The sequence below is a fragment of the Oceanobacillus timonensis genome, from assembly GCF_900166635.1.
In the GTDB taxonomy this organism is placed as follows: Bacteria; Bacillota; Bacilli; order Bacillales; family Amphibacillaceae; genus Oceanobacillus; species Oceanobacillus timonensis.
In genome coordinates this window covers 2,811,124-2,926,466 of the sequence record NZ_LT800497.1, presented here as the reverse complement: position 1 = coordinate 2,926,466, position 115,343 = coordinate 2,811,124, and the positions used below count along the sequence as shown (strand labels likewise).

111 protein-coding genes and 1 other annotated feature (2 of these 112 only partly in view) are annotated in these 115,343 nt (G+C 40.5%); of the genes, 106 read left to right on the top strand and 5 right to left on the bottom strand.

The features are described 5' to 3' along the window. The 30 genes from B7E05_RS14315 to pyrE form a co-directional block, all read left to right on the top strand. Positions 1 to 1,151: the 3' portion of a UDP-N-acetylmuramoyl-tripeptide--D-alanyl-D-alanine ligase gene (locus B7E05_RS14315; RefSeq protein WP_080874837.1), read on the top strand. The gene continues 205 nt to the left of window position 1, outside the view; 1,151 of the gene's 1,356 nt are visible here — the last part of the coding sequence; its start codon lies beyond the left edge, outside the window; its stop codon occupies positions 1,149 to 1,151. A gap of 159 nt (positions 1,152 to 1,310) precedes the next feature. Then, positions 1,311 to 2,294 carry a phospho-N-acetylmuramoyl-pentapeptide-transferase gene (gene mraY / locus B7E05_RS14310; protein WP_080874836.1) on the top strand — a complete coding sequence of 328 codons (984 nt, stop codon included), beginning with the start codon at positions 1,311 to 1,313 and terminating at the stop codon, positions 2,292 to 2,294. Further along, entirely contained in the window at positions 2,291 to 3,640 is a 1,350-nt protein-coding gene (gene murD / locus B7E05_RS14305; RefSeq protein ID WP_080874835.1) for a UDP-N-acetylmuramoyl-L-alanine--D-glutamate ligase, read from the top strand. Before mraY ends, murD begins: the two co-directional genes overlap by 4 nt. Positions 3,641 to 3,773: 133 nt before the next feature. Beyond that, positions 3,774 to 4,898, top strand: a complete 1,125-nt coding sequence (gene spoVE, locus B7E05_RS14300) for a stage V sporulation protein E (RefSeq protein WP_342745026.1) — start codon at positions 3,774 to 3,776, stop codon at positions 4,896 to 4,898. A 227-nt stretch (positions 4,899 to 5,125) separates the two neighbouring features. Then, positions 5,126 to 5,962, top strand: a complete 837-nt coding sequence (locus tag B7E05_RS14295) for a cell division protein FtsQ/DivIB (RefSeq protein WP_080874833.1) — start codon at positions 5,126 to 5,128, stop codon at positions 5,960 to 5,962. A gap of 197 nt (positions 5,963 to 6,159) precedes the next feature. Continuing rightward, positions 6,160 to 7,446, top strand: a complete 1,287-nt coding sequence (ftsA, locus tag B7E05_RS14290) for a cell division protein FtsA (RefSeq protein ID WP_080874832.1) — start codon at positions 6,160 to 6,162, stop codon at positions 7,444 to 7,446. Between the two features lie 64 nt (positions 7,447 to 7,510). Next, entirely contained in the window at positions 7,511 to 8,665 is a 1,155-nt protein-coding gene (gene ftsZ, locus B7E05_RS14285) for a cell division protein FtsZ (protein ID WP_080874831.1), read from the top strand. A 370-nt stretch (positions 8,666 to 9,035) separates the two neighbouring features. Further along, positions 9,036 to 9,956 carry a sigma-E processing peptidase SpoIIGA gene (gene spoIIGA, locus B7E05_RS14280; RefSeq protein ID WP_080874830.1) on the top strand — a complete coding sequence of 307 codons (921 nt, stop codon included), beginning with the start codon at positions 9,036 to 9,038 and terminating at the stop codon, positions 9,954 to 9,956. Between the two features lie 13 nt (positions 9,957 to 9,969). Next, complete coding sequence (sigE, locus tag B7E05_RS14275) at positions 9,970 to 10,689, top strand: RNA polymerase sporulation sigma factor SigE (RefSeq protein WP_080874829.1); 720 nt, start codon at positions 9,970 to 9,972, stop codon at positions 10,687 to 10,689. Positions 10,690 to 10,810: 121 nt separating this feature from the next. Continuing rightward, complete coding sequence (sigG, locus tag B7E05_RS14270) at positions 10,811 to 11,593, top strand: RNA polymerase sporulation sigma factor SigG (RefSeq protein WP_080874828.1); 783 nt, start codon at positions 10,811 to 10,813, stop codon at positions 11,591 to 11,593. A gap of 968 nt (positions 11,594 to 12,561) precedes the next feature. Further along, positions 12,562 to 12,822: a YlmC/YmxH family sporulation protein gene (locus B7E05_RS14265; protein ID WP_080874827.1), complete on the top strand. Its 261-nt coding sequence runs from the start codon at positions 12,562 to 12,564 to the stop codon at positions 12,820 to 12,822. A gap of 112 nt (positions 12,823 to 12,934) precedes the next feature. Continuing rightward, positions 12,935 to 13,765: a peptidoglycan editing factor PgeF gene (pgeF, locus tag B7E05_RS14260; RefSeq protein ID WP_080874826.1), complete on the top strand. Its 831-nt coding sequence runs from the start codon at positions 12,935 to 12,937 to the stop codon at positions 13,763 to 13,765. A gap of 1 nt (position 13,766) precedes the next feature. Next, a complete protein-coding gene (locus tag B7E05_RS14255) occupies positions 13,767 to 14,447 on the top strand; it encodes a YggS family pyridoxal phosphate-dependent enzyme (protein WP_080874825.1) in 681 nt (226 codons plus the stop codon). Positions 14,448 to 14,462: 15 nt separating this feature from the next. Continuing rightward, entirely contained in the window at positions 14,463 to 14,900 is a 438-nt protein-coding gene (locus tag B7E05_RS14250) for a cell division protein SepF (protein ID WP_080874824.1), read from the top strand. 9 nt (positions 14,901 to 14,909) lie between these two features. Further along, positions 14,910 to 15,167 carry a YggT family protein gene (locus tag B7E05_RS14245; RefSeq protein WP_425435114.1) on the top strand — a complete coding sequence of 86 codons (258 nt, stop codon included), beginning with the start codon at positions 14,910 to 14,912 and terminating at the stop codon, positions 15,165 to 15,167. A 21-nt stretch (positions 15,168 to 15,188) separates the two neighbouring features. Continuing rightward, positions 15,189 to 15,965, top strand: a complete 777-nt coding sequence (locus tag B7E05_RS14240; protein ID WP_080876320.1) for a YlmH family RNA-binding protein — start codon at positions 15,189 to 15,191, stop codon at positions 15,963 to 15,965. 73 nt (positions 15,966 to 16,038) lie between these two features. Then, complete coding sequence (locus tag B7E05_RS14235; RefSeq protein WP_080876319.1) at positions 16,039 to 16,542, top strand: DivIVA domain-containing protein; 504 nt, start codon at positions 16,039 to 16,041, stop codon at positions 16,540 to 16,542. A 93-nt stretch (positions 16,543 to 16,635) separates the two neighbouring features. Further along, positions 16,636 to 16,852, top strand: a binding site (T-box leader). 70 nt (positions 16,853 to 16,922) lie between these two features. Next, positions 16,923 to 19,676, top strand: a complete 2,754-nt coding sequence (gene ileS / locus B7E05_RS14230; protein WP_080874822.1) for an isoleucine--tRNA ligase — start codon at positions 16,923 to 16,925, stop codon at positions 19,674 to 19,676. 478 nt (positions 19,677 to 20,154) lie between these two features. After that, complete coding sequence (gene ltrA / locus B7E05_RS14225; protein ID WP_080872025.1) at positions 20,155 to 21,543, top strand: group II intron reverse transcriptase/maturase; 1,389 nt, start codon at positions 20,155 to 20,157, stop codon at positions 21,541 to 21,543. A gap of 599 nt (positions 21,544 to 22,142) precedes the next feature. After that, entirely contained in the window at positions 22,143 to 22,613 is a 471-nt protein-coding gene (lspA, locus tag B7E05_RS14220) for a signal peptidase II (protein ID WP_080874821.1), read from the top strand. Further along, entirely contained in the window at positions 22,610 to 23,521 is a 912-nt protein-coding gene (locus B7E05_RS14215) for an RluA family pseudouridine synthase (protein ID WP_080874820.1), read from the top strand. The genes lspA and B7E05_RS14215 overlap by 4 nt, the downstream gene beginning before the upstream one ends. Before the next feature lie 165 nt (positions 23,522 to 23,686). Next, positions 23,687 to 24,235, top strand: a complete 549-nt coding sequence (gene pyrR / locus B7E05_RS14210; RefSeq protein ID WP_080876318.1) for a bifunctional pyr operon transcriptional regulator/uracil phosphoribosyltransferase PyrR — start codon at positions 23,687 to 23,689, stop codon at positions 24,233 to 24,235. Between the two features lie 151 nt (positions 24,236 to 24,386). Continuing rightward, positions 24,387 to 25,316, top strand: a complete 930-nt coding sequence (locus B7E05_RS14205; RefSeq protein ID WP_080874819.1) for an aspartate carbamoyltransferase catalytic subunit — start codon at positions 24,387 to 24,389, stop codon at positions 25,314 to 25,316. Continuing rightward, positions 25,273 to 26,556 (top strand): dihydroorotase, encoded by a 1,284-nt coding sequence (locus B7E05_RS14200; protein WP_080874818.1) that lies wholly within the window; start codon positions 25,273 to 25,275, stop codon positions 26,554 to 26,556. Before B7E05_RS14205 ends, B7E05_RS14200 begins: the two co-directional genes overlap by 44 nt. Further along, on the top strand, positions 26,549 to 27,649 hold the full coding sequence (locus B7E05_RS14195; RefSeq protein WP_080874817.1) for a carbamoyl phosphate synthase small subunit: 1,101 nt from the start codon (positions 26,549 to 26,551) through the stop codon (positions 27,647 to 27,649). Before B7E05_RS14200 ends, B7E05_RS14195 begins: the two co-directional genes overlap by 8 nt. Beyond that, positions 27,642 to 30,845 carry a carbamoyl-phosphate synthase large subunit gene (gene carB / locus B7E05_RS14190; RefSeq protein ID WP_080874816.1) on the top strand — a complete coding sequence of 1,068 codons (3,204 nt, stop codon included), beginning with the start codon at positions 27,642 to 27,644 and terminating at the stop codon, positions 30,843 to 30,845. The genes B7E05_RS14195 and carB overlap by 8 nt, the downstream gene beginning before the upstream one ends. Then, positions 30,842 to 31,597 (top strand): dihydroorotate dehydrogenase electron transfer subunit, encoded by a 756-nt coding sequence (locus tag B7E05_RS14185; RefSeq protein ID WP_080874815.1) that lies wholly within the window; start codon positions 30,842 to 30,844, stop codon positions 31,595 to 31,597. Before carB ends, B7E05_RS14185 begins: the two co-directional genes overlap by 4 nt. Further along, complete coding sequence (locus tag B7E05_RS14180) at positions 31,594 to 32,508, top strand: dihydroorotate dehydrogenase (protein ID WP_080874814.1); 915 nt, start codon at positions 31,594 to 31,596, stop codon at positions 32,506 to 32,508. Before B7E05_RS14185 ends, B7E05_RS14180 begins: the two co-directional genes overlap by 4 nt. Then, positions 32,505 to 33,194, top strand: coding sequence for an orotidine-5'-phosphate decarboxylase (gene pyrF / locus B7E05_RS14175; protein WP_080874813.1), 690 nt, complete (start codon positions 32,505 to 32,507; stop codon positions 33,192 to 33,194). The genes B7E05_RS14180 and pyrF overlap by 4 nt, the downstream gene beginning before the upstream one ends. After that, a complete protein-coding gene (gene pyrE, locus B7E05_RS14170; protein WP_080874812.1) occupies positions 33,184 to 33,792 on the top strand; it encodes an orotate phosphoribosyltransferase in 609 nt (202 codons plus the stop codon). The genes pyrF and pyrE overlap by 11 nt, the downstream gene beginning before the upstream one ends. Before the next feature lie 192 nt (positions 33,793 to 33,984). Here the strand turns inward: pyrE and B7E05_RS14165 are convergent, their stop codons facing one another. Then, a complete protein-coding gene (locus B7E05_RS14165; RefSeq protein WP_179134544.1) occupies positions 33,985 to 34,752 on the bottom strand; it encodes a class I SAM-dependent methyltransferase in 768 nt (255 codons plus the stop codon). A gap of 184 nt (positions 34,753 to 34,936) precedes the next feature. Here B7E05_RS14165 and B7E05_RS14160 point away from each other — a divergent pair, with 184 nt between their 5' ends. Together B7E05_RS14160 and B7E05_RS14155 are read left to right on the top strand one after the other, a co-directional pair. Continuing rightward, complete coding sequence (locus tag B7E05_RS14160; protein ID WP_080874810.1) at positions 34,937 to 35,803, top strand: LysR family transcriptional regulator; 867 nt, start codon at positions 34,937 to 34,939, stop codon at positions 35,801 to 35,803. Between the two features lie 244 nt (positions 35,804 to 36,047). Beyond that, positions 36,048 to 36,470, top strand: a complete 423-nt coding sequence (locus B7E05_RS14155; protein WP_080874809.1) for an organic hydroperoxide resistance protein — start codon at positions 36,048 to 36,050, stop codon at positions 36,468 to 36,470. A gap of 105 nt (positions 36,471 to 36,575) precedes the next feature. On the opposite strand, the gene B7E05_RS14150 is transcribed toward B7E05_RS14155, so the two are convergent. Continuing rightward, a complete protein-coding gene (locus tag B7E05_RS14150) occupies positions 36,576 to 37,118 on the bottom strand; it encodes an NADPH-dependent FMN reductase (protein ID WP_080874808.1) in 543 nt (180 codons plus the stop codon). A gap of 167 nt (positions 37,119 to 37,285) precedes the next feature. Next, the gene (locus B7E05_RS14145) at positions 37,286 to 38,989 is read right to left on the bottom strand and encodes an Rqc2 family fibronectin-binding protein (RefSeq protein ID WP_080874807.1); all 1,704 of its coding nucleotides are present in this window, start codon (positions 38,987 to 38,989) and stop codon (positions 37,286 to 37,288) included. A gap of 100 nt (positions 38,990 to 39,089) precedes the next feature. Between B7E05_RS14145 and B7E05_RS14140 the strand changes: the two genes are divergently transcribed. From B7E05_RS14140 to spoVM, 13 genes are all read left to right on the top strand, one after another. Beyond that, positions 39,090 to 41,744, top strand: a complete 2,655-nt coding sequence (locus B7E05_RS14140; RefSeq protein ID WP_080874806.1) for a calcium-translocating P-type ATPase, SERCA-type — start codon at positions 39,090 to 39,092, stop codon at positions 41,742 to 41,744. A gap of 582 nt (positions 41,745 to 42,326) precedes the next feature. Beyond that, positions 42,327 to 42,587: an extracellular matrix/biofilm regulator RemA gene (gene remA / locus B7E05_RS14135; RefSeq protein WP_042535126.1), complete on the top strand. Its 261-nt coding sequence runs from the start codon at positions 42,327 to 42,329 to the stop codon at positions 42,585 to 42,587. Between the two features lie 117 nt (positions 42,588 to 42,704). Then, complete coding sequence (rpoZ, locus tag B7E05_RS14130; protein WP_080874805.1) at positions 42,705 to 42,899, top strand: DNA-directed RNA polymerase subunit omega; 195 nt, start codon at positions 42,705 to 42,707, stop codon at positions 42,897 to 42,899. Positions 42,900 to 43,941: 1,042 nt separating this feature from the next. Continuing rightward, positions 43,942 to 45,150, top strand: a complete 1,209-nt coding sequence (gene coaBC / locus B7E05_RS14125) for a bifunctional phosphopantothenoylcysteine decarboxylase/phosphopantothenate--cysteine ligase CoaBC (RefSeq protein WP_080874804.1) — start codon at positions 43,942 to 43,944, stop codon at positions 45,148 to 45,150. Further along, entirely contained in the window at positions 45,147 to 47,555 is a 2,409-nt protein-coding gene (priA, locus tag B7E05_RS14120) for a primosomal protein N' (RefSeq protein WP_080874803.1), read from the top strand. Before coaBC ends, priA begins: the two co-directional genes overlap by 4 nt. Before the next feature lie 69 nt (positions 47,556 to 47,624). Beyond that, positions 47,625 to 48,566 (top strand): methionyl-tRNA formyltransferase, encoded by a 942-nt coding sequence (gene fmt / locus B7E05_RS14115; protein WP_179134543.1) that lies wholly within the window; start codon positions 47,625 to 47,627, stop codon positions 48,564 to 48,566. A 4-nt stretch (positions 48,567 to 48,570) separates the two neighbouring features. Then, the gene (gene rsmB, locus B7E05_RS14110) at positions 48,571 to 49,920 is read left to right on the top strand and encodes a 16S rRNA (cytosine(967)-C(5))-methyltransferase RsmB (RefSeq protein ID WP_080874802.1); all 1,350 of its coding nucleotides are present in this window, start codon (positions 48,571 to 48,573) and stop codon (positions 49,918 to 49,920) included. Between the two features lie 332 nt (positions 49,921 to 50,252). Beyond that, positions 50,253 to 51,014: a Stp1/IreP family PP2C-type Ser/Thr phosphatase gene (locus B7E05_RS14105; protein WP_080874801.1), complete on the top strand. Its 762-nt coding sequence runs from the start codon at positions 50,253 to 50,255 to the stop codon at positions 51,012 to 51,014. Further along, entirely contained in the window at positions 51,011 to 53,254 is a 2,244-nt protein-coding gene (gene pknB / locus B7E05_RS14100; RefSeq protein WP_080874800.1) for a Stk1 family PASTA domain-containing Ser/Thr kinase, read from the top strand. Before B7E05_RS14105 ends, pknB begins: the two co-directional genes overlap by 4 nt. Next, positions 53,255 to 54,136: a ribosome small subunit-dependent GTPase A gene (gene rsgA, locus B7E05_RS14095; RefSeq protein ID WP_080874799.1), complete on the top strand. Its 882-nt coding sequence runs from the start codon at positions 53,255 to 53,257 to the stop codon at positions 54,134 to 54,136. A 2-nt stretch (positions 54,137 to 54,138) separates the two neighbouring features. Further along, positions 54,139 to 54,792 (top strand): ribulose-phosphate 3-epimerase, encoded by a 654-nt coding sequence (rpe, locus tag B7E05_RS14090; RefSeq protein ID WP_080874798.1) that lies wholly within the window; start codon positions 54,139 to 54,141, stop codon positions 54,790 to 54,792. Then, the gene (locus B7E05_RS14085; RefSeq protein WP_080874797.1) at positions 54,792 to 55,439 is read left to right on the top strand and encodes a thiamine diphosphokinase; all 648 of its coding nucleotides are present in this window, start codon (positions 54,792 to 54,794) and stop codon (positions 55,437 to 55,439) included. The genes rpe and B7E05_RS14085 overlap by 1 nt, the downstream gene beginning before the upstream one ends. A 42-nt stretch (positions 55,440 to 55,481) precedes the next feature. Beyond that, complete coding sequence (gene spoVM / locus B7E05_RS14080) at positions 55,482 to 55,565, top strand: stage V sporulation protein SpoVM (protein ID WP_040980030.1); 84 nt, start codon at positions 55,482 to 55,484, stop codon at positions 55,563 to 55,565. 165 nt (positions 55,566 to 55,730) lie between these two features. On the opposite strand, the gene rpmB is transcribed toward spoVM, so the two are convergent. Next, positions 55,731 to 55,919, bottom strand: a complete 189-nt coding sequence (gene rpmB / locus B7E05_RS14075; RefSeq protein ID WP_080874796.1) for a 50S ribosomal protein L28 — start codon at positions 55,917 to 55,919, stop codon at positions 55,731 to 55,733. 330 nt (positions 55,920 to 56,249) lie between these two features. On the opposite strand from rpmB, the gene B7E05_RS14070 reads away from it, so the two are divergent. The 11 genes from B7E05_RS14070 to rnc all read left to right on the top strand — a co-directional run bounded on the left by B7E05_RS14070 (position 56,250) and on the right by rnc (position 67,032). After that, positions 56,250 to 56,612, top strand: a complete 363-nt coding sequence (locus B7E05_RS14070; RefSeq protein ID WP_080874795.1) for an Asp23/Gls24 family envelope stress response protein — start codon at positions 56,250 to 56,252, stop codon at positions 56,610 to 56,612. A gap of 19 nt (positions 56,613 to 56,631) precedes the next feature. After that, positions 56,632 to 58,299, top strand: a complete 1,668-nt coding sequence (locus B7E05_RS14065) for a DAK2 domain-containing protein (protein ID WP_080874794.1) — start codon at positions 56,632 to 56,634, stop codon at positions 58,297 to 58,299. Positions 58,300 to 58,526: 227 nt separating this feature from the next. Then, positions 58,527 to 59,189: an L-serine ammonia-lyase, iron-sulfur-dependent subunit beta gene (sdaAB, locus tag B7E05_RS14060; protein ID WP_080874793.1), complete on the top strand. Its 663-nt coding sequence runs from the start codon at positions 58,527 to 58,529 to the stop codon at positions 59,187 to 59,189. A 14-nt stretch (positions 59,190 to 59,203) separates the two neighbouring features. Continuing rightward, positions 59,204 to 60,079 carry an L-serine ammonia-lyase, iron-sulfur-dependent, subunit alpha gene (gene sdaAA, locus B7E05_RS14055; protein WP_080874792.1) on the top strand — a complete coding sequence of 292 codons (876 nt, stop codon included), beginning with the start codon at positions 59,204 to 59,206 and terminating at the stop codon, positions 60,077 to 60,079. A gap of 85 nt (positions 60,080 to 60,164) precedes the next feature. Further along, positions 60,165 to 62,192, top strand: coding sequence for an ATP-dependent DNA helicase RecG (recG, locus tag B7E05_RS14050; protein ID WP_245833102.1), 2,028 nt, complete (start codon positions 60,165 to 60,167; stop codon positions 62,190 to 62,192). 377 nt (positions 62,193 to 62,569) lie between these two features. Then, positions 62,570 to 63,142 (top strand): transcription factor FapR, encoded by a 573-nt coding sequence (fapR, locus tag B7E05_RS14045; RefSeq protein ID WP_080876316.1) that lies wholly within the window; start codon positions 62,570 to 62,572, stop codon positions 63,140 to 63,142. Between the two features lie 4 nt (positions 63,143 to 63,146). After that, entirely contained in the window at positions 63,147 to 64,148 is a 1,002-nt protein-coding gene (gene plsX / locus B7E05_RS14040) for a phosphate acyltransferase PlsX (RefSeq protein WP_080874790.1), read from the top strand. Next, complete coding sequence (gene fabD / locus B7E05_RS14035; protein WP_080874789.1) at positions 64,149 to 65,087, top strand: ACP S-malonyltransferase; 939 nt, start codon at positions 64,149 to 64,151, stop codon at positions 65,085 to 65,087. It begins immediately after the preceding gene. Continuing rightward, positions 65,087 to 65,827, top strand: coding sequence for a 3-oxoacyl-[acyl-carrier-protein] reductase (gene fabG, locus B7E05_RS14030; RefSeq protein ID WP_080874788.1), 741 nt, complete (start codon positions 65,087 to 65,089; stop codon positions 65,825 to 65,827). Before fabD ends, fabG begins: the two co-directional genes overlap by 1 nt. 58 nt (positions 65,828 to 65,885) lie before the next feature. Then, positions 65,886 to 66,119 carry an acyl carrier protein gene (gene acpP, locus B7E05_RS14025; protein WP_040980049.1) on the top strand — a complete coding sequence of 78 codons (234 nt, stop codon included), beginning with the start codon at positions 65,886 to 65,888 and terminating at the stop codon, positions 66,117 to 66,119. 226 nt (positions 66,120 to 66,345) lie between these two features. Continuing rightward, positions 66,346 to 67,032 (top strand): ribonuclease III, encoded by a 687-nt coding sequence (gene rnc, locus B7E05_RS14020; protein ID WP_080874787.1) that lies wholly within the window; start codon positions 66,346 to 66,348, stop codon positions 67,030 to 67,032. A gap of 176 nt (positions 67,033 to 67,208) precedes the next feature. On the opposite strand, the gene B7E05_RS14015 is transcribed toward rnc, so the two are convergent. Then, the gene (locus B7E05_RS14015; RefSeq protein ID WP_080874786.1) at positions 67,209 to 67,430 is read right to left on the bottom strand and encodes a DUF1128 domain-containing protein; all 222 of its coding nucleotides are present in this window, start codon (positions 67,428 to 67,430) and stop codon (positions 67,209 to 67,211) included. 595 nt (positions 67,431 to 68,025) lie between these two features. Here B7E05_RS14015 and smc point away from each other — a divergent pair. From smc to B7E05_RS13765, 50 genes are all read left to right on the top strand, one after another. Then, positions 68,026 to 71,595, top strand: a complete 3,570-nt coding sequence (gene smc / locus B7E05_RS14010; RefSeq protein WP_080874785.1) for a chromosome segregation protein SMC — start codon at positions 68,026 to 68,028, stop codon at positions 71,593 to 71,595. Positions 71,596 to 71,607: 12 nt separating this feature from the next. Then, positions 71,608 to 72,618, top strand: a complete 1,011-nt coding sequence (ftsY, locus tag B7E05_RS14005) for a signal recognition particle-docking protein FtsY (RefSeq protein ID WP_080874784.1) — start codon at positions 71,608 to 71,610, stop codon at positions 72,616 to 72,618. 90 nt (positions 72,619 to 72,708) lie between these two features. Beyond that, positions 72,709 to 73,026 (top strand): putative DNA-binding protein, encoded by a 318-nt coding sequence (locus B7E05_RS14000; RefSeq protein ID WP_080874783.1) that lies wholly within the window; start codon positions 72,709 to 72,711, stop codon positions 73,024 to 73,026. A 13-nt stretch (positions 73,027 to 73,039) separates the two neighbouring features. Continuing rightward, the gene (gene ffh / locus B7E05_RS13995) at positions 73,040 to 74,389 is read left to right on the top strand and encodes a signal recognition particle protein (RefSeq protein ID WP_080874782.1); all 1,350 of its coding nucleotides are present in this window, start codon (positions 73,040 to 73,042) and stop codon (positions 74,387 to 74,389) included. Between the two features lie 195 nt (positions 74,390 to 74,584). Next, entirely contained in the window at positions 74,585 to 74,857 is a 273-nt protein-coding gene (gene rpsP / locus B7E05_RS13990) for a 30S ribosomal protein S16 (protein ID WP_080874781.1), read from the top strand. Positions 74,858 to 74,870: 13 nt separating this feature from the next. Next, positions 74,871 to 75,098: a KH domain-containing protein gene (locus tag B7E05_RS13985; protein ID WP_080874780.1), complete on the top strand. Its 228-nt coding sequence runs from the start codon at positions 74,871 to 74,873 to the stop codon at positions 75,096 to 75,098. Positions 75,099 to 75,230: 132 nt separating this feature from the next. Beyond that, positions 75,231 to 75,620 carry a YlqD family protein gene (locus B7E05_RS13980; RefSeq protein WP_080874779.1) on the top strand — a complete coding sequence of 130 codons (390 nt, stop codon included), beginning with the start codon at positions 75,231 to 75,233 and terminating at the stop codon, positions 75,618 to 75,620. Between the two features lie 15 nt (positions 75,621 to 75,635). Continuing rightward, positions 75,636 to 76,148, top strand: coding sequence for a ribosome maturation factor RimM (rimM, locus tag B7E05_RS13975; RefSeq protein WP_080874778.1), 513 nt, complete (start codon positions 75,636 to 75,638; stop codon positions 76,146 to 76,148). Continuing rightward, positions 76,149 to 76,886, top strand: coding sequence for a tRNA (guanosine(37)-N1)-methyltransferase TrmD (trmD, locus tag B7E05_RS13970; protein ID WP_080874777.1), 738 nt, complete (start codon positions 76,149 to 76,151; stop codon positions 76,884 to 76,886). A 120-nt stretch (positions 76,887 to 77,006) separates the two neighbouring features. After that, positions 77,007 to 77,351: a 50S ribosomal protein L19 gene (rplS, locus tag B7E05_RS13965; RefSeq protein WP_080874776.1), complete on the top strand. Its 345-nt coding sequence runs from the start codon at positions 77,007 to 77,009 to the stop codon at positions 77,349 to 77,351. Positions 77,352 to 77,581: 230 nt separating this feature from the next. Continuing rightward, positions 77,582 to 78,139, top strand: a complete 558-nt coding sequence (lepB, locus tag B7E05_RS13960; RefSeq protein WP_080874775.1) for a signal peptidase I — start codon at positions 77,582 to 77,584, stop codon at positions 78,137 to 78,139. Positions 78,140 to 78,299: 160 nt separating this feature from the next. Beyond that, positions 78,300 to 79,139: a ribosome biogenesis GTPase YlqF gene (ylqF, locus tag B7E05_RS13955; protein ID WP_080874774.1), complete on the top strand. Its 840-nt coding sequence runs from the start codon at positions 78,300 to 78,302 to the stop codon at positions 79,137 to 79,139. A 151-nt stretch (positions 79,140 to 79,290) separates the two neighbouring features. Then, entirely contained in the window at positions 79,291 to 80,064 is a 774-nt protein-coding gene (locus B7E05_RS13950) for a ribonuclease HII (RefSeq protein ID WP_080874773.1), read from the top strand. Positions 80,065 to 80,083: 19 nt separating this feature from the next. Further along, positions 80,084 to 82,258 carry a hypothetical protein gene (locus tag B7E05_RS13945; protein WP_080874772.1) on the top strand — a complete coding sequence of 725 codons (2,175 nt, stop codon included), beginning with the start codon at positions 80,084 to 80,086 and terminating at the stop codon, positions 82,256 to 82,258. Next, the gene (locus tag B7E05_RS13940; RefSeq protein WP_080874771.1) at positions 82,255 to 82,533 is read left to right on the top strand and encodes an EscU/YscU/HrcU family type III secretion system export apparatus switch protein; all 279 of its coding nucleotides are present in this window, start codon (positions 82,255 to 82,257) and stop codon (positions 82,531 to 82,533) included. The genes B7E05_RS13945 and B7E05_RS13940 overlap by 4 nt, the downstream gene beginning before the upstream one ends. 158 nt (positions 82,534 to 82,691) lie before the next feature. Next, positions 82,692 to 83,852 (top strand): ADP-forming succinate--CoA ligase subunit beta, encoded by a 1,161-nt coding sequence (gene sucC / locus B7E05_RS13935; RefSeq protein WP_080874770.1) that lies wholly within the window; start codon positions 82,692 to 82,694, stop codon positions 83,850 to 83,852. Positions 83,853 to 83,904: 52 nt separating this feature from the next. Further along, on the top strand, positions 83,905 to 84,807 hold the full coding sequence (gene sucD, locus B7E05_RS13930; RefSeq protein ID WP_080874769.1) for a succinate--CoA ligase subunit alpha: 903 nt from the start codon (positions 83,905 to 83,907) through the stop codon (positions 84,805 to 84,807). A 118-nt stretch (positions 84,808 to 84,925) separates the two neighbouring features. Then, positions 84,926 to 85,825, top strand: a complete 900-nt coding sequence (gene dprA / locus B7E05_RS13925; RefSeq protein ID WP_245833101.1) for a DNA-processing protein DprA — start codon at positions 84,926 to 84,928, stop codon at positions 85,823 to 85,825. Positions 85,826 to 85,909: 84 nt separating this feature from the next. Continuing rightward, the gene (topA, locus tag B7E05_RS13920) at positions 85,910 to 87,988 is read left to right on the top strand and encodes a type I DNA topoisomerase (protein WP_080874768.1); all 2,079 of its coding nucleotides are present in this window, start codon (positions 85,910 to 85,912) and stop codon (positions 87,986 to 87,988) included. Positions 87,989 to 88,458: 470 nt separating this feature from the next. Next, positions 88,459 to 89,352 (top strand): tyrosine recombinase XerC, encoded by an 894-nt coding sequence (xerC, locus tag B7E05_RS13915; RefSeq protein ID WP_080876314.1) that lies wholly within the window; start codon positions 88,459 to 88,461, stop codon positions 89,350 to 89,352. A gap of 13 nt (positions 89,353 to 89,365) precedes the next feature. Then, on the top strand, positions 89,366 to 89,911 hold the full coding sequence (gene hslV, locus B7E05_RS13910; protein WP_080874767.1) for an ATP-dependent protease subunit HslV: 546 nt from the start codon (positions 89,366 to 89,368) through the stop codon (positions 89,909 to 89,911). 51 nt (positions 89,912 to 89,962) lie between these two features. Continuing rightward, the gene (hslU, locus tag B7E05_RS13905; RefSeq protein ID WP_080874766.1) at positions 89,963 to 91,360 is read left to right on the top strand and encodes an ATP-dependent protease ATPase subunit HslU; all 1,398 of its coding nucleotides are present in this window, start codon (positions 89,963 to 89,965) and stop codon (positions 91,358 to 91,360) included. 28 nt (positions 91,361 to 91,388) lie between these two features. Beyond that, on the top strand, positions 91,389 to 92,168 hold the full coding sequence (codY, locus tag B7E05_RS13900; RefSeq protein ID WP_080874765.1) for a GTP-sensing pleiotropic transcriptional regulator CodY: 780 nt from the start codon (positions 91,389 to 91,391) through the stop codon (positions 92,166 to 92,168). Between the two features lie 1,063 nt (positions 92,169 to 93,231). Continuing rightward, positions 93,232 to 93,624 carry a flagellar basal body rod protein FlgB gene (gene flgB, locus B7E05_RS13895; RefSeq protein ID WP_080874764.1) on the top strand — a complete coding sequence of 131 codons (393 nt, stop codon included), beginning with the start codon at positions 93,232 to 93,234 and terminating at the stop codon, positions 93,622 to 93,624. Between the two features lies 1 nt (position 93,625). Further along, positions 93,626 to 94,078: a flagellar basal body rod protein FlgC gene (gene flgC / locus B7E05_RS13890; RefSeq protein ID WP_080874763.1), complete on the top strand. Its 453-nt coding sequence runs from the start codon at positions 93,626 to 93,628 to the stop codon at positions 94,076 to 94,078. Positions 94,079 to 94,100: 22 nt separating this feature from the next. After that, positions 94,101 to 94,403: a flagellar hook-basal body complex protein FliE gene (gene fliE / locus B7E05_RS13885; RefSeq protein ID WP_080874762.1), complete on the top strand. Its 303-nt coding sequence runs from the start codon at positions 94,101 to 94,103 to the stop codon at positions 94,401 to 94,403. Between the two features lie 176 nt (positions 94,404 to 94,579). Then, complete coding sequence (gene fliF, locus B7E05_RS13880; RefSeq protein ID WP_080874761.1) at positions 94,580 to 96,193, top strand: flagellar basal-body MS-ring/collar protein FliF; 1,614 nt, start codon at positions 94,580 to 94,582, stop codon at positions 96,191 to 96,193. Between the two features lie 12 nt (positions 96,194 to 96,205). Beyond that, positions 96,206 to 97,216, top strand: a complete 1,011-nt coding sequence (gene fliG / locus B7E05_RS13875) for a flagellar motor switch protein FliG (RefSeq protein WP_080874760.1) — start codon at positions 96,206 to 96,208, stop codon at positions 97,214 to 97,216. Further along, entirely contained in the window at positions 97,209 to 97,946 is a 738-nt protein-coding gene (fliH, locus tag B7E05_RS13870; RefSeq protein WP_179134542.1) for a flagellar assembly protein FliH, read from the top strand. Before fliG ends, fliH begins: the two co-directional genes overlap by 8 nt. Continuing rightward, entirely contained in the window at positions 97,943 to 99,253 is a 1,311-nt protein-coding gene (gene fliI / locus B7E05_RS13865) for a flagellar protein export ATPase FliI (RefSeq protein ID WP_080874758.1), read from the top strand. Before fliH ends, fliI begins: the two co-directional genes overlap by 4 nt. 14 nt (positions 99,254 to 99,267) lie before the next feature. Beyond that, on the top strand, positions 99,268 to 99,714 hold the full coding sequence (fliJ, locus tag B7E05_RS13860; RefSeq protein WP_080874757.1) for a flagellar export protein FliJ: 447 nt from the start codon (positions 99,268 to 99,270) through the stop codon (positions 99,712 to 99,714). 5 nt (positions 99,715 to 99,719) lie between these two features. Continuing rightward, positions 99,720 to 100,382: a magnesium transporter MgtE N-terminal domain-containing protein gene (locus B7E05_RS13855; RefSeq protein WP_179134541.1), complete on the top strand. Its 663-nt coding sequence runs from the start codon at positions 99,720 to 99,722 to the stop codon at positions 100,380 to 100,382. 34 nt (positions 100,383 to 100,416) lie between these two features. Then, positions 100,417 to 102,249, top strand: coding sequence for a flagellar hook-length control protein FliK (locus B7E05_RS13850; protein WP_080874755.1), 1,833 nt, complete (start codon positions 100,417 to 100,419; stop codon positions 102,247 to 102,249). Positions 102,250 to 102,288: 39 nt separating this feature from the next. Continuing rightward, positions 102,289 to 102,801: a flagellar hook assembly protein FlgD gene (gene flgD, locus B7E05_RS13845; protein WP_342745000.1), complete on the top strand. Its 513-nt coding sequence runs from the start codon at positions 102,289 to 102,291 to the stop codon at positions 102,799 to 102,801. Next, complete coding sequence (locus B7E05_RS13840) at positions 102,801 to 103,166, top strand: TIGR02530 family flagellar biosynthesis protein (RefSeq protein ID WP_080874754.1); 366 nt, start codon at positions 102,801 to 102,803, stop codon at positions 103,164 to 103,166. The genes flgD and B7E05_RS13840 overlap by 1 nt, the downstream gene beginning before the upstream one ends. A gap of 87 nt (positions 103,167 to 103,253) precedes the next feature. Further along, entirely contained in the window at positions 103,254 to 104,048 is a 795-nt protein-coding gene (gene flgG / locus B7E05_RS13835; protein ID WP_080874753.1) for a flagellar basal body rod protein FlgG, read from the top strand. 58 nt (positions 104,049 to 104,106) lie between these two features. Continuing rightward, complete coding sequence (locus B7E05_RS13830; RefSeq protein WP_080874752.1) at positions 104,107 to 104,325, top strand: flagellar FlbD family protein; 219 nt, start codon at positions 104,107 to 104,109, stop codon at positions 104,323 to 104,325. Then, positions 104,318 to 104,737 carry a flagellar basal body-associated protein FliL gene (fliL, locus tag B7E05_RS13825; protein ID WP_080874751.1) on the top strand — a complete coding sequence of 140 codons (420 nt, stop codon included), beginning with the start codon at positions 104,318 to 104,320 and terminating at the stop codon, positions 104,735 to 104,737. The genes B7E05_RS13830 and fliL overlap by 8 nt, the downstream gene beginning before the upstream one ends. Before the next feature lie 33 nt (positions 104,738 to 104,770). After that, positions 104,771 to 105,760, top strand: coding sequence for a flagellar motor switch protein FliM (gene fliM, locus B7E05_RS13820; RefSeq protein ID WP_080874750.1), 990 nt, complete (start codon positions 104,771 to 104,773; stop codon positions 105,758 to 105,760). Beyond that, entirely contained in the window at positions 105,750 to 107,003 is a 1,254-nt protein-coding gene (fliY, locus tag B7E05_RS13815) for a flagellar motor switch phosphatase FliY (protein WP_080874749.1), read from the top strand. Before fliM ends, fliY begins: the two co-directional genes overlap by 11 nt. A gap of 28 nt (positions 107,004 to 107,031) precedes the next feature. Beyond that, on the top strand, positions 107,032 to 107,394 hold the full coding sequence (locus tag B7E05_RS13810) for a response regulator (protein WP_080874748.1): 363 nt from the start codon (positions 107,032 to 107,034) through the stop codon (positions 107,392 to 107,394). Between the two features lie 178 nt (positions 107,395 to 107,572). Further along, positions 107,573 to 108,247: a flagellar biosynthetic protein FliO gene (locus B7E05_RS13805; RefSeq protein WP_143833238.1), complete on the top strand. Its 675-nt coding sequence runs from the start codon at positions 107,573 to 107,575 to the stop codon at positions 108,245 to 108,247. Then, entirely contained in the window at positions 108,240 to 108,905 is a 666-nt protein-coding gene (gene fliP, locus B7E05_RS13800; protein WP_080874746.1) for a flagellar type III secretion system pore protein FliP, read from the top strand. The genes B7E05_RS13805 and fliP overlap by 8 nt, the downstream gene beginning before the upstream one ends. A 51-nt stretch (positions 108,906 to 108,956) precedes the next feature. Continuing rightward, complete coding sequence (gene fliQ / locus B7E05_RS13795; RefSeq protein ID WP_080874745.1) at positions 108,957 to 109,226, top strand: flagellar biosynthesis protein FliQ; 270 nt, start codon at positions 108,957 to 108,959, stop codon at positions 109,224 to 109,226. Between the two features lie 9 nt (positions 109,227 to 109,235). Further along, the gene (fliR, locus tag B7E05_RS13790; protein ID WP_080874744.1) at positions 109,236 to 110,015 is read left to right on the top strand and encodes a flagellar biosynthetic protein FliR; all 780 of its coding nucleotides are present in this window, start codon (positions 109,236 to 109,238) and stop codon (positions 110,013 to 110,015) included. A 1-nt stretch (position 110,016) separates the two neighbouring features. Further along, entirely contained in the window at positions 110,017 to 111,105 is a 1,089-nt protein-coding gene (gene flhB / locus B7E05_RS13785) for a flagellar biosynthesis protein FlhB (protein WP_080874743.1), read from the top strand. A 12-nt stretch (positions 111,106 to 111,117) separates the two neighbouring features. Further along, positions 111,118 to 113,151: a flagellar biosynthesis protein FlhA gene (gene flhA, locus B7E05_RS13780; protein WP_080874742.1), complete on the top strand. Its 2,034-nt coding sequence runs from the start codon at positions 111,118 to 111,120 to the stop codon at positions 113,149 to 113,151. Continuing rightward, positions 113,148 to 114,260 carry a flagellar biosynthesis GTPase FlhF gene (flhF, locus tag B7E05_RS13775; RefSeq protein ID WP_080874741.1) on the top strand — a complete coding sequence of 371 codons (1,113 nt, stop codon included), beginning with the start codon at positions 113,148 to 113,150 and terminating at the stop codon, positions 114,258 to 114,260. Before flhA ends, flhF begins: the two co-directional genes overlap by 4 nt. Continuing rightward, positions 114,257 to 115,096: a MinD/ParA family protein gene (locus B7E05_RS13770; RefSeq protein ID WP_080874740.1), complete on the top strand. Its 840-nt coding sequence runs from the start codon at positions 114,257 to 114,259 to the stop codon at positions 115,094 to 115,096. Before flhF ends, B7E05_RS13770 begins: the two co-directional genes overlap by 4 nt. Positions 115,097 to 115,100: 4 nt before the next feature. Next, on the top strand, positions 115,101 to 115,343 hold the 5' end (the start) of the coding sequence (locus B7E05_RS13765; protein ID WP_080874739.1) for a protein-glutamate methylesterase/protein-glutamine glutaminase. 828 nt of this gene lie beyond the right edge of the window; the window shows 243 of its 1,071 coding nt (coding positions 1-243); the start codon lies at positions 115,101 to 115,103; its stop codon lies beyond the right edge, outside the window.

Below are 115,343 nucleotides of genomic sequence, written 5' to 3'. Positions count from 1 at the left end.
AAAAGGAAACACCGCTTCCGGAAAATCTTCCGGACGCGTTACTTATTTTATTTGTAAACGACACTGTCAAAGCATTACAGGAGCTTGCATCCGCTTATCGGAAAGAAGTCAATCCGACCGTTATCGGTATTACCGGATCGAATGGAAAGACAACAACGAAAGACTTAACCAAAGCGGTGATGCAGACAACGTTTAAAACCCATGCTACAAAAGGAAATTATAATAATCATATCGGGCTTCCGCTAACCATTTTATCAATGGACCGGAACACCGAAGTATTGATTCTGGAAATGGGTATGAATCATTTTGGAGAAATAGAGCTGTTAAGCCGTATTGGTGAACCGGATCATGCGGTTATTACCAATATTGATGGACAGCATATTGAAAATCTCGGCTCTAAAGAAGGGATTGCCCAAGCTAAATTAGAAATAGTTTCCGGAATAAAGCCGGGAGGAACATTAATTATTGATGGGGATGAACCGCTTTTAACAAGTGCTAATATTCCTGTTCCCAAAATAAGGGTAGGCTTTAGCGGGGAAAATAATGTTGTGATTGACCATGTAGCTGTAGAGGAAACCGTGACAACCTTTGATGTGGGAGAAGAAGCTTATCAAATTCCGCTCTTAGGAAAGCACCATGCGAAAAATGCTGCATATGTTATCCAGCTGGCAATGGAAATGAAGATTCCTGCTGAAACAATCAAAACGGCTTTTGCCCAGTTGGAAATGACCAAAATGCGCTTTGAAAAGCACCTGGGTAAGAATGGTGTGACAGTGATTAATGATGCTTACAATGCTTCTCCGGCTTCGATGAAAGCATCAATTCAAGTCGTTGAGGAGATGAAAGGATATCAGCATAAAATTCTTGTTTTAGGTGATATTCTGGAGCTTGGTGATTTTGCAGAAGAATTTCACCGGGGTATTGCGGATGCCATCAGTCCAGAGATAACAGCAGTGTATACGTATGGTCATCATTCACAGTACATACATGATGCGTTAAAGAAGCAATTTCCTGAGCTTCCTGCTGTCCATTTGAAGGATAAGCTTGAGCTTATGAGTCATGTGGAAAAGTATTTGGAACCGGAAAATCTGATCTTGTTGAAGGCATCAAGAGGAATGAAATTTGAAACTTTTTTAGAACAATTATGTTAAGGCATCTGACAGGTGATGTTTCCATTAGTGAAGAAGCAGAATCAGTGCGGTAAACCGGATGTAGAGAGATTTACTCTATGAAAATCCATGCGTATTGCGCTGATTCTATCATGCTTAAGAAACAACCCTGCAGAAGGTTACAAATGAGGTGGAGAGAAAATGAATATAACAGGTTTATTAATTACAATCGCAGTAGCGTTTCTTATAACAGTTCTTCTATCTCCAATTTTTATCCCTTTTTTAAGACGATTAAAGTTTGGACAAAGTATTAGAGAAGAAGGCCCTGAATCGCATCAAAAGAAAACAGGAACGCCAACGATGGGCGGAATCATGATTGTCTTCAGTATTATGATTACATCGCTTATTATGGGAAGCAGAGTTGGCGGTGGCATTAACTATGAGTTATGGCTGTTACTTTTTGTATTATTTGGTTATGGCTTATTAGGTTTTTTAGACGATTATATTAAAGTGGCAATGAAAAGAAATCTTGGTCTAACATCGATGCAGAAATTAATTGGACAAATTATTATTGCACTTGTATTTTACTTTGTTTTACGCGCACAGGATTTCCCGACAGATATTGCTATTCCGGGAACGTCTGTTCAATTTGACCTTGGCTGGTTTTACGCCATCCTTATTATTGTCATGCTGGTAGGAGCTTCCAACGCTGTCAATTTAACAGATGGGCTGGATGGTCTATTAGCCGGGACTGCAGCCATTGCATTCGGTGCATTTGCGATTATTGCCTGGTATGGCGTGCCTAATGATATGGTGACTGTCTTTTCCTTAGCAGTAGTGGGTGCCCTCTTAGGGTTCTTAGTGTTTAATGCGCATCCTGCTAAAGTCTTTATGGGAGATACAGGATCTTTGGCTTTAGGGGGAGCTATCGCAGCAATTGCGATACTGCTGAAACTGGAGATTTTATTAGTTATTATCGGCGGTGTATTTGTTATTGAAACATTATCCGTTATTATCCAGGTGATTTCTTTTAAAACGACCGGAAAACGTATTTTCAAGATGAGCCCGTTGCATCACCACTATGAATTAACAGGATGGTCAGAATGGAGAGTCGTAACAACATTTTGGCTTGCAGGCCTTCTGTTTGCCGTTCTTGCTATTTATATTGAGGTGGGGATGTCATGAAGACGTGGAAACAGTTCCCGGAAAATGTGCTTGTCCTAGGATTAGCCCGAAGTGGTACAGCTGCTGCAAAAGTGCTTTTAGAGAACGGGAAAGAAGTAACTGTCAATGATGCAGCAGCAACGTATGAGGATGCGCAGGTATTAGAGCTTCAACAAAAAGGAGCGCATCTTGTCCTGGGTTCTCACCCCTTGCACGTGTTAGATGGGAAAAAGATTGTCGTGAAAAACCCTGGAATACGGTATGATCATCCAGTGGTTGCAGAAGCATTCAAACGCGGGATTCCGGTTATTACTGAAGTGGAGCTGGTCTCCCATTTAACAGAACAGCCGATCATCGGAATCACCGGATCCAACGGGAAAACGACGACAACTACCTTAGTGACAGAGATGCTGAAACATAGTGATTGTAAGGTGAAACTTGCTGGTAACATTGGCATCGCTGCAACAGAAGTCGCTCAAACGATGCAGCCGGATGAAAAAATGGTCATGGAATTGTCTTCTTTTCAATTACAGGGAATAGCAGCATTTCGTCCTTCTACAGCAGTATTGTTAAATATTTATGAAGCCCATTTGGATTATCACGGCGATTTAGAAAGCTATGTAAATGCAAAATGTCATATATTTAAAAATCAGTGTGCAGACGATTATCTTGTATACAATGCAGATGATCCAATACTTCAAGATAAAGTGACGGATGCTAAAGCAAAAAAAATAGCTTTTTCAGCAACACAGTATCTGCAACAGACGGGTGCTTGGGCTGATGACACGTATGTGTACTTTTTTGAGGAAGCAATCATGGCGCGGGAAGATATTGTTCTGGTTGGACAGCATAATTTGGAAAATATCCTGGCATCTGTTGCAGCAGCCAAGTTAAATGGTGCGACAAATGAAGGAATTCAGTATGTCTTAAAAACATTTTCCGGTGTTAAACACCGATTAGAATTTGTAGGACGGCATAAAGGCCGTTATGTGTACAATGATTCTAAAGCAACAAACATATTAGCCACACAAAAAGCATTGGATTCCTTTAAAAAAGAAATCGTGCTACTTGCTGGCGGTTTAGATCGTGGAAATGAGTTTGATGAGCTTATTCCGCATTTACAAAATGTAAAAGCAATGGTTGTATTTGGAGAAACGGCATCCAAATTAGAGCGTATCGGAAAAGAAGCAGGTATTCCGGTAATTACGCATGCAAGCGATGTGGAGAATGCTGCTGAAATTGGTTTTTCATTATCAGATGAAGGAGATATTTTATTGCTTTCACCTGCTTGTGCTAGCTGGGATCAGTATAAAACGTTTGAAGAGAGAGGAGACATATTTGTCCAAGCTGTTCATACAATGGACTAAGGGGCTTGAACAAATACTTACTAATAGCAGACGAACTGGAACAAGCCAGTACAGTTATCGTACATTATATTTTAAAATGCCCCTATTTCCTTAGTTTATCTCATGGAAAGAAGGGGTATTTTTGAATAAGTTCATCCGCAATCAAAATAAATTGGATAAAGTATTATTTGGCATCATCGTTGTTCTGTTAGGTGTCGGTATGTTGATGGTTTATAGTTCCTCCTATATCTGGTCGGAATATAAGTTTAATGATTCCTTTTATTACTTAAAAAGACAGCTCTTATTTGCCGGAATTGGCTTTATCGGGATGGTGGTTATTTCCTATTTTCCTTATTATATATGGAAAAAATATGCAAAGATCTTATTGTTTTTCTGCTTTATACTGCTTTTACTTGTCCTGATCCCGGGAATCGGAATGGTTCGCGGCGGTGCGCAAAGCTGGATTGGTATCGGTGCATTCAGTATTCAGCCTTCTGAATTTATGAAATTAGGTTTGATCATTTTTCTGGCAGCGATTTTATCTGACTATCAAAAATATATCACCTCATTTAAAAAAGGATTCTTTCCCTGTTTGCTTTTGATTTTTACTGCTTTTGGACTTATTATGCTCCAGCCTGATTTAGGTACAGGGATGGTGCTGGTATTAACATGCATGATACTGCTTTTTGTAGCAGGCGCTAAGCTATCCCATTTTTTTGGATTAGCCGGAATCGGTGTGATCGGTTTTATTGGTTTAATTGCTTCCGCTCCTTATCGGATTAACCGGATTTTAGCATTCTTAAATCCCTGGGAGGATCCTTTAGGACATGGGTTTCAAATTATCCAATCACTTTATGCTATTGGCCCGGGAGGTTTGATGGGGCTCGGATTAGGGAACAGTTTGCAAAAATATTTTTACCTCCCGGAACCGCAGACGGATTTTATTTTTTCCATTATTGCAGAAGAATTAGGTTTAATTGGAGGTTCTGCAACTATTCTATTGTTTTTTCTGCTATTATGGAGAGGGATTAAAATTGCTGTAGAGGCACCTGATTTATTTAGCAGGCTGCTGGCGTTGGGAATAGCTAGTATGTTAGTCTTACAGGCAATGATTAATATAAGCGTGGTTATCGGTTTAATTCCTGTAACAGGGATTACACTGCCTTTCCTCAGCTACGGAGGTTCATCTCTGACCTTGACACTATGTGCAGCGGGAATTTTATTAAGTATCAGCAGGCATTCCAAAAGTATGGAGAAAAGTACGAAACCAATCATTTGAGTAAACATGATTTTGGAACGTTCTCCATGGGGATGAATGAATGCAGGAGAAATATGGAATACCGCTTAAGCAAACGTCATTTTTTTATAAAACGAAAAAAATTTTAGAAACATACAGAAGTCAACTACGTGTAACCCCTTCATTTATGATATACTTTTTGTAAATACAAGGGAATAAACTTATACAGTTATTTCCCTTAAAAATAATGGATAAAGGAAGAAATGGAGATGAGTGATAAAAATATCGTTTCTATTGAGGATCGAATTCCGAAATTAAAGCAGGCCAGAAAGAAAAAAGCAAATAGAAGATTAATATTTTATTTATCTATATTTTTCATTCTCATTGCTGTTATTATTTATCTGCAATCTCCATGGAGTGAAGTAAGATCGATTGAGGTAAACGGGAATGTATTCTTAACAGATGAGTACATAATAGATGAGTCAGGTTTAACAGAAGGCATGAATATCTGGTCTTTGAATGGATCTTCTGTTGCTTCAGACATGGAAGAAAATCCTGTCATTGAGCAAGCATCTATTAACCGGCGTTTTCCCAGTACTGTTTTAATTGAAGTGGAGGAGCAGTCTGTCCTGGGCTATGTTCAAGATGGAAGAGCGTTTTATCCGGTTCTTGCGGATGGTCAAGTTATCCAGCAGAATGCAAGAGCATCTATCGGCAATGCGCCGTTAATATCTGATTTTAATGAATCGCAGTTAACCGAACTGGCAGCCGAAATGGAAGGGGTCCGCCCGAGTATTTTTAATATGATTTCGGAAATTGAGCGAAAAGAGCCAGAAGAGGATGTGGATACAACGCTTATTACACTGTATATGAGTGATGGTTTTCTGGTGGAAGGAAATGTAGATCAGGTCTTGGATAAATTAGACTATTATCCATCCATTGTCAGCCAGCTTGAAGAGGATGATAAAGGTATCATCCATATGGGAGTCGGCATCTATTTCGAGTCTTTTGAGAAGGACGAGATGGAAGAAGTGGATATCGAAGACGAGATAGAAGAAATTAATGAGGAAGTTAATGAAGAAAATGAAAATACAGGAAATGAATAATTTGTAGAATGAAGTCATATATCATCCTTTAGGAACGTATGGTATAGTGTCGGTTTTTATCGAAATAGATTACTTGAAAAAATAAGCATAAAATATGTTTATTTTTTATTCATTTTCTTTTAGAATTAAAGACTATACGAAGGATAACGTGGCAGTAAAAATATCGTCAGTATATTTTTACGGGGAGGTGCTCTTTTTTGAATAACAGTGAAATACTAGTCAGTCTCGATATCGGGACAAATACAATAAAAGTAATTATTGGAGAAGTACAACAAGACTCTTTAAATATTATTGGAGTCGGTACTGCAGCGTCAAATGGAATGAAGAAGGGTGCTATTGTTGATATTGATCAAACGGTTCATTCTATCCGAAGTGCGGTTGAACAAGCTGAAAGAATGGTAGGGATGGAAATCCACCGCGTAGTAGTCGGAATAAACGGATCCCACATCCAGCTTCAGCCTTGTCATGGCGTTGTAGCTGTACAAAGTGAGAATAGAGAAATCAATGATGAAGACGTAACAAGAGTAATTGATGGAGCGCAAGTTATTTCCATTCCGCCGGAACGGGAAATTATCGATGTCATTCCCAAACAGTTTATTGTAGACGGATTGGATGAAATTACAGATCCCAGAGGAATGATTGGTGTCCGGCTGGAGATGGAAGGTACCATTATTACTTGCTCTAAAACCATTCTGCATAATATCTTAAAATGTGTGGAGAGAGCTCATTTGGAAGTATCGGATATTTGTCTTCAGCCGCTTGCAGCAGGAACGATTGCCTTATCAAAAGATGAGATGAATATGGGATCGGTGCTGATTGACATTGGAGGCGGATGTACAACTGTATCTGTATTTGAAAATGATCATTTAGCAGCTACGAGTGTTATTAACTTAGGCGGGGATAATATAACGAAGGACTTATCCATCGGATTGCGCATCTCTACAGAAGAAGCAGAACAGATTAAATTAAAACATGGATATGCATTTTACAACGATGCTTCAGAGGATGAAACATTCGAAGTAACAACCATCGGAAGTAATCAAAGACAAGTATTTAATCAACTCCAATTAGCTGATATGATAGAAGCTAGATTAGAAGAAATATACACGTATATTGACAAGGAAATCCGAAAAATGGGTTATCAGGAGCTGCCTGGCGGTTTTGTCTTAACTGGAGGCACAACAGCAATGCCTGGAAGTTTAGAGCTGGCACAGGATTTATTTTATTCCAATGTACGTGTAGCTGTACCGGATTATATTGGTGTTAGAGAATCCCAATTTACAGCAGGCGTCGGTATTTTACAATTTGCTTATCGTAATGCGAAAATACAAGGAAAAGAATTATACCCTGCAGTAGCTTTAGAAGAAAATGTGGAACAACGGCCTGCTAAGCAATCCAGACCTGCAAGTGAAAAGAAACAGAAGAAACAAGGCAAAAAGAAAGAATCAGGATTTGCTAATCTATTCAAATATTTCTTTGATTAATTTCTGTCCGCAGAAGTTGTTATTAGAAATTGTTCGTAATTAGTAGACTAGGAGGAACCATAATATGTTAGATTTTGATACAAACATGGAAGAATTAGCAACGATAAAAGTTATTGGAGTCGGCGGCGGCGGTAATAACGCCGTGAACCGAATGATTGAGCATGGCGTAGAAGGTGTTGAATTTATCGCAGTAAACACGGATTCACAAGCTTTAAATCTTTCTCAGGCAGAATCCCAAATACAAATTGGCGGCAAACTAACCCGTGGTCTTGGTGCCGGTGCCAATCCGGAAGTTGGAAAAAAAGCAGCGGAAGAAAGTAAAGAACAATTAGAAGAAGCGTTAAAAGGTGCAGACATGGTTTTTGTTACTGCCGGAATGGGCGGCGGTACTGGAACTGGTGCAGCTCCAGTTATTGCACAGGTAGCGAAAGATCTGGGAGCATTGACTGTTGGTGTCGTAACTCGTCCGTTTTCTTTCGAAGGCCGGAGAAGATCGACACAAGCGGTGTCCGGTATCGATACGCTGAAGGGCAGCGTAGATACATTAATTGTTATTCCAAATGATCGTCTGCTGGAAATCGTGGATAAAAATACACCGATGCTGGAAGCATTCCGTGAAGCAGATAATGTACTTCGTCAAGGTGTACAAGGTATCTCTGATTTGATTGCCAAGCCGGGTCTGATTAACGTCGACTTTGCTGACGTAAAAACAATCATGTATGACAAAGGTTCTGCTCTAATGGGTATCGGCATTGCAACCGGAGAAACAAGAGCAACAGAAGCGGCTAAAAAAGCAATTTCTTCTCCATTACTGGAAACCTCGATTGATGGGGCGCATGGTATTCTAATGAATATCACCGGCGGTACAAACCTCAGCCTTTATGAAGTACAGGAGGCAGCTGATTTAGTTACTTCTGCAGCAGATCAAGAAGTGAATGTTATCTTTGGTTCCGTTATTAATGAAAACCTCAATGATGAAATTGTTGTTACCGTCATTGCTACTGGTTTTGATGAAAATGCACAGCCAAAAGCTGATACACGTCAAAAACAGCAACGTCCAAATACAGGACAAACACAACAGGCAGCAACAAAACAACCAAATGAATCAAACCCTGTCAGGGAAAGAGAAGCATCCAATCCATCTCCTTCTAAACCTCGTCCTGAGGAAGATGAGCTGGATATTCCGACCTTCTTAAGAAACCGAAACCGTAATCGGTAAAAGATAAAATAAAAAAATGCGGTTGTCACAATGTTTCAGGTGACAACCTTCGTTACACTTATGCGGTAAGAAAATGTATCCTTTTTAACTGCCAAAAAACGCTGTGCTAAAAGAACTCCTTTTAGCACAGCGTTTTTTGATAGAACGGGAATATATAAACCTTCCATTTTCACCCCCCAAAAATCATTAGACACGATTCTTAAGAATAAGTGTTAAATAGCTTCTTTTTGCATACAAGAATTGACAGACTTTTCTCTTCAGATTGTCTATACTTTTCAACATATATTACTTTCATTTTATGAAATCAAGTATACAGAAGGTAATGTCTCCTTCTGGTGAGCAGTAAAACGTAAGGGAGGTGCGGTACGGATTGTCTATTTACTTAGACGTTATTTGGGCATTAAATTTTATGGTGGATTTAATGCTGCTGATGCTCGTACAGATACTTGCCCGAAAACCAGTAAAAAAAATCCGCCTGTTTTTTGGCGCTTTTGTTGCTTCATGCATTGTTCCGCTGACAATCTATTTTCCTGATTCCTTTTTCAATCATGTTGCCGGCAAACTGATGTATTCCTTTGTCATTATTTGCAGCACATTTGGCTTTAAAAGTCTGTATCGCTTTATCAAACTGACTTTCCTCTTTTATTTCGTTTCTTTTGCTATCGGAGGAGGATTAATGGCGATTCATTTTTTCCTGCAACGTCCGGTAACTGTTTCTTTGGAGGGGATTATCACATTTAACCAGGGTTATGGTGACCCGGTCAGCTGGATTTTTGTTATTACTTGCTTTCCGATTATTTGGTATTTTACAAAACGGCGTATGGACGAGCATGTTGGAGAACAAGTGAAATATGATGAGATGCATAAGGTTGTATTGACCATCAATCATCAATCCTTTGAGTCCATTGGTTATATCGATAGCGGAAATCAGCTTGTCGATCCATTGACGAAACAACCTGTTGTCATATGTGATCAGCCATTTTTAAAACAGTGGTTTGATGATGAAGTGTGGAAGGAGCTGCAACATGTGAAAGAGAATCTGGATTTCAGCAGACTTCCAAAGAAATGGGAAGACAAACTGCACTTGGTTCCTTATCAGGGAGTCGATGGAGCTCATTCATTTATGTTGGCCATCCGGGCAGAAAAACTGACCATATTTTATAACAATGATGTTTTGGAGACGGCAAATGTATTAATTGGAATTCAATTTGGCGTATTGGAAAGGGACGGGCAATATCATTGCCTGCTGCATCCCCTTATCGTGAAGCAATCTATCACACAAACAGCATAAAGGAGTGTGCGTTATGGCTATTTGGAAGTTCAAACTTAAATTACGCTGGTATCAATTTCTTAGAAAGATAGGAATCAAGCCAAAGGAAATCTATTACATTGGTGGAAGTGAAGCATTACCGCCGCCTTTAACCAAACAGGAAGAACAGGAATTACTAAAAAAACTGCCTAAAGGAGATAAAACGGCCAGATCAATGTTAATTGAAAGAAACTTGAGATTGGTTGTTTATATTGCTCGAAAATTTGAAAATACAGGAATAAATATTGAAGATTTGATTAGTATAGGCACGATCGGGCTGATTAAAGCAGTAAATACGTTTAATCCGGAAAAAAAGATTAAGCTGGCTACCTATGCTTCCCGCTGTATCGAAAATGAAATTTTAATGTATTTGCGCCGAACCAATAAGTTAAAGACAGAGGTTTCTTTTGATGAACCGCTGAATATTGATTGGGATGGCAATGAACTCTTGTTATCGGACGTGCTGGGAACAGAAGAAGATATTATTACGAAAAGCATTGAATCGAATGTGGATAAATCGTTGTTAAAATCAGCCTTGAGCAAATTAAATGCACGTGAGAAGCAAATTATGGAACTTCGTTTTGGATTAGTGGGCGATGATGAAAAAACACAAAAAGATGTAGCAGATATGCTTGGAATTTCCCAGTCTTATATTTCCCGATTAGAGAAGAAAATTATACGTCGTTTAAAAAAAGAATTTAATAAAATGGTTTAACTTGCTATGTCAATCATAAACCGCATATCACATCTTTTTTTACAACTTTTTCCTGCATAAAAACTTTTCCCGGGGAGATACTGTCCTTGAACAGCATCTAAGATTGGGGAGGTTTTCATGAATGGCAAGACATAAAGTTGAAATATGCGGGGTTGATACATCAAAACTTCCAGTACTTAAAAACGATGAAATGAAAAAATTATTTGTACGGATGCAGCAGGAAAACGATATGTTTGCCCGGGAAGAATTAGTAAATGGCAATCTACGCCTTGTTCTTAGCGTTATTCAGCGTTTTAATAACCGTGGTGAATATGTTGATGATTTATTTCAAGTTGGCTGTATCGGTCTGATGAAATCAATTGATAATTTTGATTTATCCCATAATGTGCGTTTCTCCACCTATGCTGTTCCCATGATCATTGGTGAGATCAGAAGGTACTTACGGGATAATAATCCGATTCGTGTATCCAGGTCTTTACGTGATATTGCTTATCGGGCCCTGCAGGTCAGGGAACAATTAATCAGTAAAACGTCCAAAGATCCATCTCCAGCAGAAATTGCCAAGGAAATGGACGTCGAGCAGGCGGAAATTGTTTTTGCACTGGACGCTATTCAAGATCCGGTTTCTCTTTTTGAACCAATCTATAACGATGGCGGAGATCCTATTTTTGTGATGGATCAGTTGAGTGATGATAAAGATAAAGATTCCACATGGGCAGATAAACTGTCACTGAAAGAAGGAATGCACCGCTTAAATTCGAGAGAAAAAATGATTCTAAATAAACGCTTTTTTCAAGGGAAGACACAGATGGAAGTGGCGGATGAGATTGGAATATCGCAAGCTCAAGTGTCCAGACTTGAAAAAGGAGCTATTTCCCAGATGAATAAGCAAATGTTTGAATAATTGCAAAGCCTTGCCTGCGCGGTGAGGCTTTTTTTGATGCCAAGATACTTCTTCATCCTGCGCTATATGTTATTTACATATGGATATACTTCATTGAATTGGAAACAGCTCTTTTTATTTTTATCTTAACTATTTTTTGAACGGGATATGGTGTATAGCTCCGCTCCGGCCAACCACTCCGCTTTCCGACGTACAGGACGTACTAGTGCAGACGTTGCAACAGGACGTTGCGATCTTAGTCTGCCATGGGGACGGCTTCAGCTAACTTGAAAAGAAAACCGCTTTTCAAGTGGATCTTCAGCTCGCCCTGCGATGCACACGACGTGCAAGTGCAAGCGTTGTGACAGAAGTCACGGTTTTAGCTTGCAAACCACTTAGGAGTCTACGTGGTTGGCCTGCGCTCTAATAGGATTCTACAGCGCATGGAAGAAATGACATACTGATGAAGTTAGATGAAATAATCGCTTTTTAGCCTGAAAAACCAATCATTTTTGGTGTTTCAAATGGTTGATTTAGCAGTTCAAATCATGACATCGTAGATCGTTCATATCGAGAATAGCTTTCATGCACAGAAAGGAATGATTGTTGAACATTTTTACCATTCACTACAAAAAGTCTCTTCTGTCTGATCTACCTTTTATTTGTTCAGCTATTTCACGTATAGAATATCTAACTAGCGGAGGCGGACCGTTTTGACTCCTGAGGGATCAGCACCATCTGAAGATCCACTTTTGCCAAGTGCTTTTCTTGGCAAAAGTTAGCTGAAGAGCGTGCCCCTAGGAAAGCAAAACGGTCCGCCGTAGCGGTCGTCTTACACTTTACCTTCTCATCTTTGTCAACAGCTGTATGGAAGAAACAATCAACCCCTGTCCCTATGGGATGGAAGTTACTTTTTAAAGGGCGAAAGTTGAGTTTTTATGAAAAAAAGCGGCTGTCCATGCATAGAATAAGAAGAGGAGGGAGCTGGCATGGTGAAACTATCTGACTTACAAATAAAAGAATTAATTGTGATGGACGATGGAACAAGATTAGGGCATATCATTGATTTGGAGATAGACGGAAGGACCGGGAGAATTATCGCTATCATTGCGGAAGCGAAAGGGAAAAAATCAGGCATGTTTGCCAAAGCTGGAGAGCTTTTCATTGCTTGGGAAAAAATCGTACGGATTGGGGAAGATGTGATTTTAGTGGAAAAAGTAAAAGGGCCGGATCTCTATACCGAAGATTAAGGAGAAATTATCGATATAATGTGTTAAAATAAGACACAAATTGAAATACAAAAAATAAGACTTGCAGAATGCTTGTAAGGAAATGGAGAACAAAGAGGAAAGAGGGAAAAACATGGAGCCATTTCAGCTAAAAAGGAAGACAAGACTGCATCTATCCTCGTGGGAAACGGAAATCCCGGGCTTGATTGCAGGATTCACAACAAAAAATGGCGGTGTCAGTGAGGGAGCCTACGGGCAATTAAATATGGGGCTCCATGTAGCAGATAACGAGAAAAACGTCTTAGAAAATCGGCGTATTCTCAGCAAAGAGTTACATGTACCGTTATCCCGATGGATTAGCGGTGAACAGGTACATGGAACAAAAGTCTATCTGGCAGACACAGCAGATGCTGGAAAGGGTAGTGTTTCTTTTAATTCCAGTATATCCGGAGTCGATGGATTAATTATGAATGAATCAGATTCTATGCTTGGTACGGCTTTTTTTGCAGATTGTGTTCCCTTATTTTTTGTGGATCCAATTACAAGGATAGCTGGCATTGCCCATGCAGGATGGAAAGGGACGGTTGGACAGATTGCCTGGGAAATGGTACAAAAATTAAAAGAAGCAGGGGTTTCTTTAGAAAACCTCAAAGTTGCGATAGGTCCGAGTATTTCCAAAGAAAATTACATTGTTGACGATGTTGTATTATCGTATCTGAGTGATGAACAGAAACAAAAATTTACGAAAGAGGTATCGCCAAAGCAATATGTTATTGATTTAAAAGAGCTTAATGCCGACATCCTTGTACAATCTGGTGTCTTTCGTCATAATATAGAGGTAACAACATATTGTACATTTCAAGATGAGAGACTATTCTTTTCACATCGGCGTGATAATGGAAAAACAGGAAGAATGTTAGGTTTTATCGGCTTTTTAGAAACAGATGAAATAATGGAGGATTAGCATGGTGGCAGTAAGAGAAAATTTGGAGGGAATTCAGGCTGATATAGAACAAGCTGCAGAAAGAGTTGGCAGAAATAAAGAAGATATTCATATTATCGCTGTGACGAAATATGTTACAATAGAACGAGCGAAAGAAGCAGTTTCTGCCGGGATAACGGATTTGGGAGAAAACAGAAATGAAGGTTTTTTAGCGAAATATGAAGAGATCAGAGATCGTGCCTCCTGGCATTTCATCGGGTCGCTGCAATCCAGAAAAGTAAAAGATATGATTCATCAAGTTGATTATATCCATTCACTGGACAGAAAATCTTTGGCAAAAGAGATTAATAAACGAAGTCAACAAACCGTTCTTTGCTTTGTTCAGGTAAATGTGAGCGGTGAGGAATCGAAACACGGATTAGCAGAAGCAGAAGTGGAATCGTTCATAAAAGACTTGGCAGCATTTGAGCATATACGTGTCGTCGGTTTAATGACCATGGCGCCACATGTTGACAATCCGGCAGATACCCGTCCGCTGTTTAAAAAAATGCGGTTGCTGCGAGACCATATCCAGAAGCAGAACTTTGATCATGCACCATGTGAATACTTATCTATGGGGATGAGTAATGACTATCAGGTTGCTGTGGAGGAAGGTGCGACACATATTCGGATAGGCACCAAACTGGTCGGCAAAGAACAATAAAGTGAGGTGCAAAGCATGAGCTTTAAAAAGAAGCTTAAGAATTATTTCACGATGGATGATGAATATGAGTATGAATATGCTGAGGAAGAGCAGACAGAAGAAATACCTTCCGTTCAGGAAAAAACGGCAGGAGGTAAGAATGTTGTGAACCTTTCCAGCATACAAAATACGAGTTCAAAAGTTGTTTTAGCTGAACCCAGAAATTATAATGAAGCTCAGGATATTGCTGATAACGTTGTGAACAGACGGGCAGTTATCATCAATTTGCAGCGAGTTGATCATCAACAGGCAAAGCGGATTGTGGATTTTTTGAGCGGAACAGTATATGCCGTGAAAGGGGATATTCAAAAATTGGGATCAGAAACATTTCTATGTACGCCGGATAATGTAGAGATATCCGGAAGTATCTCTGAAATGTTATATGAACAGGAAGATTACGATAAAGGATGGTAGCAGCTGATGTTGGGACAAATCGTTTCACTAATAAGTATAGCTTTAAACATTTATAGCTTTGCATTAATTATATATATTTTGATGTCCTGGTTCCCGGGAGCAAGGGAGTCAAAATTTGGAGAAATGCTCGGAAACATTTGCGAGCCTTATTTAGAAATATTCCGTAAGTTTATTCCGCCACTTGGCATGATTGATTTTTCTCCAATTGTTGCGATTATGTTATTGTATTTTGCCAGAATGGGCTTTATGCAGCTTGCAATGATGTAAGGTGGAAAGAAAGGGATGACCATGGAAGTTTATCAGCATTTTCGAAAAGAAGAGCAGCCTTTTATTGATCAGGTTCTTTCTTGGAAAGACCAGGTGGAGCGATCTTATATCCCGAAATTGACAGATTTTTTGGATCCCCGTGAACAGGAAATTGTACAGATGCTTTTAGGTGTCCATCAGGATGAATTGCAAGTGGAAGCATTTGGCGGTTCTCTGTACAGTGAACGAAAAAGAATCGTGATTGCCCCTGTGTATGAAACCATCACAGAGGAAATGTTCCAAGTGGAGCTCTTGGAGGCAGTTTATCCGGAAAAATTCGTTCGACTGGAACACCGGGATGTCATGGGAGCTTTTATGTCCCAGGGTATAAAGCGTAAAAAACTGGGAGATATCATGATAGCAGATGGAAAAGTTCATTTGCTGGCGGCAGGAGAGGTTGTTCCGTTTATCAAGATGAATTTGACATCGATTAAAAAATCCCGTATATCTTTTAAAGAAACCCCGCTGACTTCTCTTCTTGTTAAAAAAGAAGCTTGGACAGAGTCTGAGAAGACTATTTCCTCTTTGCGACTGGATACAGTGGTGAAAGAGATATATGGGGTATCCCGGAAAGACGCAGCTGTTTTGATTCAAAAACTGCATGTAAAAGTAAATTACCGGGTAGTCGATGATGTGAAATTCCAGTTACAAGAAGGGGACATGCTCTCTGTCCGGGGAAAAGGCAGAAGTAAAGTAGTAGCAATCCGCGGGAGGACGAAAAAAGATAAAATCAAAATGACTGCCGCGAAATTGCAATAAATACTGGAATTTTAGCTCGAATTATTGAATAATGAAAGAGAAGCTAAAAACACCGAACAGGGAGGTGGAGATGGTGGCACTATCACCATTAGATATTCATAATAAAGAATTTGCAAGAGGATGGAAAGGCTATGACGTGGATGAAGTCAATAAATTTCTGGATCAAGTGAAAAAAGATTATGAAATTGTCATCCGTGAGAGAGATGAGTTAGACCAGAAGGCAAAAGAGCTTCAAGAAAGATTGGGGCATTTTACAAATATTGAAGAGACATTAAATAAGTCGATTCTTGTTGCGCAGGAAACAGCAGAAGATATTAAAGGCAGTGCGCAAAAAGAAGCAAAATTAATTGTCAAAGAAGCTGAAAAAAATGCAGATCGTATTGTCAATGAGTCATTAAGCAAAGCACGAAAAATTTCACTGGATGTAGAAGAACTGAAAAAACAGGCCAAGGTATTCCGTTCCAGAATGCGCATGCTCGTCCAGGCACAATTAGAAATGCTCGGTACAGACGATTGGGAAGAATTGTTTGATACAGAGGTAGATGAAGATTTAGAACTAATGGAACATGAATCGTAAAGACTTGACTTAAACTTATATATTACATATAATTCATACAAGTGTAGCGTTTATAACATTGGTTTTATATGAAAAAATGATATGATTTTTATAATAAATACGAAGAAAGAGAAAGTATAGAAGATTATTTTGTCTAAGCGAGTCAGGGACGGTGGAAGCCTGATACAAAGTACTTTTAGAAAATCACTCTGGAGTAGCTGTTACGAAAAAATGTAGGAACAGCCGGCTGTCCACGTTACGGATATCGAGTGAATTTAATGCGGGTCATTAAATTTATAAGGGTGGTACCGCGAGTCTTCTCGTCCCTTTAGGGATTAGAGGGCTCTTTTTGTATTTAAAAAACATTTTAATATGTGATGAACATTACAGGAGGGAATATCTTGGAATACAAACAAACATTATTAATGCCGAAAACAGCTTTCCCAATGCGTGGAAATCTTCCGAATAAAGAACCGGAACGCCAAAAAAAATGGGAAGAAAACAATCAATATCAAAAAAATCTGGAACGTACAGCGGACAGACCATTATTCGTTTTGCATGATGGGCCTCCTTATGCGAATGGAGATATCCATATTGGGCATGCGTTGAATAAAATCTTAAAGGATTTCATTGTCCGTTATAAATCCATGACTGGTTACTATGCTCCCTATGTTCCTGGCTGGGATACACATGGATTGCCGATTGAAACGGCGCTAGCGAAGAAGAAAGTAAAACGAAAAGAAATGTCTGTGGCGGAATTTCGTAAGCTTTGTGAAGAATATGCCCTTCAGCAAATTGACAGCCAGCGTACGCAATTTAAAAAATTAGGTGTGCGTGGAGATTGGGATAATCCATATATTACGCTAACGAAGGATTATGAAGCTTCGCAAATTAAAGTATTTGGTGAGATGGCACGGAAAGGTTATATTTATAAAGGCCTCAAGCCGGTATATTGGTCTCCGTCTTCGGAATCAGCTCTTGCAGAAGCAGAAATCGAGTATCAGGATAAACGCTCTCCTTCTATCTATGTTTCTTTTGAAGTAACAGACGGAAAAGATGTATTTGATGGCGGAGAAAAAATGATTATTTGGACGACAACTCCTTGGACGCTTCCAGCGAACTTAGGAATCAGTTTACATCCTGACTTAAGCTATGTGGTGGCACAAGTAAATGATGAAAAGTATATCGTTGCAGAAGCTTTGTTAGAAGATGTAAAAGAAGAATTAGGTTGGGAAGATGTAACGGTTGTCAAGAAATTCAAAGGTCAGGAAGCAGATCGCGTAGAAGCGCAGCATCCTTTTTATGACCGCAAATCGCTTGTTATGCTGGGAGAGCATGTGACAACAGACGCAGGAACAGGCTGTGTTCATACAGCGCCTGGTCATGGGGAAGATGACTTCTATGTTTGCCGCAGATATGGCATCGATGCTTTTTGTCCAGTAGATGAGAAGGGTGTATTCACCAGTGAAGCGCCGGGATTCGAAGGATTGTTCTATGATAAAGCAAATAAAGCTATCACAGAAAAATTAGAGGAAGATGGAGCACTATTAAAATTAGAGTTCATCACACACTCGTATCCGCATGATTGGAGAACAAAGAAACCAACGATTTTCCGTGCGACATCACAGTGGTTTGCGTCAATTAAAGACTTCCGTCAGGATATTCTGGATGAAATCAAACAAGTGAACTGGTATCCGCATTGGGGAGAAACGAGACTCTATAATATGGTAAGAGACCGGGAAGACTGGTGTATTTCCAGACAACGCGCCTGGGGTGTTCCGATTCCGGTATTTTATGGAGAAGACGGCACACCAATCATTAACGACGAGACGATTTCACATGTATCGGAACTTTTCCGTGAATATGGTTCGAATGTCTGGTTTGAGAGAGAAGCCAAAGATTTATTGCCGGAAGGGTATACTTCGGAGCACAGCCCGAATGGCAAGTTTACTAAAGAAGCTGACATTATGGATGTGTGGTTTGATTCAGGTTCCTCACATGAAGGGGTACTGATGAACCGTGAAGAGCTCGATCGTCCAGCTGATGTGTATTTAGAAGGCAGTGACCAGTATCGTGGCTGGTTTAATTCATCCTTATCTACGTCTGTAGCTATAACTGGAAAAACACCATTTAAAAATATTATCAGCCATGGTTTCACCCTTGACGGAAATGGCCGTAAGATGAGTAAATCATTGGGTAATACCATTGATCCTTCTAAAGTACAAAAACAATTAGGTGCCGATATTTTGCGTCTCTGGGTATCCAGTGTAGATTATCAGGCAGATGTACGTATTTCGGATGCTATTTTAAAACAAACATCGGAAAGTTATCGGAAAATCCGCAATACCTTCCGTTTCTTATTAGCAAACCTTGCTGATTTTGATCCGAGTAAAGACCGTGTGAAGGATGAAGATTTGCAAGAAGTCGACCGTTATATGCTTCATCGCCTGCAGCAAATCTTGAAAAATGCGCGTGATAATTATGAGGAATTTGAATTTGCGCCGGTCATCAGCCAGGTTCATAATTTCTGTGCTGTTGATTTAAGCTCCTTCTATTTAGATTTTGCGAAAGATATTCTATATATTGAAGCAGCGGATAATCCTCGCCGTCGCAGTATTCAAACCGGATACTATGAAATCTTAACAACACTTGTGAAGTTAATTGCTCCAATTATTCCGCATACTACGGAAGAAGTTTGGGAATATATCCCTGGAGTGGAAGCTGAAACAGTTCATTTAACAGACATTCCTGAGCCGCGTCAAGTTGCAGGGTCAGAAGAGGTTGTCGGTAAATGGGACCACTTTATGGAAGTAAGAGATGATGTCCTAAAAGCTCTGGAAGAAGCTAGAAGCGAAAAAGTTATTGGAAAATCTTTAGAAGCAAAAATAACATTAGCACCGCTGGATGATGAGACAAAACAGGTGCTTGAAAATGTTACACACCTGCACCAGTACTTTATTGTATCTGAAGCAGTTGTTACCAGCGAAAAAGGAATCGGCAAAGCATATGATTATGTAGAAGTGAAAGTCGAAAAACATCCGGGCGAAACTTGTGAACGCTGCTGGGTTTCTTCTGAAACAGTGGGTGAAGATCAAGATCATCCAACATTGTGCGCAAGATGTGCAAGTGTAGTGAAAGAAAACTATATGGATTAAAGTAAAAAAGAGCCGGCTTTCTAAGAGCTGGCTCTTTTTTAGGTGTGCGCCCTGCATGGGTGAGAACTTGGTGGTGAAAGTCCACTACAGGCTTGGCAGTAGGAACTGTTAGCGAAAGACAAGGTGGCTATTGTGAGATAGTGGCTGAAGGAAGTCAGACGCAAACTCCTGGACTGACGAACAGAAATTAGATAGAAGGCTGGATTAGGTCGGATAAATCTGCACTACAAGATGAAGTCCAATACTGCCCGAAACCTATACAGTAAATCTAGCAGTTATATGGGAGGAAAGTTCTCACTCTTACCGGGGGAGGTCTTGTGAGGGTGATGAACAAGTTGAAGAATAACGAGTCAACACAACTAAGGTGGTGACATCTTGGTGAATCACAAGAAGTCAGCAGAGGTCGTAGTAGTGTGAAAAGGCCAAAACATGAAGGACCGAACAATCGTAATTTTGAAAAGTCTAGGAGGTGTGAAAGGTGCGAGAACTGCAGAAAACAGGAGAACCTGGCTATCGGCAGAGAGATAATGTGGAACATGAAGGGTATGTCGAAGTGCATAGTGCCTTTCATGGTGAAAAGAACAATCAAAATGGTGTATCCAATCTGTTTGAAAGAATCCTTTCAAGGGACAATCTAAATCAAGCTTACCTTCAAGTGGTCAGAAACAAGGGAGCAGCGGGAGTGGATGGTATGACATACGACCAGCTGCTTCCATACTTGAAGGAGCACAGGGAAGAACTATTAACGCAGTTGTATCTTGGGAAGTATAAACCTCAACCCGTAATGCGGGTTGACATTCCAAAACAAGACGGCGGAATAAGAAAACTTGGAATCCCTACCGTTATTGACCGAATGCTTCAACAAGCAATAAACCAAGTGTTACAACCCATATTTGAACCGACGTTCTCCGATAATAGTTTTGGGTTTCGTCCAAAACGTAGTGCACATCAAGCCATCATACGGGCAAAATCGCATTACGAACAAGGGTACAAACATGTGGTGGACTTGGATATGAAAGCCTATTTCGATACGGTCAATCATGACAAACTGATGTATTTTGTGGAAAAACAGATCACAGATAAACGCGTACTACGCTTGATAAGACAATATTTATTAAGTGGAATCATGATTGACGGCATCTTTCAAAAATCAGAGGAAGGAACGCCTCAAGGCGGGAACCTGTCTCCGTTACTCAGTAATATTTACTTAAACGAGTTAGACCATTTACTGGAGAAACGAGGACACCGGTTCGTGCGTTACGCAGACGACTGTAACATTTATGTAAAAAGTAAAAGAGCAGGTCAACGCGTAATGAAAAGTATTACGAAATTTCTCGAGATGGATTTAAGTCTTACCGTGAATCGGGAGAAGAGTGCGGTTGGAAGCCCTCTGAAACGAAAGTTTCTAGGCTTCTGTCTCCTCGTCACAAAGAAAGGTGTTCAGATTCGTCCGCATTATAAAGCAAAAGAGACCGTTAAACAGAAACTCAGACGAATCACGAAACGTAATCGTGGACGAAGTATCGATAGGATTTTAAAAGAAATCCAGCAACTTATGACAGGGTGGATAAATTACTATGGCATAGGAGAAATGAAAGGATTTATGAAGAATCTGAATGGGTGGTTGAAGCGAAGAATTAGACAATATATCTGGAAACAGTGGAAAAATCCACGTACGAAACGAAAGAATCTAATTCAGTTAGGTATCGATAAACGGAAAGCTTATGAATGGTCGAATACAAGAAAAGGTTACTGGATTATATCAGGTAGCTATGTACTCCACCGTTCATTGACAGACAAAGAACTGGCATCGAGAGGATATAAAGATATCGCTCTTCAATACCAGTTCGTACACTCAAACTATTGAACCGCCGTATACGGAACCGTACGTACGGTGGTGTGAGAGGGGCGAGAAGTTACTTAGCTTTTCCCTCTACTCGATTACTCAACTTATGCATTTTAACAAGTAACTTTCATTTCATAGGAACAGGGGTTGATCGTTACTTTCATACAGCTGTTGACAAAGAAAAGAAGGTAAAGTGTAAGGCGACCGCTACAGCGGAAAGTGGAGTGGTTGGCCGGAGCGGAAGCTATAACTATACCCTGTTCAAAAAATAGAAGGATGATTGAACTCAAAGCAAGTATAATAATAGAGATCATGTTCATCGTTGTTTCTTGAAAATTACCAGCAGAAAGGATAAGATAAAGTGAAACTTCCTTCAGTGGAGGGTTCTTTCATCCCCCGCTGAAGGTTAGTTGAACGAATCGGGCCGTTACTGGCTATTGGAGCTCCCACTTAGAAATAAAATTTTCATTCATTTTTTGAAGTGGGAGTCTTACAAATGGTTTTCGATGGGGCGAGTAAGCGCAAAAGTCCTTCGATGGGACGAGTAAGCGCAGTCCCAGTCTCAGCCCCAGCCAGTTACACTGCGATAAAAAAGACTTCCTTAGATTGGAGATATGAACATGTGGAGATATTATTTCATTGCCCTTGTCTTAATTGGGTTGGACCAATGGACGAAGTGGCTGGTGGCTACAAGAATGGAAATAGGGGAATCAATCCCGATTATAAATGATTTTTTCTATATTACCTCGCACCGTAATTCCGGAGCAGCATGGGGGATTCTGGAAGGGCAAATGAGCCTGTTTTATATCATAACGGTGGTTGTGATGATTGGATTAATATACTTTTTACATACACATGGAAAGCAGGATCGTCTGATTGCTACAGGCGTTGGTGTATTAATAGGAGGAGCGGCAGGGAATTTCATCGATCGCATTTTATACCAGGAAGTGGTAGACTTTGCGAATTTCTATATTTTTAATTATAATTTTCCAATATTTAATATCGCAGATGCTTCCCTGACGATTGGAGTTATCATTGTTATCATTGCGATTATATTGGATGAGAGAAAGCGGGGCAAAGCGAAAAAATGACCGTACATGAGCATACAGTGACAGAAACAGAGCATAAAAAAAGAGTAGATAAAATCTTATCTGATTTATTACAAGACCACTCCCGATCGCAAATTCAAAGCTGGATTGAAGAAGCGTATGTAAAAGTGAATGGCGAACCGGTAAAAGCCAATCAAAAATGCTTGGCTGATGAAAAAATTACTTGGGAAATCCCTGAAACAAAACCGCTTATCTTGGAGCCGGAGAACATTCCCTTGGATATTGTCTATGAGGATTCGGATTTGCTGGTGGTAAATAAACCGAAAGGAATGGTTGTTCACCCTTCTGCCGGCCATCAGACAGGAACCTTGGTGCACGCATTATTATATCATTGTAACGATTTATCAGGGATTAATGGAGTTGAACGTCCGGGGATTGTGCACCGGATTGATATGGATACCAGCGGTCTGTTAGTGGTAGCTAAAAATGATTTTTCCCATCAGCATTTATCGGAACAGCTGCAGGAGAAGACCTTAAAAAGAACATATGAAGCAATTGTTCACGGAGAAATTGGTCATGAGACCGGCTTAATTGATGCACCTATCGGCAGAGATCCAAAAGACCGGCAGAAAATGGGTATTGTTGAAAATGGAAAGTCCGCTGTGACACATTTTCGAGTGTTAGAACATTTTCCTGAATATACCCATGTTGAATGTCAATTGGGAACAGGAAGAACCCATCAAATACGTGTGCATATGCAATATATCGGCTTTCCGATTGCAGGCGATCCAAAATATGGACGGCGGAAAACATTAGATGTACATGGTCAGGCGCTGCATGCGAAGCAATTGGCTTTTATCCATCCAAGAACGGAAGAGTGGATGACGTTTGAAGCAGCTCCTCCAGCGGTCTTTACAGAAGTGCTCGACCAAATCCGCAAAAAGTATTGACAGGCTCCGCACATTCTGACATAATAAGTAACAACAAATAAAGACCTTTAACAATAGTCCTGTGAGGCTAGGAAGGCTGCGATGAGCAAGTTTACTTACGTTATACGTATGCCCTTTTCTAATAACAGGAAAAGGGCATTTTTCATGCAGAAAGGGGTGACCGGGTTGAAGAAAAAAACAGAGATTCTTGATGCTGCTTCCATAAACAGAGCATTAACCAGAATGTCTCATGAGATTCTGGAAAAGAATAAGGGTGGAGAGAACCTCATATTAATTGGAATCAAAACAAGAGGTGTTCCGCTGGCAAAAAGTATTCAAGAGAAGATCAAGCAAATTGAAGCTGTGGAAGTTCCATTTGGCGAGCTGGATATTACCATGTATCGAGATGATTTAGAGAAAAAAAATCATCTGGAAGAACCGCAAATCAACTCGGTTTCTATTGACATGGATATAACAAACAAACAAGTTATTCTGATTGATGATGTGCTTTACACAGGCAGAACGGTCCGTGCGGCTATGGATGCTGTCATGGATGTCGGCAGGCCGGCGACCATACAGCTTGGAACTTTGATTGACCGTGGTCATCGCGAGCTGCCTATTCGGGCTGACTATGTCGGCAAGAATATTCCCACCTCTGAACAGGAGATAGTCGTTGTTCAGTTAAGTGAAGAAGATCAAGTTGATCTTGTTTCCATATATGAAAAGAATACATGATAACTTTTAATCAAATCCAGAGAGGTTTGAAAGGTTGTTAAAGATAGCGAATGCCGACGCAGTGTCGGGTATTCGTCTAGCTCTCTGCAACCTTTGCAGGGAGCTTTTTTACTGACAAAATAAAAAAAGACACCAAAAGGAGAGATGAATCGTGAAACATTTTATTTCGATGCAACAACTCTCGAAAGAAACCATGAATCAAATTCTTAAAGAAGCTGAATTAATTAGAAAATCGCCAAGAACAATTAATAAACAGCTGTTTGCAGCAAATCTGTTTTTTGAACCCAGCACAAGAACAAAAATGAGTTTTGAGGTTGCGCAGAAAAAGCTTGGATTTGAGGTATTGGATTTGCATAAAGATGGATCCAGTCTGATAAAAGGTGAATCTTTATATGATACAGCAAAAACCTTCGAAGCTATAGGTGCCGATTTCTTAATTGTCCGTCATCCGTCGGATTATTGGATGGATGATATGGAGGAAGAAGGACAGTTGAATATCCCTGTGATTAATGCGGGCTCCGGCAAAGAAGAGCATCCTACACAATGTATGCTGGATTTACTGACAATGTATCAGGAGTTCGGCAATGTAGAAGGGAAGAAAATTGTGATTGCAGGAGATATTGTTCACAGCCGCGTAGCGAAGTCAAACGCACACGCATTGGAAAAATTAGGTGCCGATGTTTACTTCAGTGCAGCACCTGGCTTTGAAGATTATTCTCTTAAATTTCCATACATTACAATGGATGAAGCTGTTGAAATAGCAGATGCAGTTATGTTATTACGAATTCAACATGAACGTCATGTTTTTAAAACCGAAACCGACGATTATCTCTCGCTTTATGGATTAACGATGGAAAGAGCTGCAAAAATGCAAAAGCACGCAATTATCATGCATCCTGCTCCCATTAACCGGGGAGTAGAAATCGATACAAGACTTGTAGAAAGCAAACAATCACGTATTTTTAAACAAATGGAAAATGGTGTCTATGTCAGAATGGCAATTTTAATTCATGTATTAAAAGAATGGGGGATTATTTATGAAAACGAAATTAACGAACGCAAAATGCTTAACATCATCTAATGAATTGGTAAACTGTGAGGTGCTTATCGAAGACGGAAAAATACAGGAAGTAGCGCCGGAAGTAACAGAGCAGGCTGATAAAACGATTGATGCAAAAAATAATTTGGTCACGCCAGGCTTGATTGACGTGCATATTCACTTACGCGAGCCGGGCGGTGAATATAAAGAAACCATTCAAACAGGTACACAATCAGCTGCAAGAGGGGGATATACAACCGTTTGCAATATGCCGAACACGAATCCGGTACCTGATAGTGAAGCATCATTAGAGAAGCTTCTACAAAAAATCGAAGAAGATGCTGTTGTCCGTGTTTTGCCATATGCATCCATTACAAAAGGATTAAAAGGGGAAGAACGTTCTAATATCAAAGCGTTATTTGAGCAAGGCGCATTTGCTTTTACAGATGACGGGGTAGGCATCCAGACAGCGAATCAGATGTTGCAGGCCATGAAGGAAGCAGCAGCATGCGGTGCAGCTATCGTGGCGCATTGTGAAGATAACTCTCTTGTATACGGCGGTGTGACCCACGACGGAGAAGTAAGTAAACGGCTGAATCTCCCGGGCATTCCATCTTTAAGCGAATCTGTCCAAATTGCCAGAGATGTTTTATTAGCGGAAGCGGCAGATTGTCACTATCATGTATGCCATGTCAGCACGAAAGAATCTGTACGTGTTATCCGCGATGCGAAAAAAGCGGGAATTAAAGTAACAGGAGAAGTTTCACCACATCACCTGATTTTAAATGAAACAGATATTGTTGAAAATGATGCAAACTTTAAGATGAATCCGCCGTTAAGAGGAAAAGATGATCAAGAAGCACTGATTGAAGGGCTTTTAGATGGAACGCTTGATTTTATTGCGACAGACCATGCTCCTCACGGGGAAGAAGAAAAAGCAAATGGATTTCTTGAAGCACCATTTGGCATTGTCGGCTTAGAAACGGCATTCCCGCTATTATACACACATTTAGTACAAAAAAACGTATTAAGCTTATATGAACTATTAGATAGAATGACCAAAAAACCGGCGGATGTTTTCGGACTTCCATATGGAACGATGGAAAAAGGGGCACCTGCAGATTTAACGATTATCGATTTGGAAAAAACAGCAAAAATCGACAAGTATCAATTTGCTTCCAAAGGAAATAACACACCTTTCCACGGCTGGGAAGTAACCGGGTTCCCTGTCATGACGATCGTTAATGGAGAAGTCGTATTTGAGGAGACGGTCCATGCGTAAACGCCATTTAATCTTGGAGGATGGGACGGTTTTTGAAGGATATGGTTTTGGCAGTGAAGAACTCTCCAAAGGGGAGATTGTTTTTAACACAGGAATGACTGGATACCAAGAAGTGATTACAGATCCGAGTTACTGCGGTCAATTTGTTACCATGACGTACCCTTTAATTGGCAATTATGGCATCAACCGAGATGATTATGAAACGGTAACACCATTTATTCATGGGTTGATTGTCAAAGAGTACAGTGAACAGCCTTCCAATTTTCGAAATGAAGAGACGATCGACAGTTTCTTAAAGGCGAATCATATCCCGGGAATTGCAGGGATTGATACTAGGAAATTAACACGCATTATTCGGAAGCATGGAACGATGAAAGCAGCAATCGTTTCTGCGGAAGAAGAGATAGATAGTACGATAGAAAACTTGCGGAATGCGGCGTTCCGGACAGATCAAGTGAAACAGACGTCGACAAGCAAGCCGTATGTGGTACCGGGCAGAGGATATCGTGTTGTATTAGTTGATTTTGGTGCTAAGCATGGTATTCTTCGAGAGTTAACAAAACGAGATTGCCAGATTACGGTAGTTCCGTATAATTATGATGCAGCGGACATGCTTCGTCTTCGTCCGGACGGCATTATGCTGACCAACGGACCGGGAGACCCAAAAGATGTACCGGAAGCTATTGAAATGATTCGAGAAATCATCGGGCAAGTACCGATATTCGGAATTTGTCTTGGTCATCAGCTGTTGTCTTTAGCCTGTGGGGCAAATACAACTAAAATGAAATTCGGGCATCGCGGGGCCAATCATCCTGTCAAAGATTTAGAGAATGATAAAACGTATGTAACTTCGCAAAATCACAGTTATGCAGTAAATCCGGAAACGTTGGAAAATACGGGACTCGAATTAACGCAACAAGCGATTAATGATAGTACAGTAGAAGGCGTAAGACATACCATATATCCGGCGTTCTCAGTCCAGTACCACCCGGAAGCATCTCCGGGGCCGGAGGATACCAATTATTTATTTGATACATTTTTAGAAATGATGCAGCAACAAGTGAAAAAACGGGAGGTTCATATGCATGCCTAAACGTACAGATATTCAAAAAATTCTCGTGATTGGCTCCGGGCCAATCGTTATCGGTCAAGCAGCAGAATTCGATTATTCTGGAACGCAGGCTTGTCAGGCATTGAGAGAAGAAGGCTATGAAGTTATTTTAGCTAACTCCAATCCTGCAACAATTATGACGGATAATACGGTTGCGGATAAAGTATATATGGAACCCCTGACGGAAGAATTTTTAACTAAAATTATCCGTAAAGAACACCCGGATGCGATTTTGCCTACGTTGGGCGGTCAGACTGGTTTGAATCTTGCCATGGAATTGGTCCGCAAAGGGATATTAGAGGATCACCATGTCCAACTTTTAGGAACAGCTCCGACATCGATTCAAAAGGCGGAGGATAGAGAATTATTCCGTACGTTAATGAATGAATTAAATGAGCCGGTACCGGAAAGTGACATTGTACATACTGTGGAGGAAGCGGTAGAGTTTGCAAACGACATTGGCTACCCGCTGATTGTACGCCCGGCCTATACGCTCGGTGGTACAGGCGGAGGAATGTGCTATAGCGAGGAAGAGTTAAAAGAAATTACATATAATGGGCTCGCCCTTTCTCCTGTTCATCAATGTTTGGTTGAACGAAATATTGCCGGATTTAAAGAAATTGAATATGAAGTGATGCGTGACCATAAAGACCAGGCCATTGTTGTTTGTAACATGGAAAATATAGACCCGGTCGGTATTCATACAGGGGATTCGATTGTTGTAGCGCCATCACAGACATTAACGGATCGTGAATATCAACTATTACGTCATGCGTCGTTAAAAATTATCCGTGCCTTAGAAATTGAAGGCGGCTGTAATGTACAACTGGCGCTTGATCCATACAGCTTTCAATACTATATCATAGAAGTTAACCCGCGTGTCAGCCGCTCCTCTGCACTGGCATCAAAAGCAACAGGTTACCCAATTGCTAAAATTGCCGCTAAAATTGCGGTCGGCTACACACTGGATGAAATTATCAACCCAATTACCGGTAAAACGTATGCGATGTTTGAACCGGCGTTGGACTATGTCGTAACCAAATTCCCGCGGTTTCCATTTGATAAATTTACTTCCGGAGACCGCCGTTTAGGAACGCAGATGAAAGCGACCGGAGAAGTGATGGCAATCGGACGAAATTTGGAAGAATCCTTACTTAAAGGGGTGCGCTCGCTGGAAATGGGTACCGAAGAGCTGTACCTTCCAAAAGCCGAGGAACTAGACGAAGAAACATTGGATAAGCGCTTGAAGCGTGCAGATGATGAACGTATTTTTCTGTTAGCAGAAGCATTACGCCGCGGCTATACGGTGGATAAAATATTTCATATGACAAAGATTGACCGTTTCTTCTTAAACAGTTTAAATAAAATAATAGAGACAGAAAAAGCTTTAGTTGAAAACAAGCATGATGTGAGCGTGTTACAAGAAGCAAAAGAACGCGGCATTGCAGACGTACAGGTTGCCAGACTATGGGATATTCCGCTGGATGATGTGTATGCATGCAGAAAAGAAAACCATATCTTCCCTGTTTATAAAATGGTAGATACTTGTGCGGCAGAATTTGAATCAGAAACGCCTTATTTCTATAGTTCATATGAAACAGAAAACGAATCAGAAGTAACGGACCGCAAGAAAATCTTAGTGCTCGGCTCCGGGCCTATCCGTATCGGACAGGGGATTGAGTTTGACTATGCAACGGTGCATTCTGTATTTGCGATTAAAGAGCTTGGCTATGAAGCCATTATTATGAATAACAATCCGGAAACCGTATCAACCGATTTTACGATTTCGGATAAACTATACTTTGAACCGTTGACGCTGGAAGATGTCATGCATGTGATTGAACTGGAAAAACCGGAAGGGGTAATTGTCCAGTTCGGCGGACAGACAGCGATAAACCTTGCTGATGGCCTGGAACGCCGCGGAGTGAAGATTTTAGGTACAGACTTAGAAGCAATTGATCGTGCGGAAGACCGGGATAAATTTGAAGTTTTATTAGATGAACTGGACTTGCTCCGGCCGCAGGGAAAAGCTGTACCAAGGTTAGATCAGGCCATGCAAACAGCGAATGATATTGGTTATCCGGTACTTGTCCGTCCTTCCTATGTGATTGGCGGCAGTCGTATGGAAATTGTATATAGCGAAAAAGAGCTGGAACATTATTTAGCGAAAACAGATGGCGCGGATTCGGCGCACCCGATTTTAATTGATAAATATGTAACAGGCATGGAAGCAGAAGTGGATGCTATCAGCGATGGAGAAACAACGATTATTCCTGGTATGATGGAACATATTGAACGTGCCGGTGTTCACTCCGGAGATTCCATGGCTGTCTACCCGCCGCAGCGCCTGAGTGAAACGGTGAAAGAAAAATGCCTGGATGCTGCAAAGAAAATATCCCGTTCATTGCATGTAAAAGGATTAATTAATATTCAGTTCATTATCCGTGATGAGGATGTGTATGTACTTGAAGTAAATCCAAGAGCCAGCAGAACGATTCCTTTCTTAAGTAAAATTACCGGGGTTACGATGGCAAATATTGCGACGAAGTGTATCCTGGGAGAAAAATTAGCTGATATGGGCTATGAGACAGGTATTTTACCAGAACAAGACCTTGTTTCTGTCAAAATTCCGGTATTCTCCTTTGAAAAATTACGTAGCGTAGACACCATTCTTGGACCAGAGATGAAATCTACGGGAGAAGCAATCGGCTATGATAAAACAATGGAAAAAGCATTGTATAAAGGGCTTGTAGCTTCGGGATTAAAAGTACCGCAAGAAGGCGGCGTGTTATTAACTGTTGCGGATAAGGACAAGGCTGAAATGCTGGAAGTGGCGGAACGTTTCCATCAGCTCGGATTTGTTCTTTATGCGACACAGGGAACAGCAGCCTTCATCCGGGAAAAAGGCGATATTCCTGTCGTGCAAGTAGGCAAAGTTGGTGTGGATGAACCGAATGTGCTTTCCATTATTGAAGAAGGAAAAGTTCAATTTGTTATCAATACACTGAATTCCGGACAGAAACCAAGATCTGACGGTTTCTTAATCCGTCGTGAGGCTGTAGAACATGGTATTGCATGTCTGACCAGCCTGGATACTGTCAATGCGATTATCAATGTTATTGATTCAACGACATTTATAGCACAGTCTATGGACAAGAAAAAGGTGAAACAATCATGAAGAAAAGATATGAAATGAACGTATTAACGGTGGATATGATTGCGAAAGAAACGATTGAAATGACATTGTATCAGCCGGAAATCAGTCAACAAACCGTGCCAGGGCAGTTTTTGCATCTGCTTGTCCCCGGTTTTACGTTACGGAGACCGATTTCAATTGCAAAAGTGCATCCGGAAGAAGGAACAGTTACCATCTTATTTAAAATGGTAGGCGGTGGAACAAATGCTTTAGCAGCTTATCAGCCGGGAATGACGGTGGACGTACTTGGTCCCAATGGAAATGGCTTCGCTATAGAGGATGTCAAAGAAGGGGAGCGAATTTTGTTAGTAGGTGGAGGAATTGGGGTTCCTCCTATCTACCACTTGGCCAGACGTTTAAGTGAAAAGAATGTCGAGCTTGTGGCTGTACTGGGATTTCAGTCAAAGGATTATGTGTTTTACGAAGATGCATTTAAGGAAATGGCAGAAACGTATGTCGTCACCAATGATGGTTCTTACGGACATCAAGGGTTTGTAACACATGTATTCCCTAAAGTGGGCGAATTTGATCAATATTTCAGCTGTGGGCCGCTGCCGATGCTCCGTGCCGTGACAACAGAGTTAAAAGATACGACAGGAAAAGTGTCGCTCGAGGAACGAATGGGCTGTGGGGTCGGTGCTTGTATGGCCTGTGTGCTCCCGACAGTGGATAACAGCTATAAAAAAATTTGCAGTGACGGACCCGTATTTTCTGCGCAGGAGGTTATTTTATGAACCTGGAAGTAAAACTACCTGGACTGACATTAAAAAATCCGGTTATGCCGGCATCCGGCTGTTTTGGCTTTGGCAAGGAGTATAGCGAATTCTATGACCTCAGCCGTTTGGGAGCAGTCATTATGAAAGCAGCGACGAAATTTGAACGTCCCGGAAATCCGACGCCCCGTGTGGCAGAAACGGCTTCTGGCATGTTAAATGCGATTGGCTTGCAAAATCCCGGGGTAGAGCGAATTATTGCGAATGAAGTGCCGAGGCTCGCTGCCTATGATACGTCAATTATCGCCAATATTGCCGGCAGCTTTTTAGAAGAATATGTTTTCGTGGCAGAAGCATTTAACGAGGTAAAAGGGGTTCAAGCATTAGAATTAAATATATCCTGTCCCAATGTCAAAGAAGGCGGTATTCAATTCGGTACTGATCCGGAGATGGCGAAAACAGTCACAGCAGCCGTAAAAGAAGCCAGTAATCTTCCGGTATATGTAAAGCTGTCTCCCAATGTAACCAACATTGTGGACATGGCAAAAGCAGTCGAAGAAGCTGGTGCAGATGGATTGTCCATGATTAATACACTAACAGGGATGCAGCTGCATTTACCAACTGGAAAACCATTGATTGCCAATCAGACTGGCGGATTATCCGGTCCGGCTATTAAACCAATTGCGATTCGAATGATTTATGAAGTGCGGAAGCAGGTATCTATACCAATCATCGGCATGGGAGGCATCTCTACAGCAGAAGATGTACTGGAATTTTTGCAGGCTGGTGCCGATGCCGTCGCAGTCGGAACAGCAAATTTCCAAAATCCTTTTGCGTGTGTCGATATCATAGAGGAGCTTCCGGAAATGTTAAGGAAGTATCAATATACTTCTGTGCAAGATGTGATTGATAGAAGGAGTGTACACGTATGAGCGTTTTTGTCGCTTTAGATTTTTCAACATGGACAGAAACAGAACAGTTTTTAAAAAGAAATGATTTAGCCGGAGTTCCTGTGAAATTAGGCATGGAACTCTTTTATCGTGAAGGGCCGGCTATTATTGAAAAGCTGCAGGCAGATAATCATTCGATTTTTCTGGATTTAAAGCTTCATGATATTCCAAATACTGTTCATCAGGCAATGAAAAATATTGCTTCCTTGAACGTAGATGTTGTAACGATTCATGCAATGGGCGGGAAAGAAATGATCTATCAGGCAAAGCAGGGGCTGGCAGGTTCATCCACAAAATTGATGGCGGTAACCATACTTACGTCGATGGACAACGCTGTTTTAGAACAGGAGCTTGGCTTACCGGGAAATGTGGAAGCGAACGTTATCCGTTTTGCATCTTTAGCAAAAGAAGCAGGAGCAGATGGCGTTGTCAGTTCTGTCCATGAAGTGCCAATGATTAAAGCACATTATGGAGAAGATTTCTTATCCATAACCCCAGGTATCCGGTTATCCGATTCGTCCCAGGATGATCAGAAACGGGTAGCGACCCCGAAAGAAGCTAAACAGCGGGGCAGCGATTTTCTGGTGGTCGGCAGAAGCATAACCAAAGCAGAAAATCCAAGAAAAGCATATGAACAAGTAATGAAGGAGTGGCAGCATGGAAAATAACATAACCAAAGACTTATTAGAAATCGAAGCCGTACAATTAAATGCAGATAATTATTTCACTTGGACATCCGGATTAAAATCGCCTATTTATTGTGATAATCGTTTAACCATGAGTTATCCTGCTGTCCGTAAAAAAATTGTTCACGCATTTGCTGAGATGGTGAAAAAGAGTGAGACAAAACCGGAAATCATCGCCGGTTGTGCAACTGCCGGTATTCCGCATGCAGCCTGGCTGGCGGAAGAACTTGACTTGCCAATGGTATATGTGCGTTCCAAACCAAAGGGCCACGGAAAAGAAAACCAGATTGAAGGGGTATCCGTACAAGGGAAAAAGGTCCTCGTTATTGAAGATTTGATTTCCACCGGCGGCTCATCGATTCAATCTGCTGCAGCACTGGAACAGGACGGAGCTGACATTACGGCAGTATACTCCATTTTTTCTTATGGACTTCCAAGAGCGCAAAAAGCATTTGAAGAAGCAGGATTTACACATCAATCCATTACCGGATTTGATCAGCTGTTAGAACTATTGATAGAAGAGAACAAGCTGGCGGAAAAGGAAAAAGAGACAGTGTTAGCTTGGAGAAGTGCGTTGTAGGAATATAAATAAGTAAAAAGACGATCACTCTGGCAAGTAATCGTCTGTCGTCACCACTGGTAAGGGAGAAATATTATTCTCTCTTGCCTATTTATATTATAAAAAGCTTAAGCATTTAAATCAAGAAGGTGGTTGTTTTATGATGGCAACTGACTTCTTGATTTCATTTGCAACTCTTTTTATTACCACCATTCATTTTCGCCACATACTAATCCACTCATCAATAGAAAAAGAAACAATCGTATTTGCATCTTTTTCCAAACGTATCGACCGTTGCAGTTTGTCATCCGCTATTTCAATAAAATCAGCGACCTGTTGCTGCTCTTCTGCTGTATTTAACGTGCGGTTCAGCCAATCCTGAAAAGGGAGTTTTTTTATCCGGATATCCTCCTGCAGAAGGGTAAAGGAATCATTGGAAAAGAGCTGTTTCCATTCGGAAATCTTCTTGGCCCGTTCATGGCTTGGATCGCGCATGGTTTCCAGCTGATTGTAAAATTGATCTTCCGCTTCATCTTCCGGAGCAACATTATCGACAAATAGAAACTTTCCGCCAGGTTTTAAAACGCGGTACACTTCCCGGATAAACGTTTCCGGGCGCGGAAAATGATGTGCAGCAATCCGGCAGGTGATGATATCCATGGAATCATCGAGAAAAGGGAGTTCTTCCGCATCAGCAATAATCAATAATATGTTATCGATTTCATCATTGGTGAAACTGTTTCGTACATTTGTCAGCATCGACGGGGTTAAATCGGTTGCAATGACCTGTTTGGCAAAAGGGGCTAAGGCTTTTGCGACCTGGCCGCCGCCTGTTGCGATGTCTAAAACAGTTTGGTCACCTAAGGGGCTCAGCCATTCTACAATTTTTTGTAAAGCTTCCGGATTGCTGTGTACCTTGCTGTTGACGTACGCATCTTTCCTTTGGGTAAATAACGATTGATTCAAAAACTTTTTATCCATCCACATGCTTCCTCTCTTGTTTTCATTGTAAAACAAAGTTTCATTTCATAGGCGTGTTACGAGTACATCGTTATATTTGGTGAAAAATTTCTTCTTAAATTCATATTATATGGTATAATCAAATAAGTAAAATACGATATTTTAATCAAAAATGATAACCTATTGTTATAGGAGTGTTTTTTTTATGCGAATGGATGATTATGAAATCCTTTTACAGCTTTATGAAATTGGCACCATCAGGGGGACGGCAAAAGCAATTCTTATATCCCAGCCTGCTGTGACACAGCGATTAAAATACATGGAAAACTATTTTGGAGAAGAGATATTTATCCGGACATCGAAGCGGTTATTGCCGACGCCTGCCGGGGAACGGATTATCCAGCATGCGAAAGAAACGGTGGAGAAAGAGCGGCAATTTAAAAATCGCTTGGCGGAGTCAGGAGAAGAAATACAGGGAACCCTGTCTATTGCCTGTTCATCATTAATCAGCCAGCGTTATTTACCGGAAATTTTGGGTGAATTTACAGCTGCTTATCCGAAAGTAACGATTGATTTGGTTACCGGAATCAGTGAAGATATTCGGAGAAATCATAAGCAGTATCATGTATGCATTATCCGCGGCGAGACATTAAAAGAAACAACCTCTGTCCATTTGTTCGACGACCCGCTTTATATTTTTGATACCGAGCCTTTTCCGGAAAAGGAGGTAAAGGAAAGACCGATTATTTCTTTTAAAAGTGATGACAGTATGCATGAATTGGTCGATAGCTGGCTATTTGAGCAGCAGCATAATATCAAGCCGCAAAAAAAGATGACTGTAGACCAAATTGAAACTTGTAAACAGTTTATGAAGCAGGGAATCGGGATGGCTGTACTGCCGGGAAGCGTTTCCGATCATTTGAAAGAACAATATCCTTATGTGCCTTTATTTGTGAAAAATCAGGCGTTGACTCGCGATACATGGGCTTGTTTTCAGGAGGGTATCCGGCAGCTGCCGCAAGTCGATCATTTTCTCCGCCTGCTGGAAAGGTATGATTTTATTGTTGATTAAAAATAGGGATTCTTTTTCTAAAAGTGCGTGTTCAGAAAGTCCGATAAATAGCTCGTCAACGCACTTCCGCAGGATGCGGTGACTGCTGTGTTGCCTACACGGCGTGGGCGTTCTTAGTAGAAGTTCCTTTTCCTGGCACGTCATTTTTATTGGATTTTTTAAACTTCCTCTAAAAAGATGTTTAAAGAAAATCAATAAAGGAAATAGTACCTTTAGACAATATAAAAAAGGAGCAGTGATTTCAATGAGTAATGTTATTTTCAGTTCAAAAGCAACCGCACAAAACGGTAGAGATGGTCATGTGAAATCAGATGACGGACTTATCGATGTGAATTTAGTTAATCCGGCTGGAGATAAATCCGGAGAAAAAGGCTCCAATCCCGAACAGCTTTTTGCTGCGGGTTATGCAGCGTGCTATGATGGTGCTCTTAATTTAATGGCATCTAATAAAGGGAAAAATATCTCATCAGAAACAACAGCAGAGGTTCATTTTATGAAAGACCCTGCGGATGACGGTTTTAAAATTGGAGCAACGCTGCATATTAAAATCGAAGGTGTTAATCAAGAAGAGGCAGAGGATTTAGCGGAAGCTGCGCACCAATTCTGCCCTTATTCCAAAGCAACCAGAGGTAATATTGAGGTGGAATTGAAACCGACAGCAGTTTAAAAGGATAGTCTCATAAAAAAGGTTCCAGCATGTATTTGCTGGAACTTTTTTATGAGACTGATTGATTCCGAAATCATCATAACAAATGGACGCTTCCATATGGGATTATCCGTTCTTCATCCCGTCCTGCAAAGCAACTATTTCTTCGGCCAGCGCTTGTATCCGTTCCAACACACGTGCATCTTTTATTTCATCCCCGTCCATATTAAAAGCGCTGTTATGGACAAAGACATTTCCAGTTGGGACTAACCCTTTAAAATAAGATAGAATCGAGCGCAGATGATATTCCATGACAAGAAAATGCCGATCAGACCAGCCTGTAGCAATCATGCCTGTTACCTTTCGCTTGAATGCAAATTCCGGTAAATGATCGAATAAATTTTTTAGCGATCCCGGAATGGAAGCCTGATAAATCGGTGTTCCAAATACAAGGAAATCAGCAGATGTGATTTTTTTAACGATATTCCAAGTGTCCTCATTATAGTCTGCTAGGGGAGCGCCATTAAAAAAGTCTATTTCATAATCTCTTATGTCGACTAATTCTGTCTTTAAGTCAGGGTTGGTCCGTTTGGCGTTCACTAGAACATGGTTCACTGCGATAGCTGTCTTGTCTCCGGCGGGAGCGCCTGATATGCCAACAAGTTTCATATATTTTAACCTCTTTTCCAGATTATTTATCATGAATGGATATAGTACGAGTTTATCATGATGATGGGGAAGACTCTAATTTTGTGATTGGTCAGTCAGGAAATAAAGGGAGGTTTGAAATGAAACAAGCTGGTGTATCAAATCAAAGAAATGATACACCAGCTTGTTTATTTTACTTTCAATTGATCTACAATCTCTTTTGCTGGTGTGACAAACAATGTTTTTTGATTATCATATGTCACGTATCCCGGCTTGGAACCGTTCGGCTTTTTCACATGGCGGATTTGCGTGTAGTCGACCGGTACCGAAGAAGATTGCTGTGATTTGCTGTAATAAGCAGCTAAAATCGCAGCTTCTTCCAGTGTTTTTTCACTGGGCTCCCTGTCCCGGATAATCACATGGGAGCCGGGAATATCCTTCGTATGCAGCCAGATATCATCGCGGTGCGCCAGTCGCATGGTTGCATATTCATTCTGCTTGTTATTTTTCCCGACTAAAATCGTTGTACCGTCCGATGATTGATACGTTTCCGGTGCGGGTTTCTGTGGTTTTTTCGTCTTTTTCGACGTGCGCTGTCTTTTTAAATAACCTTCTTCCCTAAGTTCCTCGCGAATTTCTTCAATGTCATCGGTACTTGCTACATCAAGCTGCTGCAGTAACTGATCAAAATAATCGATTTCTTCATTGGTCCGTTTGATTTCCGATTCCATCATCTTACGAGAATTCTTCAGTTTCTGATAGGTTTTGAAATAACTCTGTGCATTGGCACTTGGTGATTTATTTGGATTCAGCGTAATCGTCATTTCCTTTTGGTCCGGGTCATAATAATCTATTACGGATACTTCTTTTTGATTCGGTTTCACCAAATGCATATGTGCTGTTAAAAGTTCTCCTTGTTTTTGATAGTAATCTGCCCGTTCCGATTTTTCCACTGTCTGCCGATGTTTTTTCAGTTTCCGGATATTTTTATCTTGTTCATTTTTGATAAAGCGATAAAGGTCTTTTGCCTGCTGTTTCACTCGGTCCCGTTCCGCTTTTCCGGAATAGAAGGCATCGAGCATCGTGTTGACCTCTTCAAACACTTTGTCTGGTTTTTCATCGGAAAAAGCAAGCACATGAAATTCTTCTTTCGGCTCCTGATAGATAGCAGGCTGATAATCATTTTCTTTTATTTGCTTTTGCACAATGGAAAGCATATCTTCATAATCCTGACTGGAGCCAAGGCTGACGCGTTTTATCATTCTTTTCGTAACAAACGGCGAGAAACCTTCTAATAAACCAAGCAGTTGTTTATCCATTTTTCCAGCGTTAAAATCCATTTTTTTTACAATCGATGCACTGTCTATATCTAAAATAGAAAATTTATTCTGGTCCGGCGGTAACTGGTAGGTCTGACCCGGCAAAATAATCCGGTGCCGATTTTGGGATAAAGAGACATGCTTTAAGCTATCAATAATATGTCCTTTTTCCTGATCTACCAAAATAAAGTTACTGTGTTTCCCCATTAATTCGATAATTAATTGTTTATAGCTGACATCGCCTATTTCGTTGCGAGTCCGTATGGTAAAGGTCACGATACGCTCCATGCCTTTTTGTTCAATCCGTTCAATGACACTTCCTGCCAGATGTTTTCTTAGTATCATGCAAAACATCGGCGGTTCTTTGGGATTGGTATAGGAATCATTGGTGATATGAAAACGGGCGTATGTCGGATGAACAGAAAACAGCAGACTGTGGTTGACAGACTGGCTGCGGACTGTCATCACAATTTCCGTTTCCGATGGTTGATAGATTTTATTGATTTTTCCTTTTTCTAATTTCGCGCTTAATTCTTCTGTAACCGCTCTTGTTACAATACCGTCAAATGGCATAAGTAATCACCTCATCGGCAATTATAGCATTTTTTTAGATGTTGGGGCATAGAAATGGATTAAGTGCTTGTACAATTTATGTCTGCCGGAGGAATGTATAATGAAATGGTATCAGCTTACAACAGAAAAATTAGAAGAGACATTACAAGTAAAATCGAATGTCGGGTTAGGAGAGAAGCAGGTTGCGAAAAGACGTCAGCAATATGGCGAGAATGTTTTAGCAGCGAAGAAAAAAGTACCGGGATGGATTCTGTTCTTAAAACAATTCCAGGATTTTATGGTACTTGTATTATTAGCAGCTACATTGGTTGCCGGGTTATTAGGAGAGTTTATTGATGCCATTGCGATTATGGTGATTGTATTAATTAACGGGGTCATTGGTTATTTTCAAGAACAGAAAGCAGAAAATTCATTAGAGAAGTTGAAAGAGCTGTCTGCCCCGATAGCCAGTGTAAGACGTGATGGCGGGTGGGTGAAAATCCCATCTAAAGAAGTGGTCGTAGGAGACGTTGTCAAATTTTCAAGCGGGGACCGGGTTCCGGCAGATGTAAGAGTGATTCAAACAACCAGTCTGGAAACAGAAGAATCTGCTTTGACAGGAGAGTCTCTTCCGGTTGCCAAACATACAAAAGAAATTCGAATGGATGGATTGGACGCACAGGATCAGGTCAATATGGCTTTTATGGGTACACTTGTTACACGCGGTTCAGGTGAGGGAATCGTGGTCGGTACCGGGATGAAAACGGTGATGGGCCAGATTGCGACTTTATTGGATAATACGAAAAAGACGATTACACCGCTGGAAATGAAATTAGCTGAATTAGGGAAAATATTGATCGTTGTTGCCTTATTCTTAACGGTACTCGTTGTCGGAGCAGGGATTTTTCAAGGACATCCGATGTATGAAATGTTTTTAGCAGGCGTGTCTCTGGCAGTAGCTGCTATTCCAGAAGGCTTGCCGGCGATTGTAACAGTTGCTTTATCGCTAGGTGTCCAGCGGATGATCAAAAAGAAAGCCATTGTAAGAAGGCTTTCGGCCGTAGAGACGTTAGGCTGTGCTTCCGTTATTTGTTCAGATAAGACAGGCACGATGACCGAAAATCAGATGACAGTAAAAGAAGTATATATAAATGGAAAAACGTTATATGTGACAGGTGACGGGTATCAGACACAGGGGGATTTTCTATATAATCAGCAAAAAATAGAGACTGATCATTCCAATTTACAATCTATGCTGCTCTATGGGATGCTTTGTAATCATGCGTCCATCACTACGAAAAAAGGGAAAAATATGGTGGACGGCGACCCGACAGATGGTGCATTACTTGTCGCAGCTTATAAATTTGGTTTCCATGAAAATGATAAACAGCCATTTCGAATTATAAAAGAAATTCCATTTGATTCCAACCGGAAGCGGATGAGTATCGTTGTGGAAGATGAGAATGGCATGCGGTTGTTAATAACAAAAGGCGCTCCTGATATCTTGCTTCCGAGATCTTCCTATATTCAAACAGAAGACGGAAAGACACCTTTGGCTAAAGAACAGCTTCAAAAAACGGAACGGGCAATGGTATCGATGGCTGAAAAAGCGCTTCGGACCATTGCGGTAGGTTTTCGGGTATTATCTCCTTCTGATTCATTAGATACGGCATTATTGGAAGAAGACTTGACATTTATTGGCTTATACGGGTTGATGGATCCTCCTAGAAAAGAAGTCAAAGCAGCCGTTCGTGAATGTAAAGAAGCAGGGATAAAAACCGTCATGATAACAGGTGACCATGCGCATACGGCGAAAGCAATTGCAAGTCATTTAGAGATTCTTCCGGAGAACGGAAAGGTCCTGGAAGGCAAAGAGCTTACCCATTTGTCTGATGCCGAACTAGTGGATATAATTGAAGACACGTATGTTTTTGCGCGTGTTACACCAGAACATAAACTCCGGATTGTCAACGCCTTTCAAGAACAAGGGCATATCGTTGCCATGACAGGAGATGGAGTGAATGATGCACCTGCTATGAAAGCGAGTGATATCGGTATTGCAATGGGAATCAGCGGTACAGATGTAACAAAAGAAGCATCTTCGCTTGTTTTGATGGATGATAACTTTGCAACAATTAAATCTGCCATTCAGGAAGGCAGAAATATCTATGAAAATATCCGTAAATTTATTCGTTATTTGCTAGCTTCCAATGTAGGGGAAATATTAGTTATGCTGTTTGCCATGATTCTGGGGCTGCCGTTACCACTCGTGCCGGTGCAAATTCTTTGGGTAAATCTGGTAACAGACGGATTGCCGGCAATGGCATTAGGGGTGGACCAGGCTGAAGATGATGTGATGAAAAGAGGTCCGCGAAATCCGCGTGAAGGAATTTTCTCCCGCGGACTCGGCTATAAGATTATCAGCAGGGGAATATTAATTGGAGTTGTCACATTAATCGCCTTTATTATCGCGTACCAAAATGATCCTAGTAATCTTGTTTATGCCCAGACCATTGCTTTTACAACTTTGGTAGTAGCACAATTAATTCATGTATTTGACTGCCGGAGTGAGAAGTCCATTTTTTCCAGAAATTTATTTGAAAACCGCTACCTTATTTTAGCGGTTATGTCATCCATGCTCTTACTCTTAGTTGTCATTTACTTCCCGCCGCTTCAGCCGATTTTCCATACAGTAACCTTGTCTGTTATTGACTGGTTCCTGATCGTCGGATTGGGAGCATTGCCAACTGTATTATTTGGATTTACGAAAAAATAAGTACATGGAATAAAAACAACTATCCCTGTGAACGCTGTAAGGCAAGGGATAGTTGTTTTCATGTCTCTTGGAGTATGTATGTATCACGGAAAACCGCGTGTGAAACTCCCACTGAATTGAAGTTTCACTTTGTAAAAAAGACTTTTTTAGATTGCTTTGCGATGGGCATGTAACTCTTGGGAACAGGGGAAGCATTTAAAAATGTGTAATAGTGTGTTATATTAATATAGAAGGTGTTGCTCTTTTGATAGATTCTTTTACAGTATTTACGCGCCTTTCTTTCTTGGTTGATTTCGGCTGCCCCTTTTTTTGGAAAGGAAATGGTCTTACAAACGAGGAAAAAGGCACTAGTTATCTGTAGGGATCTGCTACTAAAAATCTTCCTTAACATGCAGCTTGATAATGTGAAATGTTTTTTGGAATAAGGTGAAGAACACAATACACGGTCTGCAAATGTCATTCTATTCTTTCCTGCTTTTTCGCTTTGTTTTTGTAATTAATAAGTTTAGGGTATAAAATTCATTTAATATACAGTATAATGGTACTATTATAGACAGAAGAGAAATGGTAGGGGGAAAAAATTTGAATTTAAGTTTAATAAACATTGGCTTTGGTAATGTTGTTTCCGCAAACCGAATTATTTCTATTGTGTCTCCGGAATCAGCACCAGTGAAAAGAATTATTACCGTTGCCAGAGATAATAACAAACTGGTAGACGCTACGTATGGAAGACGTACGAGAGCTGTTATCATTACAGACAGCGATCATGTTGTATTATCTGCAGTGCAGCCTGAAACAGTGGGACAACGACTTGTGACAAATGATGAAATAGCAGATGAATAACGAAGCTGGAAACAGGGAAAAATGGTTTGATAAAGTAAGAGCAATTATTAAAACGGAGTATTGAAAGCGGGAAAGAGCCGTAAAATAATAAAAGTAAATGTTGGAGGATGAACGATTATGATATTAGAACCTTCTATTGATTCATTGCAAAAAAAAATTAAATCAAAATACAGCCTGGTTACACTATCGGCCAGAAGAGCCAGAGAATTGAGTGAAACAGATGATGTTCTGGTAGAGCATTCAAAATCACATAAGTATCTCGGAAAAGCTTTAGAGGAAATTGAGGCTGGAAAACTGTATATTAAAAAATAAGGCTCTTCACCCAAAACAAAAACAGGAAATATCCGGTAAGTAATAAAAGACCTTTGCATGTTGAACAATTCTTCCTATAAGAATTGCCCGACTTGCAAAGGTCTTTCTATTTGTAAGTGACTCAACTTTTGCACTTAAAAAAGTAACTTCCATTCCATAGAAACAGGGGTTGATTGTTTCTTCCGTACAGCTGTTGACAAAGAATAGAAGGTAAAGTGTAAGGCGACCGCTACGGCGGACTGTTTTGCTTTCCGACATACAGGACGTACTAGTGCAGACGTTGCAACAAATGTTTTCGATGGGGTGAGTAAGCGCAACCCCAGGACGTTGCGTTCTTAGTCTGCCTAGGGGCACGCTCTTCAGCTAACTTTTGCCAAGAAGAGCACTTGGCAAAAGGGCATCTTCAGATGGTGCTGATCCCTCAGGAGTCAAAACGGTCCACCTCCGCTAGCAGGATATTCTCGACAGTAACGATTCATGCTGGCATGATTTGAACTACTAAATCAACCAATGAAACACCAGAATGATTGTTTATTCAGGCTAAAAAGCGATTATTTCATATGATTTCATCAATATGTTATTTCTTTCATACACTGAAGAATCCTATTAGAGCGCAGGCCAACCACGTAGACTCCTATGGGAATAGGGCGAGCTGAAGATCCACTTGAAAAGCGGTTTTCTTTTCAAGTTAGCTGAAGCCGTCCCCATGGAAAGCGGAGTGGTTGGCCGGAGCGGAGTTATACAGCCTATCCTGGTCAAAAAATAGAAGGATGATTGAACCAAAAGCAAGCATGATAATAGCGATCATGTCCATCCTGGAACAGCAAGGGTTATATGCTTATTCTTAGGTGCGAAAGTTGAGTAAGCGAATTGTTCTATTTTTTCCACATCTTTTTCAAGTCTTTATCCGGCAGAATTCGATGGTTATATGTTATAACTATGTATAGAGAAGATAAGAATGGGTGTTGGAATAAGTTTTCCAATCAAGCATTGATTACAAACACAAATTTATGAAGGATATATGATAGAGAGGATGATTTCCATGCTTCATCAGAAAAAAATACTTCTAGGTGTTACCGGCGGTATTGCAGTTTATAAAGTAAGTGCGCTGGCAAGTAAATTGACACAGCTTGGAGCAGAAGTGAAGGTGATTATGACAGAAAGTGCGACTGAATTTGTGACACCATTGACATTTCAAGCTTTGACAAGAAATCCGGTGTATACCGATACGTTTGATGAAAAAAATCCGGAAAAGATAGCGCATATTGATTTGGCCGATTGGGCGGATATTGCTGTTCTTGCACCGGCAACTGCGAATATTCTTGCAAAAATAGCTCATGGGCAAGCGGATGATATGCTCTCTACTACGATGCTGGCAACACAGGCGGAAGTATATATTGCACCGGCTATGAATGTGCATATGTATGAGCACCCGGCAGTGATTCAAAATATGAAACAGCTTGAACAATGGGGATATCATTTTATTGAACCGGGTGACGGTTATTTAGCTTGTGGTTATGTGGGGAAAGGTCGTCTCGAAGAACCACAGGAGATTATTACAGTATTGGAACGTCACCAGCAAAAAAATCTGGATATGCAAGGAAAAAAGGTGCTAATCTCTGGGGGACCAACGAAGGAAATGGTTGATCCGGTGCGTTTCTTTACGAACCGCTCTTCTGGAAAGATGGGTTTTGCCTTGGCAGAAGCAGCTGCTGAACGGGGAGCAGATGTGACATTGGTTGCCGGCCCGGTATCGATAGAGACACAGCATCCGGCAATTAAACGGATCGATGTCGTCTCTGCACAGGAAATGTATGATGTGATGAACGAACAATTTACCGATAAGGATATTGTGATAAAATCGGCTGCTGTAGCAGATTATCGCCCTAAAGAGGTACATGCTTCCAAAGTGAAGAAAAAAGATGGGGACGATACAATTGTGATGGAACGGACAGAAGATATCTTACAAAAGCTTGGGGAAAGAAAAGAAAATCAATTTTTAGTCGGGTTTGCTGCAGAAACGGATAGCCCGGTTGATTATGGATTAGAAAAACGGAAGAAGAAGAATCTGGATGCTATCGTTGTGAATGATGTCAGCCGTGAAGGAGCCGGATTCGAAGGAGATACCAATATTGTATCCTATATTAATAAAGCCGAATCGGTGACGGAATTGCAGCAGGCTACAAAAAGACAGATAGCAGAACAGCTTCTGGACTGTATTTTACAAGACATGAAGGATGATTCGATTTGAAAATAGCCAGTGTTATCGTCGATGTTCCGGCTAGTGCGACAAACCAAACATACGACTATCTCGTGCCGGAGAAATATCATGAAATCATCACACCTGGCATGCGCGTTACGGTTCCATTTGGTCCGCGGAAGATTATGGGATTTGTTGTTGCGCTTAAAGGAGCGTCCCATCTTGCCAAATTAAAAGAGCTGCATGAGGTTCTGGATATCACACCTGTCTTAACGGAGGAACTGCTCCACCTTGGGAAATCCGTTGCTAACAAGACGTTGAGCTTATATATTACCGTATTTCAGACGATGCTCCCTCAAGTATTAAAATCACATTATACAAAAGATTTGGTTCGGGAGACAGATGAATTTCTCACGCCGGAATTAGAAGATTTATTTGCAGGAAGAGAGTCGATTCCGTTTGAAACGTTCACCGCATCTTCTATTAGCTATCACCATCTGCAAAAACAGATAGAAGCCGGGAATATCACCGTTTATTATCATGTGAAATCGAGAATTACAAAAAAACTGCTAACCATGGTGCAGTTAGATATATCCGAGATGCGTGCGATGGAGGCTTTGGAAGATTTATCGAAACAAGCTAAAAAACAAAAAGAACTGATTCAATATTTCATCGATCATCCGGAACCGGTAGAACAGGCCAAATTAATTAAACAGCTTCATACATCCGCACAAACGGTGAAGACGCTGGAAAGCAAAGGCATTATCAAAACGTTTCAACAGGAAGTGTTCCGTGATCCTTATAAGAATCAGCCGATTGAACGGACGGAAGCATTTGAATTGACTGAAGAGCAATCACAGGCGATGGAACCGGTCGTGGACGCCATCGATGAGAATGAAAACAATGTATTTCTATTACATGGGGTGACAGGAAGCGGGAAAACAGAGGTTTATTTACAATCTATCCAGCATGTTATCGCTAAAGGCCAGGAAGCGATTGTGCTCGTTCCGGAAATTTCATTAACGCCACAAATGGTGCGTCGTTTCAAAGGAAGGTTCGGGTCCAATGTAGCGGTAATGCATAGTGGACTTTCTGCCGGAGAAAAATATGATGAATGGAGAAAGATTCAACAGAAGCAGGTGCAAGTAGTAGTTGGGGCCCGTTCAGCAATCTTCGCCCCTTTTACCAATATCGGCATTATTATTATTGATGAGGAGCATGAAACTACGTATAAGCAGGAAGATCAGCCTCGGTATCATGCCAGAGATGTTGCGATAGAAAGAGCGGGTAATCATCGCTGTCCGGTTGTACTTGGCAGTGCGACCCCTTCTTTGGAAAGCTTTGCCAGAGCTAAAAAAGGAGTATACAAGCTTTTAACGCTTGCGAGCCGTACCAACCATCAGCAAATGCCGAGTGTAGAAGTAGTGGATATGCGTAAAGAACTGCATGCAGGGAATCGGACGATGTTTTCCACGTCGCTGATGGATAATATGAAAGCCTGTATGGAGCGGGGAGAACAAATTGTGCTGCTTTTAAACCGCAGAGGATATTCCACCTTTGTGATGTGCCGGGATTGTGGCCATGTAGCAGAATGTCCGCATTGTGATATTGCATTAACCTACCATAAGAAAACGCATCGGCTTAAATGCCATTATTGCTCCTATGAGCAGGCGGTTCCTGAACATTGCCCATCCTGTGACAGTGATTTGATCCGGTATTTTGGGACAGGCACACAACGGGTGGAAGAATCTTTAACAAAATTATTACCAGAAGCTCGTGTTATACGGATGGATGTAGATACAACAAGAAGAAAGGGAGCGCATGAAAAATTATTAAAACAGTTTTCAGAGAAAAAGGCTGATATTTTACTAGGTACACAAATGATTGCCAAAGGCCTTGACTTTAAAGATGTTACATTGGTTGGGGTGTTATCTGCGGACGCGATGCTGCACCTTCCTGATTTTCGTGCATCGGAACGTACGTTTCAATTGTTGACGCAGGTAAGTGGCAGAGCGGGGAGACATGAACTGACAGGAAAGGTGATTGTCCAGACGTATACGCCGGAACATTATAGTGTGACGTATGCTGCAGACCATAATTTTCTTGATTTTTATCAGCATGAAATGGCTGTTCGAAAAGCGTTCCAATACCCGCCGTTTGTTTTCCTTGTATTGATTACGGTCTCGCATGAAAACCATGTGCGGGCGGTTCAGGTTGCAGGGGAAATTGTGAAACAGCTGAGCGGGGTTGTGTCCCCCGGGACAACCATCTTAGGCCCGACTCCTTCGACGATTGCACGGATAAAAGATAGATATCGGTATCAGTGCATGATAAAATACAAACATGAACCCGAGTTAGTTCGATATTTGGAACATATTCAATCGACATATGCGGATGAGATACGGAAACAGGAGTTGCAGTTGTTTATCGATATGCAGCCGTATTATATGATGTAAGGAAATTGAAATGATATAAGTTAAATAGTCACATTTATTTCAACTTATATAGGGAAATGAGGGATTTAATTGAAACGAATTGCTTTTATGGGGACACCGGATTTTGCTGTCCCTGTTTTACAAAAACTTATTGCAAATCAATATGAAGTCGTGCTGGTTGTGACACAGCCGGACCGGCCTAAAGGCAGAAAAAAAATAATTACGCCGTCGCCGGTTAAAGAGGAAGCGCTCAAACACGATATAGAAGTGTTTCAACCAGAAAAGTTAAGAGAAGATTATCAAGTACTCGCAGATGCCAAGCCGGATTTGATTATAACGGCTGCTTATGGACAGATTCTGCCAAAAGAAGTACTTGAGATAGCGCCGTTTGGAGCAATCAATGTACATGCTTCTCTGCTCCCGGAATTACGTGGTGGAGCGCCTATTCACTATGCTATTATGCAAGGAAAGCAGAAAACAGGTGTGACCATTATGTATATGGCGGAGAAATTAGATGCGGGAGATATTCTTTCACAGGTAGAGGTGGAAATAGAAGACACGGACCATGTTGGAACAGTACATGATAAGCTGGCAGAATCCGGTTCAACGCTTCTTATCGATACTTTGTCTGATCTGTTTGCCGGAAACATAACGCCTGAAAAACAGGATGAGACAGCGGCAACTTTTGCTTCCAATATTAAACGGGAACAAGAAAAGATTGATTGGAATCGGCCTGCCTGGGAGATTTATAATCAAATAAGGGGACTTCATCCTTGGCCGGTTGCATTTTCAACTTATGATGGGAAAGTCATGAAAATCTGGTGGGGAGAAGAAGGTCCAGCCACCTCTGCTTCCAGACCAGCTGGTGAAATTATAGCGAAAGACAGTGAATCCTTTACCGTTCAATGCGGTCAACAAACAAGTATCAACATTACAGAAATTCAACCTGCCGGAAAAAAACGGATGGAGGTAAAAGATTATTTACAGGCTTCCCAGGACAGGATTCAAATCGGTGTTATATTAGGAGAATAAAATAATGGCGAAATATCAATTGAGACAAACCATGCTTGATATCCTTATCCGGATTGAAAAAGATAAAGGTTTCAGCAACCTGCTGTTGAACCATGAACTGCAGCAAACAAATTTCAGTGAAAAAGATAAAAGGTTATTAACAGAGGTTGTCTACGGAACAGTACAAAATCAAATAACGATTGACTATTATTTGGCACAATTTATGAAAAATAAGAAGAAATTAGATGTCTGGGTGAAGCAGCTTTTAAGAATGTCTGTCTATCAGATGGTATATTTAGAAAAAATTCCGGATCATGCGATTGTCCATGAATCTGTTGAAATTGCTAAAATTCGCGGTCATAAGGGAACGGCCTCTTTTGTCAATGGTATATTACGCAGTATGCAGCGAAAAGGTCTTCCGGATTTGTCCCTGATAGAGGATCCGGTTGAACGTATTTCGATAGAGACAAGCCACCCTTTGTGGCTCGTGGAAAGATGGGTGGAGATGTACGGGATAGAACGGACGGAAGCGATGTGTCGTGAAAATGTTAAGCACTTTCCAATGTCCATCCGGATTCAGCCAATGAAAACAACCCGCGAATCGGTTATGAAACAGTTGGAAAACCAAGGATTTGAGGTAGAAGCGTCCCCATTTTCCCCGCAAGGGATTCTGATTAGAAAAGGGAATATCTTTCAGACAACGCTTTTGCAGGATGGCTTTGCAACGATACAAGACCAGAGTTCTATGCTTACAGCTGAATCTTTACAACTAGAGCCGGGCATGAAAGTGCTGGATACATGCAGTGCTCCAGGCGGCAAAGCGACGCATATTGCTGAAAAAATGACAGATCAGGGCGATATTCATGCCTATGATTTGCATCAGAAAAAGGTAAAATTAATCGAGGAAAAAGCAGCCATATTGGATTTGCATGCTATATCTGCTTTTCAGGGAGACGCCAGAAAACTGGATGAAAAGTATGATGAAGCAAGCTTTGACAGAATACTTATTGATGCTCCCTGCTCCGGACTGGGAGTGATTAACGGAAAGCCTGAAATTAAATATGAAAAGCAAGCCAGCGATATAGAACGCCTTGCATCGATTCAGCTGAATATAATCGAGACTGCAGCCCCCCTTCTTAAACCGGGCGGAGTCCTTATTTACAGCACATGTACGGTGGATAAAGAGGAAAATAACCAAGTGGTGCAAACATTCTTGGAAAAAAATCCTGCCTTTCATATCGACCTTGCTTTTCAAAATGAACTTTCCGAACCATTAAGACAAGCGCCGGGATGGTCGCCAGAAGGTTTACAACTGTTCCCCCAGGATTTTCAAACAGATGGATTTTTCCTGACAAGAATCAAACGGGATAGGTAATGTATGCTTATGGAAAGCGAAAATTTTTAAGTAGATGGTTGTTCAAAAAAAGCCCAATGGTTTTTGTTGAGACGAGTAACGGCGGTCCGGTCTTATGAAAAACCATGCCGGTTAAAGCATTTGCTGCTTATGATTTACCGGCTTTTTGAACAACCTCTGTAACTTATACATTACATAGTTTTAATATAAGTAAGATTGTGCCATAATTATGGATAGCATCAAATGTTTTAATCCCCGATTCGTAACTGTATCGTGTGATTGAACATCCTTTCAAAGGAATCATCATCGTTTGAAAAGGATATATATTTGGAACTATAAAGGGGGAGTAGCTCTTGAAAGGGCTTTTCTTAACACATTGCGGACAAGTCCGTAATCATAATGAAGATGCAGGCGGCATTTTTGAAAATAAAAGCGCACAGCCGATTGCTGTTATTGCGGACGGTATGGGCGGACACCAAGCCGGCGATGTAGCAAGTATGCTGGCTGTTGAAAATATTAAAAATAAATGGGAAGAAACAGAACAAATTGAAAACGCAGAGGATATTAAACAGTGGTTTCAAAACATAATCAGGGAGACGAATGCCCAAATCTTTCATAAAGCCCAGGAAAATAAGCAACTGGAAGGAATGGGGACGACCCTTGTGGCTGCGGTAATGATAAGGAATTCCCTTATTATTGCTCATATCGGTGACAGCCGCTTATATATTGCACGAGGAGGCCAAATGGAACAGTTGACAGAAGATCATTCTTTTGTCAATGAACTTGTAAAAAGAGGCGAGATTACAGAGGGGGATGCAGAAGTCCACCCGTATAAAAATTATATTATCCGCGCGCTGGGTACAGATGCAGAAGTTGATACGGATGTAAGGACGTTGACTTGGCAAGTCGGAGATCGTTTATTATTATGTTCAGACGGCTTATCCGATAAGATGAGCCAATCGGAATTAGCCCAGTTTATTACGTCAGATAAAGAGATGGGTGAGATAGGTCAGCAACTTATTGATTTAGCGAATCAGCGCGGTGGAGAAGATAATATTTCGCTTATATTGATGGCACATGACGGTTCGGACTCGGAGGCAGGTGAACCTGCATGAATACAGGACATTTATTGAATGATCGATATCGGATTGAGCGGAAAATTGGCGGAGGAGGCATGGCAAATGTCTTTCTTGCCAGAGATACAATTCTTGAACGCGATGTAGCTGTTAAAGCGTTGCGTACAGATTATGTACATGACCAGGAGTTTATCGCCCGTTTCGATCGGGAGGCGCAATCTGCAAGCTCTCTTTCTCATCCGAATATTGTTAATATCTTTGATGTTGGTGAAGATGACCAGACGTTATATATGGTCATGGAATATGTGGAGGGAATGACTTTAAAGGAGTATATCCAGCAGTATGGACCGGTGGACGTTCCTCTGGCATTGGATATTATGAAACAGATTGCTTCTGCCATTGCGCATGCGCATGAAAATGATATTATCCATCGGGATATTAAGCCGCAAAATATATTAATTGACCGTTTTGGTCAAGTGAAAGTGACAGATTTCGGGATTGCGATGGCTCTTAGTGCAACAGCGTTAACCCAAACAAATTCTATCCTGGGTTCTGTTCATTATCTGTCACCGGAGCAGGCCCGTGGAGGTATGGCAACGAAAAAATCGGATATTTATTCACTGGGTATTGTATTGTTTGAATTGTTAACTGGAAAGCTTCCTTTTTCTGGACAATCGCCTGTTTCGATTGCCTTGAAGCATTTACAGAGCGATACACCTTCAGTGAAAGAGATTAATCCGGATATTCCGCAAAGTGTGGAGAATATTGTTTTGCAAGCAACTGCAAAAAATCCATTTTATCGTTATGAAGATGTTTATCAGTTTGAGGCAGCACTTGCAGCAGCCCTTTCACCGGAAAAATTAAATGAAGCACCTTTCACTATTCCAGATGAAGAAGGCGATGAGACCAAGGCCATTCCGATAATAACAGATAGCAGTCTGTCCGAGGACGATCCAGACGCTGACCAGACTGTTGTTCATCAGGGCGATGCAGAGCCGACAAAAAGCTATCCGGAAGAAAATAATGAAGAGAAAAATAAAAAAAAGAAGAAGAAAAAGGACAAGAAGCCTGCTAGTAAAAAGAAAAAAATTCTCTGGATTTCTATCCTGATATTATTACTTGTCGGGATTGGCAGTGCTGCAATTGTATATGCTATGCAGCCTCAGGATGTAACAATAGAAGATTTTTCGAATCAATTGGCAGAAGATGCAAGAGATTCGCTTGAAAGCCAAAACCTTCTTGTTGAAGTAGAAGAGGTCAATTCGGATGACATTGAGTCAGGATATGTCGAACGGACTGATCCTGTTTCCGGAAGAACTGTAAAAGAAAGATCGACAGTCACGTTATTTGTCAGTCAAGGACCGGAACAAGTGGAATTTGACGATTATGAAGGCGAGGATTTTGAAGAGGTGGAATCGGAATTGAATCAGGAAGGATTCAATGATATCACTCCTTTTGAAAGGAATTCTGATCAGCCTGTGGGCGAGATTATTTCACAAATTCAGCCAGATCCGGAATCTTCTGTTGTTCCTGCTGATACAAAAGTTATTTTTGAAGTCAGTGCCGGTCCGGAAATGGTGAGCTTGAATAATCTGACAGGAATGGACGAAGAGGAAGTACAAGATTACGTCGATCGCAATGAATTAGTAATGAACAAGCATGAAGAATATTCGGATGATGTGGAAGAAGGGCTGGTTACCAGTCAATCTCCTGAATCAGGAACGGATGTGGAGAAGGGTTCGGCAGTGGATGTTTATTTCTCCTTGGGGCCTGAAGAAGAGCCGCCACGTTCGCATTCTGTTTCTTATATGGTTCCATATACATTAGATGACCAAGAAGAAACAGAAGAAGAAGAGCAGCAAAACGAGGAACAAACGGAAGAGACAGAAGAAGATGGAGAGAATTCATCTGATGATGCAAATTCTGATGATGCAAACAATGATGAAGAAGAAGAGAACGCTGAATCAGATAGTGATAATGAAAATAATGAAGATACAGAAGCAGAAAATGAAGATCCGGAATCCGAAGAAAATGAAGAAGGGTCAGAGTCAGAAGCAGAGGCAGAAACATCCGAACCGGAAGAGCAGACAGTACGCATCTATATTGGAGATAGCAATAATGATATCTCTGATGTTTACCGGGAAGAGACAATAACAGAAGATACCGAAGTAACGTTCACATTAACCATTGCAGCAGATACAGATGCGGAATACCGCATTACCAGAGATGATGAAGAGATTACGGAAAGGACTGTATCCTATGAGGGAGAGGAAGAGTAGATGGCAACAGGCAGAATCATTAAAGCATTAAGCGGCTTCTACTATGTACAGTCGAATAAGGGAGTTTATGCTTGCAAAGGCAGAGGTTTGTTCCGGAATAAAAAGATTACCCCTTTAGTTGGCGACTATGTGGAATTTGAAGTTCGTAATGAGGATGAAGGCTATATAATGAAAGTAAGAGACAGGTCGAATGAACTTATTCGGCCTCCTGTTGCCAATATTAATCAGGTGTGCATCGTCAATGCAGCTACCTCTCCGGATTTCAATCCATTATTACTTGATCGATTCCTTGTTCTGATTGAATTCAAACACATTGAGCCAATCATTTTTATTACAAAAATGGATTTGGCTACACAAGAAGAAAAGGAAAGAGTAAAGGAATATCAAGCAGCTTATCAGGACATTGGCTATGAAGTGAAATTGTTATCATCGAAGGAACCGGAGTGGATTTGTGAAGTATTACCGTATTTCAAGGATAAAGTTTCTGTTTTTGCGGGCCAGTCCGGGGTTGGGAAATCATCCTTACTAAATACCCTGGATCCGAATCTGTTTTTAGAAACTGCAGAGATTTCCAAAAGTCTTGGAAGAGGGAAACATACAACCAGGCATGTGGAGCTTTTAACAATCGGAGAAGGTCTGGTGGCTGATACTCCTGGATTTAGTGTGTTAGAGTTTTCGGATTTAGAGACAGAGGATTTGGGCGTCTGCTTTCCAGAGATAAGACGTTATATGCCCGGCTGTAAGTTTCGAGGCTGCCTGCATGATAAAGAACCTAAATGTGCCGTAAAAGCAGCTGTTCATGATGGAGACATCGCTGCATTCAGGTATCAGCATTATTTACGATTTTTAGAAGAGATTAAAACAAGAAAGCCGAGGTATTAATCATGACAAAAATAGCACCTTCTATTTTATCAGCAGATTTTGCGAAGTTAGGGGAAGAAATTAAAGATGTGGAAAGCGGCGGAGCGGATTATATCCATGTTGATGTGATGGATGGGCATTTCGTTCCCAATATTACAATCGGTCCTTTAATAGCAGATGCTATTAAACCCATTACGAACCTTCCATTGGATGTTCATTTAATGATAGAAAACCCGGATGCATATATACCACAATTTGCAAAAAGTGCATCGATTATTACGGTTCATCAGGAAGCATGTGTCCATTTGCACCGGACATTACAATTGATTCGTTCCTATGATGTAAAACCCGGAGTGGTCATTAATCCAGGAACACCAGCAGAAATGATTAAACCCATTTTAACAGAAGTGGATCTTGTTTTGTTAATGACTGTTAATCCAGGTTTTGGCGGACAAGCATTTATTAAAGATGTCATTTCTAAAGTTGCCCAAATTGCAGCATGGCGGGATGAAATGGGATTAGATTTTGAAATAGAAATCGATGGCGGCGTCAATGAAGAGACAGCTCCAATTTGTACAGCAAATGGGGCAGATGTGTTAGTTGCCGGTAGTGCTATTTTTAATCAGGAAAACCGCAAAGAAGCAATGGATACCATTCGTGCGAGTGCAGAGAAATAATGAAGTGTGCCGGAATTGTCGGAAATGGTCCGAGAAAATATTTGCCGCCTCTTTTAAACTACCAAAATGAAATGGATTTCTGGGTAGGCGCTGACCGCGGAGCATTTTATCTGGCGGAACAGGGGCTTCCGATTGATATAGCGACCGGAGATTTTGATTCGGTCTCTGCTGCTGAATATGCTGTGATTGAAAAGCATGCCGCCCATTTTGATCAGCATCCATCAATGAAGAATCAAACGGATTTGGAAATAGCGGTGGATGCAGCAATAGCAAATGGAGCGGATCAATTGTTCTTTTTCGGTGTCACAGGAGGCAGGACGGACCATACGTTAATGAATATTCAATTGCTTTACCCGTTATTACAACAGGGAAAGCGTGCTGTTATGATAGATAATGGCAATTATATAGAAATAGTTGCGCCGGGAAGTTATCCTGTTGATTCTGAAGGTTATGCTTATATTTCTTTTTTGCCATTTACCCCTGAAGTATCCGGCCTAACACTAAAGGGTTTCTTATATCCTCTGGAGAATCAAACGATACGTTGGGGATCTTCTTTATGCATATCTAATGAGCTTAGTCAAAAAAAAGGTACTTTTTCTTTTCATAAAGGCATACTAATACTAGTAAAGAGTTATGATGCAGTTTAACTAGGAGCAAAAAGGATGGTTAAACAGGGAGGGCCTTTATAAATGAAATTCTATACGATTAAGCTTCCTAAGTTTGTAGGTGGATTTGTGAAAGTGGTTATTGGTGTATTTAAAAAAGATAAGTAATAGTAAACGAGCTTTTGCCTCTCTCTGATGGTAAAAGCTCGTTTTTAGGATGATACTTTTTTTCATGGTGTTCATCATCTGCCGGTCCAAATATGATTGTTAGAAACAAAAAAACACCACGGAAGACCATGGTGTTTTTAAGGCATATGCACATATTTTCGTATATTATACACGTTCTACTTTGCCTGATTTTAATGCACGAGCAGATACATATACTTTTTTCGGTTTTCCATCTACCATAATACGTACTTTTTGTACATTTGCTTTAAAATTACGTTTGTTGGAATTCATAGCGTGAGAGCGGTGGTTACCACTACGAGTCTTGCGTCCAGTTACAACACATTTTTTAGCCATGTTATTCCCTCCTTACCTTCCAAATTCATTATACCACTAACTTAATTTATCATAAGTTAATGTTTTTTGCAATTGAATCTTTCATTTTGACGATCTCCTTAAAGAAAAACTGCTTGACAGATGCATGAAAATCATACATTGTAATAATGGAGTTTTTCTTTTATATGAAATGATTGAAAATGCCTGAAAAGACAGGCTTCTCCTTCGTCGCTTGTTCGCTTTTAAAATGGCAGGGCGTATAGTATAATTTGAACCATATATGAGGAAGAAATGAATGAATAGATAGGAAATGTCAGTCATTTTATAATTCGTAATAAAGGAGCTGTAGTTATGTCAATTGAGTTGCATACAAACGATGGACTCGTTACGATAACAACAGATGTTATTGCCACAATAGCCGGTGGAACAGCTGTGGAGTGCTATGGAATTGTCGGAATGGCATCTAAAAGCCAAATTAAAGATAATATTGCTGAAATACTACGAAAAGAAAATTATGCTAAAGGGATTGTTGTCCGTCAGGAAGATGGAAAATTACATATTGACTTGTATATTATTGTCAGTTATGGTACTAAAATTTCCGAAGTAGCACATAATGTACAATCACAAGTGAAATATACACTCAGCCAGTCCCTGGGCTTAGAAATTGATTCGGTAAATATATATATCCAGGGTGTCCGTGTAGAAAAGGACTAGAGCAGAAGGAGGAAAAGGCGTGGGACTTGAAAAAATTGATGCAGCGTTGCTATCTCAGATGGTACTGACAGGAGCTTACCATCTCTCGAATAATGCACAAAAAATTGACGCATTAAACGTCTTCCCGGTTCCAGATGGGGATACCGGGACAAACATGAATTTAACCATCACTTCCGGGGCAAATGAAGTGAAAAAAATAGAAACAGATAAAGTATATGAAGTGACTAGTACTTTTTCAAAAGGGTTGTTAATGGGAGCCAGAGGAAATTCCGGTGTGATATTATCGCAAATTTTTCGCGGCTTTGCAAAAGCTTGCGAAGGGAAAAAAGAACTTGATGTCAAAGATTTCGCACAGGGGTTTGAAGGCTCTGTCAATGCAGCTTATAAAGCTGTAATGAAACCGGTGGAAGGAACCATTCTTACCGTAGCAAAAGATGCAGGAAATAAAGCTATGGAAATAGCGGATAATGGGTTGGATATTATTGCTTTTATGGAAGAAATATTAAAAGAAGCAAAAGCATCACTGAAACGTACCCCTGATTTATTGCCTGTTCTTAAAGAAGTTGGGGTAGTGGATTCCGGTGGACAAGGCTTAGTAACGATTTACGAAGGATTTCTGGCTGCATTGAAAGGGGAAGAACTCCCTGGAGAATCGGATGCCGCTACGAAAATGGACGAAATGATTAATGCAGAGCACCATAAAGTAACGCAGGATTTCATGGACACCGAAGATATTGTATACGGATATTGTACAGAGTTCATGGTGAAGTTAGAAGATGAAAAATTAAAAGAACATCCCTTTGATGAGACAACTTTCCGCAATGAATTAAGTGAGTGGGGAGATTCCCTTCTTGTGGTTTCCGACGATGATATTGTAAAGGTACATGTTCATGCCGAAGCACCGGGGACATGCTTAAATCTGGGACAACAATATGGCAGCTTGATCAACTTGAAAATTGAAAATATGCGGGAGCAGCATACGGCGATTGTCGGTGATAAAGGCGATAAAAAAGAAACGCCGAAAGAAAAATCGGCTTATGGAGTAGTTACCGTGGCCATGGGGAATGGGCTAAAGGAATTATTTGAAAACCTTGGCGTTGCTGTGGTTATTGAAGGTGGACAAACCATGAACCCTAGTACGCAAGATATAACGGATGCGGTGAAAAAAGCAAACGCAGAAAACATCATTGTGCTTCCCAACAATAAGAATATTCAAATGGCAGCTGAGCAAGCTGCTGAATTGGCCGGTGATCATGTTCGGGTTGTTCCAACCAAAACAATCCCTCAAGGAATTAGCGCGATGCTGGCATTCCATCCCGAGGCTTCGTTAGAGGAGAATAAAGCAGCCATGGAAGAAGCAGGGAAGCAGGTACGAAGCGGTCAAATTACGTATGCGATTCGAGATACACAAATTGATGGAATTGATATTGCCAAAGGACATTTTATGGGGATAGATGAAGGCAAAATTGTAACCACACATAAGGAAAAACAACAAGCAGCGGAAGCTCTTATTGATCAAATGATTTCGGACGACGCTGAGATACTGACAATTCTTTTTGGAGAAGATGTGTCAGAAGAAGAAGTCGAAGCGTTGGAATCTTATGTGGAAGAGAAATATGATGAAATAGAAGTGGAAGTTCATCAAGGCGAACAGCCAATTTATTCCTATATTTTCTCTGTTGAATAAAGGTAGCGGAATAACGGCCGCAACAAAGTTTTTAAGCATATAAAGCTCAGCCTGATAATATAAATCAGCCTGAGCTTTATTTTGTTTTGGCAGTGTCTATAAATAGAGTATACTGCTTAGTCCGGCGAACGCATGATTGCTTTTTTGCGATTACATTGTGTTTTGCGTCTGGATTTTTGTTATAATGGTGACAGTTACATTAAATATATTTAGGACGGTGTTATTTCATGAAATATAATTCCGTATTTGATATTATCGGCCCGGTCATGGTGGGTCCATCCAGTTCACATACGGCCGGTGCTGCCCGGATTGGAAAAGCAGCCCGGAATCTGTTTGGAAAACAGCCGACGTGGGCAAGAATACATCTTTATGAGTCTTTTGCCAAAACCTATCGGGGCCATGGAACAGACTTTGCACTTGCTGGTGGTCTGTTAGACATGGAAACGGATGACCCGCAAATAAATAAGGCATTAGAGCTGGCAAAAGAAAAAGGTTTGGACATCGAGTTTATAGAAGATAGTGCGGCGGTAAATCATCCCAATACGGTCCGTATCCTTATTGGAGATGGAAAAGAACAGCAGGAGCTGATGGGAATATCTGTCGGTGGCGGAAAAGTGGAGATTACAGAATTGAACGGTTTTGAACTTCGATTATCCGGGAACCATCCGGCTATTTTAATTATGCACAATGATCGTTACGGTGCGATTGCGTCTGTAACGAAAATTTTAGCAAAATATGAAGTGAATATCGGCCATATGGAAGTGAACCGGAAAGATGTGGGTAAAGAGGCGCTGATGGTAATTGAGGTAGATCAGAATGTAGATGATACTATCCTGCAGGAACTCGAGGCTGCTGATCATATTATCTCTATTGCGAAGATTGTAAGTTAAGAAGGGGGATTTTCATGTTTAGAACAGTTGCGGAGTTAGTAGAGAAAGCAAAAACAGAAAACATTTCTATTTCAGAAGTGATGATACGTCAGGAAATGGACGTGAAAGAGAAAACGAGAGAAGAAGTTTTTGCCGAAATGGAGAAAAACCTTACCGTTATGGAAAATGCGGTGGAAGATGCTTTAAAAGGAGTCCAATCGGTAACGGGACTCACCGGCGGAGACGCGGTGAAAGTACAGAAGTACATGAAAGAAAAAACGCCATTATCCGGGAATCTTATGATGGATGCTGTCAGTAAAGCAATGGGAACCAATGAAGTCAATGCAGCCATGGGCATCATTTGCGCAACACCGACTGCTGGAAGCGCCGGTTGTGTGCCAGGGACGCTGTTTGCGGTGAAGGAACAGTTAAACCCGACGCGAGAAGATATGATTCGTTATTTATTTACTTCGGGGGCCTTTGGTTTTGTTGTGGCTAATAATGCATTTATTTCCGGTGCGGCAGGTGGATGCCAAGCGGAAGTTGGTTCAGCGGGCGCCATGGCTTCTGCGGCGATTGTCGAAATGGCAGGAGGTACGCCGGAACAATCGGCGCATGCTTTCGCAATGACATTAAAAAATATGCTCGGTCTGGTCTGTGACCCAGTAGCAGGTTTGGTAGAAGTTCCATGCGTGAAGCGAAATGCAGGAGGCTCGTCCCTTGCGATTGTGTCTGCTGATATGGCGCTGGCAGGAGTGGAAAGCCGTATTCCTTGTGATGAAGTAATCGGTGCGATGTACCGCATCGGGAAACAGATGCCGTCTTCTTTGCGTGAAACGGGTGAAGGCGGATTGGCTGATACACCAACGGGACGATTTTTAAAGGAAAAAATCTTTGGAGTATCTGTTTAATCAGGTATTTACGAAAAATAGACGTATTTGCTCATTAGACTCTGAGCTGGTATTGCTGTTTTTCTGATTGAAAAGGATGTTGGAAATGAACGAATCGATATTAGAAGTGAAAGGTGTCGGCGAAAAAGCAGCAGAGCAACTTGCTTCCATGCATATTCATGAGATAGATGATATATTGGAATATTTCCCGTATCGATACGATATTTATGAGGAAAAACCTTTGCAAGAGCTGGTACATGATGAAAAAGTGACGATTAAAGGGAAGGTGGTTTACGACCCTTCTCTTACTTTTTTTAGGAAAAATAAATCAAGGTTAAGCTTTACGGTAGAAGTGGAAGGTGTTGCTGTTAAAGCGATTATGTTTAACCGGGCATTTGCAAAAAAACAAATTCAGCAAGGGCAGGATATTACATTGACCGGGAAATGGGACGCACGTCGCCTGCAAATCACAGTCAGTCAATATAAAATCGGAAAAACGGAAGAAGATGATTCGATTACTCCTGTTTATTCGCTGAAAGGCGATTTGACTTCTTATAAATTCCAAAAGATATTAAAGCAGGTGCTTAACGCACATGAACAAGATATAACAGAAATATTGCCTGCTTCTTATTTGGAAAATTATAAGCTGCCAAATCGACAAGAAGCAGTAAGAACAATGCATTTTCCAGAGAGCAGGGTTGCTTTAAAACACGCGCGGCGGAGATTTATTTATGAAGAATTTCTGCTGTTTCAGCTTAAGATGCAGTTAATCCGAAAAATAAACCGTGAATCCACGAAAGGAAATGCCCAAGATTTTCAGATGGATAAAGTAGAGGACTTTATCAGCTCGCTGCCTTACACCTTAACAGAGGCACAGCAAGCTGTGTTAACTGAAATCTTAAAGGATATGAAACTTGCTTACCGGATGAATCGGCTGCTTCAAGGAGATGTTGGATCAGGGAAAACAGCAGTTGCGGCGATTTGTTTATATGCTGCTGTTACAGCAGGCAAACAAGGGGCGCTGATGGTCCCTACGGAGATTTTAGCAGAACAGCATTTCCAATCTTTTCAGTCTATGCTGGAAGGTAGAGCTAGCGTTGCCTTGTTAACTGGATCTGTAAAAGGAAAGAAGCGCAGAGAGCTGACACAGCAAATTGAAAATAAAGAAATAGATGTCGTGATTGGAACGCATGCCCTTATTCAGGAAGATGTTTTGTTTAATGATTTAGGACTGGCGATTGTCGATGAGCAGCATCGCTTTGGGGTTGCTCAACGCAGAACATTGCGGGATAAAGGATTGGATCCGGATGTTTTATTTATGACCGCAACCCCGATCCCCAGAACACTTGCGATTACAACGTTTGGTGATATGGATGTATCCATTATTAACCAGCTTCCTTCCGGGAGAAAAGAGATTGAAACGTTATGGGTGAAGGAAAATATGTTTGAACGGATTCTTGATTTTATTCAAGAACGGGTCAAGCAAGGGGAACAAGCATATATTATCAGCCCGTTGATCGAGGAGTCGGATAAATTAGATATTCAAAACGCCGTTGACCTGTATCATCAACTGACAGCTTACTATGATAATGAAATGGAGATCGGCTTAATGCATGGGCGTCTAACCTCTGCAGAGAAAGATGACGTCATGCGTGATTTTGCTGATAATAAAGTGAATGTGCTAGTCTCTACAACGGTCGTAGAAGTAGGTGTGAATGTTCCCAATGCCACCGTGATGGTGATTTATGATGCGGAGCGTTTCGGTCTGTCACAACTGCATCAGCTCAGGGGACGTGTCGGCAGAGGAGCAAAGCAAAGCTATTGTATTCTTATCGCAGAACCTAAGGGAGAAGTCGGGAAAGAGCGTATGCGGATTATGTCAGAAACAAATGATGGATTTGAATTATCCGAACAAGACTTGCAATTGCGTGGTCCGGGCGACTTTTTCGGCAGAAAACAAAGCGGTATGCCGGAATTTAAAGTAGCTGATATGGTGCATGATTACAGAGCACTCGAAACAGCAAGACAAGATGCACAGCATATTGTTGAAAACAATTTATTGCAAACTGAAGATTATAGGTACTTAAAAGAAATATTAGCAGAAGAAGAGGGGCTTTCGGCAAAGCTGGATTAATCCGGAAACCAAATATAAAACGGAGCAAATCAGCCCGCTACGGACGGCTGTCTCCCATTTTTGTGTACGCATTATTTTTAAGATAACAGCCAGTTGCGCTGCGATCATTCAATAGATTACTTGCATAAAAAAGATTGCTATTATATATTACTATTAGTACCAAGTCATAGAACGAAACTTCCATGGAAGTTTCGTTCTTTCCTACGGAGGGTGGCTTGATTTGATCAGAAGATGAAATGACCGTTTATCTATTCCCTTTCCAGAGGGAATAACGGACACCTATACTCTGTTAACTTGTTCCCGCCCAACAACCGTTACGACGTCATCAATAGAACCGGCATCTCTCTAAAATTTGAAATGAAAGTTTGATGATAGAAATGAAACGCTCAAAAGCAGAACGACAATCATTGTTAAGAGAAAAAATAGAAGAATCTCCATTTGTAACGGACGAGCAGTTAGCGAAAGATTTTGAAGTCAGTATTCAAACCATTCGGTTAGACCGTATGGAGCTCTCTATTCCTGAACTTCGTGAACGGATAAAATATGTGGCTACGAAGCAATGGAATGAGACAGTTAAAGCTTTGCCGGTGGAAGAAGTGATTGGGGATATTATTGATTTGGAATTGGATGAACGGGCTATCTCTATGCTTGATATCACGTCGGAGTTTGTTTTTTCCAGAAATAAGATTGCCAGAGGGCATCATCTGTTTGCCCAGGCGAATTCATTAGCCGTAGCTGTTATTAACGATGAGCTTGCTTTAACAGCAAAATCCAGCCTGCGCTTTAAGAGACAGGTGAAAGAAGGAGAAAGAGTGATTGCCAAAGCGGTTATAAAAGGAAAAGATAACCGTGGACACACCATTGTGGAAGTGAAGAGCTTTGTGAATAACGAGCTTGTGCTTACAGGTGAATTTTTCATGTTTCATTCCAGTGAAAGCAAAGGAGAATAAGTGAATGCGATTAGCGATAGATGCAATGGGAGGCGACCATGCACCGAAGGAAATTGTTTTAGGTGCGATGGAAGCTGTCAAAGAAAATAAAGATTTACAAATTACACTTTATGGTGATGAAAACCAGATCAATCCGGTTTTAACGGATCATCAACAAATTAAAGTCATACATACAGACGAAAGAATTACACCAGAGGATGAGCCGGTAAAAGCAGTACGGCGCAAAAAGAATGCTTCGCTTGTATTAATGGCCAAGGCTGTCAAAGACGGTGAAGCAGACGCATGTATTTCTGCGGGGAATACCGGTGCATTAATGAGTGCAGGTTTGTTTGTCGTGGGCAGGATTCCCGGTATTGATCGTCCTGCGCTAAGCCCTACATTTCCGACAGTAGACGGGCAAGGTTTCCTGATGCTGGATGTCGGTGCGAACGTGGACGCTAAGCCGGAACATTTGCTTCAATACGCCATTATGGGTTCCATCTACGTGGAGAGAGTAAGAAATATTAAAACGCCTCGAGTCGGCTTATTAAACGTCGGTACCGAAGATGGAAAAGGAAATGATTTAACGAAAAAAGCTTTTCAGCTTTTAGAAAATGCCCCTATCCATTTTGTAGGAAACGTAGAGGCAAGAGATATATTAAATGGCGTTGCGGATGTTGTCGTGACAGATGGATTTAGCGGGAATATCGCATTAAAAACCATGGAAGGTGTGGCAGAAACAATCTTTTCTCTTTTAAAAGATACGTTTATGTCTTCTGCAAAAACCAAAATTGCTGCTGCTCTTGTCAAAAAAGACCTGAAAGGTATAAAGGGCCGATTAGATTACTCAGAATATGGCGGTGCAGGATTGTTCGGTCTCCGCGCACCGGTTATTAAAGCCCATGGATCCTCAAAAAGCCGGGCAATAACCAATGCGGTTAAACAAGCTGTTTATATGGTAGATAACAATGTAACAGCCACCATTCAAGATACCATTGAAACAATGGGGGAAGAGGAGGAAAAGTAAATGAAACGTATTGCATTTATGTTCCCTGGCCAAGGATCGCAGACAGTTGGTATGGGGAAAGATTTATACGATGCTTACCCGCATATACAAGCAATGTATCAGGAAGCAAATGAAGTTTTAGATATGGATCTACAAACGCTTATGTTTGAAGGTCCAAAAGAAACGTTGACAGAAACAGAAAATACGCAGCCGGCATTATTATTATCCAGTGTTGCTGTTACACAGCTGTTAGAAGAAAACGGTATTCGCCCTTCGATGGTTGTGGGGCATAGTCTGGGAGAATACAGTGCACTGGTGGCGGCTGGCGCAATGAAGTGGCAGGATGCTATCGGGCTGGTCAAAGTAAGAGGTCATCTAATGGAACAAGCCGTTCCTGAGGGACAAGGAACGATGGCGGCGGTTTTAGGTCTTGGACAGGATAAAGTTCAGGAAGCGCTAGATCAGGTGACGAATGAAATTGTAGATATTGCCAATTTAAATTGTCCTGGACAGATCGTTATCTCCGGATCGGTCCCAGGTGTTGAACAGGCGACGGCCTTATTAAAAGAAGCAGGAGCAAAGCGGGTGCTTCCATTAAATGTGAGCGGACCATTCCATTCCAGATTAATGAAACAAGCGAATGAAGACTTTGCAGCATATTTAAATGAAGTATCTTTGGAAAATCCGAAAATGCCTGTTTATGCAAATGTTTCAGCAGATGCAGTAACGGAAAAAGACACTGTGAAAGAATTATTAGTACAGCAGCTTTACTCGCCGGTTCGCTTTGAGGAATCAATTCAAAAGATGCTGGAACAAGGCATTGATGTATTTGTAGAAGTAGGTACGGGTAAAGTTTTATGCGGCTTATTGAAAAAAATAGACCGGAAAGCAAAAACATTTGCTGTGCAGGATCAAGAATCGCTCGAAGCGTTTATTCGCTGGTATAAGGAGGAAGAATAATGTTACAAGGGCAAACGGCAGTAGTAACTGGTGCTTCCAGGGGAATCGGCAGAGAGATTGCTTTGGAACTTGCTAAAAACGGAGCGAATGTGGTTGTAAACTATTCAGGGAGCGAAGCAAAAGCAGAAGAGGTTGTCACAGAAGTCGAGGAACTTGGTGTAAAAGCAGTGAAGATACAAGCTAATGTTTCTGATGAAGAATCTGTAAAGCAACTTATGAAGCAGGCCGTGAAGGAATTCGGCTCCATTGATATCCTGGTAAATAATGCAGGAATTACAAAAGATAACTTGTTAATGCGCATGAAAGAAGAGGAATTCGATCAGGTTATTCAAACGAACTTGAAAGGAACCTTCTTATGTACAAAAGCAGTGACCCGTCAAATGATGAAACAAAAATCCGGGCGGATTATTAATGTTGCATCCATCGTCGGCGTAAGCGGAAATCCGGGACAAGCCAACTATGTAGCTGCAAAAGCAGGGGTCATTGGTTTGACGAAAACAACAGCGAAGGAGCTTGCTTCTCGAAATATCTTGGTAAATGCGGTGGCTCCTGGTTTTATTTCCACAGACATGACGGACCAATTAAGTGAAGAGCAGCAGGAATCTTTATTACAACTGGTACCGTTAGAACGCTTCGGCAAACCAGAAGATGTAGCACGTGTTATCCGCTTTTTAGCTAGTGAAGATGCTAATTATATTACAGGACAAACCATTCATATTGACGGTGGAATGGTGATGTAATACAATTGCAGAACAAAAATAAAAAGCGAAGGAAACTTTGAAAGGGGGTGAACGGGGAATGGCAGACGTGTTTGAACAAGTAAAGTCCATCATTGCTGATCGTCTTGATGTAGATGAAGAAAAAGTCGTTTTAGAAGCTTCATTTAAAGATGACCTTGAAGCGGACTCATTAGATGTTGTTGAACTTGTTATGGAATTAGAAGATGAGTTTGATATTGAAATCGCTGATGAAGATGCGGAAAAGATTAATACAGTAGGTGATGCTGTAGATTACATAAACAGCAAAGCTTAATGAATAAAAAAACAGGGAGGGGAAGTTTCTTTTGGAGACTTTCCCTCATTATTTGTGTTTCACGGTAAAGGTGCAGAAGTGGAACTTAAAACAAGGAAATAAATAATTATATTCCGTATATGGTACACTAACTGCATACCAGTTATTTGAGGCAATCGATGAACAGCAAAAAATATAAGATGACAAACATATCATCATTTTATTCATAGGAGTGAAGGAGGTTCATATGGAATTAAGTCAATTGGAACAGAAATTAGGAATAACTTTTCAACAAAAAAAATTATTAAAAGAAGCATTTACCCATTCTTCTTATGTGAATGAATACAAGAAAATCAAGCTGAATGATAATGAGCGGTTGGAATTCTTGGGAGACGCAGTACTGGAATTAGCTGTTTCTCAATATTTGTATAGAAATAATCAGGACATGCCCGAAGGTGAAATGACCAAAATACGTGCAGCTATCGTATGTGAAGCGTCTTTAACGGTTTTTGCAAAACAATTTGATTTTGGACAATATATCCTGTTGGGTAAAGGGGAAGAACAGACAGGTGGAAGACAGAGACCGGCTATTTTAGCAGATGCATTTGAGGCTTTTTTAGGCGCGCTTTATTTAGACCAAGGCTTTGATGCCGTGCTTCACTTTTTAAATACCCGTATTTTTCCTGCTTTAACAGTAGATGCCACAGCAAGTGTGATGGATTATAAAAGTCATCTTCAGGAAATTGTTCAGAAGCAAAAGGATAGAAAAATTGAATATCACATTATTGATGAGCATGGACCATCGCATCACAAAGAATTTATTGCTCAGGTTGTAATTCAAGGAGAACCAGCCGGAAGAGGAAATGGAAGAACAAAAAAAGAAGCTGAACAAAAAGCAGCTAAAGCAGCACTGGAGAAAAAACTTCCGGAATAAAAATATGCTGCTCATAAAAAAACGTTACGCAAGAACCGTTCGGTTGCCTGTTCTTGCGTAACGTTTTTTGTATGATCACAGTGTGACTGTCTGGAAGACTTCCGATTCAAGAAAGAAGGAGTCCTGAAAATTCTGTGTGGAAATCGGAACATAGTAATAGCCCGATTGGTTCCACTTTATTTACGAATGGCTGCCAGTTCATTAATAAAGGCTTGTGTTTCTGAGGCACTTAAACGGCCTTTACTGATGACCATATCATACATCCATTTTAAATCATCATATTTTTCGATATTGTAATCATCTGCGTCCATAATCGAACGATTAACTACTTGTAACTTTTCTGCTAATTCCTGAAGCATGTACTCCATATTTTCAACGCTTGGCTGATCTAACTGCATCTTATCCCCCTTAGTATAATCCATCATTTGGAATTTGGATGTACATGGAAAAACTATTAAATAGCAGTGAATGGTACTTCACTTTAACCACGTACGGTAACTAAATGTATCAAGTAATAGATGTTTATTATAGCATAAGTTTTAACAATCGTTAATGGTTGTTCCTTTTTGAATTAATACCGCGCTGCACATAGGCTAAAGCGTCATAATATGATAAAATGTATTAGCTAAACTATTCTAGCAACGATAAAATAAAAAATGAGATTTATAACTATATTAACTCAACTTTTGCCCTTTAAAAAGTAACTTCCTTTTCATCGGAACAGGGTTAATCGTTACTTTCATACGTTTGTCGACAAAGAATTAGAAGGTAATGTGTAAGGCGACCGCTGCGGCGGAAAGCGTAGTGGTTGACCGGAGCGGTTGCTATACACCATATCTTGTTCAACAAATACAAGGGTGATTGAACGAAAACCAACCATGATAATAGTGATCCTGTTCATCCTGGAACAGCAAGGTTTATATGCTTCTTCTTAGGTGCGAAAGTTGAGTATAGTAACTATAAATAGAACGATTGATTTTTAGGAGAATGATTATGCATTTAAAGCGATTGGAAAGTGTTGGATTTAAATCCTTTGCGGAACGGATTAACGTTGATTTTGTACCTGGTGTGACAGCCGTAGTAGGTCCCAATGGCAGCGGGAAAAGTAATATTACGGATGCGGTTCGCTGGGTATTGGGGGAACAATCAATGAAATCCCTCCGCGGTTCAAAAATGGAAGATATTATATTCCAGGGAAGTGATTCGAGATCTCCTTTAAATGTCGCGGAAGTTACACTCGTATTAGATAATAAAGAACAGCGTGTTCCCTTGGATTATGAAGAAGTCAGTGTAACAAGAAGAGTTTACCGGTCTGGAGAGAGTGAATTTTATATTAATAAACAGGTTTGCCGGCTGAAAGATATTGTAGATCTGTTTATTGATTCCGGGCTGGGCAGAGAAGCATTCTCTATTATCAGTCAAGGACGGGTAGAAGAGATTCTGAGTTCAAAAGCGGAAGAGCGACGTGTGATTTTTGAAGAAGCTGCAGGCGTTTTAAAATATAAGCAGCGGAAGAAAAAAGCAGAGTACAAGCTTGCTGAAACACAGGAGAATCTGAATCGTGTAGAGGATATTGTTTATGAAATTGAGCAGCAATTGGATCCGTTAGAAGAACAATCTAAAAAAGCAAAAGAATATCAGACTTTACAAGCTGAGCTTCAAGAAACAGAGATTTCTGTGCTGATTACGGAAATGGAACAAATACATCAAGAATGGCAGCAGGTATTGACATATTTAGCTGACAATGAAAAAAAACAAAACGAACAATCGGAAACGATTCGCCTGATTGAAACAGATCTGGCAAAAGAAAAAGAACGGCTACAGCAATACGAGACAGAAATGGAACAATTGCAGGCTGAATTATTGGAAGTAACAGAACGTCTGGAGAAGTATGAAGGCAAAAAGCAATTATTTGATGAACGCTCCAAGCATGCCGATGAAAATAAAGAAAAACTTGCACAGCAACTAGAGCGGGTGACTTCTAATGTCAATGTACTGGAGCAGCAAAAAGCAGAAGAACAAGAAAAATTGGCACGTTTAGAGACGGAAAAAGCTGATACATTGGCCAGGAAAAAGAAAATCGAAAAAAAATTATCGATACGCCCGGAAGATGTAGCGAATCGAATAGAAGATTTAAAAGCAGAATATATTGAGTTATTGAATCAGCAGGCAGCTTTTCGAAATGAAAAACAATCTGTCGACCGGCAGCAAGAGCAGATAGAGGCTAAAAATAGTTCTCAATCTATGAAATTTAAAGATATGCTCGCAGAAAGAAAAACGTTACAAGATAAACAAACAGCTGCCGGAGAACGATTAGAAACAAACAAGAATCATTTAGAAGAAAAGAACGAACAATTAAAGACGTTCAAGCAGGAAATGCAGTCAGAACGTGCAAAATATGAGGAAGCTCAATCAAAACTATATCAAGGTTATCAATATATTGAAAAAGTAAAATCAAAGAAAGAAATGCTGGAAGAAATGAAGGAAGATTTCCAAGGGTTCTTCCAGGGTGTGCGTCAAATTTTGCGAGCAAGGGAAGAAGGGAAGTTGTCAGGGATAGAAGGGGCTGTTATTGAGTTGATGGATGTCCCTAAAGACTATATTACTGCGATGGAGACCGTGTTAGGCGGGCAGGCGCAGAATATCGTTGTGGAAACCGATCAAACAGCCAGAGAGGCGATTAACTGGCTGAAAAAAACAAACAGCGGACGGGCAACTTTTCTGCCGCTTCAATCGATTCAACCGCGCTTTTTAGCAAGAGACGGCCAGCAACAAGTAAGTGATCATCCCGGCTTCGTGGGTGTAGCATCGGATTTGGTAGAGGCGAAAGCCAAAAAATATGAAAAAGCGGTGCAGCATGTCATGGGGAATGTTGTGATTGCTAAAACGTTGCGGGATGCCAATGACTTGGCGATAAAACTGCAGCGGAGATACCGTATTGTTACGCTGGATGGAGATATGGTGCATCCTGGCGGTTCTATGTCAGGAGGGGCGCAGAAAAAGCAGAATCAATCCTTATTTACCCGTGAAAAGGACTTACAGGAGCTGCAGGCACGCTTGGCCGAATATAAACAGAAAACAGAGCAGTTTGAGAAGGGTGTACAGAAAAAAAGAGACTATCTAGGTGAATTAGATAAAAAAATAAGTTTGACGGAACAAGAGACACAAAGTATACAATCAGACGTTCAGGAAAGTCAGGCTGATTTCCAATCTCTCCAGGCAAAATTAACATCTGTCAATGACAATTTAGCTATCTATGATATGGATAAGAAGCAGAACGAACAGAGTCATACAGAATTAACAGACCGGAGCGAGGTGTTAGCAAAGGAATTAGAAGACATCCGTCTCAAACTGCAAACGACCCAAAAAGAAATAGATAGCTTAACAGAAGAAGAAGCAAAATTAAAAGAAACCCGGGAAAAACTGCAGGACACTTTTTATGAAGTGAAAGTAGCCTTGGCAGAACAGGAAGAACGTTATAAAAATCAAAAAGCAAATACAAAAGCTTTGGAAACGCAGCTTGAACGGGCACTTCAGGAAAAGAATGAAGCGAACGAAGAACTGGAAACCATAGCGGCTATAAAAAATCAAGAAGAGACAGAAGAAGAAATGGAAGCAAATATTACCAATGCTAGAAATTCCAAACAGGAAATAACAGAAAGCATTGAAAAACAGCGTCAAAAGAGAAAAACCAGCGCTGAACAACAACAGTCGTTAGAAGAGAAGCTGAAAAAAGCCCAGGAACAATTTAAAGCGACAAATGAGCAATATCAGAAACAGGAAGTGAAATCTAACCGTTTGGATGTAGAGCTTGACAGCCATCTGCAGCAGCTTGAAAAAGAATATATGATGACGTATGAGATGGCAAAGCGTGATTATTCCAAAGTTGAAAATATGGATGAAGCAAAAGCGGTTGTCAGCCGCTTGAAGAACCAAATCAGCCAATTAGGTTCGATTAATTTAGGGGCTATCGATGAATACGAGCGTATTTCTGAACGATATCAGTTTTTAAAAGAACAAAGGGACGACCTTGTGGAAGGTAAGCGAACACTATATACTGTTATTGAAGAGATGGACACAGAAATGAAAGAAAGATTTGACACTACTTTTTCAAAAATAAAGGAAGAGTTTTCTCATGTGTTCCAGCACTTGTTCGGTGGTGGACATGCTGAATTAAAATTAACCGATCCCAGTAATTTATTGGAAACAGGTGTCGATATTATTGCGCAACCGCCCGGCAAAAAACTGCAGCATTTAAGTCTTTTATCTGGTGGCGAACGTGCTTTAACAGCCATTGCTCTTCTCTTTTCTATTTTACGTGTCCGTCCGGTTCCTTTTTGCATACTGGATGAGGTAGAAGCAGCTCTGGATGAAGCAAATGTTGTCCGTTTTGCGAAGTATGTAAAGCAATTCAGTAAAGATACGCAATTTATCGTTATCACCCATCGTAAAGGAACCATGGAAGAAGCGGATGTTCTTTATGGGGTGACGATGCAGGAATCGGGCGTGTCAAGACTCGTTTCTGTCCGGTTGGAAGATACAAAAGAATTGATGCAATCGTAGGAGGATATCACTATGGGATTTATGGATAAATTAAAACAACGCTTTAAGCAAAATGAAGAAACACAGGAAGTTTCTGAAAAATACCAGGAAGGAATGAAAAAAACAAGGAATTCCTTTTCTGGTAAATTAAATGACCTCATCGCTCGTTATCGCAAGGTGGACGAGGATTTCTTTGAAGAATTGGAAGAGGTTCTTATTACTGCGGATGTCGGCGTTACGACAGTAATGGATCTGGTTGAGGAACTACGAATGGAAGTGAAACGACAAAATATTAAGGATTCCTCGGAAATAAAAGATGTCATCTCCGAAAAACTCGTAGAAATTTATTATGGTGACGAAGATGCGTCTATCCAGCATATGCAGGTAGATGGAGAGGGATTACAGGTGATTCTTGTTGTCGGCGTAAATGGCGTTGGAAAAACAACGAGTATCGGTAAACTTGCCCATCAATTAAAAGCAGATGGCAAAAATGTCATTATGGCAGCCGGGGATACGTTCCGTGCCGGTGCAATCGAACAATTGGACATTTGGGGAGAGCGTGCTGGTGTTCCGGTTATTAAACATAATGAAGGCAGTGATCCTGCTGCAGTCATTTATGATGGGATTAAGGCTGCCAAATCACGCGGCTCAGATGTTTTGATTTGTGACACTGCCGGGAGACTTCAGAATAAAGTAAACCTGATGAATGAACTTGCTAAGGTAAAGCGCGTTATTGAACGTGAAATTCCAGGCGCTCCTCAGGAAGTTCTGCTTGTATTGGATGCAACGACTGGCCAAAATGCGTTAACACAAGCACGTACTTTTTCGGAGGCAACGAATGTAACCGGCATTGTTCTGACCAAATTGGATGGCACAGCAAAAGGCGGCATTGTGCTGGCTATCCGTAATGAATTACAGATTCCGGTCAAATATGTGGGATTAGGCGAAAAAATCGATGACCTGCAGCAGTTTGAAGCAGATGCATTTGTATACGGTTTGTTTGCGGATTTGGGAATGAGTGAGGAAGAGAAGGAAGCAGAATAAGCATAGCCGATTTTTCTGCTGCTTGACAATTTCTGATTTGATTGGATATGATAAATGTAAAGGAAAATCACTTAACAAGAGGTGTGCCCGTTGTTGGAAAAAACGAACCGGATTAATTATTTATTTGATTTTTATCAATCACTTTTGACACCGAAACAGTGCAGCTATATGGAAATGTATTATCGGGAAGATTATTCTTTGGGAGAAATTTCAGAGCTGTTGGAAGTTTCCAGACAAGCTGTGTATGATAATATTAGAAGAACGGAAAAAACGTTGGAGTCTTATGAGGATAAGCTGCATCTTCTTTCAAGATTTGAAAAAAGAACGCAAATTATTGAAAAGCTTTCGGAAACAGTAAAAGATCCGGAGGCACAGAAATATGTTCAACAATTACAAGATATAGATTAGGGGGATACCTTCTATGGCATTTGAAGGATTAGCGGAGCGTCTCCAAGGTACGATAAAGAAAATTACCGGTAAAGGCAAGGTCTCCGAGCAAGATGTGAAAGAGATGACAAGAGAAGTTCGCCTGGCACTGCTGGAAGCGGACGTAAACTTCAAAGTAGTGAAACAGTTAATTGCCCGGATAAAGGAAAGAGCGGTCGGGCAGGAAGTAATGGAAAGTTTAACGCCTGGACAGCAGGTTATCAAAGTAGTGAAAGATGAATTAACCAACTTAATGGGCGGCGAACAAAGTAAAATTGCTGTAGCGGATCGTTCTCCAACGGTTATTATGATGGTCGGTCTCCAAGGTGCTGGTAAGACAACAACTACCGGAAAACTGGCGAATGATTTGCGTAAAAATCATAACCGCAACCCGCTATTAGTTGCTTGTGACGTCTATCGTCCGGCAGCGGTAGATCAATTGGAAACACTGGGAACACAGCTGGATATGCCTGTTTTCTCATTAGGAACAGAGGCAAATCCGGTTGATATTGCCAACCAGGCGATTGCTCAGGCGAAAGAAAATCATAATGATTATGTCATTATTGATACGGCTGGACGTCTCCATGTGGATGAAAACCTTATGGAAGAGTTACAGCGTATCAAAACGGATGTAAAACCGGATGAAATCTTCTTAGTGGTCGATTCCATGACAGGTCAAGATGCAGTCAATGTTGCGGAAAGCTTTAATGATCAGCTGGATATTACCGGAGTAGTTCTGACGAAATTAGATGGGGATACGCGCGGCGGTGCGGCACTTTCTATCAAAGCAGTAACAGATAAGCCGATTAAATTTGCCGGCATGGGTGAAAAATTGGATCAGCTGGAAGCTTTCCACCCGGAACGTATGGCTTCCAGAATACTTGGCATGGGGGACGTGCTCTCTCTTATTGAAAAAGCGCAGACCAATGTAGATGAAAAACAGGCAAAAGACCTTGAAGAAAAAATGCGTTCGATGTCCTTTACATTTGATGATTTCCTGGAACAGATGGGACAGGTGCGTCAAATGGGTCCATTAGATGACTTAATGTCTATGATTCCGGGATCCAACAAGATGAAAGGCTTGAAAAATGCGCAGCTGGACGAAAGTCAGTTGACAGAGGTAGAGGCGATTATTCAATCGATGACAAAAGAAGAACGCCAGGAACCGAGCGTCATTAACGGAAGCAGAAGAAAACGTATTGCAAAAGGGTCCGGAACTTCTGTTGCAGCGGTAAACCGCTTGTTAAAACAGTTCTCCGAAATGAAAAAAATGATGAAGCAGATGACCAATATGCAAAAGGGCAAGAAAGGAAAAGGCGGCGGCATGAAATTTCCTTTCATGTAAAGGGAGTTCAAAAAGTCCGTTAAAATAATGTGACTGGCGGTAAAGAACTTTTTTCGCTTTGAACACGTATCTTCGTGTTGATTTTCACGTCTTTTTATAATAAAATAAGCTTGTAATGGAAAAATACTTTACAGACTAAAAACTATCTGGTAGAATCAATTCTTGTGATAAGATAATTATTGGAGGTGCAAAAACATGGCAGTAAAAATTCGTTTAAAACGTATGGGTGCGAAAAGAAATCCATTCTATCGTATTGTAGTAGCTGACTCTCGTTCTCCACGTGACGGTCGCTTTATCGAACAAATCGGTACGTACAATCCTGTAGTAAATCCGGTTGAAGTTAAAATAGATGAAGAAAAAGCACTTGATTGGATGACAAAAGGCGCGAAGCCAAGTGACACAGTACGTAACCTGTTTTCTAAAGAAGGCATCATGAAGAATTTCCACGAACAAAAAAATTCTAAATAAGTAGTGTGATATCATGAAAGCCCTGATTAAATCGATTGTTACCTCATTAGTAGATTATCCGGACGATATTGTTATTAAGGAAACCGAAGAAGATTCGAAGGTTACTTATCATTTAACGGTTCATCCGGATGATGTCGGAAAAGTTATTGGCAAAAACGGACGAGTTGCAAAAGCAATCCGTACGGTTGTCTATGCAGCGAATACTGGTGGTAATAAACGCATTTTTTTAGATATTATGTAAGATTCCTGTCCAAACGGAGTGATGTATTCTGTTTGGACAGCTTGGTGAAGGGAAAGCTGACCCTGTTTTTTTTAGGGCTCAACTTTCCCTTTTTACACATTTTCGAATCTATCAGGCAGGAGCTGAATATCATTGAAATTAATCAAAAAAGTTCCCATTAAGTTAGTTGTAACCGAAGAAAGCAAAGAAAAAATCCGCCAAAATTTCACGAATCATAAATTACGTCTTGAACAAGAGTGTCAACAACTCCAATTTGAAATAAGAAAATTAAAGAACAAAAATACAAATGTCCGTTCCGATATGGAATCGAAGTTTAACCAGGAAATTAAAAATCGGCAGGAAAAAATGAAGCTGCTGGATTTTAAAATAGAGCAGCTGGATGAATTAGAAATGGGTAGTGAAATCGTGGAAAAAGAGGTTGAAGCTCTTGTTGAAGTCGAAGTCGGCTCAGATTGGAACCACATTATGAAGGAGCAGGCTATTGTAATTAAAGATGATAAAGTTATCCGAATTGATGATTAGAATAGGTGGGAAAACATGCACACAGAGAAATTAAAAATTGGAAAAATCGTTAATACACATGGCGTTCGAGGTGAAGTGAAAATTTTGCGTGTTACCGATTTTGAAGAACGGTTCACTCCCGGCAATGAAGTAATTCTCGTATCAGATGATGGGGATACTTCATTAACCATTGCGTCACACCGCATTCATAAAGGTTTTGACTTACTGACATTCGAAGGATATACAAATATGAATGAAGTGGAGAAGTGGAAGGGTTTGAATTTGTATATCGATAAAAATCAAACAGAAGAATTGGAAGAGAATGCGTTTTACTATCATGAAATTATCGGCTGCGTGGTTCAGACAACGGACGGAGATACTTTAGGGAAAGTAAAAGAAATCCTGTCTCCTGGTGCTAATGATGTCTGGGTTGTACAAAGACCTGGTATGAAGGATTTGTTAATACCTTACATTGAAGATGTAATTAAAAAGGTAGATATTCAAACGGGAGTTATTACAGTGGAGTTAATGGAAGGGATGTTAGATTAGATGCATATTGATATTCTGACGCTTTTCCCGGAAATGTTCCATGGTGTAATGGAAAGCTCTATTTTAAAGAAAGCAGCAGATAAAGAACAGTTTTCTTATCAGCTCATTGACTTTCGTGATTATTCGACAAATAAACATAAAAAGACAGATGATTATCCTTATGGCGGAGGAGCAGGCATGGTGCTGACTCCACAGCCTGTATTTGATGCGGTGGAAGCTGTAAAAAAAGACAGTAAATCCCGTCCCCGTGTGGTTTTAATGTGTCCTCAAGGAGAAGCTTATACACAACAAAAAGCAGAAGAATTTGCGCAGGAGGACCATTTGATTTTTATATGCGGTCATTATGAAGGGTATGATGAACGAATTCGTGAGCATCTGGTAACGGATGAAATATCCATCGGCGACTATGTATTAACAGGCGGAGAACTGGGGGCCATGGTTGTTGTAGATAGCGTTGTTCGGCTATTGCCGGAAGCACTTGGAAATGAAGCGTCGGCTAAGCAGGATTCTTTTTCAACAGGTTTATTGGAGCACCCCCATTATACACGTCCGGCTGATTTTCGGGGAATGAAGGTTCCGGATGTCCTTTTATCAGGTAACCATGCGAATATTGATGCTTGGAGAAGGAAGGAATCTTTGAAACGAACCGCTCAAAGACGCCCAGATTTGTTGGGAAATCAAGCGTTGAATGAAGCGGATAAAAAAATACTTCAAGAAATAAAAAATAACGAAAAGTAGTTGTACTTCACGCAAGAATATGCTATATTATTAATTGTGCTTATGTGCGTATAAGTATGTAGAACGATGTTCCGCTGTTCAAATGAGGACATGAGCATTAGTTTGGAAGGAGTGAAAATCATGCAACAAATTATTGCAGACGTAACCAAAGATCAATTGCGTACAGATCATCCTGATTTTCGACCTGGTGATACATTAAAAGTTCACGTAAAGGTTGTAGAGGGTAGTCGTGAGCGTATCCAGGTATTTGAAGGTGTTGTAATCAAACGTCAAAACGGCGGAATCAGCGAAACATTTACAGTAAGAAAAATTTCTTACGGTATTGGTGTGGAGCGTACTTTCCCATTACATTCACCAAGAGTTGATAAAATCGAAGTTTCTCGTCGCGGTATCGTACGTCGTGCGAAGCTTTATTATCTTCGTAACCTGCGCGGAAAAGCAGCTCGTATTAAAGAGCGTCGCTAATCAGCCGACAGAGAATTTGAAACGAATACAAAAGGGCTACGTCAATGATGGCAGTAGCTCTTTTTCATTGCTTCAGAAAATATAATACGAAACAACATTTCTGTTTCGAGTATGCTGCACGTTAGATTCTTGTTCAAGAAGTGGTATATAAAAAAATATACTTAGAAGTTGTTTATCTAAAGTTTCCTAGCTACAATAATAGGTAGACTGAAGTTATCGGAGGAAGTCAGATGACAGAGAAAGAACAGAAAGAACAAACTAAGAAAAAAAATGAATGGCTGGACTGGATTAAAGCACTGTTGCTTGCTTTTGGCTTTGTGTTTCTGGTACGGATGTTTTTATTTGCTCCTATCGTTGTAGAAGGCCCCTCGATGTTGCCGACCTTACACGATCGTGATCAAATGATTGTCAATAAGATTACGTATACACTTGGAGAACCAGATCGTTTTGATATTGTTGTTTTCCATGCTCCTGAGCAAAATGACTTTATTAAGCGGGTTGTAGGGCTTCCTGGAGAGCATGTAGCAGTAAGAGATAATGTGCTGTATATAGATGGCGAACCAGTAGATCAGCCTTTTTTAAGTGACCAGGTCTTTACAAATGATTTTGAACTGGAAGATTTAGAAGAAGGATACGAGGTTGTTCCTGAGGATTCTGTATTTGTGTTAGGTGATAACCGTAGTAATTCAACGGACAGCCGGATTATTGGGGTAGTGCCGATGGATGAAGTTGTTGGAAAAGCAGATCTTGTCTACTGGCCATTGAATCGTATTCATTTTAGTGAATAAAAATGAGCGATTGGTGATAGAAATGCCCTGAGAGAAAAAATAAAGGGTTTTGAGTTACGTATGTATTTACTTGAAATAAAACAATATATTTGCGAATGAATTTAAGAAATTTCAAGATTAAGTCTTAGAAAGCTTGATATGAAAGGAGTTGAAATACCTTATGCCTATTCAATGGTTTCCCGGTCATATGGCTAAAGCCAGGAGAGAAGTACAGGAACAATTAAAGCTCGTTGATTTTGTGATTGAATTAGTGGATGCGAGAGTGCCATATTCTTCACAAAATCCGATGTTGCAAGAGGTCTTGGGACAAAAGCCGAAACTTGTTCTGATGATGAAAAAAGATTTAGCTGATCCTGCTCAAACAGCTGCATGGATTGAAAGCTATCAGGAAAAAGGTGTACAAGCCGCTGCGGTGGATGTGAACCAAAAAAGTGATATACAGCAAGTTGTCCAGCTTGCAAAGGCTATGGCACAAGAGAAAATGGATAAACTCCAAAAAAAGGGAATTAAACCCAGACCTGCAAGAGCAATGATTGTTGGTATTCCAAACGTAGGGAAATCGACATTAATTAACCGGCTTGCCAGTAAAAAGGTTGCGAAGACAGGAGACCGTCCTGGAATTACCAAGCAGCAACTGTGGATTAAGATAAAGAAAGACTTTGAATTGCTTGATACACCGGGTATTTTATGGCCGAAATTTGAAGAAGAGGTTGTAGGGTACCGACTTGCTGCAATCGGAACAATAAAAGATCAGCTCCTTCCGTTACAAGATATTACTGCCTTTGTTATCCGTTTTTTATTTGAAGAATATCCGAATCGTTTACCGGAACGTTATGATATAGAAGACAGCACGGATATGGTGGAACTATTTGAAGGCATAGGGAGAAAAAGAGGCGCATTAGAAAGCGGCGGACATGTGAATTTTGATAAAGTTTCCGATATTGTTCTTCAGGATTTACGTACTGGAAAATTAGGCAAATTCACATTGGAACAGCCATAGAGTGAATCTTTATTTCGCAGCGGCCATTGCACTGCGATAAAATGTATGATTAGTCTGCAAGGGATTTTTCTTTGTAGGCTTTTTTCGTATCTAAAGTGGTTATTTAACATATCGGGAAAAATGACGATAATAAAAGAAAGCAGGTTACATCATGAAAAAACAATCCATCGCAGAAATTAAGCAATTATTACATGGAGACAATCTAACATCTGAAGAATGGGAAATGCTTGTGCAGGATGATAGAAAAGGCGTACAGACTCTTTTAAAATCCTATCAGCGTAAACAAGCGCGTGAAAAACAATTAATCGAACAATTTGAAAGCATGCAGCAGTATGAGAGAAAAGCGTATTCGAACGGTGCAAAATGGATTGCAGGTGTAGATGAAGTAGGGAGAGGACCGCTTGCAGGTCCTGTTGTAGCAGCTGCTGTTATCCTGCCGGAAGATTTTCGTTTAATCGGCTTAAATGATTCTAAGAAGCTGAAAGAAAGCGTGAGAGAAGAATATAGTACATATATCAAGGAACATGCAGTCAGTTACCACATTTCTTTTATAGATAATCAGGTGATTGATGCAATGAATATTTATGAAGCAACGAAAAAAGCAATGTACGAAGCGCTGGCTGGATTAACTCCTTCGCCGGAACATGTATTAGTAGATGCCGTTCATCTTCCGGGACTAAATCATTCCCAAGAAGCCATTATCAAAGGAGACGCCTCCAGTATCAGTATTGCAGCGGCCAGTATTTTGGCAAAAGTAGCCCGTGACCAGTTCATGAAAGAATTACATACAAAATATCCGACTTACCATTTTGATAAAAATATGGGATATGGAACGAAAGCACACTTGGATGGACTGAATCAATCCGGAGTGACACCTTACCATCGAGCGAGTTTTGCTCCAATAAAAACATTATTAAAAGAATAAAGAAAAAAGAGGAGAAGCTATGCGGATTCAAGATAATGTAATGACGGGGAAATTATCACAATCAACCAAAGCAGGTTTGCTTCAGAATTTGAAAGCGGGCGATGTTTTACAGGGTACTGTCAAGCAGCTTTATCCACATCATCGAGCTGTGATTCAAATGCAAGGACAACAGGTGATAGCCCAGCTTGAGGCCTCTCTTTCTGTTGGCGGCAGATACTTTTTTCAAGTGGACTCCACGGAAGGGAATATGCCGGAGTTAAAAGTAATGACCGGTGAACTGCAGAATGGACAGCAAATAACGCGCCAGCTATTGCAGCAACTTGGTATAAAAGAAAATAAGCTGTCTGTCCGGCTGGTTAACGCTCTTGCCAAAGAACAGGTACCTATACAACGAAGTGATCTGAAGCAGGCCCTCCAATATATTCAGGAAAATAAAATTTCCCGGCAGCAAGCCTTGCCTGTTCTCATGCAGCTGATGAAGATGCGTATTCCGGTAACGCAAGCTTCTTTTCAAGCGGTGCACGTATTACAAAATGGCAGTATCAGTGAAGGTTTAGCATCATTAGACCGCTCTCTTTCTCCTGGACAGCAACCGATGCTGCAAGCTGATTTAGAACATGTTCTAAGAGGCTTTCCATCTGAACAGAGTGCTGTACGTGCAATTCTGACTGCGGATGCTCAAACAGCCAGACCTGTTTTATTTCCATTGCTTCAAGACCTCGGTATCGTTTCCAAAGCATTGGATAGACAAGGATGGTCGAATATTTTACAACAATGGAACCCGTCAGGTCCGCAGAATACACCAAACCAAGCAGCATCCACATCTCCATTTACAGCCAGTTTTGAAGGAACCAAGCGGCAGCTTCAATCGATTTTAGCGAACCAGCAGCTGCTGCTAGCTGAAGCAAATGCAGTACAACAGGGAAATAATACGACAGCGCAGATGAGACCAAACTTGGAAGCACAATATCCAACATATTTTTCAAATCAGGCACAAGGAAATGAAGCGGATACCCGGCAAGTAATCAAAGCATTATCAGTGCCGGAAAACTTTCAAACGCTGGAACGGTTCATGCATATTTTAGATACATCTACGGAAAGAATGGCGAGGAATGTCCTGACTGCCGATGCCCAAGCTGCAAAACCAGTACTGTTTCCTCTTTTGCAAGACCTCGGCATTATCTCAAAAACATTAGATAAGCAAGGGTGGATCAATGCATTACAGCAATGGCAACCATCTATATCAAAAAGCCAAGGAACAACGGCGGTACCATTTACAAGCAGTTTTGAGGGCACCAGGGAACAACTCCAGTCTATTTTGAACAGCCAGAAACAATTAATGACAGAGGCTAAAGCATTACATGGAGCGATGGCGCAAGGGAATAATACCGCAAAGCAATCGAAGACAAATCTAACCGCTGTATTTCCTTCGTATTTCGCTCATCCTGAGACGATAACGCAGGAAGGGAAAGACACCATGCGCCCTTTGCTGGAAGCTTTAATGGAACCGAAAAATTATCAGGCACTGGAGCGATTGATGAACATTTGGATGGCTTCAAATGAAACTAATGCGCATCATCCGAAAGAACAATTTTTGCAGCAAATGCTATGGGTCCTGCGTGATGCTGGTTTAAATGCAGAAAGCTCCCTGAAAACAGACGAGCCTCATACGATGCAATTCAAACATTTACTACTGGAAATGCTTCAGCAAAACGGGAGCACTCCGGGTAGAGAAAACGCACAGCAAGTCGTTCATTTTTTAAATGGTATGCAAATAAATAATATGCAGGACAATCATTATTTTATACAGGCTAATATACAGATACCTAGTCAAAAGTTTGGTTTATCCAAGGATATCGATTTACAATTTGAAGGAAAGAAAACAGCTGATGGAAGGATTGATCCGGAACATTGCCGGATTATATTTGACTTGGAGCTATACAGTATGAAAGAAACCATCGTAGATTTGCATGTTCACAAGCAGGCAGTTGCTATTACAGTTTATAATGATCAGCCATCTACACCGATGTTAGTAGACCAATTGCGTCCTGATTTACAAGAAGCATTGGAAAAAATGGATTATCAAGTAGCATCCATTACCTGCAAACCTTATACAGAAGATGGTAAGCAACATCAGGCAGGGAGCACTGCTGATGAACAATCTGTCCAGAGAAAGGTGGACTTTCGCATATGAATGAGAAACGGAAAAAAGCAGTTGCTTTAAGCTATGAGCAGCGTATGGAAGAAGCACCACGAGTTGCCGCCGCAGGGAAAGGCTTCCTGGCTGAAGAAATCATCGAACGGGCGGAGGAGCATCACATACCGATAGTGGATGACCCGTCCTTAGTAGAAGTGCTGTCGGAATTAAACATCAATGAACAGATTCCGGAAGAACTGTTCCAAGTCGTTTCAGAAGTATTTGCCTTTATCTATCGGGCAGATAAACAAACCGGAAAAGCGAACAAATGATAAAACGATTTTGGGAAAGGATGGAAAAATTCACCTTCAATAAATCATTGTTTTTGATGAAAAAGGAAATAATATTGAATTTATGTTCTCTATTTCTTGTTTATTTTCTCTATTTTTAATACAATAGTATTGCATTGATTTTGATAGGAGGATGGAAGATGAACATTCATGAGTACCAAGGTAAACAAGTTTTACGAGAATTTGGTGTAAACGTTCCCGACGGTCATGTAGCTTATTCCGTTGACGAAGCTGTAGAAGCAGCAGAGAAGCTTGGGTCGTCTGTAACCGTTGTCAAAGCGCAAATCCATGCTGGCGGGCGCGGAAAAGCCGGCGGTGTAAAGGTTGCAAAGAGCCTGGAGGAAGTTCGTACATATGCGGATGAAATTTTAGGAAAGACCCTTGTAACACATCAAAATGGCCCTGATGGCACAGAAGTAAAACGTTTACTTATTGAAGAAGGCTGTGATATTCAGCGTGAATATTACGTAGGGGTAGTTCTTGATCGCGCTACATCCAAAGTTGTTATGATGGCGTCTGAAGAAGGCGGCACAGAAATAGAAGAAGTGGCAGAAGCAACACCAGAAAAAATCTTTAAAGAAGTGATTGATCCGGTTGTTGGTCTATCACCATATCAAGCTAGAAGACTAGCTTTTAATATTAATATCCCGGATGAATTGCTGGGGAAAGCAGTTAAATTTATGACGGCGCTTTATGATGCTTTTGTTGCCAAAGATTGCTCTATCGCAGAAATCAATCCGCTTGTAACAACTGGCGATAATGAAGTGCTTGCATTGGATGCAAAATTAAATTTTGATGATAACGCCTTGTATCGTCAATCGGATATAGCCGATTTGCGTGATTTGGCCGAAGAAGATGAGAAAGAAATTCAAGCTTCTAAATATGACTTAAGCTATGTTTCCTTAGATGGAAATATCGGATGTATGGTAAATGGCGCCGGTTTGGCAATGTCTACAATGGACATTATTAAGCATTATGGCGGCGATCCGGCAAACTTCCTTGATGTAGGGGGCGGTGCTACAACCGAGAAAGTAACAGAAGCATTTAAAATTATTCTTTCCGATAAAAATGTAAAAGGGATTTTTGTAAACATTTTCGGTGGAATTATGAAGTGTGATGTCATCGCTGAAGGTGTTGTGGAAGCAACAAAACAAATGGGACTAACGATTCCGTTGGTTGTTCGCTTGGAAGGCACAAACGTAGAGCGGGGTAAAGAAATTCTAGATGAATCAGGTCTGAATATTACCTCTGCATCTTCTATGGCAGATGGCGCAGAAAAAATTGTTGCTGCCGTAAAATAAAGTTTAGTAGTTACCGTGTATTGACTTACAAATAGGAAAGGACGGACTTAGAATGAGTGTTTATGTAAATAAAGATACAAAAGTAATAGTCCAAGGAATTACAGGTGGAACAGCGCGTTTCCATACAAAACAAATGCTGGACTATGGGACTCAAATTGTTGGTGGTGTGACACCGAAAAAAGCGGGGACAGAAGTAGAAGGCGTTCCTGTCTTTAATACTGTGGAAGATGCTGTAAAAGCTACTGGAGCAACTGCATCGGTTATCTATGTACCGGCTCCGTTTGCCGCTGATGCGATTTTGGAAGCAACAGATGCAGAGCTTGATTTAGTAATCTGTATTACAGAGCACATTCCAGTGATGGATATGGTAAAAGTAAAACGTTATATGGAAGGCAAGAAAACACGTCTTGTCGGCCCTAACTGCCCTGGTGTAATCACTGCAGATGAAACAAAAATTGGTATTATGCCTGGATATATTCATAAAAAAGGACATATCGGAGTTGTTTCCCGTTCTGGTACCCTAACCTATGAAGCAGTTCATCAATTATCAGAAGCTGGTTATGGACAAACAACAGCTGTTGGTATTGGTGGCGACCCTGTTAATGGGACAAACTTTATTGATGTATTAGATGCATTTAATAATGATCCGGAAACAGAAGCAGTTATCATGATTGGTGAAATCGGCGGTACTGCGGAAGAAGAAGCTGCTGAGTGGATCAAAGCGAACATGACAAAACCAGTCGTTGGATTTATCGGCGGAGCAACGGCGCCTCCAGGAAAACGGATGGGCCACGCAGGTGCGATTATCTCCGGCGGAAAAGGTACAGCAGAAGAAAAAATCCGCATTATGGAATCTTGCGGTATTAAAGTAGCTGCTACACCTGCTGTGATGGGAGAAACAATGATTGAAGCATTAACAGAAAAAGGCTTGCAGGAAAAATGTAAAACACACTAAAACTGTAAAGATTATCTAAAAAAGAAGCCGGACAGCAAATGCTGCTTCTATCTGATAAAAGGTAGAAGCAGCAAGATGTCCAGGCTTCTCCTTTTAATAGGAAGGAGAAGGAAAAGCGTTGAACTATCACTTTAATCGGTTAGACTTCATTCATCTCTGCCGCTGTCGTTATGCGACACGTTCTTTTATCCGCAAATGGGTACGGGTGGATCCGGACCTGAAAAAGATTTACCAAATCTCTTCATCTGAATTGTCACAAATTATTCGAATTCCTCAGAAAAAAGCACAACTCCTCTTGAAAGACCTTCATAATCTCCAACGAAAACAAAAGATATTGGAAGAGTCAAGAGCGTTCCATATCATCACAATAGTTGACGAATATTACCCTGTTATGTTAAATACAATTAAAGACGCACCGCTCGTTTTATATGGTGCGGGAAACGTAGACTTATTAACAAAACAGCCGGCACTAAGCGTAATCGGTACTAGGAATCCATCGAAAGAAGCATTTGAAAAACTTGCACTTGCGATAACGCCTATAATTGATTCGAAATGGGTTATTGTTAGCGGAATGGCTAGAGGCGTTGACAGTATGGCGCACCGACTGACATTACAACGCCAGGGAAATACGATTGCAGTTCTGGGCAGCGGTTTTCATTCTGTTTATCCTAGAGAACATCAGAAACTATATCAAGAGATGGTAAAGAAAGGACTCGTTCTTTCCGAATATCCGCCTGATACACCGCCTCAAAAATATCATTTTCCTGAAAGAAACCGGATTATAAGCGGTTTGGCAATGGGAACGTTAGTGATTGAAGCGATGAAAAAAAGCGGCACAATGATTACAGTAGATCAGGCTCTTGACCAGGGTAGAGATGTTTTTGCAGTGCCGGGTAATCCGCTTATAAAACAGTGCACAGGTTGTAATGAAATCATTCAAAATGGTGCTAAATTAATCCAATCTGCGGAAGATATTTACACAGAATGGAATTATTATTTTCAAAAGTTCAATAAATAGTGTTTGACAAAATCGTATTCTATCTATAGTATTAGGAAAGATTTCTATTCGTAAATTGTCAACCTCATTATGGGAGGAACGTACATGTCAGATTATCTCGTTATCGTTGAATCGCCGGCAAAAGCAAAGACGATTGAACGATATTTAGGAAAAAAATATACAGTAAAAGCTTCCATGGGTCATGTTCGTGATTTACCCAAAAGTCAAACGGGAGTAAATGTAGAAGATAATTATGAACCAAAGTATATCACTATCCGAGGAAAAGGAGATATACTTAAAGACTTAAGAAAATCAGCGAAAAAAGCGAAAAAAATCTATCTTGCAGCCGACCCGGACAGGGAAGGGGAAGCCATTGCATGGCATTTAGCATATGCTTTAAATGTAGATGAAAATTCGAAATGCCGTGTTGTTTTTAATGAAATTACCAAAGATGCTATTAAAGAATCATTTAAGCATCCCCGTGCAATAGATTTAAATTTAGTAGATGCGCAGCAGGCCCGCCGTATTCTGGACCGTTTAGTAGGTTATAATATCAGTCCATTACTATGGAAGAAAGTGAAAAAAGGATTGAGTGCAGGACGGGTACAGTCTGTTGCTTTAAAAATGATTATTGACAGGGAGAAAGAAATTGAGAATTTCAAACCCGAAGAATATTGGTCTATTGATGCTGTGTTTACAAAAGGAAGCGAAACATTTGAAGGTTCCTTTTATGGTGTTGATGGCAAGAAGAAAAAACTGCAAACCAAAGATGATGTGGAAGAGGTTAAAAAGAAACTGGATGGAAAAGAATTCACTGTTGACAGTGTGAAAAAACGGGAAAGAAAACGAAACCCCGCACTTCCATTTACAACTTCATCCCTCCAACAGGAAGCAGCAAGAAAACTGAACTTCCGGGCAAAGAAAACAATGATGATTGCGCAACAATTATATGAAGGAATTGATTTGGGCCGTTCTTCCGGTGGGATAACTGGTCTCATCACATATATGCGTACAGATTCTACCAGAATTTCTGACAGCGCCAAGGAAGAAGCAAAAGATTATATAAAAGAGAACTATGGTGATAAATATCTTGGAAAACAAGGCGCAGCTAAAAATAAAAACGGTGCACAAGATGCCCATGAGGCCATCCGCCCGACTTCCACGCTTCGTGATCCAAAAGTATTGAAGGAAAAACTGTCAAGAGATCAATTACGCCTCTATAAACTTATCTGGGAACGTTTTGTTGCAAGCCAAATGGCACCTGCCGTAATGGATACAATGACCGTTCATCTGTTAAATAACGGCGTAGAATTCCGTGCAACCGGTTCAAAAATAAAATTTAAAGGTTTTATGAAAGTCTATGTGGAAGGCAACGACGATAATAAAAAGATGGAAGATAAAATATTGCCGGACCTGGAAGAGGGCACGAAAGTTGAATCGAAAGAAGTGCAACCGAATCAACACTTCACACAGCCGCCGCCGCGTTATACAGATGCAAGACTTGTTAAAACCATGGAGGAAATGGGAATCGGCCGTCCATCTACTTATGCACCGACACTGGATACGATTCAGCGCAGAGGATATGTAACAATGGACAATAAACGATTTGTCCCGACGGAATTGGGAACCATTGTCTGTGAATTAGTGAAAGAGTTTTTCCCGGAAGTAGTTGATGCCGAATTTACTGCGAAAATGGAAACAGGCTTAGACTCTATAGAAGAAGGAAAAACAGCTTGGATCGATGTCATTGATGATTTCTATCAGGATTTCAGCAAACAGCTTGAAACAGCAGAAGCTGAAATGGAAAAAGTAGAAATTCGTGATGAACCTGCAGGAATTACCTGTGAAGAATGTGGATATGAAATGGTATATAAAATGGGCCGTTACGGGAAGTTCTTGGCATGCTCCAATTTCCCTGAATGCCGAAATACCAAGCCGATTCTGAAGAAAATAGGTGTTACTTGCCCGAAATGTCATAAAGGTGACGTAGTAGAAAGAAAATCAAAGAAAAAGAGAACATTTTACGGTTGCGACCGATATCCGGAATGTGATTTTGTTTCATGGGATAAACCTATTGCCAGACCTTGTCCAAAATGTGACTCGATGCTTGTTGAAAAGAAAACAAAAAAAGAAACACAAGTTCAATGCTCGAACTGTGATTATAAAGAAGTGGCACAGAAGTAACTGATCATCTGATCGGTTACTTCTGTTGTGCGTTAAGAGAGAAAAAGGGAGTAATGTCATCTGCATAATGCTCGAGTGAGCCAGGTTATTTTTGAAATAATCCGTATAAAGTATCTTAAAGTTGACGAAAATGGTAACGATGATTATAATCTCTACTTGGCTAGGCACTTTCTCTTTTCAAAAGGAAAGAGGCCTATCCAGATGAAAAGAATATGTTGCGTGATTAAAAATCGTAATTTGCTGATCTTAAGAAACAGTCGAACTTGTAACAGAAAAGACACAGCGTGATTTTTGCTATTCCTCCAACCATCCTTTCTATACTGGCTACTTTATTGAATTTTCTTAGCTGTAAGCACCTTTCTGAATTTTATTACAATTTAGTTAAATTTATTGCATTATGATATGGAGTGTGCTATGCTTTATCCGTTATACGATGATGAGGTGACTCGTTTGTGAATTTAACAACATATATGGATGAATTTATAGCGTATTTGCAAATTGAAAAAAATGCCTCACCGTATACTGTTCAATATTATCGGACGGATTTAGAAACATTTGGAGCTTTTATGCAAAGAGAAGAAGTAAACGATTTGAAAGATGTAAGCTACCGGGAAGTCCGGGTATTTCTTACAGAATTATATCAGGATGGATTAAGCAGAAGGTCCGTTTCCAGAAAAATTTCTTCGTTAAGGAGTTTTTACCGATTTTTGGAACGGGAAAATTTTGTGACGGAGAATCCATTTTCACAGCTTTCACTCCCTAAATCAGAAAAACCTGTTCCGGGCTTTTTGTATGAAGAGGAGCTGGAGAAGCTTTTTTGTGTGAGTGATGTGCAGACGGATTTAGGCCAGCGTGACCAGGCGCTGCTGGAAATTCTGTATGGTACTGGAATCCGTGTCAGTGAGTGTCAGCAATTGCGCTTGCAGGATATTGATTTTTCAATCGGAACTATTTTTGTAAAAGGAAAAGGGCGAAAAGAGCGTTATGTTCCTTTTGGCAGTTTCGCGGAAGCGGCTTTAGAAAAGTACCTGCTATACGGAAGAAAAAATTTACTGAATAAATCAAATAGCATAACGGAGAATGTATTTCTAAATGCAAGAGGAAACCCGATAACAACCAGAGGCATTCGAACTGTATTAGATAAAATAGTAGAAAAAGCTTCTATAAATATTCATGTACATCCCCATAAGCTCAGGCATACCTTTGCAACACATATGTTAAATGAGGGAGCTGACTTAAGGTCTGTACAGGAACTGTTAGGACATGAAAGTTTATCCTCTACACAAATATACACGCATGTTTCTAAAGAGCATCTGAAGAAGGCTTATATGAAAAGCCATCCGCGCGCAAATGATAAAAATTAGGTGAGGTGGATATATGGATTACGAGATGCATGCCACTACCATATTTGCAGTACAGCATGATGGAAAATGTGCCATGAGTGGTGATGGTCAAGTGACATTAGGTAACTCTGTCATTATGAAACATACCGCAAAAAAAGTGAGAACTTTATATAATGGAAAAGTTCTGGCTGGTTTTGCCGGATCTGTGGCAGATGCTTTCACATTATTTGAGAAATTTGAAGGGAAATTACAGGCTTTTCATGGCAATTTGACAAGAGCTGCTGTGGAACTAGCACAAGAGTGGCGTTCTGATAAAGTTCTCAGGAAGCTGGAAGCGATGCTGATTGTGATGAATAAAGAAAGTATGTATCTTGTCTCGGGAACAGGTGAAGTTATTGAACCGGATGATGGTATTTTGGCTATCGGTTCTGGAGGCAATTACGCCTTAAGTGCCGGCAGAGCATTGCTTCAAAAAGCCCCCGGGTTATCTGCTGCGGAAATTGCGCAAACTGCACTGGAAGTAGCGGGAGATATTTGTGTGTTTACAAATGATCAGATTACATTAGAAGTATTGGAATAGGATGTTGCGTTTCTACTTTTAATGAAATCGTGATAAAGGAGGACGCTTTTGATGACGGTGGACTTAACGCCAAAACAAATTGTGAATAAGTTAGATCGTTATATTATCGGACAAAAGCAGGCGAAAAAATCGGTGGCTGTTGCTTTAAGGAACCGCTACAGACGGATGAAGCTGGACGAAAATTTCCGGGATGAAGTTGTTCCTAAAAATATTTTAATGATGGGCCCGACAGGCGTAGGAAAAACCGAAATTGCCAGACGCCTGGCAATACTGGTTGGTGCGCCATTTGTTAAAGTAGAGGCTACAAAGTTTACAGAAGTCGGTTATGTCGGCAGAGATGTTGAATCCATGGTGCGCGATTTGGTAGAAAAAGCAGTCCGAATGGTAAAAGAGGAAAAGATGGAAGATGTCATGGACTTAGCAGAGCAAGAAGCCAATCAGAAACTTGTAAAATTACTCGTTCCACAAACGAAATCAAAAAGTTCTATGAAAAACCCCTTCGAAATGCTATTCCAAGCTGCGGATTCAGATGAAGATCAAGAGGAAGATGTTTCTGATGAAGAAACAGAAATGAAATCGAAAAGAAAGCGGACTGCGCACCAGTTAGCTTTAGGTGAGTTAGAAGACCATTATGTTTCTATTGAAATAGAAGAAATTCCGCCTTCCATGTTTGATATGCTGCAAGGTTCGGGAATGGAACAAATGGGGATGAATATGCAGGATGCTTTTGGACAGTTCATGCCCAAGAAGAAAAAGAAACGGAAATTAACAGTTTCAGAGGCGAGGAAAGTGTTGACCAAACAGGAAGCACAAAAGCTTGTCGATATGGATGAGGTCGCTCAGGAGGCAATTAAACGTTCGGAACGGGCTGGTATCATTTTCATTGATGAAATTGATAAAGTAGCCGGCAAACAGGAAGGGTCTGCGAATGTTTCCAGAGAAGGTGTGCAAAGGGATATCTTGCCGATTGTGGAAGGTTCAACTGTCACTACCAAACATGGAACGTTAAAAACCGATCACATTCTGTTTGTTGCAGCAGGAGCTTTTCATATGTCGAAACCTTCTGACTTAATTCCTGAACTGCAAGGCAGATTTCCAATCCGCGTAGAGTTGGAAAATTTAACAATCAATGAATTTAAACAGATTTTAATAGAACCTTCTAATGCTTTATTGAAACAATATAAGCAAATGTTGGAAACAGAAGGTATAAAACTTAAATTTACGGACGAAGCTATAGAAAGACTTGCGCAAATAGCTTATGATGTCAACCAGAATACAGATAATATCGGAGCGCGTAGATTGCACACAATCCTGGAAAAACTATTAGAAGACCTATCCTATGAAGCTCCTGATATTTCAATGACAGAAGTTGAAATTACGGAAGGGTATGTTGACGATAAGCTTTCGACGATTGCTCAGAACAAAGATCTCAGCCAATTTATACTATAATTTAAAATTTTGAATGGAGGACTATACAATGGATTTACTAACAAGAGCACGAAAAATTAACGCTATGTTACAAACAGCAACAGGAAAGTCGGTAAACTTTAATGAAATGTCAGCATCATTACGTGATGTGATTCGCGGGAACGTATATATAGTCAGTCGTCGCGGGAAACTATTAGGAGTTGGCGTAAACCAGGAAGTAGAAAATGATCGTATGAAAACGATGCTTGAAGAAAAGCAATTCCCTGAAGAATATACAGAAGGGTTACAAGAAATTCGTGAAACTACTCCAAACCTGGATATTAATAACAAGCACACGGTGTTCCCTGTTGAAAATAAAGAATTGTTCAAAGATGGGTATACGACAATCGTCCCAATTATTGGTGGCGGTGAACGTTTAGGAACATTAATTATCGGTCGTGTGAACGAAACATTTAATGACGATGATTTATTACTAGCTGAATATGGCGCAACTGTAGTAGGCATGGAGATTCTTCATGAAAAAACAGAAGAAATTGAAATGGAAGCCCGCAGTAAAGCTGTTGTACAAATGGCAATCAGTTCCCTCTCTTATAGTGAACTGGAAGCAATTGACCATATTTTTGAAGAGCTGAATGGAAAAGAAGGCTTGCTGGTAGCAAGTAAAATTGCTGACCGTGTAGGTATTACACGTTCTGTTATCGTTAATGCACTGCGTAAATTGGAAAGTGCAGGCGTCATCGAATCCCGCTCTCTGGGTATGAAAGGAACGTATATTAAAGTATTAAACGACAAATTCCTGGTAGAATTAGAAAAAATTCGTACACGGTAAACGGATAAAATAAAAAAGCTGTGAAGGAAAAAATTCCTTCGCAGCTTTTTTTCTGGGAAATGATAAAAACGAAACTTCATTTAGTGGAAGTTTTGATGCGCAAATGTTTCCGGAGCGGTTATATTAACCTGACAGCATTGGTAAGCGCAGTCTCTAGGTGTCGCGAACTTAATCTGCTGCTTTTTTCCGCTGAATGATTAGCCTGAGTGATTTAGGGAGTTAGCGCCCTTTATCTCCCGCCTAAATAAATGCATTTTTACTCTTTATTTGGAGACAGAATTTTTACGGGCGGTTTTCCGTGATCAAATGGTTTGCCTGTATATAACGATTTGCAGATAAAAGACTGCATCTGGCTCCAAGCGCTAAAAATAAGAGCCAACACGAGATTGCTCTACCTAGAGAGATGCTTAGTGACTGGCAAGCCAACGGGGATAGACAGAGCTAGAGTTGCACTTAAGTGCTGCGGAAAGCGACTTCCCGCAGCGGACATCTTTTTGGCAGGAATACCGGTATTCTAAAGACCAAGTGATTTTCTTGGTTTTTCTTAATGAAGTGAGAATTTAAAACAAAAAATAAGAAATTTCTACAGGTACATTATTCTTATGTTAAATTTTTCATGAGTATATTGAATTTGTTGCATAGAAAAGGTAGAATAAAAGAAAGGTCTAATTACCTGTTTTGAGAAGTGCTGAATATAATAAAATGGGTTATTTACCTATTTTCGAGGCGTGCATAGATAATTAGATTGGATAATATTGGGGGATTGAAGCAACAAGAATAATTATAAACATATAAAGGACCTTTGACCTGGTTAAAATGAACAGTTTTTTAATTTGTCAATTTTAATGTAGAAATTGCATAGACTTTGTCTAATACTTAATTTAGAATTAGTTCGTATCAAAAACATCATTTATGGGTGTCTTTCAGCAAATTCTAGAAATTAACAGATAATAAGCATGGAAAGACATGGATAACAACATTACTATGAATCGTTATTTCAGAAAAAGAGGCGGGAACTTTTGAACGCAAAATTACCAGATGAAAAAGAGGTGTAAAAGATAAAATGAATCTGTTTAGTGGAACGATTGATCAATTAGAAAATTCGATACAGTATGCTTCTGCAAAAAATAATGCTATTTCAAATAACATTTCAAATGCAGATACACCAAATTATAAAGCTGATCAAGTAACGTTTAAATCAGCTTTGGAAAATGAAATGGCCGGTCTTCAGACAAAAACAACCAATGAACGTCATTTGAATTCTAGCGGGGAAGATAACAAGCCGTACCGTATTTCAAAAGATACATCAACTACATATAATCATAATGGTAATAACGTCGATATGGATAAAGAAATGTCCGAACTGGCTAAAAATCAAATCTATTATAATAGTTTGATCGATCGTATGAATGGCAAATTTAACAGCCTGCAATCAGTTATCCGGGGAGGAAATTAAAATGTCTATCTTTCAATCAATGAATTCCAGCGCTAGTGGTTTGACCTCACAGAGACTGCGTATGGACCTGGTCTCTTCCAATCTGGCAAACGCACAGACAACCCGGGCAACACAAAACGCAGACGGGGAATTCGAACCATATCGCCGGAAAATGGCTACATTTGGAACGGGTCAGCCATCATTTAAGCAAATGTTAAAACATGCAGAAGGAAACAATGCTTCCGGCGGCGGTGTGCAGGCTACAAGTATTACAGAAGATCAGACACCGTTTGAACTTGTATATAACCCGGAACATCCGGATGCGAATGAGGAAGGTTATGTAGAAATGCCTAACGTCGATCCATTAAAAGAAATGGTAGATTTAATGAGTGCCTCCCGTTCATATGAAGCAAATGTAACAGCATTTAATGCGAGTAAAGGAATGCTGACGAAAACATTAGAAATAGGTCAATAAAAGGTAAAGGTGGTTGTACGAAATGAATACGATTGGAACAGGTCTCCCTCCGGTAAGCCGAATGGAAGAAGGTCAATCTTCGCAGTTAACTCCAAGTCAAGCGCAGAGTAATTTCTCTTCTATGTTAAAAAACGCTGTAGAGGATTTGAATCACATGCAATTGGAATCAGATAAGAAAACAGAAGGATTAGCTAATGGCAGCGTAGAAAACCTCCACGATGTAATGATTTCAGCCCAAAAAGCAAGTGTTGCATTGGAAACAGGTGTACAAGTACAAAGTAAAGCAATTGATGCATACAATGAAATCATGCGTATGCAAGTATAAGAGCTTATTTAAAAAGTCCCGGCACTTTTCAATGGAGCGAGTGATTACAAACGCTTGATACTGTAGTCAGCTCCTTTTAATTTGGAAACTTTTTGAATGAAACAATGTAAAAAGGCTTAATAAACCGGGACAAAATGAACAGTTTTAGAGTTTTGAATATAGTGAGGGTAGTGCATATGAAAGAGAAATTACAAAAATGGAGAGAGTCCACTTTTACTTTTTGGAAGTCCAGATCGAAGGGGCAAAAAGGGTCAATAATTGGCGGGGCTATTTTAATAGTGATGATTATCGCTTCTGTCATCTTCTTTAGTTCCACTACGAACTATGTTCCTTTATATAACGAGTTATCTATGCAAGAGGCTGGTCAAATTACAAGTGAATTAGATGCGAAAGCTGTTCCGTATGAGTTGGAAAATGGCGGAACTACCATTCTGGTTCCTGAAGGCGAAGATGATTCGTTACTATTGGAATTTGCTTCGATGGGGCTCCCGAACAGCGGAAGTATTGATTATTCTTTTTTTAGTGAAAATGCCTCCTGGGGTGTGACAGAGAATGAGTTCAGTGTGATGAAATTAGATGCCATGCAGACAGAACTTGGCAATTTAATCTCCGGGATTGAGGGCGTACAGGATGCAAATGTGATGATAAATATGCCTGAACAGCCTGTTTTCGCTGATGAATCAACAGGCGAGGCAAGTGTCGCTATTATGTTACATACACAACCGGGTTATCAATTTGAAGGAAATCAGGTAGAGGGACTATATCACCTCGTTTCAAAGGCAATCCCCAATTTGGATTCCGAAGACATTATGATCATGAACCAGTACTTTGAATATTATGACCAGGAAACGCAATTAGCCGGCGGGCAAAATTCCTATTCGGATCAGCAATCGATTAAAAAAGATGTTGAGAAGGATATTCAACGCAGACTACAACAAATGCTCGGAACGATGGTAGGAAATGAAAATATTGTTGTTTCTGTTACGGCAGATATTGATTTTTCTCAAGAAAACCGAACAGAGGAAATAGTAGAACCTGTTGATTTGGAAGCAATGGAAGGACTTCCTGTCAGCTTAGAAACGATTCAAGAGTCTTACACTGGTCAAGGAAATCCGGAAGGTGTTGCTGGTGCTGGAGACGAAGATGTTGCCAATTTTCCTGCTGAGGAGGGAGAAGGCGAAGACGGAGATTATGAATTAGACCGGGAAACCATTAATTATGAGTTTAACCGCATCCGCAGTGAAATAGTAGAAAGTCCCTACCAGGTCAGAGACCTTGGAATACAGGTGGCTGTGAACAGTGCAAGGCAGGGCGAAGATGGTGAAATGGAATTTTTGAATCAGCAGGAACAGACAGATGTGCAGGAAGGCATCGATTCTATCTTGAATTCAGTCATCGAAACGTCAGTTGATGGAGATTTACAAGAGGAAGATGATGTAGCAAATACGTCGATTGTTTTCCAGGAATTCAGCACTTCCGGTGAAGAACAAGAAGAACCATCCGGCTCAGGAATTCCAATATGGCTTTATATTGTCGGTGGTATATTACTTATTGCCATTATTGTATTGCTATTTATGCTCAGAAGAAACCGGACAGAGCAGATGTGGGAAGAAGAAGAAATACAAGAAGAACAAGCCGATGTGACAAATCAGGAAGAAGAACCAGTTATTCCCGACCTTCCTACAGAGGACTCGGAAGAAGTTATCAGAAGGAAGCAACTGGAGAAAATTGCGAATGAAAAACCAGAAGAATTTGCAAAGCTGTTGCGCAGCTGGATGAATGAGGATTAGGAGGTACGAGTTATGGCAAGAAAAAATACGTTGACAGGCAGACAGAAGGCAGCCATTCTTTTAATCTCATTAGGTCCGGATGTATCCGCACAAGTGTATAAATATTTATCAGAAGAAGAAATTGAAAAACTCAGTTTGGACATTTCCTCCGTAAAAAAAGTAGATTCCAATTTAAAAGAAGATATATTGGATCAGTTCCATCAAATTGCTGTTGCACAGGACTATATCTCTCAAGGGGGAATAGGGTATGCAAAAACAGTTTTAGAAAAAGCATTTGGAAAACAGGAGGCATCCAGCATTATTAATCGGCTGACTTCTTCTTTACAGGTGAGGCCGTTTGATTTTGCAAGAAAGGCAGACCCGCAGCAGGTGTTGAATTATATTCAGGGAGAACACCCGCAAACCATTGCGCTCATCCTTTCTTACCTGGATGCGGAACAAAGCGGTCAAATCCTGTCTGCGTTGCCGAAAAATGTCCAAGCTGATGTGGCCAGCAGAATTGCTACCATGGACTCTACTTCTCCGGAGATAATCAGCCAGATAGAGCAAGTGCTGGAGAAAAATATCTCTTCTTCTATGACGGAAGATTATACGCAAACCGGCGGCATTCAAACAGTAGTTGAAGTATTGAATGGCGTGGATCGCTCCACTGAGAGAACCATTTTAGAGACGCTGGAATCGCAGGATCCGGAATTAGCAGAAGAGATTAAGAAAAGAATGTTTGTGTTTGAAGATATTGTGACATTGGATAATCGTGCAATACAGCGAGTAATCAGAGAGGTAGTTAACGATGACTTGCGTTTGTCTCTTAAAGTAGCAAGTAATGAAGTGAAGGATATTGTTTTCCAAAACATGTCAGAACGGATGGTAACCACTTTTAAAGAAGAGATGGAGTACATGGGGCCGGTACGGTTAAAAGATGTCGAAGAATCACAAACAAGAATAGTGAATGTCATACGCGGCCTGGAGGAAAAAGGAGAAATTGTTATAGCACGGGGCGGAGGAGACGATATTATTGTCTGAACATAAAAAGCAAATTGGAATCAAGCCAATTGAGTCTATCATTCCTCCGGTGACGACCCCTCCAGAAAATGAAAAAGAAGTGCACCGGCAATTATCTGAGAAGATTTCTTTCCAAAAAGAAGAACTGGCTTCGATTGAACGAGAGCAGAAAAAACGGAAAGAAGAAGCGGATAATCAGATAGAAGAAGCACGGAACAATTGGGAAACACAAAAACAGGAATTAATGGAGAATGCACAGCAACAAGGTTTTCAAAAGGGATATGAGGATGGAAAACAAGAGGCTTATCAGCAGTTTAGGGACAAACTGCAAGAAGCGAACCATATCATTGATATAGCCAAAGAGGACTATCATCAAACCTTAGAGAAGCAAGCTGAAAGTATTGTAGAGATAGCCATGGCAGTAGCGAATAAGGTGTTACATAATGAACTGAAAGAACAGCCGGTTTACATCAAGACATTAATCGAAGAAGCACTTAATGAAGTCAGATCTCAACCGGTCATCGTTATTGTCGTTCACCCGGAATACTATGAAGAAGTTCATTCCCATCAGGAAGAACTGCAGCGACTAGTCGGGGAAGAAACCAAACTCTCGATTCATGCCGATACGGACATGCAGCCGACAGATTGTATTATCCAGTACCCGCACGGCCAGATAGAAACAAGTGTAAACACACAACTGGAAAGTATTCGTGAATCGTTAATGGAGTATGTCATGGAGGATGTACAATGAACAAAGAGGCGTTGATTTCCGTTATAGAGAAGACGGTTCCGTATAAACGGTTTGGAAAAGTGATACGCGTTGTCGGTTTGATGATTGAGTCAGAAGGTCCGGCCGCGAACATCGGTGAGGTTTGTTATATTCATACGAGCGCGGGCAGCAGTGAACCAATATTAGCTGAAGTGGTAGGGTTTCAAAACGAAAAAATCATTTTGATGCCTTATCGGGAAGTAAATGAAGTAGGTTCAGGCTGTTTAGTGGAGGCAACCGGCCATCCGTTAAAAGTAAAAGTTGGCCGGAGTTTGATCGGTCAAGTACTGGACCCTTTAGGGAAGCCGCTTTTAGATGGCTTCCCTCTTCCCAAGGGATTAACAGGATATCAAACGGAGCGAAAACCGCCTAATCCCCTCTCCCGCCCGACCATTAGGGAGCCGATACAAGTTGGCGTCCGGGCTATCGATGGACTTCTATCCATGGGAGTTGGCCAGCGTGTTGGTTTATTTGCAGGCAGCGGCGTCGGCAAAAGCACCCTGCTTGGAATGATTGCCAGAAACAGCAGCGCTGATGTGAACGTTATTGCCCTTATTGGCGAACGGGGAAGAGAAGTCCGGGAATTTATTGAACATGATTTAGGAGAAGAAGGCTTACAAAAATCGATTATTGTTGCGGCAACCTCTGACCAGCCTGCTCTTATGCGAATCCGTGGTGCATATACCGCTACAGCAATCAGCGAATATTTCAGGGAACAAGGTTTGCATGTGAATTTAATGATGGATTCTGTTACGCGGGTTGCTATGGCGCAAAGAGAAATTGGTTTAGCGATAGGAGAACCGCCAACGACAAAAGGGTACACACCGAGTGTATTCTCCATCTTACCAAAGCTCTTGGAGCGGGCAGGTACCGATGAAAATGGTTCGATAACAGGTTTTTATACAGTGCTTGTTGATGGGGATGATATGAACGAACCGATAGCAGATGCTGTCCGGGGAATATTAGACGGCCATATTGTGCTGGACCGGAAAATTGCCGAACGGGGACAGTATCCTGCTATTAATGTTCTGAAGTCTATCAGCAGGGTAATGAATGTTATCGCAACAGATGAACATAAACAAATTGCTGCAAGGTTAAGATCGCTTCTTGCGACCTATGAAGAAAATAATGAATTAATCTCTATCGGAGCATATAAAAAAGGAACAAATTCCGAAATTGACTTAGCTATAGCGGCATATCCATCTATTGTTTCTTTTTTAAAACAAGGAGTCTATGAGCGCGTGAGCCTTGCAGAAACAATACAGATGATGAAAAACCTGGTGGATTAAAGGAGTTGTATTAAATGGCTAAGATATCCAGTCTTACTAAAATACGAGATATGCATGATAACGAGAGACAGGTAGCTCAAAAGGCTTTTACAGCGTCGCAAGAAACGTTCGAACAAATTGCAAAAGAACTGTACAACTTGTTGAAGAAAAAAGAAATGGCGGAAACTTCCTTTGACAATGCTGTTCAGGCATCGACGTCGATTGAAAAAATAAAGGAGCAATCTGCTTATATTGAAAAATTGACAAACCAGATTCAAACGGTACAAGTTTTGGTACAAAGAGCAAGGAATGATATGCATTCGAAGCAAACAAAATTGTCCGAAGCTTATATTGAATATAAGAAATATGAGAAGATTATTGATTTGAAAAAAGAAGAAACACAAGCAATGATAAGGAAACAAGAAGCTGATTTTATGGATGAAATGTCCATGCAACAATTTCTGAGACAAAACCAAAGGTGAAAATGATGAAAAATAAAAAACAAAGTGAAATGGAAACGGACGTTCAAAAGTCCTCCGGCGGTATTTTTATGAAACTGTTTTTAATAGCGATGCCCCTTCTCATCCTGGTTGTCATTGTCGTTTTTGTGTTACATATTGCCGGATTTAATACATTGGATTGGATAAAAGAACGGGGGCAATCTGTTCCCGTGGTTGGAGAAATGTTTACAGACGAATCCGGCGGAACTGGTGAAGAAGTAAGCTCTGAAAACGACTTGGACGTACTGCGGAACCAAGTGGAGAGCAGGAATGAAATGATTGATAATAAAGATGAACAAATCCAGGAACTTGAAGAAACGATTGCTGATTTAGAAACGCAGGTAAGCAGTTTAGAAGAAGAGATGGATGAAATGGACGAAGAAGCGGAAGAAGACACAGAAGAAGATAACGGTGAACAGCAGGATGGCGAACAGGGACAAGCAGAAGCGGGCGCTGCAACGGAAAAAAGTTCGATGACCAGAACATTAGAGGGTATGAAAAGTAAAGAGGCGGCTGCCATTTTGGAAAATATGGAAAACGATTCAGCCATTACGATTCTAGAAGAAATGTCTACAGGTGATCGTGGCGATATTTTACAGGAGATGAATGTGGAAGCAGCGACTACTTATTCGCAAATGTTAATGGACTGATTCCTTATAGCACAGCTTGAAGGGAGGTGAAATAATGCAAGCGGCAAGGTTAAATATAACGGATTTTCCATCTTCTAATCAGGCATCTGCAAAAACAGAGATAAAGCAAGATTCTCATTTCGGAGAATTATTACTACGACAAACGGAACCGTTCCCGAGTTTGAAAGATAAGGTGCAGCCGCAGCAAGGCAAGGAACAACAGCTTGCGGAAATGTATGAAAATCTGGAAGAAATACTTCCGGATGAAGTGATGGCGATTTTGAAGGAAAATGAATTCCTGCAAGAAGAAGTAGCTGCTATTATCATGCAGGAAGCTGCTTCACAACAAGAGGCGCGTTCAACGGAGGATGACGAGCAGCAATTACTTCTCGAAAAATTGCTCAACAGGCACTTGTCCTCAAAAAATCAAGTCAATCAAATAGATGTAACAACGGATGCGAAAGCAGATGAAAAAGCTGCCGCAGATATTTATAACGAAATGATCAATCTGCTAAAAGATATTGAAAAAACGGCAGATATAGATGACGTAGCTGGCAAACTGGCAAATTTGCTGCAAGATTGGGAGGCATTTTTCCAAAAGAATCCGGATTTAGATAAGGAAAATATGCTGGATAAGATACAGCAGCAAATACAAAGCGCAGATTCATCTCCTTTTGATCAGACGATACATCAAATGGCATGTTCATTACTGGCTGGCGATTTATCAAAGCGTGGTGAACATCTTGATAACTTGGACGCTGACAGCGTGTTACAAGATTTACAACAGGTTATATCAGAACTTGATCCGGCCGAAGCGAAACATATAATGGAACAGATTACGAAGCAGTTGACAGAGTCAGGTCTCCTAGACGAAGAGCTGCTGGAAAGTATGGCGTTTAACGAAGGGCAAGCTGATTCTTTAAAAGCAAATATACAGCAAGTGCTGGATGTGATAAACCGGCAAATACAAACTGCAGAGCCAAGCGTTGCAGAGCAGGTAATGAAGCAAATCGCCAAGCTGTTGCAAGCATATCGTCAACCGGAGCAAGCGGAAAACCAAGTAAAACAAGCGATGGAACAATCCGCATCAGCCATGATGTCATCCCGGCAAGCATCTGCGGGAGATATAGAAGGAATGCAGCGATTAGAAGCAAGAATAGCCACATGGCTGCAGTCGGCTTTCAAAGAAGTATCTCCGGGAGTTATCAAGCAGAACGGGCATATGAATGGTACAAGTCAAACAGATACAAATAATGAAGCGGAATACCGCCAACCGGTAAAAGAAGACATGGTGCATCGTACGGAGGCTAAATTGGCAGCATGGCTGCAAACTTCTTTTCAAGGTACATCATCAGCCGGGCTGAAGCAGGAAAGTCTGCCGATTTCAAAAGTGGAACAATTTATCATCCATATGGGACAGTCGGATACAGCGAAAGGTTTATCCGGGAAAGAATTGATTGAAAAGATGGAAACGATTGTGCAAAGCCAGCGTCTCCAAGGATTTGCGCGTGGACAAAACCCGATAGCTATTCAGTTAAGACCGGAAAATTTAGGAGATATGACCATTCGTTTTGTGCAGACAAATGGAGAATTGACTGTACAGATGCTCGTTTCTTCCAAAGCAGTGAAGGAAGTACTGGAATCGAACCTGCATCAGCTGAGAAATATGTTTTCACCGCATCAAGTATCGGTGGAAAGACAGGATAATTTGGCTGCTTCCCAAACAGACGCGTCGAAAAGTTCGAAGGAAAATCAAAATGAACAGCAGCAATCAGGACATGAAGAAGCATCTTCTGAATCCGGTGAACAGGAGCCAGCCCCTGATACGGAGTCATTTGAATCGTTTATGGAGCAGTTACTATCTCAAAATATAGAAGAACAGGTTTAATCATGGAGCAAGTTATACAGACAAACTATTTGAAAGGCGGTGACAATCATCACTTCTGTTGACACATCTTTATACTTAAGTAATCAGCCAAAAGAAAGAGAACCTTCTCCGGAATTGGGAAAAGACGAATTTTTGGAACTATTGGTAACGCAAATGCAAAACCAGGATCCGACGAATTCCATGGATGAATCGGAGTTTATTGCACAAATGGCAACTTTCTCTTCTCTGGAGCAAATGATGAATATGTCTAATTCGATGGACCTTTTAGTAAACAACCAGCTCGTATCGCCAGCTATCCAGTATAGTCATATGATTGGGGAGACGGTGAATTACAGAACATTTGATGAAGAAACTGGAGAAGTAGCTGGTGTTGACACAAATGAAATTGTTTCGGTATCTGAGCAGGATGGATGGGCTGTTTTCCATTTAGATAATGGCAAAAAAATCTATGCTGATTCAGTGGTGGAAGTTGGAACAGCAGCAAACGAAGCGGATAATGAATCAGAAAATGATACAGCAGGCCCTGTAGGGAATGAGGAAGGAGAAGAATAATGGTTCGCCCTATTCAACCTATCATACCACCTATATCGCAGGAACAGCATATGCCAAAAGCGCAGCCATCCAAAAGGAATACTTCCTTTGGAGAGATGCTTCAACAACAGCAGGAATTGACTGTCAGTAAACATGCTGCAGAACGGATGCAAGATCGGAATATTCACTTGAGCAAGCAGGAATGGCAGTCTATACAGGATAAAGTAAAAGAAGCAAAACAAAAAGGGGTCAAAGATGCCCTGGTTGTTGTTGACGGGAATGCCATGGTAGTCAGTGTGAAAAACAATACTATTGTTACGGCACTGAATCAAAATGAGGCAGATAAAAAAATATTTACAAATATTGACGGAACGATTTTACTATAAGTTCAAACAAGCCGGACCCTTTACGGGAAGCTTGTCACCGTGGATTGACAGAAGCGGTCAAATTAAAAGAAAAAAGGGGAAATAATCATGTTACGATCCATGTATTCAGGTATTTCAGGAATGAAAAATTCACAGACCAAATTAGATGTTATCGGGAATAATATTGCTAACGTAAATACAGCTGGCTATAAAAAAGCGAATATTAATTTTCAGGATATGCTGAGCCAGACAACATCCGCAGCACAAGGAGCCGGAGCTGAACGGGGCGGCATCAACGCATCTCAAGTTGGTCTTGGATCTCAGGAAGGCGCCATTTCAAATACGCATACCCAAGGGTTTATGCAAACAACAAATAATCCATTAGATTTTGCAATAGAAGGAGATGGAATGTTTGTCGTGCAGGGAGATGGTAATGATTACTATACACGTGCCGGCAATTTTTACCTGGATGATAATGGAGATGTCGTCAATGCAGATGGTTATTATTTACAATCTACCGGCGGAAATAATATCAATATTCCGGACAATGCAGAGAGCTTCAGTGTAGAACCGGATGGAACGGTGACTTATATTGATGGAAATGATAACAATCAACAAGCTGGACAAATTGCATTAGCTAATTTTTCGAACCCATCGGGATTAGAAAAAGTCGGAGGTAGTTTGTATGCAGCTACGGATAATGCTGGTGAGCCGGATTTAGGTGCACCGGGTGGAGCAAATGGTACAGGAGAAATTGTTAGCGGCGCCTTAGAAATGTCCAACGTGGATTTGTCGGAAGAATTCACAGAAATGATTACTGCACAGCGTTCATTTCAGGCAAATACAAGAATTATTACAACCTCGGATGAGATTTTGCAAGAGCTTGTTAATCTAAAACGATAAGCAAGGGAGGGTAAGGGGCGAACCTGAACCAGTATTATCAGGATCGCCCTGGTAACTTATGATTAAATTAACCCGATTAAATAATGAATCTTTTGTTCTGAATGCCATTATGATTGAGCAGGTACAGGCTTATGCAGATACAAGCATTTCTTTACTAAATGGAAAAAAAGTATTTGTCAAAGAAAGTGAAGAAGAAATTATTAAAAAGGTGACAGATTTTTATCATCAGATTGGCTTCCCTGCGCTTCCATTAAAGGCAGGTGAAAAAGATGAGTAAGATAGTGAAGGTCGTGATGACATCTATTATTACATTACTTGTCGTTGTCGTGGCAACATTAATTATTGTTATTTATATAAATGAACCGGAAACAACATCCGGGGAACAATCGATTGATGACATGGTCAGTCATTCCTATGAAACATCAGAGGTGACAACAGACATAATGGATAACAGGTATGTTCAAGTGCAATTTCAAGTCATTACAGATGATAATGATGCCATCGATGAATTGGAAAAAAGAGATTTTCAGATTACCAATTTACTAATTAAAGAATTGGCCGTTATGGATGAAGATGAATTTCAAACAGGACTTGATGACCTGGAAGATACACTAAAGACAAATTTAAATGAAATGATGACAGAAGGAACGGTTACCGAAGTATATACCATTAAAAAGATACTTCAATAGATGATAACTCCTGTCAGGAGGTGACCAGATTTTATGGATGAGGTATTATCACAAAATGAAATTGATGCCTTGCTATCAGCGATAACATCAGGAGAAATGGATGCGGAAGAATTGAAAAAGGAAGAAGATGAAAAAAGAATCCGCGTATATGATTTTAAGAGAGCATTACGTTTCTCAAAAGACCAGATACGCAGTATTGCAAGACTGCATGAGAATTATGCGAGGTTGCTGACAACCTTTTTTGCCACGCAGCTCAGAACATATGTGAATATTACGGTTACCTCTGTTGATCAAGTACCCTATGAGGAATTTATACGATCCGTACCAAAGCCGACAGTTCTGAACATTTATAGCTTACAGCCATTAGACGGAAATTTAATCATGGAAGTCAATCCTAATATTGCATTTGCATTATTGGAGCGGCTGCTTGGCGGGAATGGCTCTACCGGTTCAAAATCAAGCAGTCTGACAGAAATTGAAAAGATATTGCTCACTCAATTGTTTGAGAAGGCAGAAGGGAATTTAAAAGAAGCTTGGTCCTCTGTTACAGATATTGAACCTGTATTAGAGGAATTTGAAGAAAATCCACAATTCCTGCAAATCGTTGCACCGACGGAAACAGTCGTTGTTGTATCGCTATCAGCAATGATTGGGGAAGCTTCCGGGATGATTAACATCTGTATTCCTCATGTCATTTTGGAACCGATCATCCCCAAGCTCTCTGCGTCTTATTGGATGCAGACGAATAATAAAGATGAAAAAAGCATGCAAAGAATGTCGCAGTATCTGAAAAATACAGATGTCGAAGTAAAAGCCATTTTGGGTGAGACATCTATGAATATTGATGAATTTCTAAGATTTTCTGCCGGCGATGTAATTGCATTGGATCAAGCCATTGATTCACCGTTGAAAATGGCTGTGAACGATGAATTTAAGTTCCTTGTACAACCAGGTGAGTACCGGCATAAAATGTCTGTTCAAGTATTAGAGGAACTGAATGGGGTGATGGAAAATGATGAATGACGGCAAGCTGTCGCAAGAAGAAATAGATGCCCTGCTGAAAGTCCCTGAAGATAGTCAGGAGGACAACGAGCAGGAGCAGACAGAAGAAAAACCGTTTTTAACGGATGTAGAAAAAGATGCTTTAGGAGAAATTGGTAATATTTCTTTCGGAAGCTCTGCTACCACGTTGTCTACGCTTTTAAATCAAAAAGTGGAAATTACAACGCCGGCAGTTACGACAGTTGATAAGGAAGAACTAGAAAGCGAAGTTACGTTTAAACCTGTAAGTGTTCAAGTGAATTACATAAAAGGTTTTATAGGCAACAATGTGTTTTTCATTAAATCAGAGGATGCAGCGATCATTGCTGATATTATGCTTGGCGGCGATGGAACCAGCCCGGACGGAGAACTCAATGAAATGCATCTCAGTGCTGTTCAGGAAGCGATGAATCAGATGATGGGTTCAGCTGCTACAAGTATGTCCACTGTATTTAATAAGAAAATAGATATTTCTCCTCCTGAAATCATCCATGGATTGGATCAACAGAAAAAAGATCTTTTATTTGGAGAAAAAGTATATGTCAAAGTATTTTTCAAATTAATGGTAGGGGATTTAATCGATTCGAATATGGTACAGCTGGTTCCGCTGGACTTTGCCAAAGAATTAGTACAGCAATTAATGAATCCGACGCCTTCTGCCGAAGAAGAAGCTCCCAATCAAACGGAGCCGGAACACGCTCCCGTACAAGCATCGGAAGAAGAATCAGAACAAGCTTCGAAAAGCCAAGCTGCGGCCAGCCCGGATGCAAGTTCAATGGCGGTTTCAGAACCAGCAGCAGACCATCAGCCGACAGAACAACCTGTCAGCAGGGAAGCAGAGAATAATGGGTCAACGATTCAAAGAAACAATGATATTTTAGGCAGACCAAGTATGCAAAAATCAAACATCCAGGAAGCTGCATTTTCAAATTTCGAGCAGGCTCCGATCAATTATCAAGGCCAGCGTAATCTGGATATGTTAATGGATATTCCTTTACGGGTGACGGTTGAATTAGGCAGAACAAAGCAGTCTATTAAGGAAATCCTGGAAATGGGAGCAGGGTCCATTATTGAATTGGACAAACTGGCAGGCGAACCTGTAGATATTCTGGTAAATGAAAAATTGGTAGCTGAAGGAGAAGTCGTTGTCATTGATGAGAATTTTGGCGTCCGTGTAACAGACATTGTCAGCCAGACTGATCGAATTCAACATTTAAAGAAATAGATTTTTCAAATTGAAGGAGCGAGAAAAAATGGGTAAAAAGATATTAATTGTAGATGATGCAGCTTTCATGAGAATGATGATTAAAGATATTTTAACCAAAAATGATTTTGAAGTAGTTGGAGAAGCACAAGATGGCAATGAAGCGGTAGAAAAATATAAAGAACAACAGCCTGATTTGGTAACGATGGATATTACCATGCCGGAAAAAGATGGATTACAAGCCTTGAAGGAAATTCTTCAGATTAATCCGGATGCAAAAGTCATTATGTGTTCCGCAATGGGGCAGCAGGCAATGGTTATTGATGCTATTCAGGTGGGAGCAAAAGATTTTATTGTTAAACCGTTCCAGGCAGATCGTGTCATTGAAGCGATTCAAAAAGCACTCGGCTAAGAAAACTTGGTTCTTCACCAAAATCTATGGGTTACAAATGGCTATATTTTTTATTACAGCAACCGTTGCGGAAAAACACTATGCCGATTAGTTTCATTAACTTATTTATGAGATAACATCACCCATAGATTTTGGTACTAAACTGAAAAACTTCAATTTAAAAAGTGAGTTGACGAGATTGAAGAAGCAATCATGGTATCTCTACGCGCTGGGGGCAGGCATGCTATTTTTTCTGCTGCTTCCCATCAGCGTAGGTGCAGAAGCAAATGTGTTAGACTGCCTTGAAAATGACGAGGGGTGTAACGAAGAAGAATTAAATACAGATCAAGAACAACCGGAAGAAAATGATGAAGATATGATGATGGACAACAATGACAATGCATTTTTAGTTGAGGATGACTCAAATGATTCATCCATGGGCTGGCAAATTGTCCGCTTAGTTATTGGCCTGGCTCTTGTATTAGGCTTAGTTTACGTCGTCTTAAAGTTTTTAGGAAAAAAGAATGGATTTAACCAGCAGCCGGGTATTTTGCGTAATGTAGGCGGCGTGTCCGTCGGATCGAATAAATCCGTGCAAATTATCCGTGCAGGAAACAAATATTATCTAATCGGGGTTGGAGATAACGTGGAGCTATTAGAAGAAATCGATGACCCTGAAAGCATAGAACAATTGCTGAATCAATCGACAGAAAAAGGGACAGATGCTTTATCTTTCTTTTCAAAAGGAAAAAAAGCAGAAAGCGATCCGTTATCCAATGCGTCTTTTAATCAATTACTGAACAGGGAATTGAAGTCGATTCGTAAAAATCGCCAGGATCTGATTCAGAAACATAAGGACGATGTCCATGAATGAATTTATAGATATATTTTCAAGCTCTGATCCGACAAATGTAGCTATGTCTGTAAGGCTGCTCTTGTTATTAACCATATTCTCCTTAGCTCCGGGAATTTTGATATTAATGACAAGTTTTACACGCATTATTATTGTTTTGTCATTTGTACGTACATCATTGGCTACACAGCAGATGCCTCCTAATCAGGTGTTAATCGGTATTGCTCTATTCATGACGTTTTTTATCATGGCTCCGACTTTTTCGGAAGTTTATGAAGAAGGTCTATCTCCACTTTTTGCAGAGGAGATTACACTGGATGAAGCGTATGAAAATGCAAGTGTCCCGTTAAAAGAATTTATGGCACAGCATACGAGACAGAAGGATTTGCAATTGTTCCTGAATTACACAGAGGCAGAACCGCCGGAAACAGTACAGGATATTCCGTTAACTACCTTAGTTCCTGCATTTGCTATCAGTGAGTTAAAAACAGCATTTCAAATGGGGTTTATGGTTTTCATTCCATTTTTAATTATTGACATGGCCGTAGCAAGTATTTTGATGTCTATGGGAATGATGATGTTGCCGCCGGTAATGATTTCATTGCCGTTTAAAATATTATTATTTGTCTTGGTGGATGGTTGGTATTTGATTACGCAGTCTCTACTCGGCGGTTTTTAACATGTATTGGAAGTGCTGGACATTCAGGATGTACTGGAAGGAGTAGAATCAATGAGTAGTGAGTTAGTATTAACCCTGGCTGAACGGGGTATTTTTACCATTTTATTAATAACTGTCCCGTTGTTGCTGTTAGCTTTGGCAGTAGGTTTACTGGTAAGTATTTTTCAGGCAACAACGCAAATTCAAGAGCAGACATTGGCATTTATTCCTAAAATTTTGGCGGTGTTACTCGGCCTGGTATTTTTTGGACCGTGGATGTTAACGACCATTGTTGAATTTACTTCCAATCTGTATGTGAATTTAAATCAGTACATAGGGTAGTTGTGCGTAATGATTGAGATGATTAATTGGAACCTTGTTCCAGCATTTATGTTAATTTTTGTACGGCTTTTGACATTCTTTGTCATTATGCCTTTATTCTCTTATCGGTCTGTTCCGGTTCAATTTAAAATCGGAATCAGTTTTTTTCTGGCCATTATTTTAATATCAACCGTGGATATTGATCATGTTGCTTTAAATGATTTATATGTATTCTTGCTGGTAAAAGAAGCCCTGGTCGGGATTTGTATTGGACTGATAGCATTCATTCTGGTGTCGGCTATCCAGATTGCCGGTGGATTTATTGATTTTCAAATGGGTTTTGCCATTGCGAATGTGGTAGATCCGCAAACAGGTGCACAGAGTCCTTTGACAGGCCAATATTTTTATATTATTTCATTGTTATTTTTGTTATCCGTAGATGGCCATCATATGATTTTGAATGGCATGATGAACAGTTTTTCCTACATTCCATTAGATCAATTTATTCCTTTTGGCGAGGAAAGCATCATAGAATTCGTGTTAACCACTTTTAATACGATGTTCATTATTGCTTTTCAAATAGCTATCCCTATTGTCGGCTGTTTATTTTTAGTAGATGTGGCATTGGGAATCGTGGCCCGTACCGTACCGCAAATGAATGTATTTGTTGTCGGTCTGCCATTGAAAATATTAGTGAGTTTTATAGCGATTCTGGTATTTCTCGCTCTGTACGTCGGAATACTGCAATCCGTTTTTGAAGCGATGTTTCGGGTGATGGAGCAATTGATGGCTTTATTTGGAGGTGTTTAATGTGACATTAACATTAGACTTACAATTTTTTGCAGGTGAAAAAACAGAAAAAGCCACTCCAAAGAAAAGGCAGGATGAACGTAAAAAAGGACGTGTTGCTAAAAGTCAGGATATCAATACAGCCATTTTGCTGCTGGGCTGTTTTATCGGTTTATTTGTATTTGGCGGATATATCCTTGATTATATGTTGGCATTTTATCGAAAATCATTTACGGAATATATTCATTGGGATATAACCAATCATTCGATCCAAACCCTTTTTAATGATTCCGCCCTTCAAGCAGCTCTAATGGTTGCGCCGATTATGCTAATCGCAATTGTTTTTGGGGTTGCAGCTAATTTGCTTCAGGTTAAATTCTTATTTTCGACAGAGTCATTAAAGCCGGATTTAAAAAAAATAGATCCCATTAAAGGGGCTAAACGAATCTTTTCCATTCGTGCCCTGGTGGAATTTCTGAAATCGATGCTGAAAATTGCTTTAGTCGGTGCGGTAACATTTTCAGTAATTTGGATAAATAAAGACCAAATGCTGATGACGGCATTTCTGGAGCCGGAAGGAGCGTTAGGATTTTTTGCACAAGTTACTGCCATCATGGCTTTTGCAGCGATTGCTTTATTACTCTTTTTAGGTGTTCTGGATTATTTGTATCAAAAATATGATTTTGAGAAAAACATCCGTATGTCCAAACAAGATATTAAAGACGAGTATAAAAATGTCGAAGGGGATCCTTTAATTAAATCTAAAATGAAAGAAAAGCAGAGGCAAATCGCAACCAGAAGAATGATGAGTGAAGTTCCGGGAGCAGATGTGATTATTACCAACCCGACACATTATGCGATTGCAATTAAATATGATGAAACAAAGGCGGATGCTCCCTTTGTTGTTGCAAAAGGAACAGACAGTATTGCGCAGCGCATCAAAGAAATTGCAAAAGAGCACCATGTACATATGATCGAAAATCGTTCTCTGGCAAGGGCACTTTATGCAAGTACGGAATTGGATGAACGGATTCCCGAAGAATACTTTCAACCCGTGGCAGAAGTGCTTGCTTATGTGTACCAAATGGAGAAAAAAAGCGTAAGAAGTTAGGAGAGAATGGAAATGAAGTTCCGGGATATTGCGGTTCTCATAGGCGTTATACTAGTCATTATCATGCTGGTTATTCCTTTGCCTGGAGAACTTTTAAGTCTTTTCATATTAATTAATATTATACTTGCACTCGTTGTGATTTTAGTAGCAATGAATACAACGGAACCATTGCAATTTTCCGTATTTCCGACGTTGATATTGCTTCTGACACTATTCCGGTTAGCTTTAAATGTGTCCACCACCCGGGCCATTCTCTCTGAAGGTGATGCAGGAGGAGTTGTCGAAACGTTCGGCTCCTTTGTAATAGGGAATAACCCCTTAGTTGGGTTTGTTGTATTTGTCATTCTAGTGATTATTAATTTTATTGTTATTACGAAAGGTGCAGAACGTGTATCAGAAGTGGCAGCCAGATTCTCCCTTGATGGCATGCCCGGAAAACAGATGAGCGTTGACGCCGATTTAAATGCAGGTTTAATTACAGAAAGTCAGGCAAAAGAGCGCCGTGAGAAAATTGAAAATGAAGCTGATTTTCACGGTTCCATGGATGGGGCAAGTAAATTTGTCAAAGGAGATGCTATTGCAGGAATTGTTATTGTACTGATTAACATTCTCTTTGGAATGATTATTGGTGTTGTCCAGATGGGAATGTCCATGCAAGAAGCGGTTGATTTATTTATGAGACTGACTGTCGGGGACGGCCTGGTCAGCCAAATTCCTGCATTGCTTATTTCTACAGCAACAGGGATTGTTGTGACGAGGTCTGCCCGGGGAAGCAACTTAAGCTTTGATGTAACAGGTCAGCTGCTACAGTTTCCGAAACTGTTATATATTGCTGCAGGGGCTATTTTCCTCCTTGGACTGACACCGATTAATTTTTTCCTGACAACCCTGTTAGCTGCATTTTTAGCTTTTAGCGGCTATTGGATGGAAAGAAAGAGTACGGAACCGGAAGAGGTCACAGAAGAAGAGGAAGAAGAGTCCGAATCAACAGCACTCAAACAGCAGGAAAATGTTGTCGATCTGTTAAATATGGATCCGATTGAATTTGAATTCGGCTATGGATTGATTCCTTTGGCGGATACATCTCAAGGCGGTGACCTCCTGGACCGGGTTATTATGATACGGAGACAGCTGGCGATTGAGCTGGGACTGGTGATACCTGTCGTAAGAATCAGAGATAACATCCAACTGCAGCCGAATGAATATCAACTGAAGATAAAAGGGGATAAGGTTGCCAGCGGTGAACTCATGCTGAATCATTATTTAGCCATGGCTCCCGACTTTTTAGAGGATGATATAGAAGGTATTGAAACAAAAGAACCTGCATTTGGGCTGCCTGCAAAATGGATAAGTGAGGACATAAAAGATGAGGCAGAGTTATCAGGGTATACGGTAGTTGATCCTCCTTCTGTTGTATCGACACACCTGACAGAAGTGATTAAGAAACATGCATTTGAACTGTTGGGAAGGGAAGAAACAAAACAGCTTATCGATCACTTAAAAGAGTCGAACCCGATCTTAGTGGAGGAAGTAACGCCAGAGCCATTATCTGTTGGCGATGTTCAAAAAGTATTGGCAAAGCTTTTAAGAGAAGGGGTATCAATCCGGAATTTGCCGGTGATTTTTGAAACGTTGGCTGATTTTGCCAGGTTCACAAACGATACCGATGTGTTAGGTGAGTACGTCAGACAAGGATTAGCAGCTCAAATCACGAAAAGCTTTGTGAAGGATGATAGTCCGTTGAAAGTAATTACGGTTTCCGGGAAGATTGAAAAAGCCATTGCTGATCATATTCAACAGACAGAACATGGCAATTATTTAGCTTTAGAGCCGGATCAGCAACAGGAAATTGTGCAGGCCATTCATAAAGAGGCTGAAAAAGTTTCGCTGCAGGAGGAAACCATTATCATTATTTGTTCTCCAGCAGTGCGAATGTACTTGAAACAATTACTGGACCGGTTTTTACCGCAGGTTGTCGTATTGTCTTACAATGAATTGGAGCCGACAGTCGAGGTACAAAGTGTAGGGGTGGTGAATATCGGATGAAAATAAAAAAATACAAAGCGCCTTCTATGCCGGAAGTGATGAAGCAAGTGAGGAAGGATTTTGGTACTGATGCTGTGATTTTACAGTCCAGACAAATAAAATCAGGCGGTGTGTTAGGTTTCTTTAAAAAGAACTATATAGAAGTTGTTGCCGGATATGATCCGGATCCGGTCAAACCTTCTAATAAAACGGCTGTCAAAAAGGAAAAACCCGTCCTTAAAAAAGAAACAATTCAAGAAAATACAGCGGATGGTTCCCATTCAAAAGAGATGGAACAGGTTTATAAGCTGTTGGAAGCACAAAACAGGCAGCTGAAACTTCAATTAACACCAGAGGAACAATTGGTTTATGACAGTTTGACCAAGCAGGAAGTTCTTTCTGATATTGCTTTAAATATCGTGACGGAAGGAAATAAAGATGCCGTTTCCTCTGAGGGAGATACCGCAAATAGGTTGAAGGAAAACGTTAATAAACAATTAGCAAAACGCTTAGAACAACTGCAAACAGGATTTACTTATCCGCATCAAGTGATTCAGTTTGTCGGCCCAACTGGTGTAGGGAAAACGACAACCATTGCAAAAATTGCTGCACAAATGCAATTAACAGAGAATAAAAGCGTTGCACTTATCACCCTGGATACATACCGTATTGCAGCGGTTGAACAATTAAAAACATATGCCAAAATTCTCCATATACCTGTAGAAGTAGCCTATACTAAAAAAGAATACCAGGAATATATTGAACAGTTCCGGGATTATGATGTGATTTTAGTAGATACAGCGGGCCGGAATTATCGGGATGATGTGTATGTGAAAGATCTGGCGGACTGGATACACCCGGAAGAAGTAACCAATTACTTGGTTTTATCGATGACTGCCAAACCGAAAGATTTTCTGGACATTTATGGGAAATTTGATGCCATTGGTATCCATGGTCTGATCTTGACAAAACTGGATGAAACAGAGCAGTACGGAAATATTTTAAATGTCGTATTCCAATATCCGGATATCCGGATTGGTTATATGACGAACGGACAAGATGTTCCGGAGGATATGATACATCCAACTTTAAAGCAGCTGAAACATCTCATTACAGGTGATAAACAATGAGTTATGATCAAGCAGAAAAACTCCGGAATCAGCTCTCCTCTGACAGAATCGCAAAAACCATTGCGGTATGCAGCGGGAAAGGCGGGGTAGGAAAATCAAACTTTACCCTTAACTTTTCTATTAAACTGGCACAGGAAAATCAGCGCGTGCTGCTATTTGATTTAGACGTTGGCATGGGAAACATTGATTTACTTCTTGGTATGCAAACAGACAATTCGATTGCGGATGTTTTAAATAACCGGATTTCGATGCATGAGGCAATTGTAAAAAGTTCTTATGGGATGGACTATATTCCCGGGGGTTCCGGGCTTCTCGAATTTGTGGAGTTGGACAAGCATAAAAAAGCAATCTTTTACCAAGGCCTGGAAAAGCTGTTAAGAGAATATGATTATGTTCTGTTTGATATGGGAGCTGGCATGACCGAAACTGCGTTATTTTTTATTTTGGCAGCAGATGAATGTTTTGTAATAACAACGCCGGAACCGACCTCCATTACAGACGCATATGGAATGGTAAAGCACATTTTAACGAATCAGACGGATATGCCGATTTATACGATTTTAAACCGTTCAAGAAACAACGCTATTCTTGATAACTTTCATGCAGTTATTGACTCATTTTTAGATGGAGAAGCGCAAGGGCTGGGTTCTATACCTGAAGATGGGAATGTGATGAAAGCGGTGATGCATCAGAAGCCGTATACGATGTTGTATCCGAAAACGAAAGCATCAAAAGCGATCGATTTCATTCTGAAAACCTACGTAAACCGAGCTGATAGAACAGGACGTAAATCCGGCAGTTTCATAGAACGGATAAAACATTTCATGAAGGGGTGAAGGAATGACTCTAATTAATGTTCTTGTCGTAGATGATTCTGCATTTATGAGAAAGATGATTACAGAAATTTTAACAGAAGATGGCCGTTTTCATGTTGTTGGATCTGCTGTACACGGTGTAGACGGCGTAAATAAAGTAAAAAAGCTGCAGCCGGATGTGGTAACCATGGATGTACAGATGCCAAAGCTGGACGGTTTAGGAGCTTTAAAACAGATTATGGATGAAAACCCAGTTCCGGTTATTATG

Excerpts from the sequence above, each read along its gene's own strand:
- mraY (WP_080874836.1), top strand. The coding sequence starts at position 1,311 with ATGAATATAACAGGTTTATTAATTACAATCGCAGTAGCGTTTCTTATA.
- murD (WP_080874835.1), top strand. The coding sequence starts at position 2,291 with ATGAAGACGTGGAAACAGTTCCCGGAAAATGTGCTTGTCCTAGGATTA.
- B7E05_RS14295 (WP_080874833.1), top strand. The coding sequence starts at position 5,126 with ATGAGTGATAAAAATATCGTTTCTATTGAGGATCGAATTCCGAAATTA.
- ftsZ (WP_080874831.1), top strand. The coding sequence starts at position 7,511 with ATGTTAGATTTTGATACAAACATGGAAGAATTAGCAACGATAAAAGTT.
- sigE (WP_080874829.1), top strand. The coding sequence starts at position 9,970 with ATGGCTATTTGGAAGTTCAAACTTAAATTACGCTGGTATCAATTTCTT.
- sigG (WP_080874828.1), top strand. The coding sequence starts at position 10,811 with ATGGCAAGACATAAAGTTGAAATATGCGGGGTTGATACATCAAAACTT.
- B7E05_RS14265 (WP_080874827.1), top strand. The coding sequence starts at position 12,562 with ATGGTGAAACTATCTGACTTACAAATAAAAGAATTAATTGTGATGGAC.
- pgeF (WP_080874826.1), top strand. The coding sequence starts at position 12,935 with ATGGAGCCATTTCAGCTAAAAAGGAAGACAAGACTGCATCTATCCTCG.
- B7E05_RS14255 (WP_080874825.1), top strand. The coding sequence starts at position 13,767 with ATGGTGGCAGTAAGAGAAAATTTGGAGGGAATTCAGGCTGATATAGAA.
- B7E05_RS14250 (WP_080874824.1), top strand. The coding sequence starts at position 14,463 with ATGAGCTTTAAAAAGAAGCTTAAGAATTATTTCACGATGGATGATGAA.
- B7E05_RS14240 (WP_080876320.1), top strand. The coding sequence starts at position 15,189 with ATGGAAGTTTATCAGCATTTTCGAAAAGAAGAGCAGCCTTTTATTGAT.
- lspA (WP_080874821.1), top strand. The coding sequence starts at position 22,143 with ATGTGGAGATATTATTTCATTGCCCTTGTCTTAATTGGGTTGGACCAA.
- B7E05_RS14215 (WP_080874820.1), top strand. The coding sequence starts at position 22,610 with ATGACCGTACATGAGCATACAGTGACAGAAACAGAGCATAAAAAAAGA.
- B7E05_RS14200 (WP_080874818.1), top strand. The coding sequence starts at position 25,273 with ATGAAAACGAAATTAACGAACGCAAAATGCTTAACATCATCTAATGAA.
- B7E05_RS14195 (WP_080874817.1), top strand. The coding sequence starts at position 26,549 with ATGCGTAAACGCCATTTAATCTTGGAGGATGGGACGGTTTTTGAAGGA.
- carB (WP_080874816.1), top strand. The coding sequence starts at position 27,642 with ATGCCTAAACGTACAGATATTCAAAAAATTCTCGTGATTGGCTCCGGG.
- B7E05_RS14185 (WP_080874815.1), top strand. The coding sequence starts at position 30,842 with ATGAAGAAAAGATATGAAATGAACGTATTAACGGTGGATATGATTGCG.
- B7E05_RS14180 (WP_080874814.1), top strand. The coding sequence starts at position 31,594 with ATGAACCTGGAAGTAAAACTACCTGGACTGACATTAAAAAATCCGGTT.
- pyrF (WP_080874813.1), top strand. The coding sequence starts at position 32,505 with ATGAGCGTTTTTGTCGCTTTAGATTTTTCAACATGGACAGAAACAGAA.
- pyrE (WP_080874812.1), top strand. The coding sequence starts at position 33,184 with ATGGAAAATAACATAACCAAAGACTTATTAGAAATCGAAGCCGTACAA.
- B7E05_RS14165 (WP_179134544.1), bottom strand. The coding sequence starts at position 34,752 with ATGGATAAAAAGTTTTTGAATCAATCGTTATTTACCCAAAGGAAAGAT.
- B7E05_RS14160 (WP_080874810.1), top strand. The coding sequence starts at position 34,937 with ATGCGAATGGATGATTATGAAATCCTTTTACAGCTTTATGAAATTGGC.
- B7E05_RS14155 (WP_080874809.1), top strand. The coding sequence starts at position 36,048 with ATGAGTAATGTTATTTTCAGTTCAAAAGCAACCGCACAAAACGGTAGA.
- B7E05_RS14150 (WP_080874808.1), bottom strand. The coding sequence starts at position 37,118 with ATGAAACTTGTTGGCATATCAGGCGCTCCCGCCGGAGACAAGACAGCT.
- B7E05_RS14145 (WP_080874807.1), bottom strand. The coding sequence starts at position 38,989 with ATGCCATTTGACGGTATTGTAACAAGAGCGGTTACAGAAGAATTAAGC.
- B7E05_RS14140 (WP_080874806.1), top strand. The coding sequence starts at position 39,090 with ATGAAATGGTATCAGCTTACAACAGAAAAATTAGAAGAGACATTACAA.
- rpoZ (WP_080874805.1), top strand. The coding sequence starts at position 42,705 with ATGATATTAGAACCTTCTATTGATTCATTGCAAAAAAAAATTAAATCA.
- coaBC (WP_080874804.1), top strand. The coding sequence starts at position 43,942 with ATGCTTCATCAGAAAAAAATACTTCTAGGTGTTACCGGCGGTATTGCA.
- rsmB (WP_080874802.1), top strand. The coding sequence starts at position 48,571 with ATGGCGAAATATCAATTGAGACAAACCATGCTTGATATCCTTATCCGG.
- pknB (WP_080874800.1), top strand. The coding sequence starts at position 51,011 with ATGAATACAGGACATTTATTGAATGATCGATATCGGATTGAGCGGAAA.
- rsgA (WP_080874799.1), top strand. The coding sequence starts at position 53,255 with ATGGCAACAGGCAGAATCATTAAAGCATTAAGCGGCTTCTACTATGTA.
- rpe (WP_080874798.1), top strand. The coding sequence starts at position 54,139 with ATGACAAAAATAGCACCTTCTATTTTATCAGCAGATTTTGCGAAGTTA.
- B7E05_RS14085 (WP_080874797.1), top strand. The coding sequence starts at position 54,792 with ATGAAGTGTGCCGGAATTGTCGGAAATGGTCCGAGAAAATATTTGCCG.
- spoVM (WP_040980030.1), top strand. The coding sequence starts at position 55,482 with ATGAAATTCTATACGATTAAGCTTCCTAAGTTTGTAGGTGGATTTGTG.
- rpmB (WP_080874796.1), bottom strand. The coding sequence starts at position 55,919 with ATGGCTAAAAAATGTGTTGTAACTGGACGCAAGACTCGTAGTGGTAAC.
- B7E05_RS14070 (WP_080874795.1), top strand. The coding sequence starts at position 56,250 with ATGTCAATTGAGTTGCATACAAACGATGGACTCGTTACGATAACAACA.
- sdaAB (WP_080874793.1), top strand. The coding sequence starts at position 58,527 with ATGAAATATAATTCCGTATTTGATATTATCGGCCCGGTCATGGTGGGT.
- sdaAA (WP_080874792.1), top strand. The coding sequence starts at position 59,204 with ATGTTTAGAACAGTTGCGGAGTTAGTAGAGAAAGCAAAAACAGAAAAC.
- recG (WP_245833102.1), top strand. The coding sequence starts at position 60,165 with ATGAACGAATCGATATTAGAAGTGAAAGGTGTCGGCGAAAAAGCAGCA.
- fapR (WP_080876316.1), top strand. The coding sequence starts at position 62,570 with ATGAAACGCTCAAAAGCAGAACGACAATCATTGTTAAGAGAAAAAATA.
- plsX (WP_080874790.1), top strand. The coding sequence starts at position 63,147 with ATGCGATTAGCGATAGATGCAATGGGAGGCGACCATGCACCGAAGGAA.
- fabD (WP_080874789.1), top strand. The coding sequence starts at position 64,149 with ATGAAACGTATTGCATTTATGTTCCCTGGCCAAGGATCGCAGACAGTT.
- fabG (WP_080874788.1), top strand. The coding sequence starts at position 65,087 with ATGTTACAAGGGCAAACGGCAGTAGTAACTGGTGCTTCCAGGGGAATC.
- acpP (WP_040980049.1), top strand. The coding sequence starts at position 65,886 with ATGGCAGACGTGTTTGAACAAGTAAAGTCCATCATTGCTGATCGTCTT.
- rnc (WP_080874787.1), top strand. The coding sequence starts at position 66,346 with ATGGAATTAAGTCAATTGGAACAGAAATTAGGAATAACTTTTCAACAA.
- B7E05_RS14015 (WP_080874786.1), bottom strand. The coding sequence starts at position 67,430 with ATGCAGTTAGATCAGCCAAGCGTTGAAAATATGGAGTACATGCTTCAG.
- smc (WP_080874785.1), top strand. The coding sequence starts at position 68,026 with ATGCATTTAAAGCGATTGGAAAGTGTTGGATTTAAATCCTTTGCGGAA.
- ftsY (WP_080874784.1), top strand. The coding sequence starts at position 71,608 with ATGGGATTTATGGATAAATTAAAACAACGCTTTAAGCAAAATGAAGAA.
- ffh (WP_080874782.1), top strand. The coding sequence starts at position 73,040 with ATGGCATTTGAAGGATTAGCGGAGCGTCTCCAAGGTACGATAAAGAAA.
- rpsP (WP_080874781.1), top strand. The coding sequence starts at position 74,585 with ATGGCAGTAAAAATTCGTTTAAAACGTATGGGTGCGAAAAGAAATCCA.
- B7E05_RS13985 (WP_080874780.1), top strand. The coding sequence starts at position 74,871 with ATGAAAGCCCTGATTAAATCGATTGTTACCTCATTAGTAGATTATCCG.
- rimM (WP_080874778.1), top strand. The coding sequence starts at position 75,636 with ATGCACACAGAGAAATTAAAAATTGGAAAAATCGTTAATACACATGGC.
- trmD (WP_080874777.1), top strand. The coding sequence starts at position 76,149 with ATGCATATTGATATTCTGACGCTTTTCCCGGAAATGTTCCATGGTGTA.
- rplS (WP_080874776.1), top strand. The coding sequence starts at position 77,007 with ATGCAACAAATTATTGCAGACGTAACCAAAGATCAATTGCGTACAGAT.
- lepB (WP_080874775.1), top strand. The coding sequence starts at position 77,582 with ATGACAGAGAAAGAACAGAAAGAACAAACTAAGAAAAAAAATGAATGG.
- ylqF (WP_080874774.1), top strand. The coding sequence starts at position 78,300 with ATGCCTATTCAATGGTTTCCCGGTCATATGGCTAAAGCCAGGAGAGAA.
- B7E05_RS13950 (WP_080874773.1), top strand. The coding sequence starts at position 79,291 with ATGAAAAAACAATCCATCGCAGAAATTAAGCAATTATTACATGGAGAC.
- B7E05_RS13945 (WP_080874772.1), top strand. The coding sequence starts at position 80,084 with ATGCGGATTCAAGATAATGTAATGACGGGGAAATTATCACAATCAACC.
- B7E05_RS13940 (WP_080874771.1), top strand. The coding sequence starts at position 82,255 with ATGAATGAGAAACGGAAAAAAGCAGTTGCTTTAAGCTATGAGCAGCGT.
- sucC (WP_080874770.1), top strand. The coding sequence starts at position 82,692 with ATGAACATTCATGAGTACCAAGGTAAACAAGTTTTACGAGAATTTGGT.
- sucD (WP_080874769.1), top strand. The coding sequence starts at position 83,905 with ATGAGTGTTTATGTAAATAAAGATACAAAAGTAATAGTCCAAGGAATT.
- topA (WP_080874768.1), top strand. The coding sequence starts at position 85,910 with ATGTCAGATTATCTCGTTATCGTTGAATCGCCGGCAAAAGCAAAGACG.
- xerC (WP_080876314.1), top strand. The coding sequence starts at position 88,459 with ATGGATGAATTTATAGCGTATTTGCAAATTGAAAAAAATGCCTCACCG.
- hslV (WP_080874767.1), top strand. The coding sequence starts at position 89,366 with ATGGATTACGAGATGCATGCCACTACCATATTTGCAGTACAGCATGAT.
- hslU (WP_080874766.1), top strand. The coding sequence starts at position 89,963 with ATGACGGTGGACTTAACGCCAAAACAAATTGTGAATAAGTTAGATCGT.
- codY (WP_080874765.1), top strand. The coding sequence starts at position 91,389 with ATGGATTTACTAACAAGAGCACGAAAAATTAACGCTATGTTACAAACA.
- flgB (WP_080874764.1), top strand. The coding sequence starts at position 93,232 with ATGAATCTGTTTAGTGGAACGATTGATCAATTAGAAAATTCGATACAG.
- flgC (WP_080874763.1), top strand. The coding sequence starts at position 93,626 with ATGTCTATCTTTCAATCAATGAATTCCAGCGCTAGTGGTTTGACCTCA.
- fliE (WP_080874762.1), top strand. The coding sequence starts at position 94,101 with ATGAATACGATTGGAACAGGTCTCCCTCCGGTAAGCCGAATGGAAGAA.
- fliF (WP_080874761.1), top strand. The coding sequence starts at position 94,580 with ATGAAAGAGAAATTACAAAAATGGAGAGAGTCCACTTTTACTTTTTGG.
- fliG (WP_080874760.1), top strand. The coding sequence starts at position 96,206 with ATGGCAAGAAAAAATACGTTGACAGGCAGACAGAAGGCAGCCATTCTT.
- fliI (WP_080874758.1), top strand. The coding sequence starts at position 97,943 with ATGAACAAAGAGGCGTTGATTTCCGTTATAGAGAAGACGGTTCCGTAT.
- fliJ (WP_080874757.1), top strand. The coding sequence starts at position 99,268 with ATGGCTAAGATATCCAGTCTTACTAAAATACGAGATATGCATGATAAC.
- B7E05_RS13855 (WP_179134541.1), top strand. The coding sequence starts at position 99,720 with ATGAAAAATAAAAAACAAAGTGAAATGGAAACGGACGTTCAAAAGTCC.
- B7E05_RS13850 (WP_080874755.1), top strand. The coding sequence starts at position 100,417 with ATGCAAGCGGCAAGGTTAAATATAACGGATTTTCCATCTTCTAATCAG.
- B7E05_RS13840 (WP_080874754.1), top strand. The coding sequence starts at position 102,801 with ATGGTTCGCCCTATTCAACCTATCATACCACCTATATCGCAGGAACAG.
- flgG (WP_080874753.1), top strand. The coding sequence starts at position 103,254 with ATGTTACGATCCATGTATTCAGGTATTTCAGGAATGAAAAATTCACAG.
- B7E05_RS13830 (WP_080874752.1), top strand. The coding sequence starts at position 104,107 with ATGATTAAATTAACCCGATTAAATAATGAATCTTTTGTTCTGAATGCC.
- fliL (WP_080874751.1), top strand. The coding sequence starts at position 104,318 with ATGAGTAAGATAGTGAAGGTCGTGATGACATCTATTATTACATTACTT.
- fliM (WP_080874750.1), top strand. The coding sequence starts at position 104,771 with ATGGATGAGGTATTATCACAAAATGAAATTGATGCCTTGCTATCAGCG.
- fliY (WP_080874749.1), top strand. The coding sequence starts at position 105,750 with ATGATGAATGACGGCAAGCTGTCGCAAGAAGAAATAGATGCCCTGCTG.
- B7E05_RS13810 (WP_080874748.1), top strand. The coding sequence starts at position 107,032 with ATGGGTAAAAAGATATTAATTGTAGATGATGCAGCTTTCATGAGAATG.
- fliP (WP_080874746.1), top strand. The coding sequence starts at position 108,240 with ATGAATGAATTTATAGATATATTTTCAAGCTCTGATCCGACAAATGTA.
- fliQ (WP_080874745.1), top strand. The coding sequence starts at position 108,957 with ATGAGTAGTGAGTTAGTATTAACCCTGGCTGAACGGGGTATTTTTACC.
- fliR (WP_080874744.1), top strand. The coding sequence starts at position 109,236 with ATGATTGAGATGATTAATTGGAACCTTGTTCCAGCATTTATGTTAATT.
- flhA (WP_080874742.1), top strand. The coding sequence starts at position 111,118 with ATGAAGTTCCGGGATATTGCGGTTCTCATAGGCGTTATACTAGTCATT.
- flhF (WP_080874741.1), top strand. The coding sequence starts at position 113,148 with ATGAAAATAAAAAAATACAAAGCGCCTTCTATGCCGGAAGTGATGAAG.
- B7E05_RS13770 (WP_080874740.1), top strand. The coding sequence starts at position 114,257 with ATGAGTTATGATCAAGCAGAAAAACTCCGGAATCAGCTCTCCTCTGAC.